Genomic DNA, 115,343 nt, shown 5'->3' with positions numbered 1-115,343 from the left:
CCCGCGAGGCGCTGGAACAGAAAGACATGCCGGAAGAGCTGCCGCTGGACGCCACCTGGGATGAGATCTACACCGCCGGCACACCGTCCGGCACCGGCACCGACTACAGCGACGACGAGCTGCCGGTCTATCAGGGCGAAACCACCCAAACGCTGCAGGATTATCTGATGTGGCAGGTGGATCTGACGCCGTTTTCCGATACCGATGCCGCCATCGCCACTTCCATCGTCGACGCGGTGGATGACACCGGCTATCTCACCGTCCCGCTGGAAGACATCCTGGAAAGCCTGGGCGACGAGAACGTGACCCTCGAGGAAGTCGAGGCGGTGCTGAAGCGCGTGCAGCGTTTTGATCCGATCGGCGTCGCCGCGCGCGATCTGCGCGATTGCCTGCTGGTGCAGCTCTCCCAATACGCCAAAGATACGCCTTATCTGGCCGAAGCGCGGCTGATCATCAGCGAGCATCTGGATCTGTTGGCCAACCATGACTTTCGCAGCCTGATGCGATCAACCCGGCTAAAAGAAGATACACTGAAAGAAGCGATGCTGCTGATTCAGTCGCTCGATCCGCGCCCGGGGCAGTCGATCAATACCGGCGAATCGGAATATGTGATTCCGGACGTGCTGGTACGCAAGACGCAGAACAAATGGACGGTCGAGCTCAACGGCGACAGCGTGCCGCGTTTGAAGATCAATCAGCAGTACGCCGCGCTGGGCAACAGCGCCCGCAGCGAAGCCGACGGCCAGTTTATCCGCAGCAACCTGCAGGAAGCCAAGTGGTTGATTAAAAGCCTGGAGAGCCGCAACGAAACGCTGCTGAAGGTCACCCGCTGCATCGTCAGCCAGCAGCAGGCGTTCTTCGAGCAAGGCGAAGAGTTTATGAAACCCATGGTGCTGGCGGATATCGCCCAGGCTGTGGAGATGCATGAATCGACGATCTCGCGCGTTACCACGCAGAAGTTTCTGCACAGCCCGCGCGGCATTTTCGAATTGAAATATTTCTTCTCCAGCCACGTGAATACCGACAGCGGCGGCGAAGCCTCCTCGACGGCGATCCGCGCGTTGGTGAAGAAATTGATTGCGGCGGAAAACCCCGCCAAACCACTCAGCGACAGCAAGCTGGCCACCCTGCTCGCCGATCAGGGGATCATCGTGGCCCGGCGCACCGTCGCCAAGTACCGAGAGTCTTTGTCCATCCCGCCGTCGAACCAGCGTAAACAGTTGGTTTGACCTCTATTGAGAAGGAAGACACTATGCAGCTCAACATTACCGGACACCACATCGAAATCACCGATCCGTTGCGCGAGTTCGTGAACAACAAGTTCGCCAAACTCGAACAGTATTTTGATCGCATCAATCAGGTGTATGTTGTATTAAGTGTGGAAAAAGTGCAGCAAATTGCGGAAGCAACGGTGCACGTGAATGGAGGCGAGTTGCACGCCACCTCGGAAGACGAGAATATGTATGCCGCAATTGATACGCTGATCGACAAATTGGCACGTCAATTGAACAAACATAAAGACAAATTGAAGCAACACTGACACCCTAACCCATTCCGTGAGGTTGCCTCCGTCGCCGCCTCGCCCTTCGGCGCGTGACCCGCATGGGTGACGCGCCGAACGGTAATCAGGGTTAAAACCGACGAAAAACCGCCTTGCCGGGCGCGCCCGGCGGCGCGGTTTTAAGTGAAGATGAGATGAACAACGAATATATGCAATTAAGCTCGGTGTTAAACATCGAGTGCACCAAAAGCTCGGTACACTGCACCAGCAAGAAACGGGCTTTGGAAATTATCAGCGAACTGGCCGCCAAACAGCTCAATCTGCCTTCGCAGGTGGTGTTTGACGCGGTTCTCACCCGGGAACGCATGGGCAGCACCGGTATCGGCAACGGTATCGCCATTCCCCACGGCAAACTGGAAGAGGACACACTGCGGGCCGTTGGCGTGTTTATCCGTCTCGACCAACCCATCGCTTTCGACGCTATCGACAACCAGCCGGTCGACCTGCTGTTCGCGCTGCTGGTGCCTGCCGATCAGTGCAAAACCCATTTGCATACCCTGTCGCTGGTCGCCAAACGCCTGGCCGACAAAACCGTATGCCGCCGCCTGCGCGCCGCGCAAAGCGACGAAGAACTTTACCAAATCATCACCGAGTGATACCCGGTCGGCGTGACTTCCAGCCCGGATAACGTTACTGTTTCACGATGATGGATCCGGCCTCGGCCGGAATAACAAAGTTTACACCGGTGGCGATGAACGCCACCGCGATGCCAGGGGAGTTGCCACATGGTGCTGATGATTGTCAGCGGCCGTTCCGGTTCCGGAAAATCCGTCGCCTTGCGGGCGCTGGAAGACATGGGTTTTTACTGCGTTGACAACCTGCCGGTAGTTCTGCTGCCGCAGCTCGCCAATACGCTGGCGGAACGCAATATCTCCGCGGCGGTCAGCATCGACGTGCGCAACATGCCGGAATCGCCGGAAGTGTTCGAATACGCGATGACTCAGCTGCCGGACAGCTTCTCGCCGCAGCTGCTGTTCCTCGACGCCGATCGCAACACGCTGATCCGCCGTTACAGCGACACCCGCCGCCTGCACCCGCTCTCCAGCAAAAACCTGTCGCTGGAAAGCGCGATCGACGAAGAGAGCGATCTGCTCGAACCGCTGCGCTCCCGGGCCGACCTGATTATCGACACCTCGGAAATGTCGGTGCACGAACTGGCCGAAATGCTGCGCACCCGCCTGCTCGGCAAGCGCGAGCGCGAACTGACGATGGTGTTCGAATCCTTCGGCTTCAAGCACGGCATTCCGATCGACGCCGACTACGTGTTCGACGTGCGCTTCCTGCCTAACCCGCACTGGGATCCGAAGCTGCGGCCGATGACCGGTCTGGACAAGCCGGTAGCGTCGTTCCTCGATCGCCATACCGAAGTGCATAACTTCATCTACCAGACCCGCAGCTATCTGGAACAGTGGCTGCCGATGCTGGAAACCAACAACCGCAGCTACCTGACGGTCGCCATCGGCTGTACCGGCGGCAAACACCGTTCGGTGTACGTGGCGGAACAGCTGGCCGATTACTTCCGCTCGCGCGGCAAGAACGTGCAATCGCGCCACCGCACGCTGGAAAAGCGCAAGCAATGACGGTCAAACAGACGGTTGAAATCAAAAACAAGCTGGGCATGCACGCGCGCCCGGCGATGAAACTGTTCGAACTGGTGCAAAGCTTCGACGCCGAAGTGATGCTGCGCAACGAAAGCGGCACCGAAGCCGAAGCCAGCAGCGTCATCGCGCTGCTGATGCTGGACTCCGCCCAAGGTCGGCACATCGAAGTCGAAGCGACCGGCCCCGATGAAGTCAACGCGCTGGCGGCGGTGGTCGAGCTGTTCAACTCCGGGTTTGATGAAGATTAGTCGCTGAGGGCACTTCTGCGCCCAATCACTCACATGCCCCTCAACTCCGGCTCAGGCAGTCCAGCGCCACCGCTTTGAAGCTGTCGAAGCTGTCGCTGCCCAGCAGGCGGCTCATTGAGCGTTCACGCACGAAGGTGACGAACAGCTCGTAGATCGCCATCGCCTCTTCATAGTCGCTCTTGCTGATCGCCAGCAGGAAAATCACGTGCGCGATCTCACCTTCCCCCCAGGCGACCCCCTGCGGCGCTAGCAGCGTCACTACCACGGTCTTTTTCGCCAGCAGCCCCAGCGAGTGCGGCAGCGCGATGCCTTCACCCAGCAGCGTGGAGACGATCGCCTCACGTTCGACCAGCGACGGATAAAAGTCCGCGCCGACGTACCCTTCCTGCTCCAGCTGGCCGCACACCCGGCTGAACAGCTCCGCCTGCGTCAGCGGCTCGTTGAGCACCATGAAATGCTCGGCGTCGAAAAACTTCTCCAGCATGTACGGTTTGGTGCGATCCACCAGCACCAGCTTGCCCAGTTGCTCCAGCTGATAATCGGTCGGGAACGGCGACATTACCACCACCGGCTTGTTCTTTTCGCCGATGCGGGCGTTGGAAATCACGAAGTCTTCGTCGATGTGCGCAAGCATCTCGTAATCGCGCAGCGAGACGATGCGCGTCATCACCAGCTGCGGGTACTTGCGCGCAATCTGCGCCTGGATCATCCGCACCGTTGAGTTGCCGGTATCGCACACCAGCATCACCTGCGGGTGGCGTTCATAACCGATGTTGTAATGCCGCTCCAGCCCCACGCCAATATGTAACACCAGATAGCCTATCTCGTTCTCGCTCAGGGTATAGGGGGTGTATTTGCCCCAGCTGGAGACCGCCGCCAGCGTCACGTCGTAAGCCATCGGATAGTGCTGCTTGATATTGGCCAACAGCGGATTGGGGATGTTGATCTGGTATTTCACCCGCGTAATCATGGTTTTGATATGGGTAAGCAGATCGGCCCGCAGCTGCTCGTCGCCCTGCAGGTTGTAGTTATAGTGTGCGTTGATGTAGGACAGGATGTAGTCCACCAACGCTTCTTCATCGTCGGCATTGATCTCGGTCGGTTGCACGTCCTGCACGCGGCGCGCGGCGATGTTGACCCGCAGATAGGCCTCTTCGGCCATCGAGATCTCTTTGCCGGAGGCCGCACGCAGCTCCGCCGCCAGGCGGGTCGACACCTGGCGCACCGCGTCGTCGCCGTCTTCCACCTCGAAGTCCGGCAGCGGATAGCCGTCGTTGATGCGCCGCAGCGCCACCGCGCAGTAGAAAATCAGGTACTGTTCGCCCTCATCGGTCAGGCGAATGGCATATTGCGACAACAGCGGATGCAGCAATCCGGCGAACGCCGCTACCTGCGGCTGCAGCAGGATCTCGTTGTTGAGCAGCGGGTTCTCGGCATCGGCCAGCTGCAGCTGGAACAGCAGATCGGTGAGGCAGGCGCGGATCGCCATCTCGGCGCCGAACAGCTTCATGCCGTAGCGCGGTTTGGTTTCGATCGTCAATTGATAGTGCGCCAGACGTTCCCTCACCTCAGCCATGTCGTTTTGCAACGTGCCGCGGCTGACGAACCACTCGTCGGCCAGATCTTCCAGTTTAAGGGAGAAGGCTGAGGTCAAAAAACGCACCAGCAGATAATGCACCCGCTCTTGCGCGCTGCGCGGGGTAGCATGCTTGCGGCGCTCCTGATGCTGCAGGGCGCTGAACAGCGCGGCGTTATCGACCTGCAGGCGATAGCCGGCCCCACGGCTATGCACGAAACGCGCGCCGTACTTGTCCAGGATCTCGTTCAGCGCGGTGATATCCGCCCGCACCGTGCGGGTTGACACGGCGAAACGCTTCGCCAGCTCATCCTGCGGCAAAGTCTCGGTTTGCAAAGCATCGAACAAGTAAGCCAAACGCGGGTAAGGAAATCGCACCATTCTGTATCCGTCAATCAGGCGGCCCACCCGGCGAACCGGGCGGGCCACGGGTTACTTCGCCGGCGGCAGAAACGCCATTTGCGAGGGGCTGCCGATCGGCAGATAGCCGCCCACAAAGCTGAGCTTGCCGTCCGTCGGGTTGACGCTGAAGCGAGTGACGTTATCGCTGCGCTGGTTCAACGCATACAGATAGCGGCCATCCAAGCTCAGCGCCAGCGAACGCGGGTAATCGCCGCGGGTCCAGGTTTCCGCCACCGGTTTCAACTCGCCGCCGGCGCCCACGCTGAACTGGGCAATGCTGTTATGCAGCCGGTTGGCGACGTACAACGTGTCGCCGTTCTTGCTGAGCGCCAGCCCCGAAGCGAAGCTGGTGCCCTGATAGTCGGCGGGCAGCGCGGAAACTGCATGCAGTTGTTTCAGAGTACCTTTTTGGCGATCAAAACGGTAGCTGGTCAACGTCGAAGCCTCTTCGTTCACCAGCAGCACGGTGTCGCCATCCGGATGAAACACAAAGTGACGCGGGCCGGCGCCGGCGGACGAGGCAGCGATCCACGGTGGATCGTTCGGCGTCAGCCGGCCGCTCGAGGCGTCAAAGCGCCATTGGTAGATGCGATCCAATCCCAGATCGGTAGAGAACACAAACTTGCCGCTGGGATCGCTGGCGATCATATGGGCATGCGGGCCGTTGTGATCGCTGATGGCGAAGCTGCCGTTCACCGCCGCCGCCGGTTTGGCCGCGCCCGCCGGCCCCTGCTGTTGCTGCACCGAGCTGGCGGCGCCCAGGCTGCCGTCCGCTTCAATCGGGAAAGCCGCCACGCTGCCGCTGACGTAGTTCGCCACCAGCAGATGGCGGCCGTCCGGCGTCGAGGAGAGATACACCGGCCCTGCCCCCTGCGAATCCACCTGGTTGAGCTGCGTCAGTGCGCCATCGGCCGGATTGACCCGGTAGGCGGTGATGCCGCCGTGCTTACCGCCGTTGAAATCGGCCACTTCGCTGGCGACATACAGCGTTTTGCCGCCGACGCCCAGCGTCAGCTGCGCCGGATTCGGCACGTTGCTGACCAGCGTGGCGTGGCTCAGCGCGCCGCTGGCCGGATCGACCTGCACCCGGTAAACGCCTTCGCCGTTGGGATTGTAGGTGCCGATATAGGCAAAATGAGATGACGTGGAGTTCATTGCATCCTCAGCATGCAGCGCCGGGCCGGTCACGGCCAGCAGCGCCAGGAACAACGCGGTGCGTCGGGTTGGAACCTGCCAGTGTCGCATAGTAATCCTCAGTATATATCCGTCATCTTTCAAGCCGCAGCGTTGTTGGCTGCCCGCACTCACCCCAGTCACTTACTTAAGTAAGCTCCTGGGGTGAGTGCGCTTGCCGCCTAGCTGCAACTTGAAAGCTATAGGCTATAGGTAACGGCGGCGCGGCATGCCGCGCCACGGGAAAACCTTCGCCTCCCAGCGTTTACCTCATCCCATTGTGCGTTCAGCCCACCAGCGTTTTGGTCATCGCCAGTAGGGTTTTCACGTCCTGCGGGCGCGTGTCGCCGCTGGCGGCGTCGATGATCGAACTGTAGATATGCGGGATCACGCGTTTCACGCCGGCCGCCAGCGCGATCTCGACGATCGGCTCAAAGTTCTCCAGATCGATGCCGCCGGTCGGCTCCAGCATGAAGTCATGCTCGGCGCAGGCCTTGGCTACGTACTGGTATTCGTCCTTGCACTTCAGGCCGCCCATCGGGAAATACTTGATGGAGCTGCCGCCCATGTCTTTCAGCAGGGCGATGGCGGTTTCCACCGGCACGATGCCGTCCGGCGCCGCGGCGCTCAAGGGGCCGGTAGAGATCTTCACCCAACCGACGCGGCCGGTCGGCGACACCAGGCCGTTGACCACGCTGTCGTTCTGGCCCAGCAGCGCGCGGCTGGCGCCGACGCCGGTAAACACCTGGTTAACGTGCTGCGGCTGCACCTGCTGAGCGATCAGGCTAACCATCGCCGACTGCTTCGGATCGCCGGCGCCCAGGCCGACCGAGAGCGCGTTTTCAATCAGGCGCGCATAGCGCAGCATGTCGGTCACCGCGCTGTCGACGTCCGGGTAGTTCTTGGAGAGCACGCCCACCAGCACATGGCCTTCCGCCGCGGCGTAGATGTCCTGCGCGTTGGCTTTGGAGCCGGCCAGCACGTTCAGGCAGACGCGGTCGCGATAGTAGTTAGGCTGCAGCTTCATGCTTGTTTCTCCGTAAACAGGTTTTTGATACAGCGAAAGACGGTCATCAGCTGTTGCTCGTCGACGCTGCGCACGTCGACCTCAATCTTACCCTCGTTGGCCTTATAGCCGCGGAAGTAGATGGCGATGTCGCCGGTTTTCAGCGCCTGGACGATGTCATAGGTCGACCGTCCCAGCACCGCCTCATCAAAGGTGATCTCGGCGCGGGCGATATCGCGGCCGGCGCTGTCCCAGACGGTCTTGGCGCTGACGCCGGTCAGGGTGTTGAGGCTGTTGAGGAATGGCGTCATCCGCTCCACCATCTGTTGCCCGGTGGTTTTCTCAAGCGTCAGATAGCTTTCAATCGCCTGCGTCAGGCCGAGGATGCCCTCTTTACCGACCTTCATCGCCCGGCCTATGCCGCCGGATTGCAACTTCACCCACTCGACGTACTGTTTCTTGCCGACAACCAGACCGCTGGTCGGCCCCTCGATGGCTTTGGCGCCGCTGTAGATCACCAGATCGGCCCCCATCTGGTAGTAACACATCAGATCTTCTTCCGCCGCGGCGTCGACGATCAGCGGCAGGTTATGCTTGCGCGCCACCACCGCCGCCTGTTCGACGGACAAAATGCTTTTCTGCACGCAGTGGTGCGATTTGACGTACAGGATCGCCGCAGTCTGCGGCGTGATGCAGGCTTCAATCTGCTCCGGCGAACATTCGTTGGCGTACCCCGCCTCCACCACCTTGCCGCCGCCCAGCGCCACCATGGTGTCCACCGGCGCGCCGAAGTTGACGTTGTGGCCGCGCGGCAGCACGATCTCGCGCGGCACGGTCACCGGCATCGAGTGCAGGTTCACCAGCAGATTGGCGTTATCTTTGACGATCACGGCAGCCACCGACTGGGCGATGCCCGCCGAGGCGCAGGAAACGATCACCGCGTCCTCCACATTGAGCAGATCGGCGATGTAGGCGCCGGTCTTATTGACCAGATCCTTGATTTCGAAATAGTGGTTCAGACCGTAATCAACGGCGTCGATCACGTCCTGGCGCGGCGTAGAAACGCCGAGAATGGTCATGCGGCCGGAGGTGTTGATCACCTGCTTCAAACCGTATTTTTCATAAATCGAAGACATGGCTTGCCTCCCCTTGTTCGGTTAATAGGATTTCCCCGGCCACCACGGCGGCCAGCGGCACCAACAGCTGTTCGCCCTCGGCGGTTTGCCCTTCGGCGTCGGCGAACACCTGCGGTTCCCGGCGCAGTTCAAACAGCGTGAAGTCGGCGTCATAGCCCGGCTCCAGCCGCCCTTTGCCGCTCAGCTGCAGCGCCGACGCAGCGTTCTCCGTCACGCAGGCGATCACCTGCGGCAGCGTCAGGCCGACGCTGAAGAATTTGGACATCACCGTCGCCAGGCTATGCACCGGTCCGTTCATGCGGTTGCGGCAGTAAATATCGGAGCTGATGGTGTGCGGCAAAATACCCAGCGTGATCGCCTGGCGCGCCACCTCGAAGCTGAAGCTGGCGGTGCCGTGCCCCACGTCGAGCAATACGCCGCGCCGCAGCGCGCGCTGGATAGACTCGCGCAGCGTGCCCGCCGGCGTCAGAATGCGGTTCGGTTTGCCGTTGTAGCAGTGGGTGATGATGTCGCCGCGGGTCAGCAGATCGGCGATCTCGTCCAGATCCGGCGGGTTATTGCCGATATGCACCATCAGCGGCAACTGGCGGTTTTCCTGCTGGATCTCTTTGGCCAACACCAGCGGGCGAGTGCCGTTCTTGCCCACCACGCTGCTGCTCATGCGCGCCTTGATGCCGATGACAAAGCCGGGGTGGTTGGCGATGGCCTGGCCGGCCTCGTGCTTGTCGATGTCCGTCATCTCCGCCAGCTCGTTCTGCCGCAGCAGGCCGATGCGCGAGATATTGAGGAAGGCGAAAACGTTGGTTTTAGCGCTGCGCGTCAGCTGATAAAAAGCGTCGATATCGTCGGCGCCGGTGCTGCCGGCATCGACCACGCTGGTGACGCCGCTGGCGACGCCGACCCGATCCGGCTCGTCATGATAAATCGGCGATTCGGGATAGCAGTGCACGTGCGCATCGATCCAACCGGCGCTCAGGCGGCAGTTGCCCGCCAGATCCAGCTGGCGAACGGCGCGGACATCCGCCGCCAGCCGCCCCACCGAGGCTATTTTGCCGTCTTTCACCGCCAGATCGATCAGCGTATCGTCCGCCAGTCTGGCGCCTCTGATTACTAAGTCATACATACCGCATTGCTCCTGTTAGCCCGGGCGCCGCCGCAGCATCGGGCGGCGCCTGGCGCAGGCCTCTTAAGAAATGGCTACCGGGAAGATCGCCCCCAGGATCATCGCGCCGAGGATCGCTCCGCCGGTGATCGGTTTACCCCAGATATAGAACAGCAGCGCGCCGAGCAGCGAACCGATGCCGATCGGGATCGAGGCGGTCATCGCCGACAGGATGATCAACGGCCCGAGGAAGCGGCCCGAGGAGTTGCCCGCCCCCATCATCACGTCCGCCCCGTAGGTGGAGTTGCTCTGATTGATGGTGAATTTACGCGCCAGAATGATCACGTAACCGATCGCCAGGCCGATGATCAGGCCGGTGGCCAGCGAAGCGGCGAAGTTGGCGACCGGGAACACGATGCCGGCCCCCAAAAGCAGCGCCGGTACGCCCAGCCCGACGCCGGTCTGGATCGCGCCGCCGATGTCCAGGATGCCCACCAGCGAGCCTTCGATGATGCGCGCGAACAGGAAGCTGGCGCCGAACGCCGCCACCGCGCCATACACGCCGGTATCCATCCCCGCCCGCAGCATGGAGACGAAGGCCACTTCGTTAAAGGCGCCGATGCCGTACAGGTAGTACATGTGCGTCCCGGCGAACACGCCGGAGGACAGCAGGCCAACAAAAATCGGGAATGACCAGTCGGCGTACCAGAAGCCTTTTTGGGTTTGTTCTTCCATCATCCCGCTCCTTATTTACCGCTCAGGGTATTGTGAATGGCGTCCAGCCAGCCCGGCACGCCGAGGCTGAAGGACTCGAGAACTTTCATGTCGAAGCCGCGGAAGAAGCCGCTCAGCACGAACAGCAGCACGATCACCGCCATCATGATCTTGGTGATCTTGTTCCAGCCGCTCTCTTCCACGCCTTTGCCGATCAGAATGCCCAGCACCAGGCCCGGTACGGCGTTGCCCATGATCAGCTGCGCCAGGCCGCCGAAGATGGTGCCCCAGAAGCCGGAACGGCGCCCGGCGTCGATCGCCGCCAGCCAGAAGATCACCGGCATCACGGTATTCACCAGCAGGTTGGCCGCCGGCACCAGCACCTTGATCGCGGTGACCTGCAGCGCGGCAGGCACGGCGGAAGCGGTGGTATTGAGGAAGGCCACCACCAGCATGCCGATGATGCCGCAGGCGATGGCCATTTTTTTCGGATCGTGCAGCGTTTGCGCCAGATTGCGGTTCTTGACCATCAGGGCCGCCGCGCCCCAGTGCGGGATGATGCGGTGATCGACGTCCTGCGTGAAGGAACCCGCCGCTACGGAAGACGCCCAGGCGTTGAAGAAGAAGCCCAGACCGAATGAGAAGTGGGAAGCCGGATCGCCCTCGCAGGAGTTCAGCTCGCCCAGGGTGCGAAACGCCCCCATGCCCTGTGTTGTCGGTGCGTGGAACATGCGTGCGGCGCCGGCCCCTACGCCGACTCCCACCAGCCCACCGATAATTATCGATTTAAATAAGATGATTAAAAACATCAGTATACCCTTTCATTTATGCTAACGTTTTTATTTCGTGACGAAGACAACCTTCTCGGTATTGATAATGGTTACGTTCACGGTTATTTCCAGAGAAACGGCATAGCTCTTTCTTTCACGCGGCAAAAAGAAGAAAAGAAATTTCTCTTTAGTTATTTTCTCTTCCGCTTTCACTACGCTGACGTCCTGCGGCTCGATGCGCAGCAGAATATTGTTGGTGGACTTTAATACCGCGCCCTGCACATTAGCCAAGGCGGAAGCAAAAGCTTTCGCTTTGCTGTCGCCTTTACCCTCCACCTTTACCGATGTGGTATATTGCTCTTTCATTATGGGTTGCCATGTTTTTTGACGTAGGCTTCCACCAGTTTCTGGCCCAGCTCTTCTTTATCCATAAAGCCGAAACCCAGCACGTTGCAGCCTTCATTAATTGCCGTCACGCCCTCTTCCACCGAACGCATGCCGTATTTGGCTTTGTAGCCGTATTTGGTTTGCGCGGTAATCGCGCCGGCGCCACCGCTACCGCAAAAAGAGATGCCCAGCTGCGCGTTTTCCGCTTTCATGACGTCGCCCAGCTTCATGTCCGCCGCCACGCCGGGGATAACCACCGCTTTTCCGCCTGCGTTTTCAACACCCTGGCCGACTTTTTGCCCTTTGCCCAAACGATCGCCGATCACTACGGTAATTTGACCCATGTTATATTCTCCTGATTTAAATCGATGCATTAACCGCTATGCGTTATTATCTTTCGCCACTTCGAAGTGCACTGACAATAAATAGGCTTCTTCGATAGGCAATGTGTCAAACTGATCCACCACGCGCTCCGCCATTTGCATGGATTCGGCGGAGATTTCGTCGAACAATGATTTATCTACCTCCGGCAACGGCTCGCCGGTTATTGAACGCAGCACCATGGCAAGAATATGCGATTCCAGCATCTGTTGCTGCACCGCATTGGTATAAATATTTTCAGCATTCAGCATCGCGGTAATATCCGCCAACACCCGAGCGGTGATCGCCCCGGCCTCGCTGACATCGGATTGTTCAATTTCTTTTATCGAAGCAGATCCATCATTCACTTTTCAGTACCCCTAGATCCCACATTAATCAGTAAGCCGTAAAGCGCATCACCTGAATAACCCGCTTTCTGTGATGTCTTTACCCTACTCCCGGTAGGATTTTCTGTGTAGACCGGTTTTTTCCAGTTCGAAGTGGAAATCGAATGACGCGTGGAGATCCATTTCGCAAAACGGCGCTGCGGCGAAAAAGTGAATGAGATAACAATTACATAACCCGGCTAACGGTTTTTTTTGCCTCGATTGACGATAAAAGCCTTCGTGATCGGGATCTCTTTCTTTTCTTGCCCCAACCGCCTACTATCACTAGGACAAATCGACATTACCCACACCCCCGCTCCTCTGGCGCGGGGGTGTTGCTTTGTGTTGTTTTTCCGAATTTATGGGCGCACAGACTGACGCCCTTTGATTTGACTGGAGAGTGGAATGACCAAACCCATCATTACTATTAATGAGCTGGATGCGGAACGCCTGGATGCGCTATTGGAACAACCGGCCTTTGCCAATACCGACGTCGCCGCCGCGCTGAACGACGAATTGGATCGCGCGGAAATCCTGCCGCCGGAGAAAATGCCGGCCAACGTGGTGACCATGAACAGCCGCGTTCGTTTTCGCGATCTGCACACCGATGAAGAGCACGTGCGCACGCTGGTTTACCCGGCATCGCTGAAAGACAGCCACGATCAGCTGTCGGTGATGGCGCCGCTGGGCGCAGCGCTGCTTGGCATGCACGTCGGCAAGCAGATCTCCTGGCAATTGCCGAACGGTGAAGAAGCGCGGATTGAAGTGCTGGAGTTGTTGTACCAGCCGGAAGCGGCGGGCGAATACCACCGTTAAGCGGTTTTCAGGGCGGCATCCGGCCGCCCTTTCTGTCTCAGACGCAGATAGCGATCAGCACGGCGATCAGCAGCAGCACGTAGATTTTGGCATGCAGCGCATCGCTCACCTTCGGCAAACAGCGCCTGGCAAACACGATCCCCGCAATCCCCGCCACCACCAACAGCCCCAGAATGTTCAGATTGACGTAGCCCAGATACTGCGGCCCGCTCATCTCGCGCCACCCCAACACGATATACATCAGCGCCCCGATCACCGCCACCGGGATCGACAATGGATTGGCGGCGCTGACGCAATATTTCATGTCGTAGCCGTGGCGGCGCAGCAGCGGCACCGTCATGACGCTACCGCCCACCCCCAGCAGCGTGGCGATGCCGCCTATCAGCGGCCCGCCGCCCCACAGCGTGACGGGGGACAGGTCGGCGCGCGCCGGTTTGACCAGAAAACCCCGGCGGAACAGACAGTCGGCGATGGTCACCGCCATATAGACCACAAACAGCCCGCGGATCACGCCGTCCGCCAGCAGTGAGGAGGCGAACGCGCCCAGCGCAGCGCCGATGCCGATGAAAAAGATCAGCGGCACGATGGTTTCGCGCAGCAGGTTGCCGCTGCGCCAGTTGGTCAGCGTCGCGTAACTCGCGTTGAGGATCATCACCGCCGTCGAGGTTGCCACCGCGATATGCATCGCCTGGCCGGGCTGCTCGCCCGACACAGAGATCAAGTGATAGACGAAAGGCACCACTACAAAGCCGCCGCCGAAGCCGAACAAAATGGTGGTTATGCCGGTCAGAAAACCGGCCCCCAGTACAATCAACGTTTCAATCATGGCCGTGCGCCCGCACGAAGTCGTCGAACCCGGCGCAGAACTGCCCCGCCAGCGGGTGGAAGCGATCGCCGACGAACAGCCCCAGATACTGCTCACGCACGGCGTCATGGTCCACCAGCTCAATGCCCGCCTGTTCCGCCTGCGCCAGCGTCTGCGCATCCGGGAAACCCCAGTAGCGCGAATCGCCCTGCTTTTCCGCCGTTATCGCTTCGCTGTGCTCCGCCCGCATCAGCTGGCGCGCCAAAAAGGTGCCGCTTTGTACGCCCAGCAACATCATGTTTTCCAGGAACGACAGATCGTGGCGCAGCTCGGCGGGCAGACGGGCGATCACCGGGCCGGCGTCCCAGTGCTCATCCATTTCATGCAGCGTTACCGCACAGTCCCTGTCACCGTTCATCATCGCGCGGAACAGCGTCATCACCCCGCGATAGCGTGGCAAATCTCCCGGATGCAGGTTCCACAGCAGCTTGCCGTGTCGGCTGAAGGCGCGCACATAGTCGGCGGAAAATTTCTGATAACAGCGTAAAGAGATCACCCCGTCCATATGGCCCAGGCTGCTGATAAACGCGGCGTCATTGATGTCGAGAACGCGATGCGCTTTGACCCCGGCGGCGGCCAGGAACAGAGCCGGCGGCTGATAGGCGCCCTCACAGGCGGCGGCGTTGCGGCCAACGAACGGGAACACGAAATCATTCAGCACCTCGCGCTCATACAGCCCCAGGCGGCGAACCGCTGGCTCCTGCGTGCGCCCGGCGCTTTTCGCCAGGGGAAAATACACCGTAAAAGTACACTCGTCCCTCAGGGCGGCGATCAGATCCTGACACACCAGCCAGGAGAAAATGTCGTTGCCGACAAAGAGCGCTACGTTTTTCATACTTCAGCCTTCTTTGCATTGAAAATAGGGTTGTTGAACACGATCTTGCTGATATCCCGCGTGATGGATTCCATCGCCGAGGTGTAAAACAGATCGCCCTTGGCGGGCGCGCCGAGCGAGTAGAGATGCTGCTCACGGCCGCGTCGGTCGGCGATTTTCAGCGTGTGCGGGTTGCACTTCACGCCGCCGAACAGGTTCTCTTGCACCAGCCCGTCTTGCAGCAGCTGATGGCTCAGGCGGTTGGGCGGCAGTTGATAAGAAGGCGTGGTGCAGTTGAACAGATACTGCGCATGCACTCGCGTCTCATGGCAACGAAGGATAAACCCGTCCGCCCCCTTACTGATATCCACCAGGCCGCCGCAGGCACGCAGGCGTTGGCTCTCCAGCGCCGCCACGATCTTGCTGGCGTTCTTTAGCGGCATGGCATGTCGATTGCGCATCCAGGAGGAGTTGTAAAAGCGCATGAAGACCTGCCGGTTGTTGGCATCCATCTTGACCCAGGCGGCGCACACCGCCGGGTGGATCGCCGCCAGATAGCTGCAGATATGCTCCCGGGCAAAACGCGCGCGATCGAGACTGTCTGCCAGATCGCGATAGCAATCGCGCCTTTCCCCCAGCGCCGAGAGCACCGTCAGCCGCTCCGGCCCCGGATAGTGGCGCGCCAGCGCGGCATTGATCGCATGTACCAGCTGATGCGCGTCAATAAAATCGCGGCCGGCGACAAAGCGCCGCAGCGCCTCAACAAACGCTTCCGGCGGCGGACGCATCAGCGCCGGCTGCACGCTGGGGAACAGGCCCGAACGCGACAGGGCACAGATGTCGGTCGCCCCCAGGCGCTCCATCAGCTCAACGATGGCGTCAATCGCCGTCAGGCTGCAGCCGATCACGCCGATGCTCGAATAAGGGTTGATCGGCGGCAGATCCTGGTGGGCCTGATAAGCGATCACGCCATCCACCGGATAGAGACATTCCGGCGGGTTGTGCCCCGAACACAGCACCAGCGCATTCATCTGTTCGGCGCTGCCACAGGTGGTGGTCAGCCGGTAGCCGGCTTCGAGCGGCGCGATGGCATTTACTTCGGCGGTCACGAAATTCAGCGCGACGTTACTGTCCGCCGCCATATAAATCGTCATGTCGCGAATAAAATCGAGATATTCCCGATACAGCCAGCGCGGCGGATAACGATCCTGGCAAAACTGCGGGAAATGCATGGCGATCCAATCAACGAAGTGCGTGTCGTCGAAAATATCCGCCGACATATTTTCCGGCGTCATATTTAATATATGGCTGTCAAAATCGCTGCTGTATGCCATTCCGCCCTTGAAGCCCTGCTTGTCGAACACCGTCAGGGAAAGCGGCCTTTTGCAATGATTAACCGACTTATTTTTTATAAAGTTATACGCAAAAGCGATCCCAGCGGCTCCGCCGCCAACCACACCGAACTTATACATGAAATATCACCTTATAGTCATTGAACTGCGCTAAGAACTATTGCTTCAGGTGTTGGAATAAAATGACGTTTTATTCCTTATTAACTTCTTGTATTGCGAGAACGAAAACCTTCGTCCCACCCCGGTGTGAAAACTTGCACGGGCTTTATGGCCGATAAAATAACGGCACCGCGAACAAGCATTATTTTTCTGCCCCGATAGTAGGGCGGCGGCCGCTGGCTTGCTTTATATGAAAGGCCAACTATCATTGCGTTTCGGCCAATCTGCCCGCCAAAGGAAACACATGCGCAACGTCCGCATTGATGACATCGACCACGTAACGCGCGCGGTGATCGCCATCGGCACCGATTATCCGCCGGGACACCTGCTGCCGATGCACAGCCACCGGCGCGCGCAGTTGCTGTACGGCGCCACCGGCGTCATGCACGTTTTCACGCAGCAAGGCAATTGGGTCGTCCCGCCGCAGCACGCGGTATGGCTGCCGCCGCAGATGCCGCACGCGGTGAGGATGGTCGGCGTCACCACCCGCAGCCTGTACCTCGAACCCGGCGCGTTGCCCGCCGAACGGCCGCAGGTATGCCAGGTGGTCAGCGTCACTCCGCTGATGCGCCAGCTGTTGATGGCGGCGGTGGATATGCCGCTGGAGTATGAACAAGAGGGGCGCGACGGAGCGCTGGCAACACTGCTGCTGCATGAGCTGGCCAGGCTGCAGCCCTTGCCGTTGCACATCCCGCTACCCGCCGATCCTCGGTTAGGCGAGCTGTGCCGCGCCTTTTTGCAGCACCCCGACGCCCACGACTCCGCGCAGCGGTGGGCGCCTCGTCTGTACATGAGCATTCGCACCTTCAGCCGCTTCTTTCGCGCGCAGACCGGCCTGCCGTTTTCGCAATGGCGCCAGCGCGCCTGCGTGGTACTGGCGTTGGCGCTGCTGGCCGAAGGGCGCAGCGTAACGCAGGTGGCGATGGAAATGGGATATGACAGCAGCGCGGCGTTTTCAACCATGTTTCGCCGCGTGCTCGGGCAGGCGCCCTCCTCCTATTTGACGGAAGACGGGCGCGACGGTTGACGGATTAGCGGAATTTCTTGTGGTTGGCGTCGCGGGTTTGCTTGAAGCCCTGCGCCAGCTGCTTCGCTTCGGCGACTTTGCCCTGATTGGCCAGGGCCAGCGCCTGATCGATCTGGCCGATCAGGGTATCCAACCCGCTGCGGAAATCTTTCATCTCCGGGCTGTCGGCGGCTTTGTCTTCCAGCTTCGGCGGAGTGCCCTGTTTGGCATCCTGCGCGGCGGCGCGCATGTTTTGCAGGCTCTGTGTGAGGGTAGCGGCGGAATCGGTATTCAGCACCGTTTTATAGTTTTCCGCCAGGGTGTCCATATCGTCGCCCAGATCGGCAGCGACCGCCAGCGAACTGGCTGCCAGCAGCGTCAACGCCGCCAGCGCTTTCAGGGTATTCTGCATGTTTGCTCACCTTCCAGTTATTGTTTTAATTAACCCACCGTTACCATAGGCAAGGCCGGGCAAAACCGAAACCGGAGATTTGTAAGCAAGGTTGAGACGGGATAACGCGCGACCGGCGGGCGCCGGCCGCGCAGAGGATCACTGACCGGCGATCTTCATTTCCGGCAGTAGCACCGAACCGCACTGGATATTGCTGCGGGTTTCAATATCGCTGCCAACGCTGACGATGTTGCGCAGCATGTCTTTCAGGTTGCCGGCAATGGTGATCTCGCTGACCGGGTACTGGATCTCGCCATTTTCCACCCAGAAACCGGCGGCGCCGCGCGAGTAATCGCCGGTGACGCCGCTGACGCCCTGGCCCATCAACTCGGTGACCACCAGGCCGGTGCCAAGCTGTTTCAACATGCCGGCGAAGTCAGCGCCCTGCCCCGCAATGCGCCAGTTATGGATGCCGCCGGCATGGCCGGTGCTGTGCAGGCCCAGCTTGCGCGCCGAGTAGCTGGTCATCAGCCAGGTCTGCAGCACGCCGTCCTTGATGATATCGCGTCGCTGGGTGCGCACGCCCTCACTGTCGAACGGCGTCGACGCCAGCCCTTTCAGCAGGTGCGGATGCTCCTCGACGGTCAACCATTCCGGCAGGATCTGTTTGCCGAGCGAGTCCAGCAGGAAAGTGGATTTACGGTAGACGCTGCTGCCGCTGATGGCGCCCACCAGATGGCCGAACAGCCCGGTGGCCACTTCGGAGGCAAACAGCACCGGTGCCTTCATGGTCGACAGTTTGCGCGGCGCGAGGCGCGCCAACGTGCGGCGGGCGCACTCCTGCCCCACCCACTCGGGGCTGTGCAGATCGCCCATCGCACGGCCGATGGTGTAAGCGTAATCCCGCTCCATATCGCCGTCCTGCTCAGCAATGACACAGCTGGACAGCGAGTGGCGGCTGGAACAGTAGCTTTGCAGCATGCCGTGGCTGTTGCCGAACACCTTGATGCCGTAGTGGCTGTTGAAGCTGCCGCCTTCGGTATTGGTAATGCGTTTGTCCGCCGCCAGCGAAGCCTGCTCGGCGCGCGCCGCCAGCTCGATGCCGCGCTCGGCGTCCAGCTCGGTCGGGTGGAACAGATCGAGATCCGGCGCCTCGAACGCCAGCAGATCTTTCTCCGCCGGGCCGGCGCAGGGATCTTCAGAGGTGTAGCGCGCGATGTCCAGCGCAGCCTGTACGGTGCGGGCGATGGCATCCGGGCTGAGATCGGTGGAAGAGGCGCTGCCTTTGCGCTGGCGGTGATACACGGTGATGCCCAGCGCGCCATCGCTGTTGAACTCGACGTTTTCCACTTCGCCGAAGCGGGTGCTGACGCTGATGCCGGTCGATTTGGTGACCGCCACTTCCGCCGCGTCGGAACCGGCGCGGGCCAGCTCCAGCGCCTGAGAAACGGCCTGTTCCAGCGCCTTGCGCTGTTCTGCAACTTGAGTGACTACTTTCATCAATCTGCCATAATTAATCAGAAAATCGTTGAGAAAAGTGCCGGAGCGGCGTAGTTGTGCACGCGGAGCGGCGCGCAAAAATCCTGAGATCTCTGCCGTTGAGTCTAACAGGAACCGCGTTGAATTTCGCATAAAGCCGGCAACCTGTTAGGATTAGCCTCTTTTTAACGGAGCCTACCATGAACAAACAGCCTGAAGACTGGCTCGACGATGTCCCGGAGAATGAAAACGAGGACGATGACGAGATTATCTGGGTCAGTAAAAGTGAAATTAAACGTGATGCCGAAGCGCTGAAAGACCTGGGGGCCGAAATGGTCGATCTGGGCAAAAACGCGCTGGATCGCATTCCGTTGGATGAAGATTTGCGCGCCGCCATCGAGCTGGCGCAGAAGATCAAGAAAGAAGGCCGTCGCCGTCAGCTGCAGCTGATCGGCAAGATGCTGCGCGCCCGCGATATCGAGCCGATTCAGACCGCGCTCGACAAGCTGAAAAACCGCCACAACCAGCAGGTTTCGCTGTTCCATAAGCTGGAAGCGCTGCGCGACCGCCTGGTGGAAGAAGGCGATGACGTCATTCCGTCGATCCTGGATCTGTATCCAGCAGCCGATCGTCAACAGCTGCGTTCACTGGTGCGCAACGCGCAGAAAGAGAAGGCCGCCAACAAGCCGCCTAAGGCTTACCGCCAGATCTTCCAATACCTGCGCGAGCTGGCCGAAGCGGCTGACTAAGCGCCGCCGCCGTCCCGGGATGAACCCGTTTCATCCCCGGTGATGCGCCGGTTCGCCGCTGCTTTCGCGGATATTGAAGCGCAGGCTGCCTTCCAGCTCTTCTTCCGCTTCTTCAAACAGCAGAATGATTGCGCCGAAACGACGCTTGCTGCGGGCATTGAGGTGGGTGAACTCGATTTCCACCGGCAGACCGATATCGCCGGTCACCACGTCCCACAGCGCGTCGAGGTTGGCGCCAAACCCCTCGTCCAGCGCAAACTTGTGCGCGAAATCGCGGTAGAAGGTTGGCACGTCCTGGATCTGCTCAAAATCAAACTCTACTTTTGCCATCAAACTCACTCCACACGAATGAAGTTTTTGTAATGGTCGCGCGTGACGAAGATCAGACCGTCGCTCGAATACAGCAGGCGATCGGCGCCGCGCCGGCCACACTGATAATTGATGTCCGCTTCGCGCCAGACCCGGCCGCCGGCACTCGGCAGTTGCCCTTCACGGTTAGAGAATCGATCGCCGCCAATCGCCTTGCCCGGCATTACCGCACAGAGGTTGCCTGAACGCGGGTCCCAGCCCTGCTCGCGCGCCTGCTTCTTGGTGACGTAATAGCCCGGCAGCCGCTGATGCTGCTGCAGGTAGCTCACCACCGTTTGCTGCTGCGTGAGCCGATCGATGCTCTGCTGTTGCCCCGCCGGCGCTTGCACCACCGTCGCATTGCCGCCGATCGCACGGTGCTCGTTGCCGCGCAGCGCGCTGAAGACGGCGATGACCACGGCGATGACAATCGCCAACAGAATCCGCTTGTTCATGACATTCCCTGAAATTATGCCGCCGAAGGCGCCGCAGCTCCCCCAGGCTAGTTAGGTATATAGTCGACCTGGATGAAACTAAGATGACCGGCACGTCACGTTTTCGCGGCGGTGAGCGTTTCATCCATTCATGACAATGATGCCACTTTCCAGTCGTTCTGGCACTCGGAGTCTCTCTGAAAACAGGCCGCCTCTTATGAGACGGCCCGCCATGTCAGGCACTGCTTTCAGTATAGTCAGGGAAGGCGCCGCACAACGCGGCGCAACAGGAGGGAACGCATCAATCGATCAAGGCGTGACGATAGCGATGCAGCATGTCGGCCAGGCGTTTCACCGGCCCGGTGACGCTGAGCGGTGCCTGATTGTCCACCAGCTTCTGCTGGTACTCGTTCATTTCACCCAGCAAGCGATCGTAGTAATAGGCGCGCTTGACGTCGTTCTTGGCGGAGACCACCCGATCGGCGGTGCTGCGGATCTGGCGGTGGAAGGCCGACAGCTCTTCGCTGACCGGAATCTCCGCCCGCTGCATGCGCTGGTGGGCAATGATCAGGTTCAACGCCAGACGATACTTGGCGATGTCGTTCGGGAACATCATCAGCAGCTGGTTAAGCTGCTGATACAGCGCAGGCAGATGGTTTTGCCGACGACGCGCCGCCTTGGTGGTCAGCGCCGACACCGCGCTGCTGACGAACTGGTTGAGCAACGTGCGCCCGGTGCGTTCACGCGAATTGTCGCGGATCAGCAGCAGCACCATCAGCCCAACGCAGCTGCCGAGGAACTGGCCCAGCGCCCCGTCGAGAAACTGGGTGACGTTGAACTCCATTGGGTTGCTCAGCACCAGAATGTTGATGGTCCCGGCCAGCAGCCCCAGCGAACCGAGCCGCCGCTTCTGCACCTCGATGCCGATGAAAAACGCCAGCAGGCCGAGGCTGAGACACAGCAGCAAAATGCTCTGCTGCGTCGCCGGCAGGATCACCATGAAGAACAGGGAACCGACCGGGATCGCCGCCAGCATGCCCAGCACGAAATCCATCGCCACCATGCGCGGCGCCGGGGTGCGCATCGCCAGCGAGGTGATCACCGCGATGATCACCATAAAACCGCTGCCGGACGTCCAGCCGGTCCACAGCCACAGCAGGCTGCCGAAGGCCGTCGCCACAAAGGTGCGCAGGCCGTTGATCATCGCGTGATGCCCTTCCGCCGAAGTCGGCTTGACCACGGTTTCGTTGCTCAACACCCCCTCTTCCACCGCGCTGATGCTGCAGTTAGCGTGCACGCCTTTCGACAGCAGCAGGTAGCGGGTCGCCGCGCCGACCCAACCGGTGATGGTCGGCAGCGTTTCCTCGGAACGATGCGTGGTCAGCACCTGGCGCAACAGCTTCATGCGCTTGTGGATCTCCTGCGGGGTTTCCGCCGGGGCCATCAGCTGCTCCCGCAGGCTGTCTTTCAGTGCCTCCGGGTGATTCACCAAGATCAGATAGGTTTCGCAGGCCTGGGTGATCAGAGTCAGCGACAGCGTATGCAGCGCTTTTACCCGGCGGTTGACCTTCTGCCAGCGCGAGGACTCCATCATCAGGTTGTTGCGCATGCCGTCCAGGGCCGTGGTGCTCTTGACCAGATTGCTCCAGGCGCGATCGATGTCTTCTTTGTCGGCGTTGCTGATGCACATCTGCATCAGGCGGTATTGAGCCACCAGCAGCTGATCCACCGCCCGATCGATGTCCTGTTTGATCGAACGCGGCGAGAACAGCAGATCCGCCAACACGGCGCTGACGATCCCCAGCACGATCTCGCTGCAACGCTCGATGGCGAACTGCGGCGCTTCCAGCAGATGAGACTCGCTGGTAGCGACCGTCACGATGATGATCAGCGCGGTATATCCGGCCAGCCCCCAGGCATAGGAGTTCTCCACCTTGATGAGTGAAGAAAGCCAGGTGCAGAAACCGGCCCAGATGCAGCACAGCAGCAGCATCACCACCGGCGCGCGGGCGGTGGTGATGATAATGATCAGGCCGACGAAGCAGCCGATAAAGGTGCCGATGATACGCAGCCAGCCGCGGTGGCGGATGGCGCCGGAGAAGGGTTCACCGCCGGCGGCAAAGGCCGGGCCGGCGGCGACGATGGCGGCGGTCATCGCCGACCAGCGCGGGGTTTCCAGATTGAGATGGAAGCCGACGAACAGCGCAAACACAATCGCGAAGCTGAGTTTGAAGGCGAATCTCAGCCGGATAAAGGTTGGGCTGCTCATTAGCCGAACTCACGCAGCCGGTGCATCAGGCGCACAAAAGGTGAGCCGCTGTCGGCATTGCGATCGTTTTTGCCAACGATCACCACGGTGGCAGTGGTGCCGGCCGGGTACGGATGCTGTTGATCCTTGGCGTCCAGCAGGATTTTCACCGGCACTCGCTGCGCCAGGCGTACCCACTCCAGGTTGCTGTCGATCGAGGCCAACCCTTTGTTGTTCACCGTGCTGCTGCTGTTGTTCACCGCCGCCGCCACGCTGTCGACGGTGCCGTGCATGATGCGGTTACTGCCGAGCGGAGTGATCTCCGCGCGATCGCCCTTATTCAGGCCGTTCAGCTTGGTCTCTTCCAGGTACGCCAGGATGTAGAAGGAATCTTTCTTCACCAGCGCCACCGCCACCGACCCACGGGTGATGTATTCACCGGCGTGTACGTTGAGGTTGGTGATCCAGCCATCGGCCGGGGCGCGCACCGTGGTGCGCTCCAGATCCAGCTGCGCCAGCTCGCGCGCCGCAATGGCCTTCGCCAGCTGGTGCTGCACGGTCTGCAGCGAGTTGTTCGACTGGTCAATCTCTTCCTGCGACATCGCCTGCACGCCCAACTTCACGCGGCGGCCGGCCTCACGCCGTTTCTCCGCCGCCAACGTCTGATAGTAGGCGACGTCGGCGCCGGCTTCCGCCAAGGCCTGCTCATAACGCGGCCGATCGACCACGAACAGCACCTGACCTTTCTTCACCAGCTGGTTGTCCACCACCGGCACGTCGGTCAGCAGGCCGCTGACGTCCGGCGCGATCGCCACCACGTCGGCGGTGAACTTGGCATCACGCGTCCACGGCGACTCGGTGTAGAACACCCAGGCCTTGAATACCGCGGCAATGCCCAGCAGCACAAGAATCAAAGTGATCGCGATTCGGGTTATTTTTATCGAAAAATTTTTCACAGCGACCTCAAACAAAAAGACACGAAATCAGATAAAACAAGCAGCAATACAGCGCGGTATTAAACAGCGCCGGATGCCAGACAAAATCGTAAATCCCCGTCGGCTGCAGCAGGCGGCGCAAGAGAAAAAACAGCGCCAGCGACACCAACAGCTCGAAAAACACCGGCGGAAACGACAGTCCGAAGATGACCATAACCGGAAGCAAACTCATCAATTTTTCCTTATTGTTCACTGCGCCGGAGGAGGACAGGCCTTGCCATTCACATTCTCTTTACATTTTAGCGTGCGCGCGCCACAAATCTTGACCAGACAGCTTGTCCAGGTCACGAACCCGAAAAAAGGTTAAACTTTGGGGCAGACATCCACGACAGGGATTGCGAGGGTGCCGGAGGAGCGGCAGGATTACGTCGCCGATCGCTCTCGCACGTTGGTAAGGTCTATTCACCCGACCACGTTATATTAGCCTGCTTACTATCAAGGCATCAACAATCTGTGATCTAAATCACTTTTAAGCCAGAGTGAATAATGGAAAGATTAAAACGGATGTCGGTATTCGCCAAAGTGGTTGAGTTCGGGTCGTTTACCGCGGCCGCGCGCCAACTCGACATGAGCGTTTCATCGATCAGCCAAACCGTCTCGAAACTGGAAAATGAGCTGCAGGTCAAGCTGTTGAACCGCAGCACGCGCAGCATCGGCCTGACCGAGGCCGGCAAAATCTACTATCAGGGCTGCCGACGCATGCTGCAGGAAGTCAGCGAAGTGCATGAGCAGCTGTATGCGTTTAACAATACGCCTGCCGGCACGCTGCGCATCGGCAGCTCATCCACCATGGCGCAAAACGTGCTGGCGAACATGACCGCCGAGATGATGAAAGAGTACCCGGGTCTGACGGTCAACCTGGTGACCGGCATTCCTGCGCCGGACCTGATCACCGACGGATTGGATCTGGTGATCCGCACCGGCGCGCTGCAGGACTCCAGTCTGTTCTCCCGCCGCCTGGGGCAGATGCCGATGGTGGTGTGCGCCGCCAAAAGCTACCTCAGCCAGCACGGCACGCCGCAGAAGCCGAGCGACATGGTCAACTTTTCCTGGCTGGAGTACAGCGTGCGGCCCGACAGCGAATTTGAACTGATGTCGCCGGAGGGCATCACCACGCGCATTTCCCCGCAGGGGCGCTTCGTCACCAACGATTCCTCCACCATGATCCGTTGGCTGAAAAACGGCGCCGGCATCGCCTACGCCCCGCTGATGTGGGTGATCGAAGAGATCAAACGCGGCGAGATCGAGATCCTGTTCAAAAGCTACCATTCGGATCCGCGGCCGATCTACGCGCTCTATACCGAGAAGGACAAACTGCCGCTGAAGGTGCAGGTGTGTATCAACTACCTAACCGACTATTTCGAACGCGTGGCGGCGGTCTATCAGGGCTATCGCTGAGCGCCGCTCAAATAACGGTGCGCCAGCGCGCCCAGCAGCACCAGCGCCAGCATGCCGAGGCCCCATAGCAGCCAGACGGCGTAGCCCGCCCAGGTCAGCAGCAGAGGAAAATAGCTCGCCAGTCCGCTGCCCAGCTGTTTCAGCCACGGCAGCCAGACGTCCAACACCGCCTGCGGCACCAGGTTCAGCGCACCGTTCACCGGCAACGATGCGTTCCCGGCCGCCTCCGCCAACGCCGGGAGCCAGGCCAGCACCCCGGCTACGCCCCAGGCCAACACGGTCCACAGCGCCATGGCGCCCAGCAGCAGCGCGAGCGTCCAACCGCCCCGGTTCACGGCACACCGCCGCCGCACTGCGGGCAAAAGCGGCTGCCCGACGGCAGCGGTGCGGCGCACTGGCCGCAGGTGGCGCTCGCCGCGGCAAACGGCTGACCGCAGCGGTGGCAATAACGGGCGCCCGATTTATTCACGGCCCGGCATTCCGGACACTGCGGCCCCGGCTCGCCATGCTGGTTATAGCGGTTGCCATGATGCCCACCGCCGTGGCTCGCACGCAGATGACCGCCGTTAATACCGCCTTGCCCCAACAACCGTTTCAGTAAGCTCATCCCGCCTCTCCTCTGTGCATTGACGCTGAACCTCACTGTAAACCCTGGAGTAAACTCCAGGGTAAAGCCCGACGAGAAGGATTTACGTTTCATTACATCGTAAAAGTGGCAAGGCTTTGATGCCGTTAACAAAAGCACCATCGGCATTATCCCACGCCACCGCGCTGCGTTATGCTGCGGAAACCTCTCCCTGCATCAGGAATAACCATGAAAAAAATCATACTGGACTGTGACCCGGGGCATGACGACGCCATCGCCCTGTTGCTGGCCTGGGGCAATCCGCAGATCGACCTGCTGGCGGTCACCACCGTGGTGGGTAACCAGACGCTGGACAAAGTGACGCGCAACGCGCTGGCGGTGGCGCGCATCGCCAATATCACCGGCGTGCCCTTCGCCGCCGGCTGCCCGCGCCCGCTGGTGCGCAATATCGAAGTGGCGCCCGACATTCACGGCGATTCCGGCCTCGATGGCCCGGTGCTGCCGGAACCCCATCTGCAGCTGGACTCGCGCCACGCGGTGGACCTGATCATCGAGACCGTGATGGCTCACCCGCCCGGCAGCGTAACGCTGGTGCCGACCGGCGGCCTGACCAATATCGCCATGGCGGTGCGTAAAGAGCCGCGCATTGCCGAGCGGGTCAAGGAAGTGGTGCTGATGGGCGGCGGCTACCATGTGGGCAACTGGAGCGCGGTGGCGGAGTTCAATATCAAAATCGATCCCGAAGCGGCGCACATTGTATTTAACGAAAAATGGCCGCTGACCATGGTCGGGCTGGATCTCACTCACCAGGCTTTGGCCACGCCGGCAGTCTGCGAACGCATCGCCGCCCTCGGCACCCGGCCGGCCGCCTTCGTCGGCGAACTGCTGGCATTCTTTGGCCGTATGTACCGGCAGGCGCAGGGCTTCAGTGCCCCGCCGGTGCACGATCCTTGCGCGGTGGCCTATGTGATCGATCCGAGCGTCATGTCGGTGCGCAAAGCGCCGGTGGATATCGAGTTGACCGGCACCCTGACGTTGGGCATGACGGTCGCGGACTTCCGCGCGCCGCCGCCGCCGGACTGCCACACCCAGGTCGCGGTCAAACTGGATCAGGATAAATTCTGGGATCTGGTGGTGGATGCGCTGGAACGGATCGGCGACGTGGAGTAAGCGCACAAGAGACGAGACTAACGCGCTTGGGCAGGCGCGTTAGTCTGTATTCTGCCGCGGCAACGGGGAGGCTCAAGTCATAACCGCTTTTATTTCCAATGCAGCAGAACAATCCTAATAATAAATCATTTCATGAAAATTTAAAAAAACAGATAAAGACAAGAAGAATCCTAATAAAAATAATAAAATGAAAATCACATTGAATTTAAAAATCAGCAATGAGAAACGATGAGGTAAATTTCCGCCGTCGCGCCGACACTGACGACATCAATTAAAAAAGCAGATACCTCTTTTATTCTTCACAGGGCCTGCCAATATAGGCCATTGCCGGGATACTCCACGATATTCACGCACGCAGGAATCACAATCAACCATTTGATTTCAATTGATAAAAACAAGAATTAGATTATGAATTGACTGAATCACAATAGATTTGAGAAAATGACGCGTCTGTTTTGCAAACAACAAACATACCTTTTGCGGGTGAAAAATACGGCTTAACCTTTCTTTGGGTACACAGCCTCGCGCATTCTCAGGGCAAACATTATTTATCGCTTCACCATAAAGACGGTTTAAATTTTCCGTGAAACATTTGCGAATTGAACATTACACGCATTTCAATATCAGGACAAAGGAAAGGGAATAATAAAAACATGCATTCAATAAACGCTATCAGGCCATGGCAGGTTAACCATGGCCGATAAATCTTCCGCTAACGCAGCGACCATCGCCGTGCTGCCCCTGCTGCTGATCTGGATGACGGTGATCCTGCCGATTTATTACCCCAATATGGGCGGCGACGGTCTGGCGCTGCCGCAAAACATTCTGGCCTGGGCCGTCATGGCGCTCACCACGCTGATAGTGACGTTCACCGTTTGCCTTGGCCGTACCCGTCTTTCGCTGACCCCCACCGCACGCCTGTTGCTGCTCGGCATCGCCGTGCTGGCGCTGCCGCTGCTGTATACTCGCTCCGAGTGGCGCGAAGACGCCCTGTGGCGCTGCGCCGGTCTGCTCGGTGGTTGGCTTTTCTATGTCGCCTGCCTGCAGCTGCGCCTAACCCCCAGGCAGCGCAACCTGTTGCTGTACGGTCTGCTGTTCGCCGTCGGCGTTCAGGCACTGCTGGCGGCTCTGCAACTGTTCGCCCCCGCGCTGGCTTGGGTATCCCCTAACGGCAGCCGGGTCTACGGCGTCTTTCAGCAACCGAACGTGCTGGGCAGCTTTATCGCCACCGGGTTGGCTTTGGCGCTCTGGCAGCTGCTGGCTCCCCTCTCTGCGCCAACGCGGCGGCGGCAAATCCCGCTGCTCGCGCTGCTGGCCGCTTTCTCAGCCCTGCTGGTGCTGATCCAGTCGCGCGCCGCCTGGTTGGGGGCCGCATTGGCGGCGCTGCTACTGCTGTGGCGCTTTGCCCGCCACCGCACGCTCGAAAGCCGCTGGGCGGGTGGCGCGCTGCTGCTGGGCGCCGCGATCGGTCTGACGGTGCTGTTCACCGGCTTTGGCCTGGATGGCCGCGCAGGTCTCATCGCACGCGAAGGTTCTAATTATTCACGTCTGACCATGCTGCAAGACACCGTCGCCATGATTTTCGCCAAACCGCTGCTGGGCTGGGGCTATGGCGGCTTTGAATACAGCTTCGCGCACTTCCGCCTGCAGACAATGCCCTGGCGAGAAGTGCTGGAAGTCGCCGGGCATCCGCACAATGAAATCCTGCTGTGGTGGGTTGAGGGCGGCCTGCCGGCGCTGGCAGGTATCGCTATCGTCATCGTCGCCGGCGCGCTGCTGCTGAAACGCGCCTGGCAACGGGATCGCGAAGCGCCGGCCGGTGCGCGCGTCGGGCTGTTTCTGGTGCTGCTGCCAATGTTGATACACACCCAACTGGAATACCCTTTCTATCTGTCTGCGCCGCATTGGCTGGCGTTTCTGCTGCTGCTGGCACTGTTGGACGGCCAAACCGGCGCCCCACGCCCGCTGCCGTTAGCCAAAGCCCTGAGTCTGCCTGTAGCAATGGCGGCGCTCGGCGTGTTAGTGATGGCGGTCTTCGCCTGGCAAGGGCGCATGGCGCTCACCCAATCGGAGCGCACGATGCTGGCCACCATCGACAGCATCGAGCAGATGCCGCCGCCGGCCGCCTGGATCTATCGGGAGCGCAAAACGTTCGACGAGCAATCTCACGCGCTGCTGGTCTATAACCAAACGCGCGATGATGCCCTGTTGACCGGCTATCGGCAGTGGGCCAATGCCTATCTGCAGCGCCGTATCGACGCCAACGTCTACGCCACGCTGATCATGATCTTGCGCTATCAGGGGGATCAGGCACAAGCCGAGGCTCGCCTGCGGGAAGCCGCTTTTCTGTTTTCTCGGGATGCGCGGTTTAGGTAAACCCTATAGAGGTTGGAATGGCGGAAATCAATTTTATTGCTCCCGCCGTTTCAACTTAAACCCAACGTTTAATGATGATGGAGGTATTGATGCCGCCAAACGCGAAATTATTGCTCTGTAAGTATTCACAATCGATGCGCCGGCTTTCCCCCATAATATAATCCAGCTCACCACACTGCTCATCCGGCTGATGAAGGTTAAGCGTTGGCGCAAACCAGCCTTCTCGCATCATTTGCAAACTCATCCAGGCCTCCAGCGCGCCGCAGGCTCCCAGCGTATGGCCAAAATAGCTTTTCAGCGATGAAATCGGCGTTTGGCCGCCAAAAATAGCTGCCGTAGCCTGGCTTTCAGCGATATCCCCTCGATCGGTGGCAGTGCCATGAGCGGAAATATAGCCGATGTCCCGCACATTCAAGCCAGCTATCTTCAACGCCTGCTCCATGCATATTTGCATCGTTTCACGCTGCGGTTGAGTGATATGCGCCGCATCGCAATTGGTGGCAAAACCGACAATTTCACCGTAGATAACGGCGCCGCGCGCTTTCGCATGTTCCAACTCTTCCAGGACCAACGTCCCGGCGCCTTCGCCAATCACCAGGCCATCACGCTGCCGATCGAAAGGGGACGGTGTGCTTTTAGGGCTATCGTTACGCTGGCTCGTTGCGAATAGCGTATCGAACACCGCGGCCTCCGAGGGGCAAAGCTCTTCTGCGCCACCAGCAACCATAACCTTCTGATAACCGTGACGAATAGCCTCCCAGGCATAGCCAATCGCCTGGCTCCCTGAGGTGCATGCGCTGGAGGTCGGGATCACTCGGCCGCGCAGGCCGAAAAACAGACCGGTGTTAACCGCTGTGGTATGTGGCATCATCTGCACATAAGTGGTGCCAGTGATGTTGTTGGTATGTTTTTCAGTAAGCATAGTGGCAAATTCGCTCACGGGGCCGGTACTTCCCGTCGAAGAACCGTAGGCGATGCCGGTTTGGCCGTTAGTCAGTACCGGATCGTCAATCAGCCCCGCTTGTTCCAATGCCAGTTCAGTAGCGCGAGTGGAAAGGAGTGAGACTCGCCCCATTGCGCGAATGCGCTTTCGGGTGTAATGCTCAGGCAGGACGAAATCATCGATTGGTGCGCCCAGTAAGGTATGCAATCCATCATAAATCTGCCACTCGGGCATTGTCCGCACCGCATTTTCATATGCCAACAGACGCCGGGAAACATCCTGCCACCGTTCCCCAAAGGCGGTTACGCCGCCCATGCCGGTGATGACAACACGACAAGTCATAACATTCCTCCGTTGATGGAAATGACCTGGCGGGTGATGTAGCCCGCAATATCGGACATTAAATAGCTCGCCAGGCCGGCAACTTCATCCGTCTGGCCCATGCGCTTCATTGGAATGATCGCCATCGCTTCTTTCAATGCGGCCTCTTCCATTTCGATCATCCCCGTGTCGATCAGGCCTGGAGCAATGCAGTTAACGGTGATTTTGCGCTTCGCAAGCTCAATGGCCAATGCTTTGGTGGCGCCGATGATCCCCGCTTTAGCGGCGCTATAATTGACCTGACCGCGATTGCCCATCATTCCCGATACCGACGACAACGTAATGATTCGACCACCTCTACGTGCGCCGATCATCGGCATGATGCAAGGATGAATGACGTTATAAAAACCGTCGAGATTGGTGTGGATCACGCTGTCCCAATCGTTCTCGCTAAGCGCAGGGAACGCCCCATCCCGGGCGATGCCTGCATTGCAGACCACACCGTACCAGGCGCCGTGGGCAGCCATATCCTTTTCCAGCACTTCACGGCACTGATCACGTTCACTTACGTCAAAGTTCAGCAGGCGACCTTGCCCCCCAGACTGTTCAATGGCTGCGAGGGTTTCCTGGGCGCCGGCCTGATCTCGGTGATAATGGACGCCGACGATAAAACCATCAGCGGCAAGCTGACGAGCAATCGCGCCCCCAATTCCCTTACTAGCCCCGGTGACCAGAACTGAACGACTCATGCGGTCTCTCCCTGATTAAAAAGCGATGTCAATTCTTCTGACGTTGGCTGGAAAGTATTCACACGGCCAGATGCCAGGCACTCTTCCCCTACGGTAATGGTGCAGTCAAAGCTGCCGAAACGTTCGTCTTGCATCAGCAACCTAGCTTGAACATTCAACGTCGCATTGCCTGGTAGATGCCCGGCCGCACAGGTTAACTCGCGGGCGCCAAGCACCATGCCCAATGAAATTTCATGCAACCCCGCTTGGCGGCGATGCCAGCCGGACCAAACCCCCACCGTTTGCGCCATCAACTCCAGCGCAAACCATCCCGGCAGATTGCCCTGAGCATCGAGAAAGGGTCCCAACACTCCGCCAAGATGCACGCTAACCTGACAGTGAACATCGTTTTCAGTCACGTTGACGACCTCATCCAGTAGCATCATCGGCTCAGCATGAGGCAAGTACTCGGACGGCGGCAAATATTCGTTCATACATCTTTCCCTAATAGAATACTGGCGTTATTTCCGCCAAAGGCGAAAGAGTTAGAGAGGATTATCGGTCGAGCCAACGGTTGGCTGGTATGCATGACACCGCAAGCGGGGAGCGCGGGGTCTGCTGGCGAAGCGCTGAAATCTTGGGCGGGTAAAGGTAAATTGCGCAGTAAAATCAGCGCGCTGATAGCCGCCTCCGTGATCCCCGCAGCCCCCAGAGTATGGCCGGTTAAATGCTTGGTCGAACTGCATGGTACCTGTTCACCAAACAGCGAATGCACTACGCGGGACTCGATTTGGTCGTTAAGCAGTGTCGCGGTGCCGTGCAGATTAATGTAACCAACCTGTTTCGCCTCGATATCCGCTTCGGCCAAGGCTTGTTCAATGGCACGAATGGCACCCTCTCCCTGAGGATGCGGTGCTGATATATGCCAAGCATCGCTGGATTCCCCCACCCCTAATAGAACAAGAGGCTGAGGCTCGCGGGTCAGCACCATGAGTGCAGCGCCTTCACCGATAGTGATGCCGCAACGGTTTTGGGCGAACGGCTGGCAAAGCTCAGACGATAGCGACTCAAGGCTGTGAAAACCGTTGATCGGCATTCTGCTCAACGTATCGGCGCCGCCAACAATGGCGACATCGGCAAGCCCCGCTTCGATCAGCCGCCGCCCGCTGATAATGGCTCGGGCGCTGGAAGAGCAAGCTGTCGAAAGCGTAAATGCTGGCCCATCGACCTGTAGCCAGCGGCTGAGAAATCGCGACGGATCGCCGAGCTCCTGCTGAGGATACCGCCAACGCGGGCTAACTTCGCCGTTGAGCGTCAGCTGTACATGCTCATCGCCTTCGTTTAACCCGGAGGTGCTGGTGCCCATCACGACGGCAATCCGATCGCGGCCAAACCTGGCGATGGCTTCATCAACCTGCGGCTGGATCTGCTCCAGCGCGGCCAGCAACAGTTGATTATTACGGGAACGATGAGCGGAAAACGACGCAGGGATAACGGGTAACTCTCCCTCAACGCCGCCCAGCACGGCTTCCGGGTTCCCCTGTAGCCACCCCGCTCTCGGACGCATACCCGGCGCAGAGCCGCGAGCGAGGTTTGCGGCTATCTCATCCAGAGAATTCCCAAGCGCATTAATCATACCGACGGCAGAGATGTAAATCATGTTATTCACCCAGGTATTGAATGGTGATTTGGTATTTAAAAGCATGTTGTTGAATGCTAATCGGCTCTCGCAGGCCATTACGCTGAAGATAGGCGATCTCGGTCACCAGCTTGCCGCTGGCGTTGCGCAGCTCGCGCTGATTACCCTTATCGACGATCGTCCAGCCATTCGGCAACCGCGCCCGCCAAGTTTCAAGCGGCCAAAGGCTAAGCATGACATCGGCCAACACCTGGCTTGCCGGTGGTAATTGAGGAACGATGATAGATTGCTCGGCGTGTAACCCATTCTCATCATAGGTAAGCTTAAACAGCCGAATTCCCACGGAGGAAAGCCCGGCGAGGGTGATTTTCTGCTCATCAGCATGCAACATGACCAACAGCGACTGGCTTTTGCCGTTGAAAGTACCGGTCAGCAGTTGCTGCTTATCGATCGCAGGTGACAAACCAGGCGCAGGCAACACCACGCGGGTGCCCGGTTCTAGCCAGGCCTGTGGGAACGTGTCATTCCCCGGAGCAATCGAATGGCTGCAGCCGGCTATCCCCATCACAACGAGCAGCGCAGCGAATCGCCAGCAATTACGTACCATCATCTTTTTTCTCTTTTTTTATTTGGCATCGCCAGTGGTGAAAGTAGCCAGGCGACGAAAATTCCGCTGACCAAAACAATTCCGAAACAGCTGATTGCCTGCGTGTCACTGAACAACAACATGCCAAGCGTTAGCAAAGTCGTCATCATCGCCAACGTAATGGCTAGCAGCGAAGTCAGCGGCGTCCCCTGCGGGTTACTGAAAAACAGTGTGTAATTGATGCCAATGCCCAATACCAGCACTAATGCCAACAGCGAGAATAGGTTTACGCTATACCCGCAAAACGAGAGCACAGCCAACCCACATCCCAGCGACAACAGGGACGGTATCAGGCTGACAAGCCCTTTACGCCACCCTTGGCGAACCATCGCGCCACAGGCGATCACAACCAACGCGATACCCAACAACCCCGTCAATACGGAACGGTAGAGCGCGAAGAGCGAATCAAAAGACTGTTTGCGGTCCACCCATGCCACACCGGCCTGCTTGTCCGCCAGCTCTCCCAATTGATTGCCTGACGTTACACCATCGACGGGAACCAGCGCCCCACTCTGGCCGTTGGGCAGAGTCAGCCACAACAAACGCCAACCTTCGCTGATGCTGCTTTCCAGCCATGTGGGTACGGAAACCGGCATTGCGTTCAGATCGGGGTTAGCCATATCAAGCCCCGCATTTTTTAGCGCAAGAAGCACGGTTGGTGCCGCGTCACGCAGCAGACGTAAATCCTGCTCTTGGCGCGCCAGCGAATTAAGGGGGATCGCGCGGAAATGGCTAATCATTCCCTCATGTTGCGCTCGCTCCAGGTGCGGCAGGAAAGTTTCCAACCGCCGCAGCGTCTGTTCTGGAGTAGCGCCATAGACCACGAACCATTTTTGATCGACGTTTTGCCCGATCAATCGGCTAATCTTGTTCTCCTGCGCCAGCAGTGAAGACGGCAACGCCTGCAGTTGGGAAATATCATCATTCACACGCAACGTGGCAATCCCAGCCATTGACAGCAGAGCCAAGGCCGTCGGCACCCCTACGCGCACTGCTTTATTGCGCCGCCAGGCCGCCAACCAACGCAGCATCACCCCCATCGCCGGAACCGGCCGCACCGGTAAGCCGCGGCACAACCAGGGATGCCAAAAAAATACGGTCAGGCACGATGCGCTAAGTCCGATGGCGGCAAACACGGCCATCTGGCGAATGCCGGGGAAAGGAGCCAACATCATGATTAGATAGGCCGCCACCGTCGTCAACAATGCCAACAAAAGCGCTTTGCCAACCTTCGTCAGGCTTTGCCAGGGCGACATGACCGCGCCATGCACCATGCGTTCGGTCAGATAGTAGAGCGTATAATCGGCAGAAATCCCGATGATGCTCATGCTCATCACCAACGTCATCAGGTGCAGTTCGCCATACAGCACCAACGTGGCCACCGTCCCCGCCAATGCTCCGACGCTGAGAGAAAGTAGACACAACAGCAACGGTCGCAATGAACGAAAGACCACGATAATTAACAGAACCACGCCCAGGATCGTGGCAGCGCCGAGGGTGGCGATATCCCGCTTCGCTTGCTGGCTGGCGTAGTCGCTGTAGAACACCGTCCCCCGAGAAAGCAGCTGCGCCTGCGGATAGAGCGCCTTCAGTGACGCTTCCTGTACCGCGAGCTCCGCCACCAAGCGATGGGTTTGTTGCATATCGAAGGAGTCACCCACCAGCTCCCCGTGTAACAAATACCAGTAGTTTTGCTGCTCGTCCTGAGTGACAAGCCAGCCATCCATCAGCCGCAGTCGCTGACCGTTTTGCGCAAGCGCCAACTGGGAGCCACGCATCAGCATCAATGGATCGTTCCGCAACTCTTTGCCACTAACGCCAGAAAAAGCGGAATAGAGCTGTGACAGAACCCATTGCGCTTGCGCTTCACCGCCATTTTGCAAGCGCATGCGAGTGGCGCTATCGATAAGCCCGTTGCGGTGCTGCCAGAAAAAGGCTCCCCAGGCTTTCTGGCTTTCGGCGTTCATCTTTCCTTTAACTTCAGACAACGCGGGTGACTGTTGAAGTTGCGCCAACCACGTTTCTGCTACTCGCGGATCCGGCTGTTTACCGGGGCTGACCAACCACACTACCTGTTTATCCAGGCGCTGCATAAAGCCGTCACTTATCGCGAGCGGAACCGAACCCAGCGCCTGCTTGGGCAGCATCGCCAACACGCTGCTGTTCAAACGTGCGCCCGGCAGCAACGCCAACAACACGCCGAGCAGCATCAAACATACCAATCCCCATAACAGGGCGAGGCGGCGGGAATTAGTCGGCGGCAAAGCGTTGGCGTTCGTCATCAGTCAGGGTCGCAGGGGTCAGTCGATGTTGAGAAAGTATAATTTCCGTACGATCGCCTTGTTTATCATAGAGCTGAATAGACTCCAGATAAGTTTCACCAGACAAGTCGATTGAGGAGAAAATTTTATCCAATGGCGTGGTCGTCGGCGTCAGGCGAAGTACCCAACGCCCCTCTCCCTTATCCTGAAAACCTACGCGGAAATTCTGTTCCAGCGCCTTGCGATCGGCCTGAAATAGTCCGCGCAACAGATGGTTAAACTGGAACATCTGCGGATTATTTTCGGCGGTAACCGTTTGTTGAGGCTGGCCATTCACCTGTTGAACCATACGAAAATCGTTCAGCATCAGCAGCATGGGGAAAGGACTCTTTTGATCCCACAACAACCCTTGATCGCGGGCAAGCAGCATTTCCCCCTGTGAGCGAAGCGGTTGCGGCATGTCCTTAATCGTACGCGTCTGTGCGAAATGAGCCCGGATCACCGGCTGCCCGGTAAAACGTTGCTGAAGCTCATCCAGCGTGACGGCATGCACCCACGGCGCCAGCAAAAGCAGGCATAAAGGCAAAAGTCTCATGGCGCTACTCCCATTCGTTCAAACAAAATATCTGGACTCACGAAGCACATTTCACGGCTTTTCTCTTCTACCGCAACCTGAATGGTGTAACCCGTTGTGGTCCGTTTCGCAGTCAAGACATCGAATATCTGGTAAGCGATGCGCAAGCGGTTTTCATACTCTTCCAACTGTGCGCGAACGCGGATGCGCTGCTCAAATGTCAGCACGTCGCGGTATTTCACCCGAGTATCGACAACCGGCCAAACATACCCGGACGCCTGCATTTGCCGGTAACCGTAATCAAACTGGTTCAGCAGCGCCTCACGAGCGATCTCAAAATAACGAAAATAGTTGCCGTGCCACACCACTCCCATCATGTCGACATCATGAAACGGGATGGTGAGTTCAACGTCAGCCGTAAAGCGAGGGTCGTTAAGCACCCATTACTCCTTATCGGCGGTGTCAGGCAGCCGCCAAAAATCGAAAAAGTTAAACCAGTCCAACGGGGACATCAGTGCGAAATGTTCAAGACGGGCAGCATAGCGATCGATAGCCAGCTGAAGGGCCTGTTGACGTTCAGCTCGCGGTAATGGCAGCGGATCGGCGAAAGCCTCACAATGTATGTGCAGTTTTCCCTCCCGTTGCAAAGCAAAGATCAACAATACCGGGCAACGCAGCAGTGCGGCTAGAATAAACGGCCCTTGCGGGAAAGGCGCGGGCTGCCCCATAAACGAACTCCAGCTGACGCGCCAATCGCCACCACGCTGCGGATTTACCGCAATGCGATCGCCAACGATAGCCACCCACTCACCGCGATCCAATTTATCCTTCAGCAACATTGCCGTTTCAGGGCCAATGTCATTCACCGGGAGCAGGTTTATTCCCGCCTGCGGCGCCATTTCTTCCATCACCTGTTTAAAGCGTTGGGCGTTTTCGCTGAAGACCAGGGCGTTCACCACTTTCCCACCTTGCCGCTGCGCCAGCGCCCGACACGCTTCCACATCCCCCAGGTGTGAAGCCAATAACAGCTTCCCCTGCGTACTGGCGCTGTTTAGTGCCTCTTCCGCCCCCGGAGCAAAAACGATATCTCGCCCCAATTTCAGCTCACCCCGCCAACCGGCGACCTTATCCAACATGGCGTGCCCAAATCGCAGAAAGTGGCGGTAGCTATTCAGATACGGGGGAATTGCCTGCCGGCGCAAAACAAGCTGTTGACGTACGCGTGCAAGCCACTGCCGGGATGCCCGTCTCGGCGCCGCCGCGCTCAACCAATAGACGCCAACCACCGGCCACAGCAAAAGCGAAAATGCGCGGCGACCGAGCAACCGCCACACCGCTAACATGAAGCGCATGCCCCACATTCCTTTGACTTCCGCTTGTTTCGCCCAATGCGCATTTGTGCTGCGACATAACAGTGAAGGAATGCGCGGCAACATGCCGAAAAATAAGCGGGTGTGCATCATCGAAATACGAACGTTGTCCTTCAATGTATCGAAATGCGATACACCATCCTGGGGATAGGTCACTCGCGTCGGGACGAAATAGCTGGTGTTACCCTGCCAATAAAGGCGCACCATCACCTCCGTATCGAAATCCATCCGCCTCCCCAGTGAAACGCGCCCGGCAAGCCGTAAAGTCGGGGCTAACGGGTAAACGCGAAAGCCGCACATACTATCTTTCAACTGCAGAGAAAGCGTTTCAATCCATACCCAAACATGCGTCACCCAACGTCCGTAGAGGCGCGCTCGCGGCACGGAATCATCGTATATCGGCAACCCGGAAATCAGCGCTTCCGGATACCGTTCGCTGAGCGCTAACAGTGCAGGGATGTCTTCAATCGCATGTTGCCCATCGGCATCGACCTGCACCGCATGGGTAAAACCAGCGCATGCCGCCGCCTCCAAACCGCGAATAACGGCCACGCCTTTACCAGCGTTGACATCCAGACGAACCAGAGTCACTCGTTCATATTGCTCAGCCAGAGCATCAAGCTCCCGCCGCGTGGTGGCATCGCTGCCGTCATCGACGATGATGCAAGGCAAGGCCAACGGCTCAAGACGTGACAGTACGCGCGCCATCATCGCGCCGTGGTTGTAGCAGGGGATCACGACACAGGGAAAATAACTCAACGACATAACCGGATTTTCCCGCTGCTGGCGGTATGAAGGGTTGCGCCATCATGCCGCAAGTAAGCGAAAGTAAGGCTGCCTCGCTCCTCATGCCAATTGAGCCTCAGCGTCACTCGATTTTCCGGCAACAACGGCGCTTGAAATTTGACGTTCTGAATACTGTGGAAGTAAAAACCCGGCGTGAGCAACATCGCGGAAAAATGCATTACCCAGTCGAGTTGCGCTACGCCCGGTAACAGCGGCTGCACGGCGAAATGCCCTTTGAACCAGAACAGTTCCGGCTCAAGAGAAAAGGTGATCTCGGCTTGACCAGGCTGCGGCTGGTGGCATTCGATTTTATGGGGCGTCATTGAAAAACTCCTGTAATTGCGTATCAACGCGCTTATTCATGCTGTTTACCGGGATTTCATTAACCACCCGCCAATAACGAGGAATAGCCATCGGCTCAAGCCACGGGGACAGTGCACGACGCCACGACAACTCCAACGCGTTACCGTGCTTTTCTCGCCAGGCATCCTGCCGTTCACGATCTAACACCAGCAGTGCGCCGATACCTTGGCGTCCTCGACGAACAACCGGCAACGCCGCCGCGTCCTGAATGCCGTCCAGCGCCATCAGCCGGCGTTCAACTTCACTCAGTGAGATGCGTTTTTCTTCTATTTTCACCACTCGTCCACGGCGCCCTTGCAAACGGAAACGGCCATGCCCGATAAACTGCAGCTCATCATCCAATAATTGCCCGTCAGGTTGCGCAATCAACGGTGATACGGCGCGGAAGGCATCGCCCTCCGCCGTGAGCCTCACCCCCGGAAACAGTTGCCACGGAATGTCATCTTGTTCACGGTAGCGCCAAGCAAGAATGCCGGTTTCAGTACAGCCGTAAATTTCATCCGGCCAGACGCCAAGCCATGCCTGCGTCGCCATAACGTCTTTCCATGGCAACATGCCGCCTGCGGAGAAAATCATGCTGACCGATGGCGCAGCCAACCGGGGATCGAGCCGTTTGAGGAAAGCAGGGCTGCTGACGAATAGATAGCGATAAGAACGATCAAAAGCGGCCAGCTGTTCGGCGTAATGAACCATTGCCGCATGCAGAGGTAATCCCTGCGACATAGGCAAGAAAATGCGAAACGTGAGGCCATAGAGATGCAGGGGAGCAACCGATGCCACCACACGACAACCGTCCAACTGCCCAGAAAAGCGGGTTGCCAACAGCCTGGCTTCATAATCCAGAACCGCGACCCGCTTAACGACTCTTTTGGGTTGCCCGGTGGATCCGGAAGTAAACAGTTCGATGCTGGCGTCATCGGCGATCGCCGGTAGACATATCTTCGTCGGCGCCGACTTTTGGGCTGACGCCACAACGAGCAGCCCCTCGCTCCAGCACAGTTCGGCATCACTTAACATGCCGCTGAACAGCGACCGTTGCTCCTCAAGCAGTGAGAGCCGGCGATGGCCTGGGATCACCGGTGTTTTGCCGGCGTACAAGACAGCCAACAACGCCACAATGAACAAATAGCTGTTTTCAAAGCACAGCGCCCAGCGATCGGCTTCTTGCTGACGCAAACGATCGAGCAATATCGATACGTCATAGCGCAATTGGCCGAGTGTCCAGGTCTGTTCGCCAAGCCAAGCAATGGGCGTTTCATCGGAGCGCGATGCACTTAACCATTGCGACAGTGAAAGAGGGGGAGTCATCGCACATCTCGCTGCATTACTCGACGACGCACCAACCATTCGCCGGCCATCAGCGCGCCTATCAGCAGATAAGCAATCATGCCGTTCCACATTGTCCAAAGCGCCATATCTCCATGCAAGGCGGTTAAACAGGCCATGGAGCCGTTGAACACGAAAAAGATGCACCAGACCTGGGTAACTCGACGCGTATAACGAACGCCTTCGGGCGGCAGCCGCGGCTCGCGCAGCCGAGCCAAACGCTCAACCAACGGCATATCACTCCACAGCGAACCCCCAAAGCCGCACAGCATCACCAAATTGACAATTACGGGCCACCACAGCAGCAGTTGATGGGCGCGTAACAGCGCGCTGGCAACGCATAACGCAACCCCAGCAAATGCCACGTACTGCATAATGCGATGCATCGGCCCGGCTTTTCGCCGCAGCTGACGTAAGCGTAGAAACAGCATCAGTGCCATCGATGGCAGCAGCCAATGCAGGCCGTCATGCAGCAGGCCAAACCAAACCAAAAACGGCCAAGCTAACAATATTAGCGCCATCATAACCTGTAGCACCGACAACCTTTTCCCCTGCACGATGGATCAGGCTTCCCGCAGCAAACGTTCTACCGCTTCGACGACATCTTGAACGGTTCGCACAGCTTTAAACTCTTCCGGTTTGATCTTCCTGCCGGTTTTCTTTTGCAATTGCACAATCATGTCGACCGCATCGATGCTGTCGAGCTCAAGATCTTCATACAAGCGGGCTTCCGGTGTAATCGACGCGGGATCAATTTCAAAGAGTTTGATCAGAAGCGCGGAGACTTCTTCATAAATAGCGTGTTGTTCTGTCATGGCGGATTCTTTCTCAGGCTCGTTGCGAATGAATAAAAGAAGCCAGCGTTGCTACAGAGTAAAAGTGCTGGCGCATTTCTTCACTTTCGGCGGAAAGCACGATGCCGTACTTATTTTTTACCGCCAGCCCGAGTTCAAGCGCATCGATGGAGTCCAGTCCTAATCCTTCCCCGAACAGAGCCGCCTGCGTTTCAATATCATCCGCCGTCAGCTCCTCCAAATTCAATGTATCAATAATGAGATTTTTAATTTCTAGATAAAGCGCTTGCATCATTAAGTTCCGAAAAAGGTATTTCAACGAATTGTAATTGTTGCGAAAGGTACCGGTTCAGCTGCCTTGCCGCCAATGCCGGCTCTGGTGTTTTGCCATCATAAAAATGCTCGATCGGCACTCGACCGCGTACTTTGATCTCAAAGAGCGGCTTTGTAAGGGGGACATCGTACCATTTGCTCTGTTTATCCAATAAATGTTCACTGCAGCAAATCGCCACAATACGCAGATCGCGGCGGCAACGGACGGCAATATTGGCCGCCCCGCGCTGCAGAGACATCTTTTTCCCCGGTTCGGTACGCGTGCCCTCAGGAAAAATTAAAAGGGTGTCACCACGCCCCAATCTTTCCTGACACTGTGGCAACAAAGTCTCAGCCTGGCTGTTAACCAGATAATCCGCTGCACGAATCACCCCGCTGACAAACGGATTTTTCAGTAATGCACTTTTCACCAGGCAATCCGTTTCCGGCATCACGGAAGCCAGCAGCACATAATCAATCAACGTAGGATGGTTCGCCACTACCAGACAGCCGCGTTCATTACGCAGGCAATCGGCGCCATGGATACGGTAATCTAATACGCCAATGCTCCTCGCCACCGTCAAGAACAATCGAAAACTGGCTGAAATACTGCGCCGCGCTATGCGGCAGCGCTTATTGTCATCACGTACAACAAGCAACAGCAAATTAAACCAGGTCAGGGAAAGCAGCAGCCCGCCGAGCCCGAATAACGCGAAGCAAAACCCGGTCATTACCAGGCGCCAGATGCGATTTAATCCGGTTACAGCATTCATTTCATGAGACTCCAACGCCACTGCACTCGTTCTCCGTCAATCGTAAAGTGGGGCGTCTGCGCGAGATAGTGCCTTAAAAACCGCAAGCTTTGCGGCAAAGACATTTCATTGCCTGCATAATCACTCTCCGTGGAGCATTGCAACGTATCCCCCGCCTCAAACAGCAGCGCCACGGCATACGCCCAGGTGGGCATTTGCGCAGGCAGCCCCGGATGGTAAAACGCTGGGATCACACCATCAAAATCCACCATCAATACACGCTGATGGCCGGCCTCCAGCAAGCAAACCACTTCACAAAGCCCTTGCTGAAACGTATCCATGCCAGCAGAAAGCGAAGAAGATACTATCGGTTGCCTGGCAACGATCGTCAGATTTCCAACCGCGGAATTATGAACCGACATGGTAAAATCCGTCGGTGAAACAGACTGGCCGGTCGCCAATGCATGGAGGATTCGGTAGTTGCGCTCCAGCTCCCCGTGACGGCTGGTATAGAGCACTGCATCAACGGCATGACGACGCAGCAAAGAAAGCCCGCAATCAACCGCCAGCTTACTGCCGGAGCTCAAGCGACGCGCGGCCATCATCGGCAATTCATCAGGCAACGCCTGAGGCGCGCTCGGATCAATGGCATCAGGCTGGTGCGCCCATGCAAGCCACTGGGACGCGGCGCTCAGGCCGGGTGCTCGTGCCTGCCAGTCGACAATGTTCAAGGCAAATTTCATTAATGCAAATCCGTGGTGTATCCGTTATCCCTGGCACAACGCGCCAAACTGACGCCTCTTTTCAAGTCAAATTTTCTTGCATATGAGTAAGGTATGACCAACACCGAGATGATCGACGCGTTGTTCCACCTCAAATCCTGCCGCTTCCAGGTAGCGATAAAATTTCTCTACGCTGTAAAAACGGCTATTACCGTTAGCCATGCACGTGAAATAAAGCGACGTGGCGTTCAGGCTGAATGACGCCGCCTCAAATTTTTGCGCATCCCAGAACAGCTCCATAACGCACAACCGAGCGCCGGGTTTCATCACCTTAGCGATACGCTCCAACATGCCAATTATCTGCTGCGGAGCGAAACAGTCGAGGAACTGGCTCATCCACCAGATATCCGCTTCGCCAGGCAAGGTGGCCTCTTCGAGCATATCAACCGCATGAAAGCCAATGCGGTGAGAAAAACCGGCATTTTCGACATTTTGGCGGGCAAGTGCAATTTGTTGCGGCAAATCCAGTATCGTAATCGTGACGTCGTCATCGTATTGGCAGCAACGCAGCGCCCATTTTCCCGTATTTCCCCCAACATCGTACAGGCTTAAGGGTTTGCCGGCGAAAATATGCGGCAATGCCGCACTAAAGGCCGCATCAGAGTAGTAATGATCGAATGCAAACCAACTTTCGCGAGCTGGGGATGGTAACTGGGACAGCACAGGATAGATAGTTTCCGTGTCACTGAACACCTGTAGCCCCGCAGGCTTGGACTCCTTCAGCGCTTGCGCCAGAAAGAACAACCCCTGGTAACAGACATCCTGTGTGAAATCCATATTCACACGGGTCATCGCGTCATGCAGCAGGAAGTGCCCCACTTTGGACAGGCGGTAGCGCTCGTCGCGACAGATAATGATGCGGCCACTCAATCCCATATCCAACAGCACGCTGGTGGCATAATCATTCAGACTGCTATTAGCAACGATTTCATCCAGAAACGCGCCTTGTTCACCTTGCTTATCCAGATAGGCCAACACCCCCCCATTGCGCAAACAAAGCGCCGTTTGAAACAGCATGGGAGCGAAAGCTATGCGTTGCGCTTCGGTTATGGCATCAAGCGCATTAAAGGTGTCTTGTTCGTACATAACGATGATAAGCGTCCTGTGCTAAAAATATTTATCGGGCCATACTTGGCCCGACTAAAAAGATATTACTGCAGTGCATTCGTGGCGAGACTGACCTGAATATCTTTATCCAGATTGCGTACCCAACGATTATAATTCTTATGAATCTTACCTTGAGAAGCGAGCAGATTCTGGCTGCTGTCATAATCGATAGAATAAGCTGTTGCCGAGTAGGTAATACGCACCTCCGCACTGTGATTGCGGTTTTGCTGACGCGCCTTGATGACACCTGGCCCCACATCATTCATGATCCATTGGCGTTGGGCGCCAGCCTTAAGGATTGCGTTTCTGACTTGAGCCTCACTATGCCCGGCACTAACCGTCGAATGAACATTATCAACGGGTGCTGTACGCGCGCATCCCACTAAGGCCACCGCCACGGAAAATGCGATTAACAACTTGGAAACCCTTTTCATACAACCTCCATATTAAAGTAATTCTGATAACTTTCATCAATGGATAAATGAATACCGGCACACTCACCGCCAGATGAAACCGCGATTTATTTATTAACCGGAAACCTTACTGTATTTCAAAATAAATTCATCAGCCATCGGCAGGCTGAAAAATCAATATAAAAAACTGAAAGATTCGCAATTCAATGAACTATTGGACAGGTTTAACTTGTAACCATTAAATATTCATTTAAGCTATCGGTGATTACATCGATTAAATTAACATCATCAAAGCGCTTATTCATGTCCATCAGCTCCGGCCATTAAAGTACTCCAATCAATACCCTTACTCAAGAAAAAATGTAACCAAATTATACCATCCCTCTGGCTCTCAAAGCCAAGTATGGCTGGCTAAATGGGAACTGCAGGGATAATGGCTGATACACCTGCACAGGCCGGTTAATCAGCATCGTGTAGCGAGACATTCTTGAGCTCAACGCGGCAATATCGCGCACTCTTTATCCAGCAGCGACTCTACCGACGCGCGGTTGCCAACGTCCCAGCCGCGCTTCGAGGCCAGCAAGATAAAACCCCGTTGGCCGGCAAACGTGGTGGGCACTAACGCCACGCCATATTCCGCCAGCTGCTGCGGCGACAGATGGAAATAATCCGCCAGATCCTTAATCGGGTAAATGCCCATCGCGGTTGGCTGCATCACGCGTCGGGCATAGTAAGTGTGGCGCAACAGCTTATCCGGCAAAGGCCGCCATTGTTCCTGTATGTAGGGGCGTTCCGCCTGCAATTGACGCCGAACATCTTCGCGCAGACAGGTCAGGTGAATATGCAATTGGTTCTGGCTACGGCCGTAAGCGGAGTTGATCGCCATGCCCAACATATCATCCGGCACCGGCCCGCCATACTCGGCGGCCAACCGGTAACGCATCAGCCATGCATAGCCAAAATAGTCCGTCCGTTCCCCGGCCAGCAGCTGCGGGCTTTCAATGCCGGAGAGCGGCGCCGTCGGCACCAGGATGAAGTGATAGGGATAACGCGGGTTTTGCAGCACGCTGAAGCCTTGCGCTTTCCCCTGCGGCATATAAATCTGCTCACACGGGGCCGGATCGCGCTTTTGCTGATAGTTGGCCATGCAGAGCTTATCGACCACGCCCCACAGCGCATCGGAACGGGCGCACCCCGTCAAGGAGAGAACCCCCAGCACCAGCAGCCAACGCCGGGTAGACACACCAAAGCACGCCATCGTCATCTTTCTCGGCATCATCGCCGCACAGCACTCTTTGCGCGGGCGAGAGAAAACTCAAAATGGGGAATGAACAAGGGGCCAATGCGGCCCCTTGAGGAAAAATTACGCCGTGCCGCCGACGGTCAGCGTGTCCAGTTTCAGCGTCGGTTGGCCGACGCCCACCGGCACACTCTGGCCTTCCTTGCCGCACACGCCCACGCCTTTATCAAGCGCCAGATCGTTGCCGACCATCGAAATCTGCTGCATCGCCTCGATGCCGGAGCCGATCAGCGTCGCCCCCTTCACCGGCTTGGTGATACGCCCTTTCTCGATCAGATAGGCTTCGGTGGTGGAGAACACGAACTTGCCGGAGGTGATGTCCACCTGGCCGCCGCCAAAGTTCGGCGCGTACAGACCGTACTCGACGCTGGCGATGATCTCTTCCGGCGTCGATTTACCCGCCAGCATGTAGGTGTTGGTCATGCGCGGCATCGGCAGATGCGCATAGGACTCGCGGCGGCCGTTGCCGGTCGGCGCAACGCCCATCAGCCGCGCGTTGAGCTTGTCCTGCATGTAGCCTTTCAGCACGCCGTTTTCGATCAGTACGTTGTACTGGCCCGGCACGCCTTCGTCGTCGATCGCCAGCGAGCCGCGGCGCCCTTGCAGGGTGCCGTCATCCACCACGGTGCACAGCTCGGACGCCACCAGCTCGCCCATATGGCCGCTGAACACCGAGGTGCCGCGCCGGTTGAAGTCGCCTTCCAGGCCGTGGCCCACCGCCTCGTGCAGCAGCACGCCTGGCCAGCCGGCCCCCAGCACCACCGGCATATTGCCGGCCGGCGCCGCCACTGCGCCAAGATTGACCAGCGCCATGCGCACCGCCTCTTGGGCATAGATATCGGCGCGCACCTCGCCGTCGACGGCTTCCAGGAAGTAGTCATAGCCGAAACGGCCGCCGCCGCCGCTGGAGCCGCGCTCACGCTTGCCGTCCTGCTCCACCAGCACGCTGACGGAAAGGCGCACCAGCGGGCGAACGTCCGCTGCCAGCGTGCCGTCGGTGGCGGCTACCAGCACCTGCTCGTAAACGCCGGTGATGCTGGCGTTCACTTCCTGCACCCGCGCATCGGCGGCGCGCGCCACCTTGTCGACGCGGTGCAGCAGGGCGATTTTCTCTTCGCGCGGCAGGCTTTGCAGCGGATCGAGCAGCGGGTACAGCGCCTGATAACCGATTTCGCCCAGAGTATGCGCCCGCCCGTCGCCCTGCTCGCGCACGATGCTGCGCGCCGCCTGGGCGCTTTGCTGCAGCGCATTCAGGGTGATCTGATCGGCATAGGCGAAGCCGGTCTTCTCGCCGCTGACGGCGCGCACGCCGACGCCCTGGTCGATATTGTAAGAGCCATCCTTGATGATGCCGTCCTCGATCACCCAGGCTTCGTGATAGCTGGACTGGAAATAGAGATCGGCGTAGTCGATACGGCGTTCTGCCAGTTGACCCAGTACCCTGTACAGGTCTTGATGACTCAGCTTGTTGGTAGCGAGTAACTGCTCACTGACAAACGTCAGGCTCATAATGGTTTCACTCTTGATTGGAGGATTACTTGTCAGACGGCGCCGTCAGCGACGTCTGGAATCGGTTGTGCTGCAGCACCGGCATCTGCGCACGAATATTTTTCAGGCTTGCGGCGTCCACACGCACCTTCAGTGCCGCCACGGCGTCCGCGTTCTCGGCCAACACCTTGCCCCAGCCGTCGACAGCCATCGAGTGGCCCCAGGTGCGGCGGGTCGGCCCGTGGCGCCCCACCTGCGCCGGCGCCAGGATCATGCACTGGTTCTCGATCGCTCGGGCGCGCAGCAGGATTTCCCAATGCGCCTCGCCGGTTACCCGCGTAAAGGCCGCCGGCACCGAAATCAGTTCGGCGCCCTGCGCCCGCAGCGCCTGGAACAGCGCAGGGAAGCGCAGATCGTAACATATGGTCATGCCCAAACGCCCGACCGGCGTATCCACCACCGTCAGGTGCTGCCCGTGCTGGTAGGTATCCGACTCGCGGTAATGGCCGTGCGCGTCGTTGATGTCCACATCGAACATGTGCAGCTTGTCGTAGCGGGCGCGGATCTCGCCCTGCTCGTCGAACAACAGGCTGCTGGTGGTGATAAGCTCCGGGTTCTCACGGCTGACGAGCGGCATCGAGCCCACCAGCAACCACACGCCATAACGGCGCGCCAGTTCGCGCACCGCGTTCTGCAGCGGACCATCGCCCTGTTTTTCCGCCTGTTGGCGATAGGCCGCGGAGTTGGCGAACAACAACGCGTTCTCCGGCGTCATGACCAGTTTTACCCCGGCATTGAGCTGCTTGATCTGCTGTTCAATCTGGGCCAGGTTATCGCGCACCTGATCGCCACTGCACAACTGCAACAACGCAACGTTAGCATTCCTCATGACGCCTTATCCTCCTTTGCCTTACGAAGTACCTCATTGATCTTCGGCTGGTCGAGATCGCCGCCGATATGGTAGCGAATCAGCGAAATCTTGCTCCACAGCGGCCCCAGCACCTGCGAGGCGGCAAATACCGCCGCGCCGACGATCGGGTTGACGACAAACGCCGTGGCCACGCCGACCGTCGCCGAAATCGCCGGCGCCACCACCGCCTCCATATCGATGCGGCGGCGCGCCAGATCGATCTGGCCGTTCATAGCGATATCCGCCGCCAGGCCGTCGATCAATAGATTATCAGTATGCATTATGCCATCTTTCAGCCAGGCGGTACTGCGGATGGAATCAAAGTAGAAGCCTTTGCCAAAGGTATCGCTGAAATCGAACTGCAGCTTGCGCAGCAGGGCGTCGAAGCTGACCAGCCGCAGCAGCTGACCGGCACGGCCACCGCCCATACTGTCGATTTCACCCTTGCCCATCTTGACCTGCAGCGCACCGCTCAGCGTATCGACCCGTGGCTGCCACGGCGTGCCATGCCAGTACAGATCGAAATCCACGTCATAAGGCGCGCCCTTAAGCGGAATGGTGATGCCGAAGAAGGCGGCGGTTTCATCGAGCTTGCCGCCAAGCAGCTTGCCTTTCAGCGAGCTGCGCTCTTCCTGCGCATTTTGTTTCCACAGGCCGGTGGCGGTCATGCGCCCTTGGCCGGTATCGACCAGGCCGTGATCCAGCGTCAGGGTATCGCCCCGATTGGTCAGATCCGCCTCGACCCTGCCGAGGTTCTGCCCCAGCACCCAGCACGATTTGCAGCGCAGCATCAACGAAGGCCAGTCGCGGAAGGAAACGTTCTCGGTCGACGGCGGCGGCGTGCCCGCCGCGTTTTTCGTCTCTGCGAACTGCGGGTTGTAATACAGGTAGTTGATATCGGCGCGCCACGGCCCGCGATCGGCCACCCGCAGGCTACCATCCACTTCGTCGCTCTTGGCGCTCACCAGGGTAGCGCCAAGCTGTTTCTCGGCCGACAGCGTCAGCTTATGCCAGGCCTGGCCGCCCAACAGCAGCTGCGGCGTGGTCAGCGCCACGGTGGTGGGGAAGCTGAAACCGCCCACCTGACCGCTGCCGCCGCCCTGTTTCAGCGCCGGTGCCAGCAGCGCCAGCCACTGCTCGCCGTCCAGCGCCGGCAGGTTCAACGTCATCGACTTGCCGGCCGGCAGAGGCGGGGTGCCGCCCCCGTTGGTTTGCCAGGCGGCGCGCGCCAGGTTCACCTGTTTTTTATCGAAGTTCCATTCGCTGTTGAAGCGGTTCTGTTTGCCCGCGCTGCCGGTCAACATAAAGCCGTTCAAACCGCCTTTGACCTTGACGTTCACCGGCAGCGCCTCTCCCGACGCCTTGTCCAGTGGCGAAGGTAAGTGACTGCTCACTTTCTTCAGGTCTGCGTCAAGGCCGATATCGTAGCTGGCCGAGCCCTGATGCGGCAGCGTGATGGCCACCTGGCTCTGCCAGGGCGCACTGCCGCTGAGCGCATCGGCGGCCTCTTTTGGCAGGCCGGGGAACTTGCCCGGCTGCCAGTCTCCTTTCAGACCGACGTTGACCTTGTAGTCACGCTCGCCTTCCTGCGTAGTGAAGTTGACCGCCACCGGTTGCCCGAACCAGTTGGCCGACAGGGTGTCGCTCTCCAGATTGCCATTGTCGAAGCGGAACTTGCCGCTGAGCTTCTGCAGCTCGCTTTCCAGCGGTTTTATCAGCAACGAATTGTTGTTCAGCGCCACTTCACCGGTGGCTCTGACCTGCTCGCCGTCCAGGGGGATATCGAGATGTAAGCGCCCACTGACATCACCGCCAATCTGCAGCTGATCCAGCGCCGCCCCCAGCGAATCGTGCAACGGTGTCTGCATGAAGTAGTCATGTACGTCGCTGCCCGCACCCGCGACTTCGGCGTCGATCAGCAACCGCTCTTTCAGGTAATCCGGGATCACCGCGCTGATATTTTTGCCCGCCACCTTGCCCAAGCGGGTTTGCGGCGCATGCATCCACAGCCCCTCGTTGGCGAAATCGAGATCGATCGCCAAATCGGTCAGCGCCGGCCAGCCCGGTTGGAACTGGAAGGTGGCGTGACGCAGCGGTACGAAGACTTCGAACTGCCCTTCGTTTTTGCGGTACGGGAAATGCTGCGGATCGCCGGAATAAATCAGCGTGGCGTTATCCACCTGGCCGCCCTGAATGGCGCCGCCCAGGTAGTCCACCAGATGCTTGCCCATCAGCGGTTCCGGGAAATAGCGCCAGGCGTCGGCGCCGTCATACAGGCGGATGCCCGCCAGGATATTCAGCCACGGATCGCCCTTGGCCGGCTGCTGATAACGGAAATCGCCGTTGACCCACAGCGACTTCGCCTTGACGTCCAGCCCCTGACTCGCCAGCTCCCAGCCTTGATCGTTGTAACGCCAGGTCAGCGCGCCACGCGCGCTGCTGATTTCAAGCGGGGCGCGGAACATGTCGCCGTAAGGCAGGGTGCTGTCGGTGAGCCCCAGCGTCAGGCGGCCGTTCTCCACCCCGCCACTCAACGCGCCGGAGAAGTGGTTGACGCCCGGCAGCAGTTCCCAACGCTGCCAGCTGACATCGCGCCACAGCGCCTGAAAACGGCTCTTTTCCGGCTGCTTGAGCGGGATGTCCAGCGCCAGCGCTTCCATCTTCCCCTGCGGCTGCAGATCGTTCCAGCGATCGAGCACGTCCGGGCTGAGGAACGAGAAGGTCGGCAGCAACGCCGATAGACGCTCCAACTGAAGATGGGTCGCGCGCACCCGCAGCTCTTCATTCTGCGCCGGCCCCATAAATTCGGTGTTTTCCGGCAGCCACAGCGCAGAAAGCGCGCCCTGCGGCCAGGCCTGGCCGTCGGTGCTCAACCGCAGCTGCGGCACGTCGAGCTGCCAACCGGTGCCCTGGCGGCGCAGCGACAGCGCCAGATTGTCTACGTCCAGCCGGTGCTGCGCGGCGCCGGTATTCCAGTTGGCCGCCCCCTGCTTGAGCAACGCATGGCCGCCGGCGATCTCGCCGTTTTGCACCTGCAGCCAGGCTGCCAGGCTGAAGTCTGCGCTTTCCAGCCCGGTGTTGGCGCGCAGCCAGCGGGTAAACCAGGGTTTCATGTCGATGTTATCGGCCTGCAGATAGACCGTGCCGGTGTCCAGCAGGCCCTGATTATCGCGCAGGTCCATGCGCAGCTGCACCACACCGTGCTGGCCGTTCAGCGTCGACAGGCTGATCTGCCCCTCGGCGCGGTGGCGATCGCGGCCGTTGAGCCAGGTCAGTTGGGGAATGTCGAATTCGGCGCGCGCGCCGGCGGGCGTCAGGAACGAGATACGGCTGTCGCGCAGATCGAAGTGGTCGAGCTGGCGCAGCATCAGATCGCTGATTTTACCGGGCTCAAGGCCGTCGCCCTCACGATCGCCGCCCAGCGTGGCGTTCAGATCGAGGCGGAATTGATAGAAGGTCAGATCGCGGAACTGCCAGCGCCAGTGCAGCAGCGATTGCCACACGTCCAGCGCCAGCGTCACGCGTTCGATATGCACATCGCTTTTGGGCAGCGTAACGCTCAGGTTGCGCACTTCAAGCTGTGGGCCGAACGTTTCCCAACTGCCCTGCAGGAAATCCATCTGCACAGGCACACCGGATAGCTTCTCCACCTGCGCCAGCAGTTGGGGACGATAGTCGTTCAGCTTCGGCAGCATCAGGCGCAGCCCGCTGATCAGCAGCGCCACAATCACGATTAGGGTGGCGCCTGTTGCTAACAGAATCCCAGGCAGTCGCCTCACGCAGTTCTCCTTGCTCCGCTGCCTGGCAACGGGAATATCTATGCACTGACGGGCCCGGCGTGCCGGGCCCCTACCGATGTCGGGCGGGCTACATCATGACGACGTCGAACTGCTCCTGGCTGTACAACGGTTCGATCTGCACCTTCACCTGTTTGCCGACGAAGATCTCCACTTCGGCCAGCGCATGCGACTCTTCGCTCTTCAGCGCTTCGCCAACCGCCGCGGAGGCGTACACCAGGAAGCGATCGGAATCGTAAGCATGGTGCACGCGTACAATCTCGCGCAGGATCTCGTAGCACACGGTTTCCACCGTTTTCACGGTGCCGCGCCCATTGCAAGTAGGACAATCGTGACAGAGCACATGTTCAATGCTTTCACGCGTGCGTTTACGCGTCATTTCAACTAAGCCTAGCTGAGAGAAGCCGTTGATCGTGGTTTTTACCCGATCTTTACTCAATGCCTGCTCCAGCGAGTGCAGCACCCGGCGGCGATGCTCTTCGTTGTTCATATCGATAAAGTCGATGATGATAATGCCGCCCAGGTTGCGCAGCCGCAGCTGGCGCGCGATGGCCTGCGTCGCCTCGATGTTGGTATTGAAGATGGTTTCGTCGAGGTTGCGGTGGCCGACGAAGGCACCGGTGTTGATGTCAACGGTGGTCATCGCCTCGGTCTGATCGATGATCAGATAGCCGCCGGACTTCAGCTCCACCTTGCGCTCCAGCGCGCGCTGGATTTCGTTTTCCACGTCGTACAGATCGAAAATTGGCTGGCTGCCGGTGTAGAGTTCGAGCTTGTTGGTAATGTCCGGGATGTACTCGCCGGTAAACTCCACCAACAGATCGTGCGTCAGCCGCGAATCGACGCGAATGCGATCCAGCGCCGCGCCGGCGAAATCGCGCAAGATGCGCTGCGCCAGCGCCAGCTCGCCGTACAGCTTGTATTTGGTCTGGTTGCGCTTCTTGCGCTCCATCACCTTGGTCCACAGGCGTTTGAGGAACGCGGCATCCTGCGCCAGCTCTTCCTCGCCGATGCCTTCCGCCGCGGTGCGGATAATAAAGCCGCCCAGCTCGTCGCAGTGCGGCGCAACGATGGACTTCAGGCGCTCGCGCTCGGCTTCGCTGTCGATGCGCTGCGAAACGCCGACGTGCGCCGCGCCCGGCATGAAGACCAGATAGCGCGAAGGCAGCGTAATGTCGGTAGTCAGACGCGCGCCCTTGGTCCCGAGCGGATCTTTCACCACCTGCACCATCAGGTCTTGCCCCTGGCGCACCAGCTCGGCGATGTCGCGCACATGAAAGTTTTTCCGCTCGTCGCCGGCGACGCATTCGGTATGCGGCATGATGTCGGAGGCGTGCAGGAAGGCGGCCTTGTCCAGGCCGATGTCGACGAACGCCGCCTGCATCCCCGGCAGGACGCGGCTGACGCGCCCTTTATAGATATTGCCGACGATGCCGCGTTTGGATTCGCGTTCGATATGAATCTCTTGCAGAATGCCGCCATCGATATAGGCGACCCGCGTTTCAGACGGTGTGATATTAACCAGTAGCTCAGCTGTCATGCCTTCTCCTCAGAGCCGGTCGATAATGGCAGCGCCCATCAACCGGTTCTTACATCACGTAATGCGACAAAATTACTGAGCAGCTCATGTGTTTCGACCAGCGGCAGACCGACCACCGCGTGATAACTCCCGGTTATCGTTCTGACGAAACAACCACCCTTTCCTTGAATTCCATAGGCGCCCGCTTTATCCATCGGTTCGCCCGTAGCAATATAGTCGCGGATATCCTGTTGTGACAGGCTGCGGAACGTCACGTCGGTCACCACCAGCTGGCAGCGCACGTCGTGGCGATCGGCGATCGCCACCGCCGTCATCACCTGATGCTGTTTGCCCGACAGAGCCGCCAGCATGTCCGCCGCATGGGCTTCGTCGCGCGGCTTCTCCAGCACCCGGCCGTTGAGCACCACGATGGTGTCTGCGCCCAGCACCGGCCGATCTTCCTGCGCCAGCGCCACGCCCGCCTTGGCCTTGTCCTGCGCCAGACGGCGCACATAGGCCTCTGCGGCTTCGCCTTCCCGGCGCTGCTCTTCGGTATGCGTCAGCAGAATGTCAAACGACACGCCCAACAGGGTCAACAGTTCACGTCGACGTGGGGAGCCGGAGGCCAGATAAAGCGAAGTCATTGATATACCCTTACTGTACGGCGAACTGACGGCGGATTTTGCGCATCAACAGGAATAACCACGGCCACAAAATGCCGTTTACCACACTACTCCAGAATACCTCTGGGCGGAAAGAGACGTTGATCACTAAAAACTCAGCCCAGAACACCACCACATCCATCGACAGCGACAGCAGCACGACGATCAGCGCCTGTTGCCACAGCGCCATATTGCGGAACAGTTGGAATTTGAACGCCACCAGATAGGCGATGATGCCCAGCGCCAGCGCGCGTACGCCCAGCGTAGAGCCGAGGATCAGATCCATAATCAACCCCAGCACGAAGCCGGTACCGACGTTGACACGATGCGGCAAGGCCATTACCCAGTAGATCAGGATCAGCACCAGCCAGGAAGGCCGGAACATGTAGATCTGCTCCGGCCACGGCATGATTTGCAGCACCAACGCCACCAGGAACGACAGCCAGATGATCCAGCGCCCGTGGCTGCGGTAACTGTTCATTGCACCACTCCCGCCGCGGCAGGCTGAGCCGATGGCGTAGCGCCGGCGGGTTGCGGCGCCACGCCGGTGGCCGGTGCGGGCAGCTGCGGCCCAACGGAACCGGCAGGCGGCAACACCTGCGGCATCATCTGCATCAGGCGCTCATTGGCGACGCGGTGCACTTCGTCCGGCGGCAGCGGCATGTCGCCGTTGCGATCGGCGCCCCACAGCAGCAGCAGGTAGCGCAAGCGCTGCAGACCGGCGGTCGGCCGCGCCTGAATCACGGTGTAAGCGCGCTGATTGTCGACCTTGACCGAGGAAACGACCGCCACCGGATAGCCTTCCGGGAAGCGGCCGCCGAGGCCGGAGGTCACCAGCACGTCGCCAACGCGGATATCGGTGTTGTTCGGCAGATGCTCCAGTTGCAGATCGTCGGCGCAGCCGCTGCCCGCGGCGATCACTCGAATATCGTTACGCAGCACCTGAATCGGCAGCGCGTGCGAGGCATCGCAGATCAGCAGCACGCGGCTGGTCACCTTCGCCACCGCCACCACCTGGCCAACCACGCCCTTGTCGCTGATCACCGGCTGGCCTTCATAGACGCCGTTGTCCGACCCTTTGTCGATAACGACCTGGTCGCTATACGGATCGGAACCGGTGGAGATCACCTGGGTGACCATCTTGTGTTCGTCCTGGCGCAGCGGAGAACCCAGCAGCTCGCGCAAGCGGGCGTTTTCCTGCTTGAATTGGCCAAGAAGAAGAATATCGCTGTTTTTCAGCAGCAGTTCCTGCCGCAGAGCGCGGTTTTCCAGCTCCAGCTGTTGGCGGGTGGCCAGCGTCTCTGACACGCTGTCCAAAACTTTACGTGGCCCGTTGGCCAGAAAATAGAAAGGGCTGACTGCGGTGTCCATGTAGTTGCGTATCTTCACGAACGTGCCGAGCCGGCTGTCGGCAACGATCAGGCCAATGGCCGCAATCACCGCCAAAAAAAGTCGCAGTTGCAGGGAAGGCCCCCTGCTAAAAATCGGCTTCATAAATTATGCGAGTTCCTCGACAACAGAAAGAGGAACCGTACCCGATTTTCGCTGTGCGCATTCATCCGATACGATTCCTCCTTCCTGGGGCTGACTATTCTTCGCTGAACAAATCGCCGCCGTGCATGTCGATCATTTCCAACGCCTTGCCGCCACCGCGCGCCACGCAGGTCAGCGGATCTTCCGCCACCACGACCGGAATGCCGGTTTCTTCCATCAGCAGGCGATCGAGGTTGCGCAGCAGCGCGCCGCCGCCGGTCAATACCATGCCGCGTTCGGAAATGTCGGAGGCCAATTCTGGCGGGCACTGCTCCAGCGCAACCATCACCGCGCTGACGATACCGGTCAGCGGCTCTTGCAGGGCTTCGAGGATTTCATTGGAGTTCAGGGTAAAGCCGCGCGGTACGCCTTCAGCCAGGTTACGGCCGCGCACTTCGATTTCGCGCACTTCGTCGCCCGGATAGGCAGAACCGATTTCGTGCTTGATGCGCTCTGCGGTGGCTTCGCCGATCAGCGAGCCGTAGTTGCGGCGCACATAATTGATGATGGCTTCATCGAAACGGTCGCCGCCGATGCGCACGGAAGAAGAGTACACCACGCCGTTCAGCGAGATCACCGCCACTTCAGTGGTACCGCCACCGATATCCACCACCATGGAGCCGGTCGCTTCGGAGACCGGCAGACCTGCGCCGATCGCCGCCGCCATCGGCTCTTCAATCAGGAACACTTCACGCGCGCCGGCCCCTTGGGCGGACTCGCGGATAGCGCGGCGTTCAACCTGGGTCGCGCCGACCGGCACACAGACCAGCACGCGCGGGCTTGGGCGCATAAAGCTGTTGCTGTGAACCTGTTTGATAAAGTGCTGCAGCATTTTTTCAGTCACGAAGAAATCGGCGATCACGCCGTCTTTCATCGGGCGAATAGCCGCGATGTTGCCGGGGGTGCGGCCCAGCATCTGTTTGGCGTCATGACCGACGGCCGCGACGCTCTTTGGGGAGCCGGCACGATCCTGACGAATGGCAACCACCGAAGGTTCATTCAGTACGATGCCTTGCCCTTTAACATAAATCAGGGTATTGGCGGTACCCAAGTCGATGGACAAGTCGTTGGAAAACATGCCACGAAATTTCTTAAACATAACGAAAGGATAATCCTGCAAGCTGGGGGCGGAAAATAAAATCCGCCTACTTTACCAACCACACGAAGCAGCGACAAGGCGCAAAAACGTTCTACTTCGGTGAAAAATAGTCTGTATTGTTTCTGCTCGAATGCACGGAAATTGGATGAGGCCTGAATTCCCTGAACAAAGGCTCAGTTTACCACCCTGTCAACGCACGAAACGGCGTAACACAGCTCATAAAATCTAACATATTCCCTGATTGCCGCCGATGGTAAGCACCTACCAACGCCAACCAGATAAAAGCTGACAAGAGCCTATCTCAAATAGGCGTCGTTGTCGCAGGCAGATTGGAGAAAACTCCAAAATGACGGGTGACATGGCCCAGATGGATCCGGCGCTCATTCTACGTCAATTTTTGTCCGGCAATCAGCTTAAACACGATAACGACGTGAATATTTTTTACGCCCCGCGTCGATAGGTTCCGGCGATGCGAAAAAGTCGCCCTGCCCGCCGTGGATCCCCCGCTCTTTCAGCGTCTGCCATTCGTTGCGCGTACGTACGCTGGCCGCGAACACCTGAGCACGCGTGCCCGCGCAGGCGCCGGTCAGGCTCTGCACGAACAGCTGGTTTTCGTCCCGCTTATCGATGCTCCGCACCAGCCCCGGGTGGAGCTTGACGATCTCCACCTGCAGCGACTTGATATAGGACGTACTGACCACGGTTAAACCCGCTTTGGACACCGCGAGACGGCAGCCCAGCCCTGACAACAGCCTCAGCACCGGACGCAAACGGTCGATATGTTGACACACATCTGCCTCCGCAAGTTCAATCAGAATTCGCCGACGTTGGCTTTTTTCGCATTGCAACAGCGTATCGCGCAGCCAGCGCTGGAAAGAGCGCTGCAAAATCGAGTCCACGCACAGCGGAAACGCCAGCGTTTCCTCGGGCCACTGCGCCAACAAGGGAATGATGCGGCTCACCTGTTGGCGATCGTAACTCTCCGCCAACCCCAACTGCTGCACCAGCGGCATATATTCCGCCGGCAGCAATTCCTGGGTGCCGTCATAGATCCGGCTCATGATCTCACGATGGTGCACCTCGCCTTCCACGGTCACCGCCGGTTTCTGATACAGCCGCGGGCCGCCGCGCGCCAGCACCTGTTCCAGCAGCGTGCGCCACTTGACGCTGCCGCGCCCCTTTTCCGGCACCTGGCTGTCGTACACATACCACCCGTTTTCGCCCTGCAGCGTAGCGTGGCGCGTCGCCTGCTCCGCATAGTCGATTACCTGCTCGGTGGTTTGACCGCTGCGGTACGCCACGATGCCGATGTGCAGGAAGGCCTCGCGATCGATCAGCGCCGTGGAAGGCAAGGCATCGATGGCGTTGACCAGCTGTGAAGCGATGCCGTCGGCTTCCTTCAGGGTTCGATGCGGCAACAGTACGGTAAAATCGCTGTGGAAGTAGCGCGCCAGCAGCGCCGACGGGTAGCGCATCACGAAGGTAGACAGCAGGTTGACCAGCGAATACATCAGCTCTTGCACCGCCATGCTGCCGTGCGTCTCGCGCAGGGTCTCGAAGTCGGGCAGCCGCACCATCATCACGATGCCGTGCGAGCCTTCATCTTCCAACTGAGTGGTCAATTGATTATCGAAAAACAGGCGATTATTCAGCCCGGTTTTGGCATCCTGCGCGGCGAAGGCGCGGATCAGCGTATCGACCCGGCTGCGCTCTTCCCGCGCTTCCGCCAGATCGGCCAGCAGGCGGTCGAGCGCGCCGCTGACGTTGGCTGGCCACTCACGCACGTCGCCCTGCATGACGTTTTCACGCTCGCCGTTCAGAATGCGCCGCGCACGGCGTTCCAGACGATCTTCGCCGTCGGCCTGCTCACGCAGCCAGCGCAGGCTGAACAGCAAAACCACCACCATGACGACGATCGACAGCGTGACGGCGGCGGTGGATTGCAGCGTGCGCACGTCGCTGGCGAAGGGATCGAGGTAGGTGATGTGCAGCGTACTGCCCGGGTGCTGCAACAGAGTTCGCGAGACCTGACGATAGCCGTTCAGCGCATCCCAGGGCTCTTTTTTCAGCGTCGGCAATTTATAGTCGAGGAGCTTGCTGGTACCGGCCTCTACGCGGATCGACACAATGCCGAGCGGACGCATGACAATCGGCAACCATTTCTCCTGATCGCGCGGCGATTCCTGCAACATGGCTTGATCGAGAGAGGTGACCAGCGAATCAAAGCGGCGCTCCTGGCGATCCTGGGTAACGTAAAAGAAGCTGTATGAGCATCCCATCAGCATCAAAAACATCGCCAGCGCGACCAACAGAGTGATCAATGCAGAGAGTTTGGTGGTAAATCGCATCCCTGTGCCTTGTCCGCTATGGTTAAGTGAGTGTTCACCCTTTAGCTAAAAGGGGCCGTCCAACCCTAACAAGCCTTGCCGAGGAATTAAACCTGCAAGCGCCGTTTTTGTCCTTTATCAGGACTTGGGCCGCTTATTATGCATATAGTCAAATAAATGTGATTCAGCCATTGATAGAAAAGTGTAAACGAGAGGAAGAGTGACATGCGTGCACTGTTATTGGAACAACAAGACGACCAAACTCTGGCTCATATCAAAGATATCGGCAGCGATCGGTTGCCGGAAGGCGATGTCACCGTCGACATCAACTGGTCAAGCCTGAACTATAAAGATGCGCTGGCGATCACCGGCAAAGGCAAGATCGTGCGCAACTTCCCGATGGTGCCGGGCATCGACTTCGCCGGCACCGTGCGCCACAGCCGCGACGATCGCTTCAAAGAGGGGCAAAGCGTGGTGCTCACCGGTTGGGGCGTGGGCGAACACCATTGGGGCGGCCTGGCCGAGCAGGCGCGCGTCTCCGGTGAGTGGCTGGTGCCGCTGCCGAACGGCCTGGATGAGCGCAAGGCGATGATCATCGGCACCGCCGGCTTTACCGCCATGCTGTGCGTGATGGCGCTGGAAGAAGGCGGCGTGCACCCGGACGACGGCGATATCCTGGTCACCGGCGCCAGCGGCGGCGTGGGCAGCACCGCCATCGCCCTGCTGGCGGCGCTGGGGTACCGGGTGACCGCCATCAGCGGCCGCGACAGCAATACCGAGTACCTGAAAGCGCTCGGCGCCAAAGAGGTCATGTCGCGCGATGGCTATATCGACACGCCGCGTCCGCTGGAGAAACAGCTGTGGGCCGGCGCGGTGGACACCGTCGGCGACAAACTGCTGGCGCGGGTGCTGGCGCAGATGAACTATAACGGCACCGTCGCCGCCTGCGGCCTGGCGGGCGGTTATCAACTGCCGACCACCGTGATGCCGTTCATTCTGCGCAACGTGCGCCTGCAGGGCGTGGATTCGGTGCATACGCCGCTGCACCGCCGCCAAACCGCCTGGGAACGGCTGGCCGGCATTCTGCCGGACAGCTTCTATCAGCAGGCCACACATGAAATCGCCCTCGAGCAGGCGCCGGCCACCGCCGCCGCACTGCTGAACAACCAAATCACCGGCCGCACCCTGGTGAAAATCCGCTGACCTTCTCCCCCCGGCAACGGGGGGTTCGCCCGCATCTGCGAAATTTCATATTTTCCCGCTCCCGCTCGCTTCCGGCCGGCTTTAGCGCCATGCTTATTTCATGAAGACCCGTCAGTCGCTCGCGGACGGCGGGAATCCGTCGCGGAGAGCATAAGCATGAACAAACACCCGAAATTAACCGAGGCCGACGTCACGCCGGAGAGCGTGTTCCACCAGCGGCGCAAGGTGCTGCAGGCGCTCGGCATCACCGCCGCCACGCTGGCGCTGCCTACCGGCGCGCAGGCGGACCTGCTGTCGTGGTTCAAGGGCAACGATCGCCCCAAGGCGCCGCCGGGCAAAGCGCTGGAATTCAGCAAACCGGCCGCCTGGCAGGCGCAGCTGGCGATGACGCCGGAAGACAAGGTCACCGGCTACAACAACTTCTATGAGTTCGGCCTCGACAAAGCCGATCCGGCCGCCAACGCCGGCGGGCTCAAGACCGAAGGTTGGAAAGTGCGCATCGACGGCGAGGTGGCGAAGCCGATCACGCTGGACATCGACGATCTGATGAAGCGTTTCCCGCTGGAACAGCGCATTTACCGCATGCGCTGCGTCGAGGCCTGGTCGATGGTGGTGCCGTGGATCGGTTTCGAACTGGGCAAGCTGATCAAGCTGGCCGAACCGAACAGCAACGCGCGCTACGTGGCCTTCCAGACGCTGTACGATCCGGAGCAGATGCCCGGCCAGAAAGATCGCTTTATCGGCGGCGGCCTGAAATATCCCTACGTCGAAGGGCTGCGGCTGGACGAGGCGATGCATCCGCTGGCGCTGCTGACCGTCGGCGTATACGGCAAAACCCTGCCGCCGCAAAACGGCGCGCCGCTGCGGCTGATCACGCCGTGGAAATACGGCTTCAAAGGCATCAAATCGATCGTGCATATCCGTTTGGTGCGCGATCAGCCGCCGACTACCTGGAACCAATCCGCGCCGAACGAGTACGGTTTTTACGCCAACGTGAATCCGCACGTCGATCATCCGCGCTGGTCGCAGGCCACCGAGCGCTTTATCGGCTCCGGCGGCATTCTCGACGTCAAACGGCAGCCGACGTTGCTGTTCAACGGCTATGCCGATCAGGTAGCGTCGCTGTATCGCGGCATGGATCTGCGGGAGAATTTCTAAGTGCGCCTGACGCCTGTTCATATCAAATGGCTGAAAGCCGCCCTGCATCTGGCGGCGTTTTTGCCCTTTTTGTGGTTGGTGCTGGCAGTGGATCAAGGCTGGTTCAGCGCCGATCCGTCCAAGGACATCCAGCATTTCACCGGCAGGATGACGCTGAAACTGCTGCTGGCCACGCTGATGATAGCCCCGCTGGCGCGCTACGCCCGGCAGCCGCTGCTGATCCGCTGTCGCCGTCTGGTGGGGCTGTGGTGCTTTGCCTGGGGCACGCTGCACCTGATAAGCTACTCCACGCTGGAGCTGGGGCTGAGCAATCTCGGCCTGCTGGGCAGCGAGCTGGTGAACCGCCCTTATCTGACGCTCGGCATCCTCACCTGGCTGATCCTGCTGGCGCTGGCGGCCACGTCGACGCTGTGGGCGATGCGCAAGCTGGGGGCCAAATGGCAAACGTTGCACAACTTCGTCTATCTGGCGGCGATCCTCGCCCCCATCCACTACCTGTGGTCGGTCAAAACGTTCTCCCCCCAGCCGTTCATTTACGCGCTGTTGGCGGTGGCGCTGTTGGGCCTGCGTTACAAGAAATTCCGCGCCTGGTGGCGCTGAATCGCGCGGCGGTGCGCGTTATTGGCGCGGAAAAACGCGCGCCGCCGGCGGGAACTTTTTCTGTGTTCCAGCGCTCATATTCCTGTCACGGATCCCCCAGTTCCTCGATTTGGGGTTGAATATCTTCGCTGATAAGACCAGTATTTAGCTGCGAATTGCTACGATATCGTTATAATGCCCGACCTTGTTTCTGTTCTCAGGGTGAATTTGCCCCTTAACAGGTGACAAATCGGTAACATCGGGTTATTTTCTACGATGATGGTTTTATTGCCGGAGATACCAGCACAATGGCGGATAAGTTTCACATTTTGCTTCTGAACGGCCCCAATCTCAATCTGCTGGGGACGCGTGAGCCGGAGAAGTACGGCAGCACGACGCTGACAGAGATTGTTAACGGATTGGAAAACCAGGCATCCGCATTGGATATTACCCTGAGCCATCTGCAATCCAACGCCGAGCATCAGCTGATCGATCGCATTCATCAGGCGCGCGGCAACACCGATTTCATTCTGATAAACCCGGCGGCGTTCACGCATACCAGCGTGGCGCTGCGCGATGCGTTGCTGGCGGTGCAGATCCCGTTCATCGAGATCCACCTGTCCAACGTGCACGCCCGCGAACCTTTCCGCCATCACTCTTATCTCTCAGACGTAGCGGTAGGCGTGATTTGCGGCCTCGGCGCGGATGGCTACGCTTTCGCTTTACAGGCAGCGGTTAACCGTCTGTCGAAAACCCACTAATTGCTCCACAAAAAGAGTACGGAATCACACTCATGGATATTCGTAAAATCAAGAAACTGATCGAACTGGTTGAAGAATCAGGTATTTCTGAACTGGAAATCTCTGAAGGCGAAGAATCGGTTCGCATCAGCCGTGCCGCACCGGCGCAGGCTTATCCCGTCATGCAGCAGGCTTACGCGATGCCGGCACAGCAGCAGCCAGCCCTGGCTACCGCCGTTGCCACCGCGCCTGCGGCAGAAACCCCTGCAGCACCGGCGGCCGTGAGTGGCCATGTCGTTCGTTCCCCAATGGTAGGCACCTTCTACCGCACCCCAAGCCCGGACGCGAAAGCCTTCGTGGAAGTGGGCCAGAAAGTGAACGCCGGCGATACCCTGTGCATCGTTGAAGCCATGAAAATGATGAACCAGATCGAAGCGGACAAGTCCGGCGTCGTGAAAGCCATCCTGGTGGAAAACGGCCAGCCGGTCGAATATGACGAGCCGCTGGTCGTCATCGAATAACGAGGCGCCCCCATGCTTGATAAAATTGTTATCGCCAACCGCGGCGAGATCGCGCTTCGCATCCTGCGTGCCTGTAAAGAATTGGGCATCAAGACCGTTGCGGTTCACTCCGCGGCCGACCGCGATCTGAAACACGTTCTGCTGGCCGACGAGACCGTCTGCATCGGTCCTGCGCCATCGGTAAAAAGCTACCTGAACATCCCGGCCATCATCTCGGCGGCGGAAATCACCGGCGCCGTGGCGATCCACCCGGGCTACGGCTTCCTGTCGGAGAACGCCGACTTCGCCGAGCAGGTTGAACGCTCCGGCTTCATCTTCATCGGCCCGAGAGCCGAAACCATCCGCCTGATGGGCGACAAGGTTTCCGCGATCAACGCCATGAAAAAAGCCGGCGTGCCCTGCGTACCGGGCTCCGACGGCCCGCTGACCGACGACATGGATAAAAACCGTGCCTTCGCCAAGCGCATCGGTTATCCGGTGATCATCAAGGCCTCCGGCGGCGGCGGCGGTCGCGGCATGCGCGTCGTGCGCAGCGACAAAGACCTTGAGCAGTCCATCAACATGACGAAAGCGGAAGCCAAAGCGGCTTTCAACAACGACATGGTGTACATGGAAAAATACCTGGAGAATCCGCGCCACATCGAGATTCAGGTATTGGCCGACGGCCAGGGCAACGCCATCTATCTGGCCGAGCGCGACTGCTCCATGCAGCGCCGCCACCAGAAAGTGGTCGAAGAGGCGCCGGCGCCGGGCATCACCAGCGAAATGCGCCGCTACATCGGCGAGCGCTGCTCGAAAGCCTGTGTGGAAATCGGCTACCGCGGTGCGGGCACCTTCGAGTTCCTGTATGAAAACGGCGAGTTCTATTTCATCGAAATGAACACCCGTATTCAGGTAGAACACCCGGTTACCGAAATGATCACCGGCGTGGATCTGATCAAAGAGCAGCTGCGCATCGCTGCCGGTCAGCCGCTGTCGATCAAACAGGAAGAAGTGAAGATCCACGGCCACGCGGTAGAATGCCGCATCAACGCCGAAGATCCGAACACCTTCCTGCCGAGCCCGGGCAAGATCACACGCTTCCACGCGCCAGGCGGTTTCGGCGTGCGTTGGGAATCTCATATCTACGCCGGTTATACCGTACCGCCGTACTATGACTCCATGATCGGCAAACTGATCACCTTCGGCGAAAACCGTGACGTGGCGATAGCCCGCATGAAAAACGCCTTGGCTGAACTGATCATCGACGGCATCAAAACCAACGTTGAGCTGCAGCAGAAGATCATGAACGACGAAAACTTCCAGCACGGTGGCACCAACATCCACTATCTGGAGAAGAAGCTGGGTCTGCAGGAAACCTAAGGCAGCCACGCAGCATCGTCTGACGAAAGGCCGGTTAATCACCGGCCTTTTTCTTTGGCGCTGCCGCCAGTAACGGCTTGGCAAAACGCCGTCATGCCGTAAAATTCCCTACCTTTGATGAATCCATCACCGTAAACCTATGGGAGACACGGATGGACAAACGCTTTATTCAGGCGCACCGCGAAGCGCGCTGGGCGCTGGGGCTGACGCTGCTCTACCTGCTGGCCTGGGGGCTGGCAGCCTACCTGCCGGACAGCGCCATCGGCGTCACCGGCCTGCCGCACTGGTTCGAAATGGCCTGCCTGCTGGTCCCGCTGCTGTTCACCGGCCTGTGCTGGCTGATGGTGCGCACGGTGTTCCGCGACATTTCGCTGGAGGACAGCGATGCAAACTGAAGTGATCCTGCCGCTGGTCGCCTACCTGTTGCTGGTATTCGGCCTGTCGGTGTATGCCTACAGCCGCCGCCAGAGCGGGAATTTCCTCAGCGAATACTTTCTCGGCAACCGCTCGATGGGCGGCTTTGTGCTGGCGATGACCTTGACCGCCACCTACATCAGCGCCAGTTCGTTTATCGGCGGCCCCGGCGCCGCCTATAAATACGGCCTGGGCTGGGTGCTGCTGGCGATGATCCAGCTACCGGCGGTGTGGCTGTCGCTCGGCGTGCTGGGCAAGAAATTCGCCATCCTGGCGCGGCGCTACAACGCCATCACCCTCAATGACATGCTGTATGGCCGCTACCAGAGCCGCCTGCTGGTGTGGCTGGCCAGCCTCAGTCTGCTGGTGGCGTTCCTCGGCGCCATGACGGTGCAGTTTATCGGTGGCGCCCGCCTGCTGGAGACCGCCGCCGGCATTCCCTACGACACCGGCCTGCTGATCTTCGGCATCAGCATCGCGCTGTACACCGCCTTCGGCGGCTTCCGCGCCAGCGTGCTGAACGACGCCATGCAGGGGCTGGTGATGCTGCTCGGCACCGTACTGCTGCTGGTGGCAGTGATCCACGCCGCCGGTGGGTTGCACAGCGCGGTGGACAAGCTGCAGCAGATCGATCCGGCGCTAGTGTCGCCGCAGGGCGGCGATCAAATCCTCAGCCTGCCGTTTATGGCGTCGTTCTGGATCCTGGTGTGCTTCGGGGTGATCGGCCTGCCGCACACCGCCGTGCGCTGCATCTCTTACAAAGACAGCAAGGCGGTGCATCGCGGCATTCTGCTCGGCACCGTGGTGGTGGCGGTGCTGATGTTCGGCATGCACCTGGCCGGCGCGCTCGGCCGCGCGGTCTTGCCGGACCTCAAGATCCCCGATCAGGTGATCCCGACGCTGATGATCACCGTGCTGCCGCCGTACGCCGCCGGGATCTTTTTGGCGGCGCCGATGGCGGCGATCATGTCGACCATCAACGCCCAGCTGCTGCAATCCTCCGCCACCATCATCAAGGATCTCTATCTGGGCGTACGCCCACAGCAGATCCACAACGAGCGGTTGATCAAGCGCTTCTCCAGCCTGACCACGCTGATCCTCGGTCTGCTGGTGCTGCTGGCGGCCTGGCGGCCGCCAGAGATGATCATCTGGCTCAACCTGCTGGCTTTCGGCGGGTTGGAGGCGGTCTTCCTGTGGCCGCTGGTGCTGGGCCTGTATTGGGAACGCGCCAATGCTCAGGGAGCGCTTAGCTCAATGGTGTCGGGTGCGGTATGCTATACGCTATTGGCCAGCTTCAACCTGCAACCGGCGGGGCTGCATCCTATCGTGCCTTCGCTGTTGCTCAGCCTGTTGGCGTTTTATCTCGGTAACGTCGTCGGCGAAAAGCGCCGGGCGGCGTCATCATTACCCTCTTAAAGAGAATTGCTATGCCTTGGATCCAACTCAAACTGAACACCACCGGCAGCCAGGCGGAAGACCTGAGCGACGCGCTGGTGGAAAGCGGCGCCGTGTCGGTGACCTTCCAGGACACCCACGACAACCCGGTGTTCGAACCGCTGCCGGGTGAAACCCTGCTGTGGGGCGATACCGACGTGATCGGCCTGTACGACGCCGAAACCGATATGGCCGAGGTGGTGGCGATGCTGGAACAGCACCCGCTGCTGGGCGCCGGTTTCCGCCACAAGATAGAACAGCTGGAAGACAAGGACTGGGAGCGCGAGTGGATGGACAACTTCCACCCGATGCGCTTCGGTGAGCGCTTGTGGATCTGCCCGAGCTGGCGCGACGTTCCCGATCCCGACGCGGTTAACGTGATGCTCGATCCGGGCCTGGCGTTCGGCACCGGCACCCACCCGACCACCGCGCTGTGTCTGCAGTGGCTGGACGGCCTCGATTTGGCGGGCAAAACCGTCATCGACTTCGGCTGCGGTTCCGGCATCCTGGCAATCGCCGCGCTGAAGCTGGGTGCGGCGCGCGCTATCGGCATCGACATCGATCCCCAGGCCATTCAGGCCAGCCGCGACAACGCACAGCGTAACGGCGTTTCAGAGCGTCTGGAGCTGTATCTGCCGAAAGACCAGCCGGCGGACCTGCTGGCGGACGTGGTGGTCGCCAACATCCTCGCCGGCCCGCTGCGCGAGCTGGCGCCGCTGATTGGTTGCCTGCCGAAGGCCGGCGGTCATCTGGGGCTGTCCGGCGTGCTGGCCAGCCAGGCGAGCAGCGTAGCGGAAGCCTACGAAGAGAAGTTCACGCTCGATCCGGTCGCCGAGCGCGAAGAGTGGTGCCGTATCACCGGCCGCCGCAAGTAAGCGTCACGGTCTATTGCCCCCTCATCCACCGGCCCTGCGCCGGTGGATTTTTTTTGTCCGGCGATCGCCAGACGGACGAGACAAAATTTTATGCAATTTTTTGCCGTTCAACGACGGATCGCCCTGACAATGCGCCTTCCAGGCAGGCTATACCAGCAAAAATAGCGGGCGAATGCAGATAATATTCTGCACAAAGGCGAATATTTTGCCGCACACAAAATAAGCACTTTTCGTCAACTTATTGTAAAATATATATAATATTTTTATGAATCGCCGCGTAGCGCATTTTTCGCCCTAATACAGGGCCAATTGGTTAAAGTTTGGCCTTTCATCTCGACGCAAAAATGCGTAATATACGCGCCCTTGCGGACACAGTATGGTCACTCTTTGTCTATGCGCATTGGACACCACCAGCTTACTAATTGCCTGATTGCGGCCCCGATGGCCGGTATTACAGATCGCCCGTTCAGAACCCTCTGTCATGCAATGGGTGCTGGGATGGCTGTATCCGAAATGCTCTCCTCCAACCCGGAGGTGTGGCGGACGGATAAGTCGCGTCTGCGTATGGTGCATAGCGATGAACCAGGGATCCGCTCCGTGCAGATTGCCGGATGCGATCCTGATGATATGGCCGCCGCCGCGCGTATCAACGTGGCCAGCGGCGCGCAGATCATCGACATCAATATGGGATGCCCGGCCAAAAAAGTGAACCGGAAGCTTGCCGGGTCCGCTTTGTTGCAGTACCCGGATCTGGTTAAACGGATCCTCCACGCGGTGGTCGACGCGGTGGATGTGCCGGTAACGCTGAAGATTCGCACCGGCTGGGCGCCAGAGCACCGTAACTGTGTAGAGATTGCCCAACTGGCCGAAGACTGTGGTATTCAGGCCCTGACGATTCACGGCCGAACCCGCGCCTGTCTGTTTAACGGCAACGCGGAATACGACAGCATTCGGGCAGTTAAGCAGAGTGTTTCCATTCCGATTATCGCGAATGGGGATATTACTGACCCGCATAAAGCCAGAGCAGTGCTCGACTACACCGGGGCCGATGCCCTGATGATAGGCCGCGCTGCTCAGGGGAGACCCTGGATCTTCCGGGAAATCCAGCATTATCTGGACACTGGGGAGTTGCTGCCGCCGCTGCCGCTTGGCGAGGTGAAGCGCTTGTTGATTGGGCACATTCGGGAATTGCACGGCTTCTATGGCCAAGGCAAGGGATTCCGGATTGCTCGTAAGCACGTGTCCTGGTATCTCCAGGAACACGCTCCGAATGACCAGTTTCGGCGCACATTCAACGCCATAGAGGATGCCAGCGAACAGCTGGAGGCGTTGGAGGCATATTTCGAAAATCTTAGCGTAAAAAAAGAGCTGACAGAACTATGTTCGAACAACGCGTAAATTCTGACGTACTGACCGTTTCTACCGTTAACTCACAAGATCAGGTGACTCAAAAGCCTCTGCGTGACTCGGTTAAACAAGCACTGAAGAACTATTTTGCTCAACTGAACGGTCAAGACGTAAATGACCTGTATGAGCTGGTACTGGCTGAAGTTGAACAGCCACTGTTGGACATGGTGATGCAATACACCCGTGGCAACCAAACCCGCGCAGCCCTGATGATGGGCATCAACCGCGGCACGCTGCGCAAGAAGCTGAAAAAATACGGCATGAACTGATACTAGTCAGTTAACGTGTTGAAAAGGCGCTTTATCTCATTTGATAAGCGCCTTTTTCTTTGTCTGATTTATGCCTACATTGGCGGGGCTTTGCGCGGAATGCGCTTATCAATATATCCGGCAATGAAATAGCAAATACCCGCCACGGCCGCGACCATCACGGAGCGCTTCCACCCGTCCAACTCCACACCCAGGCTATCCAGCCCGCTCAACACCCCAAACACCAGCAGACCCAAGATAACCGATGCTCTGCCTGTCCAGGTTGGTGAGGGTGTAAATAAACGCCTTACCCAGTGGGATCTCATAGAGCTTCCTCCTTGCTTACGATTGAGTCGCCAATCGATGAAGAATACTCTCACGTTTTACTCGGGGCGACAAAGCGGGAGCATAGGTTCTGGTTTGCGGGCAATAAAAAAGGCCGCAACGCGGCCCTTGGGGTAAAGCGGAGACCTTATTCGGTCGCTTTGTTCTTGAGGCTTTCCGCCCCTTGCTTGGTCTTGTCCCAAGCCTTCTCCGTACCCTGTTTGGTGGAGTGCCAGGCCTTTTGCGAGCCTTCGCTCACTTTGCTGCCGACGCTGTCGCTCTTGCCTTCGGCGGCGTGCTTGGCTTTCAGCTTCAGCTCTTCACCCTTGTCCTGAGACTGGTGCAGCTTTTCTTTGGCGGTATCCGCCCCTTTATGCGCCTCAGCGACGACCTCGTTGCTGGCGTGAGCGGCGGTGTCGGTCGCGGTTTCAGCAGCGAACACCGGGGAAGCGAGCAGCAGTGCAGACAAGGCAATGATTGATTTCTTCATAAGTCCCTCTTTTCTCAGATACGTGCCATTCGTCATGAAACAAGATGGCATGAAATGCCCCTTGAACGATTTAAGAATAGGACTAAAACCAAAAAAATCGATACAAAATTTTATTACCAACGGTTTTATTGATTTTTTATGCCACCAAGCAGTATGAGCGGGGAAAGCGCACGAAAAAGTTAAATTTTTCCTGTCACAAAACTATAATTTGTACGAATTTTTAACAAGCACCAACAGGGATGGATTCTATGGTTGCCGCGATCATTATCGGCATTTTTATCATCAGCTTCCTCTACGCACACTCCCGCGGCAAAGAGAAACAAAAGCTTACCCGCCAACTGTTCGATCACTCCACCTTTATGGGGCCGATCAACATGTTTATGACCGGCTTCTCCCGTTTGCCCGCCAAACAGCCCTATTTCGACGAAAAAGGCTTCCCGGAGCTGCAGACGCTGACCGACAACTGGCAAGTGATCCGCGAGGAAGCGGTGCGCTTGCAGGATCACATCAAAAAGGCGCAGTCGCACAACGACGCCGGATTCAACACCTTCTTCAAGCGCGGCTGGAAACGTTTTTATCTGAAGTGGTACAGCGACAGCCACCCTTCGGCGCAAACGCTGTGCCCGAAAACCGTCGAGCTGCTCAACCGCATCCCGTCGGTCAAGGCCGCGATGTTCGCCGAGCTGCCGCCCGGCAGCCATTTAGGTAAACACCGCGATCCTTACGCCGGCTCGGTGCGCTACCATCTGGGGCTGATGACGCCCAACGACGATCGCTGCTTCATCGAGGTCGATGGCGAGCAGCACAGTTGGCGTGACGGCGAGGCGGTGATCTTTGATGAAACCTACGTGCACTGGGCGCAGAACGCCACCGATCAGACGCGCATCATTCTGTTTTGCGACGTCGAACGGCCGATGAAATGGCGCTGGGCGCAGGCGGTCAACCACTGGGTCGGCGCCACGCTGATGTCGGCAGCCAGCTCGCCGAACGACGATCAGGACCGCACCGGCGGCATCAACCGCATCTTCAAGTACGTCAACGCAGTGCGCGATGCCGGCCAACGCCTGAAAGCGCGCAACCGCCGTGGTTACTACCTGCTGAAGTGGCTGGTGATCGTCGCTATTTTCGCCGCCATCATCCTCCCCAGCCTGTAAACCGTCGCCAATCGTCAACACAGGGGCAACGCGAATGAGAATATTCGCATGCCCCTCTTCCGCCACACCCCGTACCCTGTGTTAACATACACGTTCCTAGAGCCGCCTCCGCTGGCCAACAGCTATCCCTCCGAAGCCTGATAGCAGCGCAAACCGCCCTTCGAATGTAAATGTTTAGTCAATTATGGAATTCCGACTAAACCCTGGCCGTACCTGGGTGTCTGAGTAGTCGTATCGCTATCGAGTGGAACCTTTATATGCGTTACAGCTTGCTGCCCCTTTTAACGTATAAAAAGAGTTTCTATGAAATCAGCCAAAGCATTTCAACTGGCCTTGCTGCACCCGCGCTACTGGTTAACCTGGTTCGGCCTCGCCCTGCTGTTCCTGCTGGTCCAGCTCCCCTACCCGTTGCTCAATCGGCTGGGAGTGTGGATGGGGCGTACCTCGATGCGATTTCTCAAACGCCGCGTCACCATCACTCGTCGCAACCTCGAGCTGTGTTTCCCCGAGATGGACGAAGCGCAGCGCGAGCGCAAGGTGGTGGGCAACTTCGAATCGCTCGGCATGGGCCTGTTGGAAACCGGCATGGCCTGGTTCTGGTCGGATAAACGCGTCAAACGCTGGTTCAACGTCTCCGGCATCAACCACCTCAAAATGGCGCAGCGCGACGATCGCGGCGTGCTGGTGATCGGCGTGCACTTCATGTCGCTGGAGCTGGGCGGCCGGGCAATGGGCCTGTGCCAGCCGATGATGGCGATGTACCGTCCGCACAACAATAAAGCGATGGAGTGGGCGCAGACCAAAGGCCGCATGCGTTCCAACAAGGCGATGATCGACCGCAAAGATCTGCGTGGCATGGTGCACGCGCTCAAGCGCGGCGAGGCGGTATGGTTCGCGCCGGATCAGGACTACGGCCCGCGCGGCAGCGTATTCGCCCCGCTGTTCGCCGTCGATCAGGCCGCTACCACCAGCGGCACCTTTATGCTGGCGCGCATGGCCAACCCGGCGCTGGTGCCGGTGGTGCTGATCCGCCGCGAAGGCGGCCGCGGCTACGACCTGCTGATCCAGCCGGCCCTGGAAGACTATCCACTCAGCGACGAACAGGCGGCGGCGGCTTACATGAACAAAGTGATCGAGAAAGAGATCATGCGAGCGCCGGAGCAATACATGTGGCTGCACCGCCGTTTCAAAACCCGACCGGCTGGTGCGCCCTCGCTGTACTGACCTTTTTTTTCAGCCCGGCCAATGCCGGGCTTTTTTGTGCGCCACCTTTAAAAAACGGCGGCTCGACACTCTACTTTCCTGTAATCTCCTTCTTTACCCGCACAGGAACGGAAATGATGAAAGCTCAAGTTCGCATTGCTCTGGTCGGTGATTACAACCCGCAAGCCGTGGCCCATCAGGCCATCCCCGTGGCGCTCCAGCTCACCGCCGCCCATCTCGATATTGACGTGCAGCCCCAGTGGCTACCGACCGAAACCTTGATCTCCCCCGAAACGCTGCAAAATTTCGACGCCATCTGGGTGGTGCCAGGCAGCCCGTATCGTTACGACGACGGCGCCTTTATGGCGATCCGTCATGCGCGGGAAAACGACGTGCCGTTCCTCGGCTCCTGCGGTGGTTTTCAATACGCCATCGTCGAATACGCCCGCAACGTGATGGGCTGGCACGACGCCGGCCATGCGGAAACCGACAGCGGTGGCCGGCTGGTGATCGCCCCGCTGAGTTGCTCGCTGGTGGAAAAAACCGGCGACATCGTTTTTCAGCCCGACACCCGCGTCGCACAGGCCTACGGCAGCCTGAACACCCATGAAGGCTACCACTGCAATTTTGGCGTGAATCCGGAATTCGTCGCCGATCTTGAGCGCTTCCCGCTGATCATCAGCGGCCACGACAGCGAAGGCGACGTGCGCGCCATCGAACTGCCGGGCCGGCGTTTTTACGTCGCCACGCTGTTCCAGTCGGAACGCGCCGCGCTGCGCGGCGAGCTTTCACCGCTGGTGGTGGAACTCGTCAAAACAGCCGCCAACGGGTAAAAAAAAGCCCTCCTGCGAGGGCTTCATTGACAAGCAACGCGGTCAGCGTCGGACGAGCGAATTCAGCACGGCGCTGATGCGCTCCCCTAAGCCGCGCCGGTTCACGGCTTCCGACATCATGGTGACATGATCGCCATCAACCAGGTTGACCGTCACCGCCGACGCCGGCAAATGCCCCTCCCAGCCGAGTGCCGAGCCGTCGCGGCGGTTGTAACCCGCCGGCTTGATGCGCTGCCAGTAGGCTTCCAGATCGTCGTTCAGCAAGCCGGGCATCTCCTCCACCGCTTTAAACAGGTGCAGATTAAGGCCGAGCGGCCGGATGACGCTGGCGCCGACCAGGGTCGCATAGTGATAACGCTTGCGCCATAACGCGGCTTCCTTCAGCGGATCGTCGAGGAAAGTGCTGATGCCCTGGCCGTGCAGCACCGCCAACGCCTCCTCCACCGACAGCGGCTGCAGGCGGGAGAACAGCGGCGCCTCCAGCGTCGGATGTTCCACCTCCAGCCAACTGAGGAATAGCTGTGTCGCATCGCGCATCGCCTGCTGCGGCCGCATGGTGTCGAGCAGGCCCACCAGCGCCACCTCTTCCCCCTCCGCCTGCAGCCGTTCCGCCACCATGTAGGTCAAGATCCCGCCCGAAGAGTAACCGAACAGGTGATACGGCCCGCTGGCTTGCACCTGCCGGATGACGCCGGCAACGATCTCCGCCATCGCCTCCATCGTTGCCGGCGGCGTGTCGGTCATCTCTGGCCACGGCACGGCATAAATCGGGAAGTCCGCATCGATCTCTTTGGCTATCTCATAAACATAGGAGTGATCGCCATAACCGGTCGGCATGAAGAAGACCGGCGGGCGCTGGCCGCTGCGGCGCGCCGGCAATGCCCTGAGCGGCTGTCCGCCCGTGCGCTGCTCGACATGCGCCGCCAGATCCGCCAGCACCGGGTGGTCAAAGATCGCCTGTACCTGCAGTGCGATCCCCCACTGCTGCGCCAGGCTGGCCTGACGGACCGCCAGCAGCGAATGGCCGCCCAGTTCGAAGAAGTTGTCGTGTCTGCCGATCTGCGGCAGCCCCAGCAACTCCGCCCACGCCTGCGCCAACAGCGTCTCGGTATCGCCGCGCGGCGCTTCGTAGGCTTCGCCTGCGGCGGCGGCCATCTCCGGCGCCGGCAGAGCCCGCCGATCAATCTTGCCGTTTGGCGTCAGCGGCATCGCCGCCAGCCAGACAAAGGCCGCAGGCAGCATATAGTCCGGCAGCTGCGCCGCCAGGTGCTGACGCAGCTCACCGGCCAACCCGTCGCTCGCCACGTTCTCACGCACGCTGATCCAGGCGATCAACCGCGTATCCGCACCGACGCAGCAGGCATCGACCACCGCTTCGTTCACCGCCGGGTGCGCCGCCAGGTGCGCCTCTATCTCTCCCATCTCGATGCGGAAGCCGCGAATTTTCACCTGACGATCGTTGCGTCGCTGATACTCGAGGTTGCCGTCCGCCCGGTAACGCACCAGATCGCCGGTACGATACATGCGCCCGCCCGGGTTAAACGGATCGTTCAGGAAACGTTCCGCGGTCAGTTCCGGCCGGTTGAGGTACCCCAGCGCCACGCCGACGCCGCCGATATACAGCTCGCCAATCACGCCCAGCGGCGCCGGTCGGCCGCGCGCATCCAGCACATAGGCGCGGGTGTTGCCGATCGGTTTACCGATCGGCAAACGCATGGCGCCTTGCACCTCGGCAATCGCCGCCGTCGTGGCGAAGGTCGTCGCTTCCGTCGGCCCATAGGCATGGATCAGCTGTACCGGTCCCGCTTCCTGCAGCAGGCGTTCGAAGGCGCTCGGCTCCTCCTTTTCCCCACCGCAGATCAGATAGCGCAGCTGGGCGAGCGTCGCGCCCATGCTGTACACATACTGATTGAACAACGCGGTCGTCAGGAACAGCGTCGTCACGCGATGCTGCGTCAATGCGGCGCTCAAGCGCGCCGCATCCATCACGGTTTCCGCCGGGATCACCACCAGTTCGCCGCCGTTCAACAGCGCCGCCCACACCTCCATCGTCGCGGCGTCGAAGGCCGGGTTAGCGGCATAAGCCACCCGTTCGGTCGCATCGAACGCCGCATAACGGTTGTTGATCACCAACCGAGTGATGCCCTGGTGCGGCGTCATCACGCCTTTAGGCAGCCCTGTGGAGCCGGACGTGTACATGATGTATGCCACCTCAGCGCTCGACAGCGACAGCGCCGGGTCGTTCTCGTCACCGCCGGAGATTGCCGGCCGCAGCAGCGGCAAGGTATCCCCGTCCGTCGCTTCACCGACGATAAGGCGCGCGCCGCTGTCCTCCAGGATCCACTGCTGACGCGCCGCCGGCAGCTGCGGGTCGATAGGTACATACACCGCGCCGGCCTTGAAGATCGCCAGCTGCGTCGCCACCAGATCGATGCTGCGCGTCAGACGCGTCGCCACGCGCTCGCCCGGTTGAATGCCGTGGGCGATCAGAGCATGCGCCAGCCGGTTAGCCTGGGCATTCAACGCCGCATAGCCGATCCGACGGTCGCCTTGCACGATCGCGACAGCCTGCGGCGCACGCTGCGCCTGGCGTTCAAACAGCTGATGCACGCAAAGCTCTGCCGGATAAGGCGCCGTCGTCTGATTCCATTCCTCCAGCAGCAGCCGGCGCTCAGACGGCGGCAGGATCTCCAGCTCGCTCGCCGGCAGGGTCGGCTGGCTTTCCAACGCCTGCGCCAATGAGGCCAGCGCCTGTTGCATATAGCCGCAGATCCTCGCCGCCGGCACCGGTTCGCTGACCTGCGCCGTCAGCCCCAGAGAGTCGCCGCCGTCTTCCACCGACAGGACGAACGGATAGTTGGTGCGCTCCTGCGCGCTCAACAGCGTCATGCCTTCCGGCAACACCAGCTCGCTGCCGTTGTTGTGGCGATAGTTGAGCAACGCGCTGAACAGCGGCATCCCCGCCGCCACGCCGCTGCAGCGCTGCGCCAGCGCCAGCGGCGCGTGCTCATGCTGCAGCAACCCGCTCAGCCGCGCGTGGGCCTGGCGCGCCGCCGTCGCCACATCGTCATCGCCGATGTCGAGGCGCAGCGGCAAGGTATTGATAAACAGCCCCATCGCTCGCTCGGCGCCTTCCCCCGCCTGCATGCGTCCCAGCAGCACGGTACCGAACACCACGCGGTCGTGGCCGCTGGTGCGGGCCAAGACCTGCGCCCAGGCCAAATGGCACAGGCTGGCCAGGCTCACGCCCAACCGTTTGGCCTGATGCCGCAGACGTTCGTTCAGCGCCTTGTCGATAGGCTGGTGCGCCGTGGTGACGCCCTTGCCATCGCCGCGCACGTTGCCGAGCCCGAACGGCAGCACCGGCTCTTCGATGTCCGCCAGCATGGCGCGGAAGAAGGTTTCATGTTCTTGCGCGCTGACGCTCAAACGCGCCTGCGCCACCGCATTGCGGAACGGCGGCGCGGCGCCCAGCTCGGCGCCTTTGCCGGCGAGGATCGCGGCGATCTCTTCTTCGATCAATGCCGCCGTGGAATGGTCCCCCACCAAATGATGCCATTGCTGCAGCATCCACCAACTGCCATCGCTATCTTGCGCCACCACGACGTTCAGCAGCGGCGCACGGCTGAGATCCAGACGCGCATGCTGCGGATCGAAGCGCGCCAGCAGTTGATCGCCAATCGCCTCCTGCGCCGGATCGAGCGTCAGCTCAGTCCACGGCAGCGCGGCGGCGCGCCAAACGACCTGTACCGGCTCGCGGATCGCCTCACTGATGAACGCCGTGCGCAGAATATCGTGGCGATCGATCACCTGTTGCATCGCGGCCCGCCAACGATCCAGACGCTCGCGGTTCTCAAAGCGCAACAGCGTAGACAGCAGGTACGGATCGCCCCGTTCCGCCAACAGGTGGTGGAACAGAATCCCCTCCTGCAACGGCGACAACGCATAGATATCCTGCACGTTGGCCACCCCGCCCGGCACGCGCGCCACGATGCTGTCGATCTCAACCTGGTTCAGCGAGGCCAGCGGCAGCAACTCAGGCGTGATGCGCGCGCTATCCGGCCGCAGCAGGTTCTCGGGGATCTCGATTTCGCAGCGCGCCTCCAGCGCCTCCGCCAGCGAGGCCAGCGTCGGGGCGGTAAACAGCGTTTGCACGTTCGCCGTCAGGCCGCAGCGACGCAGCTCCGCGATCAGTTTCACCGCCAGCAGCGAATGCCCGCCCAACTCGAAGAAATTGTCATGTCGGGCGACATTCGGCAGACCGAGCAATTCGCCCCAGATCGCCGCCAACAGGGTTTCCGTGTCGCCCTGAGGCGCTTCATGGCCCACGCGCGCAAAATCGCCGGCCTGTGGCGTCGGCAACGCGCGGCGATCCACTTTACCATTCGGGGTCAACGGCAAGTCGGCAAGCATCAGACAGGCCGCCGGCACCATGTAGTCCGGCAGCTGCGCCGCCAAATGCCGCCGCAGCTCGTCGGTCAGATCGCGGCCCTCGGCCTCGGCTTGCGGCACGATCCAGGCGATCAACGCAGGATGCGCACCGCGCACGTCAACCACCGCTTCGCGCACCGCCGGGTGCATTTCCAGCAGGACTTCAATCTCGCTGCACTCGATGCGGAAGCCGCGGATCTTCACCTGCTGATCGTTGCGTCCGCAGTAATCGAGGTTGCCGTCCGGCAGATAGCGCGCTAAATCGCCGGTGCGATACATGCGGCCTCCCTCGTTAAACGGATCCGCCAGGAAACGCTCGGCCGTGAGGTCTTCGCGATTCAGGTAACCCAGCGCCACGCCCACGCCGCCGATATACAGCTCGCCGATCGCGCCCAGCGGCACCGGCTGGCGATGTTCGTCCAGCAGATACACCCGCGTATTACCGATCGGCCGGCCAATCGGCAAACGGTGCCGCCCCGCCGCCACGGTGATGTGCGCCGAGGTAGCGGCAGTGGTGGCTTCCGTCGGGCCGTATCCGTTGATCAGCTGCACCCGGCCCCCCTCCTTCAGCACCCGGGTATAGGCATGAGGATCCGCCGCTTCGCCGCCGCTGATCAGGTATTTCAGCCCCGCTAACGTCGCGGGAATGCTGTGCGCATGCTGATTGAACAGCGAGGTTGGCAGCACCAGCACCGTAATCGCCTGGCGCGTCAGCAAATCGGCGAACGCCGAGGCGTCCAGCAAGACCGCCGGCGGCACTACCACCAGCGCGGCGCCGTTCAGCAAGGCTCCCCAAACTTCCAGCGTCGCCGGATCGAACGCCGGGTTGATGGCGAAAGCGATACGATCCGAGTCGCTGAACTCCGCATAACCGTTATTGATCACCAGTCGGTTGATCCCCTGATGCGGCACCATCACGCCTTTCGGCTTACCGGTTGAGCCGGAGGTGTACATGATGTAGGCCAGATCCAGACTGTTGCTCGCCAATATCGGCGCATCGGACGGCAGGTCCGCGTCATCGCTTTGAGGCAGACGAGCGACGCCGACGCCGATCTGCGCGTCGTCCTCGCCGCCATTCAGCAACAGTACTGCACCGCTGTCGGCGATGATCCAGTTCTGGCGGCCGGCCGGCAGCTGCGGATCAACCGGCACATAGGCAGCACCGGCCTTAAGGATCGCCAATTGGGCGATCACCAGGGCAGCGCTGCGCTCAAACCGGACCGCCACGCGCTGGCCGGGCTCCACGCCCGCCTTAATCAGGCGCCAGGCCAGCCGATTGGCGTGCTCCGCCAACTGTGCGTAGCAGATAAGCTGCTCGCCATCGACCAACGCCGTCGCCTGCGGCGTGCGCCGCGCCTGCTCGTCGAACAGTTGATGCACGCACGCCTGCGCCGGATACGCCCGCTCGGTGCGGTTCCACTCGTGCAGCAGCAGCTGACGTTCGGCCGCAGGCAGCAGATCGACGCGCGCCGCCGGCTGGTCAAGATCCGCCGCCATCGCTCGCAGCGCCTGCTGCAGATACGCGCCGTAGCGCACCGCCGTGTCGCGATCGAACAAGGCGCTGGCGTAGTTCAACGAGCCGACAATGCCGCTGCCGCTTTCCGCCAACTCGAGCGTCATGTCGAATTTCGCGACGTCATAGCTCAGCCCGGCATCCGTCGTTTGCAGGCCCGGCAATGCGATATCGCGCACCGAGCCGTCCTGCCAGGCCAGCATCACCTGGAACAGCGGCGTCGCGTCCAGCTGGCGCGGCGGATTGACCACCTCCACCACCTGTTCAAACGGCAGATCGCCGTTTTCCCGCGCCGCCAATACCGTCTCGCGCACGCGTTCGAGCAAGATTTTCAGCGTCGGCTCACCGCGCAGATCGACATGCATCGCCAGCGTGCTAACGAAGAAGCCGGCCAGCGGTTCGATTTCCAGCCTGCTGCGGTTGGCCTCCGGGGTGCCAATCACCACCTGCGGTTGGCCGGCCATGCGGGACAACACCAAACTCCAGGCGGCCAGCACCGTCATGAACAGCGTGCCGCCGTATTGGCGGCTCAACCGCCGCAGCGCGTCGGTGAGCGCCGCGTCGATAACCAGAGGCACCTCGCCGCCGGCGAACGACTGCATCGCCGGACGCGGCCGATCGGTCGGCAGCGTCAGCAGCGCCGGCGCATCGCCCAGCGTCTGGCGCCAGAACGCCGCCTGCTCGGCCAACCGTTCCTGCGTCAGCCACTGGCGCTGCCAAACGGCATAATCGACATAGTGCACCGCCAGCGGCGGCAGCGGAGACGGTTCACCGCGTTGGAAGGCGCCATACAATGCGCTCAACTCCCGCATCAGGATCCCGGTAGACCAGCCGTCGGAAACGATATGGTGGCAGGTCAGCAGGAACAGATGCCGCCGCTCGCTCACTTGCAGCAAGCAAGCCCGCACCAGCGGCCCCCTTTCCAGATCGAACGGCGCTTTCATCACCGTTTCGGCTAGCGCGTGCAAACGTTGCTCCGCATGACGCTCGCCGCGCAAGTCGTGATGCGCCAGCGGCATGGCCGCCTCCGGCAAGATCCGCACCTGAGGTTGCCCATCCTGGCAAACAAACACGCTGCGCAAGGCTTCGTGGCGGGCATACAGCGCGTCGAGGCTGCGTTGGAACGCCGGCGCATCCAGGTCGCCGTCAAGGCGCAACGCCAGAGGGATATGGTAAGTCTCGCCGATCCCGCCCATTTGGCTCAGGAACCACAGCCGCTGCTGGGCAAACGACAACGGCAATGCGTCGTGACGTGGGGTCGGCACGATGGCCGTCGGCGGCGCCGCCCCCTCCCGTTCCAGCCACTGCGCCAGCGCCTGCAACACCGGCGCAGCGAACAGCGCCGACAGCGGCAGCCGCCAGCCGGCCTGCTGTACCCGATTGGCCAACTGTACCGCCAGCAGCGAATGTCCACCCAGAGCGAAGAAATCATCATGACGACCGACGCGTTCAACATTCAGCAACTGACGCCAAATGGACGCCAGCAGGCGTTCTCGTTCATTGGCCGGCGCTTCATAAACGGCGCGCGCGGCGGCCCCCAGCTCAGGCGCCGGCAGCGCGCGTTTGTCCAGTTTGCCGTTGGTGGTCAGCGGCAACGCGTCCAGCCACACAAAGGCCGTCGGCACCATATAGTCCGGCAGACGGCCGGCCAGATGCTGGCGCAGCCGCAGCGCCAGCGTTTCCCGATCTCCCCCTTCGCCCGGCACCGCCCAGGCCACCAAACGTTTGTCGCCGCCGTTGTCCTGCCAGGCGTCAACCGCCACGCTGCGGACCTCAGGATGGTCCAGCAGCGCCGCCTCCACCTCACCGCACTCAATGCGGAAACCGCGAATTTTCACCTGCTGGTCGTTGCGCCCCAGGTACTCCAGCTCACCGTTCGGCAGATAGCGCGCCAGATCGCCGGCACGATACATCCGTTCTCCCGCCACGAAAGGATCGTCGAGGAAACGTTGCGCATTCAGCTCCGGCCGATTCAGGTAGCCGCGCGCCACGCCCAGCCCGCCGACATACAGCTCACCCACTGCGCCCTGCGCCACCGGCTGACCGTGTTCGTCAAGCAGATACAGGCGCAGATCCGGGATGCGGCGGCCGATCGGGCTGCCGCTGCCGGTGATGTCCGCAGGAGACATTTCCCGGTAGGTGACGTGCACCGTCGTTTCCGTTATGCCGTACATATTGATTAACCGCGGCGCGTCCGGCCGATTACGGGCATACCACGGCGCCAAATCGGCCGGATTCAGCATTTCGCCGCCGAAGACGATGTAGCGCAGCCGATGCGGCGTGTCGTCCTGAGCTTGAATGAACGCTTTAAAGGCGCTTGGCGTCTGATTCAACACCGTCACGCCCTGGTGACAAACCAACTGATAGAACGCGGGGGCAGAGCGCGCCGTTTCCTGCGGCACGATCACCAACCGGCCGCCGTGGCGCCACGCGCCCCAGATTTCCCATACCGAGAAATCGAAGGCGAACGAGTGGAACAGACACCAGACATCCCCGGCGTCAAAGCCGAAACCGGCGTCGGTCGCGGTAAACAGGCGCTCAACCTGACGGTGTTCCACCATCACGCCTTTCGGCTTACCGGTCGATCCGGAGGTATAGATCACATAGGCCAGATTGGCCGCCGTCAGCCCCGCAACCTGCGGATTGGCGGCCTCGGTGCCCCAGTCTTCCTCCAGCGCCATCGTCGGCACATCAGCCCCGCTCAGCGCCGAACGCCCTGCGGCGTCGGCCAGCAGCAACACCGGCCGGGCATCGTGTAAAATGTACTCCAGACGTTCGCCGGTATAAGCCGGATCGAGCGGCACATAGGCGCCGCCCGCTTTCAGGATCGCCAGCAACCCGACCAGCATCGGCGTGCTGCGCTCCGCACACAGCGCCACCAGACGATCGGGCCCGACGCCGCGCGCGATCAACACCTGCGCCAACGCGTTGGCTCGTTCATTGAGCGCCCGATAGCTGAGGCGTTCTTCTCCGCACACCACGGCGATCGCCTCTGGCGTGCGCAGCGCCAGCCGCTCCAGGTGATGGTGCGGGCAGAGATCCGCCCGCGGTTCGTCCGGCGTCCGGTTCCAGCCATGCAACAACCGCTGCCGTTCGTTCTGCGGCAACAGCGCAAGCTGCGAAACCGGCTGCGGCGCCGCCAACGCGATGCTCTGCAACACCTGGCGCAGATAGATCCCGTAGCGCTCGGCGGTTTCACGATCGAACAGCGCGGTGGCGTAATACAGCGAACCGGCGATCTCTTCGCCGATCTCGGTCAGATCCAGCGTCATGTCATATTTCGCCGCGGCATAGCCGGCATCGATCGCTTCCGCCTGCAGCCCCGGCAGGCCGATGTCGTGCACCGAACCGTCCTGCCAGCTCAGCATCACCTGGAACAACGGAGTATGGCCACGATGACGCGGCGGGTTCACCTGTTCAACCACCTGCTCGAAAGGCAGATCGCCATGATCGCGCGCCGCCAGCAGCGTATCGCGCACGCGCAGCGCCAACGTCGACAAATCCGGATCGTCGGACAGATCGATGCGCAGCGCCAAGGTGCTGACGAAGAAGCCGATCATCGGCTCCGTTTCCAGCCGGCGACGGTTGGCCTCCGGCGTGCCGATCACCAGATCGCGCTGCCCCGACAAACGGGACAGCACGACGCTCCACGCCGTCAACAGCGTGATGAACAGCGTGCATCCCTGACGCAGGCTGAATTGCCTCAGCGCTGCAGTCAGTTCGGCATCGAGCGAGACGGCCACCCGATCCCCGGCGAATGACTGCACCGCCGGGCGCGGACGGTCGGTCGGCAGCGTCAACAGCGCTGGCGCATCGCCCAACGTCTGGCGCCAATAATCGGCCTGCTTCGACAACCGCGCCGGCTGCAACCATTGCCGCTGCCAGTGGGCGTAATCCGCGTATTGCAACGCCAGCGGCGGCAGCGGCGATGGTTCGCCGCGACACAACGCGCCATACAACGCACCCAGCTCCCGCAGCAATATGCCGTTCGACCAACCATCGGAAATGATGTGGTGGCAGGTCAACGCGAACAGCTGTTCCTCGTCGCTCAGCCGGATAAGGCTGGCGCGCAACAGCGGGCCCCCGGCCAGAGCAAAGGGCGCCGCAGCCTCTTCCCGTATCAGCATGGCGGCGCGCGCCTGCGCATCCGCGACGCCGCGCAGATCGTGGATTGTCAGCGGCAAACCGGCGATCGGCAAAATGAGCGCCTGCGGCTGGCCGTCGCGGCTGATAAAGACGGTGCGCAACGCGTCGTGGCGCGCATAAAGCGCGTCGAGGCTGCTCTGCCAGGCGGCCAGATTCAGCGGCCCACGCAACCGCAGCGCCAGCGGCATGTGGTAAATTTCGCTCATGCCGTCCAGTTGGGTCAGGAACCATAGGCGCTGCTGAGCGAACGACAGCGGTAAGGCCGCATCGCGCGGCGCAGGCAGAATCGGCGGCAGGCTTTCCGCCTGCGTGATCTGGCGCGCCAGCGCCTGCAGGACCGGGTTGGCGAACAGCGCCTGCAGCGACAGCGGCAACCCGCTTTGCTGCAGGCGGTTGGCCAAACGCACCGCCAACAACGAATGGCCGCCCAGGGCGAAGAAGCTGTCGTTGCGGCCAACCTGATCCACGCCCAGCAGTTCTTCCCACAGCGCAGCCAGACGCTGCTCGACGTCCCCCAGCGGCGCCTCGTAGGCTTCACGACGATAGGCCTCGCCCGACGGGTCGGGCAATGCGCGGCGATCGAGCTTGCCGTTTGGTGACAGCGGCAGCGCCTCCAGCAGCACGCAAGCGGCCGGCACCATGTAATCCGGCAGTTTGTCGGCCAAATGCCGGCGCAGCACCTCCGCCAGCGACGCCTCATCGGCACCTGGCTGCGGCACCACCCAGGCGATCAGGCGTTTCTCACCGCCGTCGCCGCCGCGCGCATCCACCACGGCTTCGCGCACCTGCGGATGCGCGGCCAGCACCGCCTCTATCTCGCCGCATTCGATACGGAAACCGCGGATCTTCACCTGCTGATCGTTGCGGCCCAGATACTCGATATTGCCGTCCGGCAGGTAGCGAGCCACGTCGCCGGTGCGGTACATGCGGCCGCCGTGGCCGGCATCGAACGGATCGGCCAGGAAGCGCTCCGCCGTCAGTTCAGGCCGGTTGAAATAGCCGCGCGCTACCTGGATGCCGCCGATATACAGCTCGCCAACCGCCCCCAGCGGCACCGGCTGCCCTTGTTCATCAAGCAGATAGATCCGCGTATTGGCCACCGGCCGCCCAATGGGCACCGACACCAGCCCGGGTTGGCGGGTGCAGTGCCAAGCGGTCACGTCCACCGCCGCTTCGGTCGGACCATAGAGGTTATGCAACTCGACATGCGGCATCTGGCGGTAGAACTCCGCCACCAGCGAGGCGGGCAGCGCCTCGCCGCTGCACATGACGCGCACCACCTGCCCACAGCGGCGGCTCGCGCCTTCATACAGCAGGAAGCTTTGCAGCATCGACGGCACAAAGTGCAGCGTTGTCACGCCATACTGTTCAATGGCACGGCTCAGGTACTCCGGATCCTTGTGGCCTTCCGGGCGCGCCATCACCAGGCGCGCGCCATACATCAACGGCCAGAAGAATTCCCACACCGAGACGTCGAAGCCGAACGGCGTTTTCTGCAGCACCGTATCCGCCGGCGTCAACCCATAAGCCTGCTGCATCCAGATCAGGCGGTTAACGATGCCGCGATGCTCATTCATCGCGCCTTTCGGTTTTCCGGTCGAGCCGGAGGTATAAATCACGTAGGCCAAATGATTGGGCTGCGCGCGCGGCGCCGGGTTATCGGCGTTCAGATCGTCCGGCAACGGTTCATCCAGCGCCAGCAGCGGCACCGCGTGTTCGCCCAGCGCCGCGCGGCCGGCGGCGTCTGCCAGCAGCAGCACCGGATCGGCGTCCTGCAGGATATATTGCAGACGTTCGCCCGGATAAGCCGGATCCAGAGGCACATAGGCGCCGCCGGCCTTGAGGATGCCGAACAATGCCGTCACCATCGCCAGGCTGCGCTCGGCGCACACCGCCACCCGGCAATCCGGCCCGACGCCGCACTGCATCAGCGCGTGCGCCAGGCGATTGGCCTGCGCGTTCAGTTGGGCGTAGCTCAGTTCGGCGTCGCCGCAAACCAGCGCCACGGCGTCCGGCGTGCGGCGCACCTGCGCTTCAAATAGCCCATGCAGGCAAACGTCCTGCGGATAAGGCTGTGCCGTTGCGTTCCAACCATTGATCAGCAAGGCGTACTCGTCGTCCGGCAGAATCGACAGTTCACGTACCGGCATTTCCGGTGTGTGTTCCAGCGCATTCACCAGAGCGGTCAACGCCTGTTGCATATAGCGGCACACCCGCGAGGCTTCGATGGGGTCGATGACCTGCGCCGTCAACGCCAGCGAATCCATGCCGTCGTCCACCGACAGCACGAACGGGTAGTTGGTGCGTTCGTCCGCGCCGATCAGGCTGACCCCTTCCGGCAGCGCCAAGGCTTCCCCGTCGTTGTGGCGGTAGTTCAGCAGCGCACTGAACAGCGGCGCACCGCTTTTCACGCCGCTGCAGCGCTGCGCCAACGCCAGCGAGGCGTGCTCATGCGCCAGCAAGCCGCTCAGGCGCGCATGCGCCTGCCGCACCGACGCCTCAACGCTGCGCCCGTCCATATCCAGCCGCAGCGGCAGCGTATTGATGAATAGCCCCAGCGCCCGGTCGGCGCCTTCGCCCGATTCCATGCGGCCCAGCAGCACCGTGCCGAACACCACGGCATCACGCCCGCTGGTGCGCGCCAGCACCTGCGCCCAGGCCAGATGACACAGGCTGGCCAGGCTGACGCCCAGCCGCTTCGCCTGTCGACGCAGGCCGGCATTCAGCGCAGGCGCCAGCGCCAGACGGCCGGTATTGGCGCACTGTCCGTCGCCGTGTACGTTGCCGAGCCCGAACGGCAGCACCGGTTCGTCGATATCCGCCAGCATGCCGCGGAAGAAACGCTCATGTTCCTGTTCGCTGAGCCCCAAACGCGCTTGCGCCACCGCATTGCGGAACGGCTGCGCGCAGCCCAGCGTATCGCCGCGCCCGGCCAGAATGGCGTTGACTTCTTCTCCCATCATCGCCAGCGTCGAGTGGTCGCCAATCAGGTGGTGCCACTGCTGCAAGACGTACCAGCTGCCGTCGCTCTCTTCGGCGATAACGTAATACAGCAGCGGTGCCCGCGTCAGATCCTGCCGGATCCGTCGGGGGTCGAAGCGCGCTTCCAGCTGACGGCCGACCGGCCCCTCGGCCGGATCCAGCGCCAGCTCGATCACCGCTAAACGCGCCCGACGCCAGACGACCTGTACCGGTTCGGACAGCCCCGCACCGACAAAGGCCGTGCGCAAAATGTCATGACGCTCCACCACCTGCTGCATCGCCGCCAGCCAGCGATCGAAACGCGCCCGGCTGTCGAAACGCAGCAGTGCCGACAGCAGGTAGGGGTCGCCCTCTTCCGCCAGCATGTGGTGGAACAAGATCCCTTCCTGCAACGGGGAAAGGGCGTAGATATCCTGTACGTTGTCGATGCCCCCCTCCACACCGTCGACGATCTGATCGATCTCCGCCTGAGTCAGATCGGCCAGCGGCAGCATCTGCGGCGTGATTGCACGGCAGCCCGGCGCAATCACGTTTTCCGGCACCTGAATCCGCTGCTGCGACACCAGCGTTTGCGCCAGAGCCGACAGCGTTGGCGTGGAGAACAGCGCCTGAACGCTCGCCGACAGCCCGGCCTGGCGCAGCTGCGCCATCAGCTTCACCGCCAGCAGCGAATGGCCGCCCAACTCGAAGAAGTTGTCGTGACGCCCCACGCGTTCAACGCTCAGCAACCCCTGCCAAATCTGAGCCAGCAGCGTTTCGGTTTCCCCCTGTGGCTCGACATAGGCTTCGCGCATGGCGGCGTCCGGCGCCGGTACCGGCAACGCGCGCCGATCCAGTTTGCCGTTCGGCGACAGCGGCAGCGCCTCCAGCCACACAAAGGCCGTCGGCACCATATAATCCGGCAACGTTGTAGCGAGTGCCCGGCGCAACGTCTGCGCCAGCGCCTCACGCTCCGCCTCCGGCTGCGGCACGATCCAGGCCACCAGACGTTTGTCGCCTTCGCCATCCGTGAGCGCATCCACCACCGCGTCGCGCACGGCGGCATGCATAGCCAGCTGCGACTCGATTTCACCGCATTCAATGCGGAAGCCGCGAATTTTTACCTGCAGATCGTTGCGGCCCAGATACTCCAGGCTGCCATCCGGCATATAGCGCGCCAGATCGCCGGTGCGGTACATGCGGTCGCCCGGCGCGAAAGGATCGGCCAGGAAACGCTCCGCCGTCAGCGCCGGCTGGTTCAGGTAACCGCGCGCCACCTGCGCGCCGCCGATATACAGTTCACCCACGGCGCCCAGCGGTACCGGCTGGCCATCGTCATCCAGCAAGTACGCCCGGCCGTTGGCGATAGGCCGGCCGATAGACGGCATCGCCGTACCGACCGCCGGCTCGCCCGAAGTCGCTACCACGGTCGTCTCCGTCGGCCCATAGTTATTCACAATGGTTACACCAGGCGGCGCCGGCAGCGGCCAGCGGCGAATGCTGTCGCCGCCGATCAGCAGCATCCGCAGATCGGCAGGCATCTCGCCCATCAGTGCGATCTCAGCCAGCGGCGTCACCATAAACCCGACCTGCACACCGCTGCCACGCCACCATTGCAGCAGCGCTTCGCCATTGCCCGCCGCCTCTGCCGGTGGCAGCAGCAGCGTCGCCCCCTGCGTCAACGTCGGCCAGATTTCCCAAACGCTGGCGTCAAAACCCAACCCCGCCATGCTGGTCGTTCGCTCACCAGCCTGCAAACCGGTCGCTTCGCAGTGCCACATGATCAGGTTGATCAGGTGCGCCTGCTCCACCATTACCCCTTTCGGTTTGCCGGTCGAGCCCGAGGTGTAAACCACATACGCCAGGCTGCCTGGCTGCGCGCGCGGCGGCAGGTCGTGATCCTGCTCTGGCAGCGCGTCTTCCAGCGCCAACAACGGCGCTGCTACCGCCCCCAGCGCGGCGCGGCCGGTACTATCCGCCAACAGCAGCGCCGGCGCGCAGTCCTGCACGATATAGTGCAGACGCTCAGCGGGATAAGCCGGATCCAGCGGCACATAGGCGCCGCCGGCTTTCAGGATCGCCAGCAGTGCGACGATCATCTCCGGGCTGCGCGCGGCGCAGACCGCTACGCGGCTTTCCGGCCCTACGCCGCGTGCCGTCAGGTAATGCGCCAGCCGGTTGGCGCGCGCGTTCAATTCCGCATAGCTCAGCGACATCGCCCCCTGAGACAGCGCCGGCACCGTCGGCGTACGCCGCGCCTGCGCTTCAAACAGGGCCGACACGCTCGACGCCTGCGGGAAAGCCCGGTGCGTGCGGTTGCGCACGTTGAGCAATAGCTCTCGTTCCGCCTGGCTCAGTAAACGATCGCCTCGCACCGGCGCATTCGGCGCCGCAGCGGCCTGCCGGAGCAGCAATAGCAGATGCTGCGCGGCACGCAGCATCTGCTCGTCCCCCACCGCGGCGCTGTCGTACACCCAACGGAAAGCGGCGTTGCTTTCACAGATTTGCAGCACTGCCCGAGCGCCGGAGCGTTTCACCGCCGCTGCGCCCTCCTGACTGTCGTCGAATCCCGGCGAGGTGTCGCGGCGCAATAGCGTCACGACGGTTGACCAGGCGCGCGAACGCGTGTCCAGGCCGAGCAATGCCGGATGGTAGGCGCGACGCGCGCGCGCCTGCTGCCATTCGCGTCGCATCTGCACCTGCGCCTCGGCGAAACCCAGCGTCGGATTCAGCGAGATCTGCAGCGGCAGTGTCCAAACCTGGCCCGGTTCGCCGATGACGTCGTCCGTCGCGTTCAGCCAGCCAAGTTGGAAATCACTTTCGCCGCCCATCAATCCCAGATACAGCGCCAGCCCGGTCAACACCGCTTCAACCTCGATCTTGCCCGCGTGTTGCCAGGCCGTAGCCTGCCATGCCGGCCGGGCTTCGCGCTGCCAGGCCACCGGGAACGCCGCCGGGGCAAACTGCGCCAATCGCGGTTGCCAGAAGGCCGCATGATGCCCACCGGCCGCCTGTCGCTCCTCCAATCGTTTCGCCTGCGAAGGATCAAGCAACGGTAACGGCTCGCCCACCGTCAAACCATGCAGCTGCGCCAGCGCTTCCCCCGCCGTCAGCTCGCCTTCGGCGGTGAACCAACCCCCGATCCGCACCGCCCCTTCCGCCGTGGCGATATTCCAACCCGCATCGTCGACGCAGAGCAGCGTACCGGGTGGCGCATTGTCGGCGTCAGGCAGCATTTCCAGGCGCCCAACGCCCAGCGCCCGGTCGGCCAACAGGATTTTCAGCGGGCAATTCCCCGCAGGATGGCCGAGTGACGTCGCGAGGCGCACCAGCTCAGCAGCAGGGCGATCCCAGCGGATGAAGCCGGCGGCCGGCGGCAGTCGACGGAGATCATAGAAACTGCCGCTGACGTCCGCTTCAGGCTGCGCAGAGATCTGTTGCATCACCTGGGCAATGCTGCCTTCAGGTTGTTCAGAGAGGAGCCGCAGAATAAATTGGAAACGCCGTTGTAAACTCTCAAGCTGGCTTAATGAATGGGCATGCGGCGCATCGGCAAACATGACGTCCAACTCTTGCGCCTGCTGATCTTCGTAAAATAGAATTTGCATATCGCTGACGGCGATGTTGCCACCGTAGTACCAACGTGTCTTACATCCCCAAAACGGATCGCCATGATCGAAGGAAACGATATTGATGGCGGGACCAAACCAGGATGAACTCATGGTGCTGCGATCGCGACGAATATCCTCACCGCGATATAATTGCCGACGAACCACTTTGGCTATTTCCGCAGCGACCTGTTGTGCAAAATCAGCCAGACGACTTTCAGGGTTAATAGCTAAAATCAGTGGCACCACATTCGCAGTCATACCAATACTGTTTCGCTCTCGCGTACCGGTCACCGGCAGGCTGAAATTCAATAAGGTCTGACCAGTAATACTATGGAAACATAATGCGACGGCCGCCGCCAATATATGAGCGCGATGTACGCCGGCTTTTTCCGCCCCCCGATCAATCGCCGCTATCTCATTTATTTTTAATGTGTGATTGCTGATTTGCATGGACGAATAAGGGACGAGTTTCTCCTGACGCGTCAGGCTATGAGGCGCGGCGAGCGTATAGCCTTGCCAGAACTGTTTATCGGTGGCGAAGCGGGAAGAATCGCGGTACTGCAGGTCGTGTTCATAGAGCCGGGTAAAACTGCAATTGCTGAATTCAGGAATGTTTTTTTTCTCAGCCAATGCGTTGTAATACAGCGCGATACGACGCATAAACTCTTCGGCGCTGCGGCCATCTACCAGCATGTGGTGAAAACGTCGGTAGAGGATATAGTTGCCCGGCGCCAACGTCAGTAAGGCAAAACCGAACAGGTCCTGATCCAGCGCGGAGATCACGCGATCGGCATCTTGCCGCATCCAGCGCTGCGCCGCCAGCTCAGGGTATTCCTGGCTGCTGAAGTCATGCACGGAAAGCGGGTCATGACTGCGTGCCGCACGGTATTGATAAAGCTCGCCGTCTTGTTCGGTGAAATGGGCCTGCATCGCCGGCGTTTCTTCAATGATCGCGTCTATCGCCTGGCGCAGCAGGGCTATCTGCAACGGCCCTTGTATCGTGCCGTATCCCCACATATTGAATGGCAAGCCTTCAGACATGCTGGCGCTCAGCCAAAGCTCGCGCTGAGCGGTGGTAATTTCATGCAGTTCGACTTTTTCCAACGAAATATGAGCACCCGTACGGAATTCCCCACTCTTCACATCAGTTTGTTTGTTCATAATATTCTCTAGCACGTTTTCATTACGTTAATGAAAGGGTCCGTCCGGATTTAGGCAAAGCCTGGCCGTCCGACAGTTCAAGTCAGAATAAAAAACCGTAGAAAAGCTGGGTCTCCCCCAACTAAGAAAGAATGAAATGGTTAATCCAGAGGTTCCCCCTGTGCCTCAATTTGCTGAGGTGTGAAGTATAGGAGAGGATATTTTTTTTGGCGAAATGTGCGAAAGGGGATAAATGATCATTTTATTTCCCCGATATTACTCAGGGATGACGAGCGTATTCCGCTTTTATTAACTCGATATAATTATGGAGAGATTAATATTATTTTGTATTATTCACAACAGTTAATGTGCAACAATACTTACGGTAAGAGCCCCTCCATATCAATAAGTTATACTTTATTGTTTTAATGATAATAATTTATTTTTTAATTAATTTACTTCCAATTAAAATGGACGGCGATTTTGCCTGCGGCGCATCTATCGTTTTTTGTTATAACGATGAGAAAAATTATGCTGAAAAATTTCTTCGTTTTTTCTGGCATCCACCAACGGCACCGTTCCCAACGACAGATAACGTAAAAGGGGCGGCAGAGCCCGCCCCGAGAGGTCTTACCACATCAGCCGGCCGATCAATGGCGCGGCCACGACCGTAATGATGCCGGCCAGCATCATCACCAAACTCGACACTACGCCCTCCTGCGGCCCCAGCTCATAAGCGCGAGCGGTGCCGGCACCGTGCGACGAGGCGCCAAATCCGGCGCCCTTCGCCAGACGGCTGCGCACCGCCAGCCGCAAAAACAAAATATCCCCCACCGCCATGCCGAACACCCCGGTGATCACCACGAACAGCGCCACCAGATCCGGCTGCCCGCCCATCTGTTTGGCGGCCTCCAGCGCGAACGGCGTGGTGATCGACCGCACCGCCAAGCTGCGCTGCACCTCTTCCGGCAACGTCAGCAGGCGCGCCAGCCACACCGAGCTGTACACCGCCACCAGCACCGCCGTCGTTACGCCGGCGGTCAGCGACAGCCAGTGGCGGCGGATGATATGCAGGTTCTCATACACCGGCACCGCGAAAGCGATGGTTGCCGGCCCCAGTAGCCACAGCAGCCAGTGAGTTTCACCAATATAGTCCTGATAGGAGATGTGGGTGACCACCAGCAGCAGCACCAGGATCATTGGCGTCAGCACCAGCGGCATCAGCAACAGCGTGCGCCGGCGGCGATACAGCTTCTTGTTGGCGAAGTACAGCGCCAGCGTCGCCAGAAAACAGGCCAGGCTAAGGATAAAATCATTCATGGCGCTGCTTCCGGCGCTGCAGCCAAATCTCCAGCCGATACACCCTGTCCACCACCAGCCCGGTGGCGCCCAACGTCAGCATGGTGCTGACCGCGATCACCAAAAAGATCTTCCAGCCCTCGACCATCAACAGCTGGGCATAGTTGACCACCGCCACCACCGCCGGCACGAAAAACAGCAGCATTTCCGCCAGCAGCCAGCGGGAGCCGGCCTTAACCCAGCTCAGCGGCAGAATGCGCAGCAGGATTAGCGCCAGCAGCATCAACATGCCGACGATATTGGCGGGGAGCGGCAGGTGGAATTGTTGCACCAGACGATCGGCGATCAGGAACAGCGCCGCATACAACGCCACCTGAATCGGCACCTGCAAGCGGGTCAGCAGGGAGGGGGCAACGCGGCGTAACGCCAGAGACATGAAAGATGACCTCAAACAATAAATTAACGGCCTACAGTATACGCAGCCGGGAAACCACGCCTGAAATGAATTAAAATTATCGACATCATGCCGTCCGGGAATAGTTTCCCGCCGGTAGCGTCCCCAAGGAGAACCCTAACGTGGATGTCCGCACCCTGCGCTACTTCGTTGAAGTGGTGCGCCAGCAAAGCTTCACCCGCGCCGCGGAAAAACTGTTCGTCACCCAGCCCACCATCAGCAAGATGCTGCGGCATCTGGAGGAGGAGCTGGAGTGCACGCTGCTGATCCGCGAAGGCCGCAAGCTGCGCCTGACCGACAGCGGCCAGGCGGTGTATCAGCGCGGCCTGACGATCCTCGACGAATTCCGGCAACTGGAGGCGGAGCTGGAAGACATCAGCTCGGTGAAAAAGGGCGTGCTGCGGCTGGGCATTCCGCCAATGGTGGGCAGGCAGATCGCCGATCTGATCCGCCGCTTTCGCCAAACCTACCCCGGTATCGAATTGAAGATTTCCGAGCTGGGCGGGCTGTCGGTCGAACAAGCGGTGATGTCCGGCGAACTGGATCTGGCGATGACGGTGTTACCCTTCGATTCGGAACAGCCGCTGACCTTTCTGCCGCTGCTGGGCCATCCGATGTGCGTAGTGGCGCCGCGCACGCCGCAGTGGCTCAACCGCACCCGCATCAATATCGCCGAATTGGCCGACAGCCCGATCCTGATTTATAACGAAGACTTTGCGCTTTACAAGATGCTGATGAAGGCGTTTCGCCAGGCCGGTTTTGAACCGCAAATCGCGGTGCGCAGCGGCCAATGGGACTTCCTCGCCTCGATGGTGCAGGCCGGCGTGGGCATCGCCATGCTGCCGGAGCCGGTTTGCCGCTGGCTGGACAAGGAAAACCTGGTCTGGCTGCCGCTGGAGCCGCGCATGGAGTGGAAAATCGGCCTGATCTGGCGCCAGGGCAGCTACCTGTCGCACAGCGCGCAGGCTTGGATCGCCTGCTGCCGCGACTATTGGCCGCCGCTCAAGTAGCCAAAAAACAAGGGCCGCACAGGCGGCCCTTCAGAACAGAAATAAAGAGGAAAAACGTTAATTCCTCCTCTGAGGTTTAGCCTTCGCGCTCGATCAGCAGCGCTTCGAGCAGGTCGAGATCGTGCAGCAGTTTTTGCAGCGTCTCGTTGCTGATTTTCTGCGTGGCGCGCAGATGGTACAGCTCGCCGCGCTCGGCGCGCAGCGCCGTCAGGCGGAAACGCCGCTCGAGGTTTTCCATCGCCAACGCATTCTCGATATCGTCTTTCGACGCGATGCGCCGCCGCAGCATGCCCGTCACCCGCGAGCTGACCTCTTTCAACACCTGCGGGTCGAGGTTTTCTTCGGTATCGGCAACCAGGCGCTCTTCCATTTTATTCACGCTTTCGATCGCCACCTCGGCCGCCATGGCGATCGCCATGCGCTCTTCGTGCTTGCTGGCGCTCTTGTCGGCCACCTGCACGCCGCGCAGCAGCAGCGGCAACGCCAGCACGCCGACAATCAGCGACAGCAGGATCACCCCGGCGGCGATAAACACCAGCTGATAGCGCGCCGGGAAGGCGGTGCCGTCACTCAGCAACAGCGGTATCGACAGCACGCCGGCCAGGGTAATCGCCCCGCGCACCCCGGCGAACGACGCCACCCACAGCTCACGCGTGCTGTAATCGCCGAACTGCAGCGGACGCTTTTTCATAAAGCGGTTACTGGCCTTCTTCATCACCCACAGCCAGGTGAAACGCAGCACCAGCAGTGCGGCGTAGATGGTAGCCACGTCGGCGAACAGATACCAGGTCTGGATGGTCGGATCCAGCTCCGCCTGCAGGATGGAGGTTTCAAGAATGCCCGGCAGCTGCAGGCCCAGCATGATGAACACCATGCCGTTGAACACGAACTCCAGCATCGCCCATACGCTGTTGGCGCGCAGACGCATCGCCAGCGGCGCGTTGCGGATCACGCCGGATTGGCTGATGGTCATCCCCGCCGCCACCGCCGCCAGGATGCCGGAGACGCCGATGTGTTCGGCAATCAGGTAAGAAGCGAACGGCAGCAGCAGCAGGAACACGATCTGGGTCGCCGGATCGTCGCCGCTCCAGCGGCTCATCACCCGCAGCGATTTACTGTAGGTCCAGGTGACCGCCACGCCGGCCAACAGGCCGCCGATCGCCACTTTGAGGAACTCGAGGGTCGCGCCGCCCACGGTGAACACCATGGTGCCCATCGCCACCGCGATGGCGAACTTGAGCGATACCAGGCCGGACGCGTCGTTCATCAGCGCCTCGCCCTCGAGCACGCCCATGATCGGCTTGGGAATCCGCCCTTTGCCGACGATGCCGGACAGCGCCACGGCATCGGTCGGCGACAGCACCGCCGCCAGCGCGAAGGCCGCCACCAGCGGAATGCCCGGCACCATGGCGTAGATCAGATAACCGACGCCGACCACGGTGATCAGCACCAGCACCAGCGCCAGGCCGAGAATTTCACGCCCGTGATGCAAGAACTCGCGCGTCGGCGTTTTCCAGCCGTCGGCGAACAGCAGCGGCGGGATGAACAGCACCAGGAACAGTTCGGGATCAAAGTCGACGTGCAGCCCGAAATGCGGCCAGGCCAACAGGGCCCCGATGGCGATTTGCATCAGCGGCAGCGGCACCTGGAACGGCAACATGCGCGTCACCACCCCGGACAAGGAGACCACCAGGATCAAAATGAGGATTGTAAAAAAGATTTCCATGCTTTCCTTAGACTCTACGATTCAGACGACATCGGCTCAGGGCCTGCGTTGGTCCCGATAGTAGATCACTTTTTTTACAGCCGTTAAAGCTTGTTGTGCCTTTCAAAACGCGGTGCAGAGCAGAAGAAGACTTATCTTAAGAAGGGAATTGCCGTCACAGGCTCCCCCGCCCGATGGGCGAGGGAAACCCAAGAGGCTTAAATCGCCCAGCCGCCGGCGTAGAACGCCACCAGCGCCACGGCGATCAGCACGGTGCCGATGTTCAACTTGCGCCATTCGCCGGAGAAGATGCGGCCGATGACCAGCGAGCTGAAGCCCAGCATGATGCCGGTCACGATGTTGCAGGTCAGCACGATGAACACCGCGCACAGCAGGCCGGCCATTGCGTCGACGAAGTCGTTGAAGTCCAGCTTGGTGACGTTGCTCAGCATCAGCAGGCCGACGTACATCAGCGCCGGCGCGGTGGCGTAGACCGGCACCAGATAGGCCAGCGGCGACAGGAACAGGATCAGCAGGAACAGGATGCCGACCACGGTGGCGGTCAGGCCGGTTTTGCCGCCCGCGGCGGTGCCGGCAGCGGACTCGATGTAGACCGCGGCGGGCGCGGCGCCCACCAGGCCGGAGAAGATGCTGCTCAGGGAATCCGAGGTCAGCGCCTTGCCGCCGTTGATGATCTGCCCGTCTTTATCCAGCAGGTTGGCCTGCCCGGCCACCGCGCGGATGGTGCCGGTGGCGTCGAACACCGCAGTCATCACCAGCGCCAGCACGCTCGGCAACACCACCGGCTGCAACGCGCCCATGATATCCAGGCTGAAGATCAACGATTTGCCGTCAGCGTCCGCCAGGCTCGGCATGGCGAACAGCCCCTGGTATTTCACCGCCGGATCGACGATCAGGCCGATGATGGAAATGGCGATGATCACCAGCAGAATGCCGCCGGGCACGCGCAGCTTCTCCAGGCCGAAGATCACCGCCAGGCCGACCAGCGTCATCACCACCGGGAAGGAGGTGAAGGCGCCGAGCGCCACCGGCAGGCCATCCAGCGGGTTCTTCACCACCAGACCGACGCCGTTGGCGGCGATCAGCAGCAGGAACAGACCGATGCCGATGCCGGTGCCGTGCGCCACGCCCATCGGCAGGTTACGCAGGATCCAGGCGCGGATGCCGGTGACCGAGATGACGGTAAACAGCACGCCCATCACGAACACCGCGCCCAGCGCCACCGGAATGCTGATGTGCTGACCCAGCACCAGGCTGAAGGCGGTGAAAGCGGTCAATGAGATCGCACAGCCGATGGCCATCGGCAGGTTAGCCCACAGCCCCATCAGCAGCGAGCCCAGCCCGGCCACCAGGCAGGTAGAGACAAACACCGCCGCCGGCGGGAAGCCCGCTTTGCCCAGCATGCTCGGCACCACGATCACCGAGTACACCATCGCCAGGAAGGTGGTCAGCCCCGCCACCACTTCCTGTCGCACGCTGCTGCCGCGCGCGGAAATTTTAAAATAGCCATCAAGCCCGCCGGTTGGTTTTGCGGCGTGGTTCGCTTGAGAGTTCGACATAGGTTACTTCCCCTGTGTTTCATTAATCGGCCCGTCACAGCAGGCCTGTCATCTCGCCCGCGCCCGATCGCCACGTAATCGTTTACGTCACGTTCCGCTTCCTTGCCCTTCCGTCGCATCGCCAACGGCAATGCGCACCAAGGCAAACGTTTAACTCGCAGCGCGCGGTACGGGTAATTTATGGTGGTTTATTCAAGGCAAACGATTATCCTGCCTTCCATGGCGTCTAATCAACTAAAGATCGCGGCAATTTATGCAGAAAGTGGCGGGAATGGCGTCTGCACGATAAAACCGGGGCGACGGACGCCCCGGCGAGATTATTGCGCCTGTACCGCAGCGGGATCCATATACATCAATTCCCAGATATGGCCGTCCAGGTCCTGAAAGCCATGGCCGTACATCATGCCGTAGTCGCGTGGCTGATGATAAGTGTTGCCGCCGCCGGCGATCGCCTTGCGCACCAGTTCGTCCACCGCCGCCCGGCTGGGTTGCGACAGGCACACCAGCACCTCGGTGGCTTGTTTGGCGTCGCCGATCGGGTTCGGGGTAAACATCCTGAATTTGTCATGGGTCAGCAGCATCACGTAAATCGTGTCGCTGACCACCATGCACGCGGCGGTATCGTCGGTAAATTGCGGGTTGAAAGCGAACCCCAGGTGGGTGAAAAACGCCATCGAGGCGGGCAGATCGCGTACGGGTAGGTTAACGAAGATTTGCGTAGCCATGGGCTACCTCCGATGAAGAATGACCCCATCGAGTATAGCCCATCCGCTTAACTCAGCAGGTCGTAAGGGCCGCCCTGCTCCAATGCCCGCTGGTAGGCGGGCCGGGCATGAATGCGCTGCAGGAAGCCGCGCAGTTTCGGGCAATTGTCCAACGCGCCGCGCGCCGCCATCGCCTCCAGCGGAAAGCTCATCTGAATATCCGCCGCGCTGAAATCGTTGCCGACAAACCAGCTGCCCTTGTTCAGGTGCTGTTCGAGGTATTCGCAGTGCGGCGCGATCTGTTTGTCGAGGTATTCGCGCTGCACGCCCTTGCCGATCGCGCCGGCCACCGGCCGCAGCAGCCAGGGGATCGGCGGCTGGCCAAGGCGGCTGAACACCAGCTTCATCACCAACAGCGGCATCAGCGATCCTTCGGCGTAGTGCAGCCAATAGCGATACTGCTGGCGCGCGTGGAAGTCGGTCGGCATGAACATGCCCTGCGCGTCATAGGCTTCCTGCAAGTATTCGATGATGGCGCCGGATTCCGCCAGCGTCAGATCGCCGTCGACGATCACCGGCGATTTGCCCAGCGGATGGATCTTTTTCAGCGCCGCCGGCGCCAGCAGGGTCTGCGGATCGCGCTCGTAGCGTTGCACCTGATAGGGCACGCCCAGCTCTTCCAAAAACCACAGAATGCGCTGCGATCGCGAGTGGTTGAGATGATGAACAATGATCATGACGAAGCCCCTGTCCGCTGCCACACCAGTTCGCCAACCTGCACGCCGTTGCCGAGCTGCAAGGGCACCGTGCGCAACGTCAGCCGATCGCCGCTGAAAGCGTAAAAACGCACCTGACGGCTGCCTACCCAATTGGGGAACGAACAGCCTTCGACCTGATGCACCACCCGCTGTTCGCTTTCCTCCACCTGATAGTGGCCGAAGTAGCAAATCATATTGATGAAGGCGGCGCGGATCTCCCGCTCAGACCCCTGCGTCAAATCGTCGGCGGCGAAACGCGGCCGCACGGCGCTATACAGCTGCGCCGCCATCGTGCCGTTGGCCTCATAGTGGATGCGCCCCAACACCTGCTCGCCCAGCGGGTAATTCAGCTCGCCGTTCTGGTTTTTGAACACCGACGACACCAGCGCCCAGCTGCCGATAAACGCGTTTACCGTCATTACGCTTCTCCGGTTAAAGATCCTCTGTAAAGGGTAGTGGCGATTTTTACCGCGCGCCAGCGGGTGAAAAACAATCAGTTTATTTGACAGAGATACTCAAAACTCTCCGATTTTTTATTCACACCCGGTGCACTACTATTTAACACATCGAGAGGCAACGGGCTCTCACCTAACAAATACTCTGAGGAACACATCATGAAAAACGTCAAAATTTTTGCTACCGCTGCGCTGCTGGCTACCGCTTCTTTCGCTACCTTCGCCGCTGACCTGCCTTCCAGCCAACCCGCTGCAGACGCCCAAAAAATCGGCGTAGTCTCCGTTAGCGGCGCCACCAACCTGAGCGCGCTGGAAAGCGAACTGGCCAGCAAAGCCGCCGCGTCGGGCGCCAGTTCCTACCGCATCGTCGCCGCCGGCGGCCAGAACAAACTGTACGGCACCGCAGAAATCTTCAACTGATCGTCGAACAGCCAACCGACGGAAGAAAGAAGCCCCGCAAGGGGCTTTTCTCGTTGTGGGCAGGCAAAGCTCTTTGTGAACAGTGGCCGCCGGACATTTCACCGATACTGAGAATAACGCCTTACCCTCACCCACTTTGGAGAAATAACATGACCACAGCACATCCTCTGCAAGGCAAAGTCGCATTCGTCCAGGGCGGCTCACGCGGCATCGGCGCCGCCATCGTGAAACGGTTGGCGAGTGAAGGGGCCGTGGTCGCCTTTACCTACGCCGCCTCGGCCGATCGCGCCGAAGCGGTGGCAAGCGCCGTTACCGCCGCCGGCGGCAAAGCCCTCGCCATCAGGGCCGACAGCGCCGATGCGGCGGCGCTGCAGCAGGCGGTGCGTCAGGCCGTCAGCCACTTCGGCAACCTGGATATTCTGGTGAACAACGCCGGGGTGTTTACACTGGGCGGCACCGAAGCGCTGGCGCTGGACGATCTGGATCGCATGCTAGCGGTCAACGTGCGCAGCGTGTTCGTCGCCAGCCAGGAAGCGGCGCGCCACATGAATGAGGGCGGGCGCATCATCCACATCGGCAGCACCAACGCCGAGCGCGTGCCGTTCGGCGGCGCGGCGGTGTATGCGATGAGCAAATCGGCACTGATCGGCCTGACCAAAGGCATGGCGCGCGATCTCGGCCCGCGCGGCATCACCGTCAATAACGTGCAGCCCGGCCCGGTAGACACCGAGATGAACCCGGACGCCGGCGAATTCGCCGATCAACTCAAGCAGCTGATGGCGATCGGCCGCTACGGCAAAGATGAAGAGATCGCCAGCTTCGTCGCCTACCTCGCCGGCCCGCAGGCGGGTTACATCACCGGCGCCAGCCTGAGCATAGACGGCGGCTTCTCGGCGTAACCATTCTTCGATGCAAAAAGCCCCGCAAGGGGCTTTTTTAATGGCGAATTACGCTTCGGTACCGTCGCCGTCAATGCAGACCACCGCGCTTTCGTTCGTCCCCACAGGGAAATGGCGGTCAAAGCGATCCTTCAGATCCTCCAGGGTGATTTCGGCAAAGCGCGCCAGCAGCGCCTGCTCGGCCTCATCCAGCACGTTGCCCAGCGCCTGATTTACCGCCGCCTCCACCGCACATTCCGGATGCTGTTCCCCACCGCCGATGGCGAACAACTGCTTAACGCCCACCGCCCGGTAGATATCGAGCAGGCTGATGTTCCGCAGATCGTCGGCGATACGCCACCCTCCGTGATGGCCCTTTTCCGACGCAACGAAACCGGCATCACGCAGGCCGGCCAAGGTGCGTCTGACGACGGCGCTGTTGGTGCCCAGCATCGCGGCGATCTGTTCCGAGGTGTAAACCCCCTTGTGGCGCGCCATATGCAGTAACACGTGCAGCATGCGCGAAAGCTTGTTGTCCTGACGCATTCCCATCTTCCTTTCAGCTCAGCATATTCTCGTATCTTACAATGATACGAAAGATTGACAACGGCGAATATCACGTGCTTTTATAGGTTACATGAAATAACCGGCGTTCTCTTGGGCGCTGAAAACCCATTGCACCATGACCTCGTAAGGAATAATGATGACTCCCGTATCGGCTTCAGATCTCTCGGTATGCCTGATGATCGCGCTGGCGTCGGCCAGTATTTCCATGACCCTGACACAAACCGAACTCTTCACGGCGCTGCGGGCCTGGGCGGCGCGCAAAAATGCCCTGCTGGGCCATTTGTTCCAATGCTTTTACTGCATGAGCCACTGGGTGGTGATTGCAGGAATGCTGGTTTACCGCCCGGCGCTGTTGCACAGCGGCATCGGCCCGATCGATTGGGTGATGACCGCCTTCATCGTGCTCACCGTCACCACCTTTATCAACGGCCTGCTGTTTAAAGTATTTCAGGCGGCTGTGCGCACTCATGTGATGAAACACGAGGCGCAGCACATGTTGAATTCGCATGAGCAGTGATGAGGCCGCGCATGAACCAGAACACCAATGACATTTTCAACGGCGAATTCTCCCGCCGGTATGACGCCGGCAACGCGCGCTTCAATACGATTAGTGACAATCTTCACTTTTTGATTGTGCTGCTATTGAAGGATTTGCCCGTCAATGCTCACATCCTGTGTGTTGGCGTAGGAACCGGTACCGAGATGATCCATTTGGCCCGCCAGAACCCGAGCTGGCGTTTCACCGGCGTGGATCCTTCCGCCGACATGCTGGCGGTGTGCGCTGCCAAGCTACGGCAGGCGGAGATTGGCGAACGCTGCACGTTGGTGGAGGGCTATCTGCAGGATCTGCCGAGCGTGCCAGATTACGACGCCGTACTGTGTCTGCTAGTGACCCATTTTATTCTCGATGACGCGCGTGGCGACCTCTATCGCCATATGGCGTCACGGTTAAATACCGCAGGCCGGGTGGTGATTGCGGAAATTTCCGGTGATACGACGGCGGCGGATTTTGACCAGCACCTGGCCAGCTGGGCCGCCATGCAGTCTCTTGACGGTCAAACTCCGCGCACGCCGGTTGAGCTCCGAGCCCAGTTGCAGCAACGGCTGTTGCTGCTGCCGCCGGAACGCACCGAACGGTTGATCGCCGAAGCCGGATTTTCTCCGCCGCAGCGTTTCTTCCAGTCGTTGCTGATCCACGCTTGGACGGCCCGTAAATCGGCATAAAAAAACCCCGCCTAAGCGGGGTTTTTCGCGATCTTTTCCAGGCGAACCTTAGAACGGAATATCGTCGTCGAAATCCATTGGCGGTTCGTTGCTGGTCGCCGGAGCGCTGTTCTGCGCCGGGCGAGACTGCTGCTGGCCGCCGCTGAACTGGTTGCCGCCCTGTGGCTGCTGAGGCTGGCCCCAACCGCCCTGGCCGCCGGCAGATTGACCGGCCGGTGCGCCGCCGCCCTGACGGCCGCCCAGCATCTGCATGGTACCGCCAACGTTAACCACGATCTCGGTGGTGTAGCGATCCTGGCCGCTCTGATCCTGCCATTTACGCGTCTGCAGGGAGCCTTCGATGTAGACCTGAGAGCCTTTACGCAGGTATTCGCCCGCCACTTCGGCCAGTTTGCCGAACAGCACGACGCGGTGCCACTCGGTCTTTTCTTTCTGTTCGCCGGTCGCCTTGTCACGCCAGCTTTCGGAGGTCGCCAGGGTAATGTTGGCCACTGCGCCGCCGTTCGGCATGTAACGGACTTCTGGATCCTGACCCAGATTCCCGACCAGAATTACTTTGTTTACGCCTCTGCTGGCCATGAGCACTTCTCCCGATGATTGATTTCTACACAGTATAAACGCGTCAGTTTACCACGCTGAGTACGAAACCACACCCGTGTTGATAAGTGCGAATTGCATTCCAGAATTGTCTTTTCGATCGACCTTGTTGCATTCTCATACTGGATATTCATTCAGGTTTTTTTGTGTCATAATTATGCGTTTCGACCTGGCTGTGCCGGTTTTTTGCGAGATTCATCACAAAATCCCCCGCAAAAATCGCGACAGGCGCGGTGTATCATCAAGACGGGAAGTGTAAATGGACAATATCGAAGTTCGTGGTGCTCGAACCCATAATCTGAAAAACATCAACCTGATCATCCCGCGTGACAAACTGATCGTCGTCACCGGCCTGTCCGGTTCCGGCAAGTCTTCGCTGGCTTTCGATACGCTGTACGCCGAAGGGCAGCGGCGCTATGTCGAATCACTCTCCGCCTATGCGCGCCAGTTCCTGTCGCTGATGGAAAAACCGGACGTCGACCATATTGAAGGCCTGTCGCCGGCGATCTCCATCGAGCAGAAATCCACCTCGCACAACCCGCGGTCCACGGTCGGCACCATCACCGAGATCCACGACTACCTGCGCCTGCTGTTCGCCCGCGTCGGCGAGCCACGCTGCCCGGATCACCATGTGCCGCTGGCGGCGCAAACCGTCAGCCAAATGGTCGATAACGTGCTGAGCCAGCCGGAAGGCAAGCGCCTGATGCTGCTGGCGCCGGTAGTGAAAGATCGCAAGGGCGAGCACACCAAAACGCTGGAAAACCTGGCCGCCCAAGGCTATATCCGCGCGCGCATCGACGGTGAAGTGTGCGATCTGTCCGATCCGCCGAAGCTGGAGCTGCAGAAAAAACACACCATCGAAGTGGTGGTCGATCGCTTCAAGGTGCGCGACGACATGGCGCAACGCCTGGCCGAATCGTTCGAAACTGCGCTGGAGCTGTCCGGCGGCACCGCGGTGGTGGCGGACATGGACGACGAAAAAGCGGACGAGTTGCTGTTCTCCGCCAACTTCGCCTGCCCGATCTGCGGCTACAGCATGCGCGAGCTGGAACCGCGCCTGTTTTCCTTCAACAACCCGGCCGGTGCCTGCCCGACCTGCGATGGCCTGGGCGTGCAGCAGTTCTTCGATCCGGAGCGCGTGGTGCAAAACCCCGAGCTGTCGCTGGCCGGCGGCGCGATCCGCGGCTGGGATCGCCGCAACTTCTACTATTTCCAGATGCTGCGTTCACTGGCGGAGCACTATGAGTTCGACGTCGAAGCGCCGTTCAACACCCTGAGCGCCGACGTACAGAAGGCGGTGCTGAGCGGCTCTGGCAAAGAGTCGATCGAATTCAAATACATCAACGATCGCGGTGACACCACCGTGCGCCGCCATCCGTTCGAAGGCGTGCTGCACAACATGGAGCGCCGCTATAAAGAGACCGAATCCAGCGCGGTGCGCGAAGAGCTGGCGAAGTTCATCAGCAACCGCCCTTGCGCCTCGTGTCACGGCACCCGTCTGCGTGAAGAAGCGCGCAACGTGTTCGTCGAAGACACCACGCTGCCGGAAATCTCCGATCTGAGCATCGGCCATGCGATGACCTTCTTCCAGAACATGAAGCTCAGCGGCCAGCGCGCCAAGATCGCCGAGAAAGTGCTGAAAGAGATCGGCGATCGCCTGAAATTCCTGGTGAACGTCGGCCTGAACTACCTGTCGTTGTCCCGTTCGGCGGAAACGCTCTCCGGCGGTGAAGCGCAGCGTATTCGTTTGGCCAGCCAGATTGGCGCCGGCCTGGTGGGCGTGATGTACGTGCTGGATGAGCCGTCGATCGGCCTGCACCAGCGCGATAACGAGCGCCTGCTGGAAACGCTGATCCACCTGCGTAACCTCGGCAACACGGTGATCGTGGTGGAGCATGACGAAGACGCCATCCGCGCCGCCGACCACGTGATCGACATCGGCCCCGGCGCCGGCGTGCACGGCGGCCAGGTGGTGGCAGAAGGCACCGTCGACGACATCATGGCGCAGCCGGAATCGCTGACCGGCCAGTTCCTCAGCGGCAAACGCGAGATCGCCATTCCCGCGCAGCGTGTGCCGGCCGATCCGACCAAAGTGTTGAAGCTGAGCGGCGCGCGCGGCAACAACCTGAAGGACGTGACGCTGACGCTGCCGGTCGGTCTGTTTACCTGCATCACCGGCGTGTCCGGCTCCGGCAAATCGACGCTGATCAACGATACGCTGTTCCCGATCGCCCAGCGCCAGCTTAACGGCGCCACCATCGCCGAGCCGGCGCCGTTCCGCGAAGTGACCGGTCTGGAACATTTCGACAAGGTGATCGACATCGATCAGAGCCCGATCGGCCGTACGCCACGCTCCAACCCGGCCACCTACACCGGTATCTTCACCCCGGTGCGCGAGCTGTTCGCCGGCGTGCCGGAATCGCGCAGCCGCGGTTATACGCCGGGCCGCTTCAGCTTCAACGTCAAGGGTGGGCGCTGTGAAGCCTGCCAGGGCGACGGGGTGATCAAGGTCGAAATGCACTTCTTGCCGGACATCTACGTGCCGTGCGACCAGTGCAAGGGCAAGCGTTATAACCGCGAAACGCTGGAAGTGAAGTACAAAGGCAAGAGCATCCACGAAGTGCTGGAGATGACCATCGAAGAAGCGCGTGAGTTCTTCGACGCGGTGCCGGCGCTGGCGCGCAAGCTGCAAACCCTGATGGATGTCGGCCTGTCCTACATCCGCCTCGGCCAGTCGGCCACCACGCTCTCCGGCGGGGAGGCGCAGCGCGTCAAGCTGGCGCGCGAGCTGTCGAAACGCGGCACCGGCCAGACCCTGTATATTCTCGACGAACCGACTACCGGCCTGCACTTCGCCGATATCCAACAGCTGTTGGCGGTGCTGCATCAGTTGCGCGATCAGGGCAATACCATCGTGGTCATCGAGCATAACCTGGACGTGATCAAGACCGCCGACTGGATCGTCGATCTGGGGCCGGAAGGCGGCAGCGGCGGCGGCGAGATCCTGGTCGCCGGCACGCCGGAAACCGTGGCCGAGTGTGAAAAATCGCACACCGCGCGCTTCCTGAAACCGCTGTTGAACAAGTAATATCGCCAACGTGCGGGCCGTCGTTCAGGCGACCCGCACGCTGACCCGTTTCATTGCAATCAAACAGAAACGGGCAAGATTTCGACATTTTCAGGCATTTCCCTCCGCACTCACCGCTTTTATCATCAATGTTCCCTCGGCGGCCGCCCTGTCTGATTCAGGCCGCATCTTACCGGCACTCCGCTGCCGGCCAAGCGTTGTCCCCCCTACATTGATAACTGGAGCGACCATGAACATTACCCATGCCTATGCCGCGCATGATGCGAAGTCTGCGCTGGTGCCTTTCGATTACCCACCCCGCGCCCTGCGCGACCACGATGTGCAAATTCAGGTGTTGTTCTGCGGTGTCTGCCATTCGGACCTGCATCAGGCTCGCAACGAATGGAGCAATACGATTTACCCGGTAGTGCCGGGCCATGAAATTGTCGGGCGCGTCAGCGCCGTCGGCGGCCATGTCTCGCGTTACCGGGTCGGCGATCTGGTCGGCGTCGGTTGCATGGTGGATTCCTGCCGCAGCTGTCCGAGCTGCGATGAGGGGTTGGAACAGTATTGCGATAACGGCTTTACCGGCACCTATAACGGCCAGGATCGCCAGACCGGCGCCGTCACCTATGGCGGCTACTCCACCAATCTGGTGGTAGATCAGGACTTCGTGCTGCGCGTGCCGGAAAATCTCGATCCGGCCGGGGTCGCGCCGCTGCTGTGCGCCGGCATCACCACCTATTCGCCGCTGCGCCAGTGGGGCGCGGGGCCAGGCAAAAAGGTCGGCATCGTCGGCCTCGGCGGGCTGGGGCACATGGGCGTCAAACTGGCGCGGGCGATGGGCGCGCACGTGGTGCTGTTCACCACCTCGCCGTCGAAAATCGAAGACGCCAAGCGCCTCGGCGCCCATGAAGTGGTGATTTCGCGCAACCCGGATGAGATGGCACAGCACGTTAATAGCTTCGACTTCATCCTCAACACGGTAGCGGCTCAGCACGATCTGAACCCGTTCCTCAACTTGCTGCGCCGCGACGGCACCCTGACGCTGGTCGGCGCGCCGGAGCACGATCATCCGTCGCCGCAGGTGTTCAACCTGATCATGAAGCGCCGCCGTATCGCCGGTTCGCTGATCGGCGGCATCGCGGAAACGCAAGAGATGCTGGACTTCTGCGGCCAACACGGCATCACGTCCGATATCGAGCTGATCCCGATGCAGCAAATTAATGAGGCCTATGAGCGCATGCTGAAAAGCGACGTGAAGTACCGCTTCGTGGTGGATATCGACTCGCTGCGAGCCTGATGACAGCGGGCGCCCGGCGGCGCCCGTTTTTTTTATAGCTGCTTGATGACCCTGGCCGGGTTGCCGCCCACCACGCAGTTGGCCGGCACGTCTTTGGTCACTACCGCGCCGGAGGCCACGACCGCATTATCGCCGATGGTCACGCCCGGATTGATCACCGCGCGCCCGCCGATCCACACGTTGTTGCCAATCTTGACCGGCTTGCCGAACTCCGCGCCGCCGGCGCGGGTCTCGGCGTCCAGCGGATGGGTGGCGGTGTAGATATGCACGCCCGGCGCCAGCAGGCAGTTGTCGCCGATATGCACCTCGCACACGTCGAGGATCACGCAGTCGAAATTGGCGTAGAAGTTCTTGCCGAGATAGATGTTATAGCCGTAGTCGCAGCGGAACGTCGGCTCAATGGTGCCGCCCTGATAGCCGCCCAGCAGCTCGTCCAGCCATTGTTTGCGCAGCTCGCCCTCTTCCGGCGAGGAGTGGTTATAGCGATGCGTCAACTGGCGCGCGCGCCGACGTTCGCTGCGCAGCAGGTTATCACCGGCGTCGTACAGCTCCCCGGCGATCATCTTGCGCTTTTCTTCGCTGATGGCCATGTCGGCCTCCTTAATCTTATCCGCGTTTCTTGAATGCCCAAGCGTAGCCGTTTTTTCCTGACGACAAAAAGGGAACGTTCCCAATTTAAAGCCGCGATCACGATTTAACACGAAAAAGCAGGAGAAAAACGGGCGGTGCCGCCGCCCGGCAATCAGGCGCGCAGTTCCTGGCGCACGTGTTCGGGCAGGCCTTCCACCACCAGCTGATAGGAGCTGTCGATCAGCGTATAAAACTGCGAGTTCGGCAGGTTGCCGTCGAGAAACACCGTATTCCAGTGCGCCTTGTTCAGGCCGTCGCAGGCGACGATCTCCGGGTGGTGCTCGCGCAGGCTTTCCGCCAGCTCCGGGCTGGACTTGATTGCCAGCGCCGGCCGCCCTTCGACCTCGCACACCATCGCGAACATCACGTCGCCCACCTTGATCTGGCTGGCCTGCCACTGGTTCTGGTCGCTCTGCTCCGCGCCCGGCTTCGCCATGCAGTACTCCAGCAATGCGCTGTTATTCATTGGGTTATTCCCCCTGTAATGTGGCCACAATACGGCGTGCTCCGCCGTGGATGCGGTGCTCCCCCAGCCAGATGCCCTGCCATGTGCCCAACATCAGCCGCCCGTGCCTGACGGGCAGCGTCAAGGAAGCGCCCAGCAGCGAGGATTTGATGTGCGCCGGCATGTCGTCCGGCCCTTCGTAGTCATGCTGATAGGGTGCGTTTTCCGGCACCTGGCGCAGGAAATGCTGCTCCATATCGGCTCGCACCGTGGGATCGCAGTTCTCGTTGAGCGTCAGCGAGGCCGAGGTATGCTGCAGCAACAGATGCAGCAGGCCGGTTTGCAGGCGGTGTAAGTGGGTTAACTGGTTGACGATCTCGTCGGTAACCAGATGAAAGCCACGCGCTTTTGCGCTGAGGATTAGCGTTTGCTGATGCCACATGAGTGAGCGCCCCTCAATCAGTATATTCTCTCTCCGGTTTGCGGCAACTTCGGCGGCGCACCGGCAATAAAAAAGGAGCGATATCGCTATCGCTCCCCGATGAACGTCCGTTCAGACTAACAGGCGTTACTGCACCGCGGCAAACGCCTCGGCCACCTGACGCACATTGTTGTGGTTCAGGCCGGCCACGCACATGCGGCCGCTGTGGATCAGGTAGACGCCAAACTCTTCACGCAGGCGATCGACCTGCGCCGCGCTGAAGCCGGTGTAGCTGAACATGCCGCGCTGAGCCAGCAGGTAATCGAAATTGCGCTGCGGCAGCGCGCTCTTCAGGGTGTCCACCAGCGCGTGACGCATCTCGAGAATGCGGGTGCGCATGCTCTCCACTTCGTCCAGCCACTGGGTTTTCAGCTGGGCGTCGTTCAGCACCTTAGCCACCAGCTGCGCGCCGAAGTTCGGCGGGCTCGAGTAGTTGCGGCGCACGGTGGCCTTCAGCTGGCCCAGCACGCGCCCGGCCGCCTCTTCGCTTTCGCACACCACCGACAGGCCGCCGACGCGCTCGCCGTAAAGCGAGAAGATCTTCGAGAACGAGTTGCTCACCAGGCACGGCAGGCCGGCCGCCGCGATGGCGCGAATGGCGTAGGCGTCTTGCTCCATGCCGCCGCCGAAGCCCTGATAGGCGATATCAAGGAACGGAATGATTTCACGATCGGCGATCACCTTGACCACCTCATCCCACTGGGCGGGGGTCAGGTCGGAACCGGTCGGGTTGTGGCAGCACGGATGCAGCAGCGCGATGCTGTGCTTCGGCAGCTGTTTCAGCGCAGCCAGCATGGCGTCGAACTTCACGCCCAGGCTTTCGCTGTCGAAATACGGATAGGTATTCACTTTGAAACCGGCGCCGCTGAAGATGGCGACGTGGTTTTCCCAGGTCGGATCGCTGACCCACACCTGCGAATCCGGGAAGTAGCTTTTCAGGAAGTCGGCGCCCACTTTCAACGCGCCGGAACCACCAACGGTCTGAATGGTGGCGATGCGCCCCTGCTGCAGCATCGGATGCTGCGCGCCGAACAGCAGCTGCTGGATGGCGGAGCGATAGGGTTGCAGCCCTTCCATCGGCAGGTATACCGAGGCGCCGTGCTCGACGCTGTTCAACTGCGCTTGCGCCGCGGCGACCGCCCGCATCTGGGGGATGATGCCCTGCGCATCGTAGTACAGGCCGATACTCAGGTTCACCTTGTGCGCGCGCGGGTCTTGTTTGAATTTTTCCATCAGCGACAGAATGGGATCGCCGGCATAGGCGTCAACGTTCTGGAACACGGGGTTTTTCTCCTGGTTTATTTATTGTGGTTTAGGCACAGCGTTACGTTCCTAATATAGACGGAAAAGCGCATTCGGTTTCAGCTTTCTCGCGTCACCGGCAACAAACCGTTTTCCTTGATGCGATTGAGCACCACCGCCGTTTTGATATGCGCCACGCTTTTGTGCGGCGACAGTGTCTGGCTGATGAATTCGCTCAGCGCCGGCAGGTCAGCCACCGCCACTTTCAGCAGGTAATCGGCGTCGCCGGTAGTCTTGTAAGCGTCAAGGATCGCGTCCACGTCCTCCAGCATCTGATGAAAGCTGTCGATCTGCTCCTGCGCGTGCGTGATCAGGCTGACTTCAATCAGCCCCACCAGCCCCAGGCCGACCGCCTCCGGCGCCAGCCGCGCGTGGTAGCCGCGGATCAGCTGCGCCTGCTCCAGGCTGATGCGCCGCCGCGAACATTGGGAGGCCGAGAGCCCCACCAGTTCGCTCAGCTCCTGATTGGTCAAACGGCCGTTGGCCTGTAACAGCGTCAGGATTTTCATATCAAAATCGTCAATGTTGTACATAGCCACCTGTAAACTGTGTTAATAAATGTTGACGTTACAGCCTACCAGTTTTTTTACCGTTGCCGACGTCACACCCTGGCGCTTGAATCGCGTACAGCAGCAACGCCCGGCGTTTTCGCCGGTAAGCGGCATAAAAAACGGCTAACTCATGCAGACAAACGACAATTAACGGCGAAGTAACGCATAAAACCACGAATGTATAAAAAGGACGCCAGATGAAAAAGCTACTCCCCCTCGCGCTGCTGCTCGCCGCCGGCAGCGCCAGCGCGCAATCCCACCTGGACAAAGTGCTGCAGCAAAAGACCCTGGAGGTCTGCACCACCGGCGACTACAAGCCCTATACCTTCCTCAAGGAAGACGGCAGCTATGAAGGCATCGACATCGACATGGCGCAATCGCTGGCCAAGAGCCTGGGCGCGAAAGTGAAGTGGGTGAAAACCAGCTGGAAAACCCTGACGCCGGACTTCGCCTCCGGCAAGTGCGACATCGCAATGGGCGGCATCTCCGTCACGCTGGAGCGGCAAAAGCAGGTGTTCTTCGCCGACAAGCTGGATACCGACGGCAAAATCCCGCTGGTGCGCTGCACCGACGTGAAGAAATACCGCACTCTCGAACAGATCAACAAGCCGTCGGTGCGTCTGTTGGAACCGGCGGGCGGCACCAACGAAGCCTTCGTGCACGCCTATCTGCCGAAGGCCAAACTGACGCTGACGCACGACAACATGAGCATTTTCCAGCAGTTGGTGGACCGCAAGGCGGACGTGATGATCACCGACGCTTCCGAGGCGCTGTACCAGCAGAAGCGCTATCCGAAGCTGTGCGCGGTGAATCCGACCAAACCGATGCAGTACGGCGAGAAGGCTTACATGCTGCCGCGCGACGATCTGAGCTGGAAACTGTATGTGGATCAGTGGCTGCACCTGGCCAAGGCGACCGGCGAGTATCAGAAGGTTATCGACAAGTGGTTGGCGGTAAAGAAGTAACCCGCTGAGAAACGGGGCCGACGCGCGTCGGCCCCTGCGGCGCATCAGTCGCCGATGTATTCCATCGCCACACGCTGCGTGAGCTTGGTGATCAGTTCGTAAGCGCTGATGCCGGTGCAGGCGGCGATGCGTTCGACCGGCAGCGCCTGGCCCCACAGCACCGCTTCATCCCCCACCTTATCGGCGGCGTCCGGCCCGAGATCGACCGAAATCATGTCCATCGACACCCGGCCTACAATCGGCACTTCGCGGCCGTTGATCAGGATCGGCGTGCCGGTCGGCGCGCTGCGCGGGTAACCGTCGCCGTATCCCATCGCCACCACGCCCAGCCGGGTATCGCGCGGGCTGACCCAGGTGCCGCCGTAGCCGACCGCTTCGCCGGCCTTGTGCTCGCGCACCGCGATCAGGCTGGATTTCAGGGTCATCGCCGGCTGCAGACCATGCTCGGCGCCGCTGCCGTTATCCAGCGGCGACACGCCGTACAGAATGATGCCGGGGCGCACCCACTCGTTGTGGGCGTCCGGCCACAGCAGCGTGCCGCCGGAGGCGGCGACCGAACGCTGGCCCGGTTTACCGCGCGCGAACTGCTCAAAGCAGGCGATCTGTTTCAACGTGGTGTCGGACTCCGGTTCATCGGCGCGGCTGAAGTGGCTCATGATATTGACCGGCTGCGCCACGTTGCGGCAGGCGCACAGGCGCTGATAAAACGCCTCCGCGTGTTCGGGGCGCACCCCCAGCCGATGCATGCCGGTATCGAGCTTCATCCACACCGGCACCGGGCGCGCCAGCTCGGCCTGCTCCAGCGCTTCGAGCTGTTCGATGCAGTGCACCGCGGTTTCGATGTTGTTCGCCACCAGCACCGGCAGATCTTCGGCACTGAAGAAGCCTTCCAGCAGCAGGATCGGTTTGACGATGCCGCCGGAACGCAGCATCAGCGCCTCGTCGATGCGCGCCACGCCGTAGCAGTCGGCGTCTTGCAGGGTGTGTGCTGTTTCCAGCAGGCCATGTCCATAAGCGTTTGCTTTCACAACGGCAATCAGGCGGCTTTGCGGCGCCTGGCGGCGCACCTGTTGCAGATTATGTCGCAGAGCGCGGCGGTCGATTACAGCGGTTGCCGCTTTCATTTCAGTTCCTTAGCTGATTATTCGTCATCGTATTGTGGCCCCGCGTAGTTGTCGAAACGCGACCACTGGCCGTTAAAGGTAAGGCGCACGGTACCGATCGGGCCGTTACGCTGCTTACCGATAATAATTTCCGCGATCCCTTTCAGATCGCTGTTCTCGTGATACACCTCATCACGATAGATGAACATAATCAGGTCGGCGTCCTGCTCGATAGAGCCCGATTCACGCAGGTCGGAGTTGACCGGGCGTTTGTCGGCGCGCTGCTCCAGGCTACGGTTCAGCTGCGACAGCGCCACCACCGGCACCTGCAACTCTTTCGCCAGCGCCTTCAGCGAGCGCGAAATCTCGGCGATCTCCAGCGTACGGTTGTCGGACAAGGCCGGCACGCGCATCAGCTGCAGGTAGTCGATCATGATCAGGCTAAGCCCGTCGTGCTCGCGGAAAATGCGCCGCGCGCGCGAGCGCACTTCGGTCGGCGTCAGGCCTGAGGAGTCGTCGATGTACATGTTGCGCTTCTCCAGCAGGATACCCATGGTGCTGGAAATGCGCGCCCAGTCCTCGTCGTCGAGCTGGCCGGTACGAATGCGCGTCTGATCCACGCGCGACAGCGACGCCAGCATACGCATCATGATCTGCTCGCCGGGCATCTCCAGGCTGAAGATCAGCACCGGTTTTTCCTGGGTCATCGCGGCGTTTTCGCACAGGTTCATGGCGAAGGTGGTTTTCCCCATCGAAGGACGGGCGGCGACGATGATCAGATCGGACTTTTGCATGCCCGCGGTTTTCTTGTTGAGGTCCTGATAGCCGGTATCGACCCCGGTCACACCGTCGTGCGGCTGTTGATACAGCTGCTCGATGCGCGATACGGTGTCTTCCAGGATGCGCTCGATGCCCTTCGGGCCTTCGTCTTTGCTGGCGCGGTTCTCGGCGATTTGGAATACGCGAGATTCTGCCAGGTCGAGCAGGTCTTCGCTGCTGCGCCCCTGCGGATCGTAGCCGGCGTCGGCGATCTCGTTAGCCACCGAGATCATCTCGCGCACCACCGCGCGCTCGCGCACGATGTCGGCGTAAGCGCCGATGTTGGCGGCGCTCGGGGTGTTTTTCGACAGCTCAGCCAGGTAGGCGAAGCCGCCGACCGAGTCCAGCTCGCCCTTCTGCTCCAGCGATTCGGACAGGGTGATGAGGTCGATAGGCTTGCTCATCTCCAGCAGACGCTGCATCTCGGTAAAGATCAGGCGATGCGGGCGGCTGAAGAAGTCGTTGGCGACCACGCGCTCCGCCACGTTGTCCCAGCGCTCGTTATCCAGCATCAAACCGCCCAACACCGACTGCTCGGCCTCCAGCGAGTGCGGCGGCATCTTCAGCCCTTCCATCTGACGATCTCTGGAACGCTCTCTGGTTTCGTCCGCGTTTGTTTTGTTGGTTGGTTTTTTTCCTGCCATGAAACGTAGTCTTTATCCGGTTGCGAATGAAGGATCTTGACGCGAGAGTATACGTGATTTTTGCGTCATAACCGATGCAAAAAAGGTATTGAATCCCGCACGGGTGAACTGGATCTCCGATACTAAAAAGAATAGGGTGAAATCAGACACCCAAACGAGGTAACGATATGGCCAAGCGCATTCAATTCTCCGCCACCGGCGGGCCGGAAGTCTTGCAATACGTTGATTTTACACCGCTCGATCCCGCCGCCGGCGAAGTGCAGGTCGAGAACAAAGCGATCGGCATCAACTACATCGACACCTATGTGCGCAGCGGGCTGTACGCGCCGGCGAGCCTGCCGAGCGGCCTCGGCACCGAGGCGGCCGGCGTGGTGGTCAAGGTTGGCGCCGGCGTCAGCGCGATCAAACCGGGCGACCGGGTGGTGTATGCGCAGTCGTCGCTCGGCGCCTACAGCGAGATCCACAACGTGCCGGAAGAGAAAGTGGCGCTGCTGCCGCATAACCTCAGCTTTGAGCAGGGTGCCGCCTCTTTCCTCAAAGGGCTGACGGTACACTACCTGCTGCGCCAGACCCACGACGTGCAGCCGGGTGAAGTGTTCCTGTTCCATGCCGCCGCCGGTGGGGTTGGGCTTATCGCCTGCCAATGGGCCAAAGCGCTGGGCGCGCGCCTGATCGGCAGCGTCGGCTCCGACGAGAAGGCGGCGCTGGCGAAACAGGCCGGTGCATGGGCCACCATCAACTACCACAAAGAGGATATCGCCCAGCGGGTGGCAGAACTGACGCACGGCGAGAAGGTCGGCGTGGTGTACGATTCGGTGGGGCAAAGCACCTGGCAGGCCTCGCTCAACAGCCTGAAACGGCGCGGCCTGATGGTCAGCTTCGGCAACGCCTCCGGCCCGGTGACCGGCGTCGATCTGGCGCTGCTGAATCAGAAGGGCTCGCTGTACGTCACCCGCCCTTCCCTCAACGGCTACATCACCAACCGCGCCGAGCTGCAGTACGCCAGCAACGAGCTGTTCTCGCTGATCGGCAGCGGCGCCATTCGGGTGGAGGTGAAAGACGAGCAGAAATTCGCGCTGGCCGACGCCCAGCGGGCACACCAGGTGCTGGAAAGCCGCAGCACCAGTGGCTCCAGCCTGCTGATCCCCTGATAGCGGTGACTAGTCCTGATATAGGTTGACACTTTTCAGCCTGATAGCGCCCGATGAACCTCATCGGGCGTTTTGTATTTCAGCGACAAGTGCGGCCGCCGCGTGTTGTAGAGGTTCACCGACT

102 protein-coding genes (1 of these 102 running past the window's edge) are annotated in these 115,343 nt (G+C 60.1%); 34 read left to right on the top strand and 68 right to left on the bottom strand.

Annotated features, from left to right (window positions below):
- The 5 genes from rpoN to npr all read left to right on the top strand — a co-directional run.
- Positions 1-1,229 carry the 3' portion of an RNA polymerase factor sigma-54 gene (gene rpoN, locus FOT55_RS05085; RefSeq protein WP_043141961.1) on the top strand. The gene continues 205 nt to the left of window position 1, outside the view, so only the last 1,229 of its 1,434 coding nucleotides appear in the window; its start codon lies beyond the left edge, outside the window; its stop codon occupies positions 1,227-1,229.
- Between the two features lie 23 nt (positions 1,230-1,252).
- On the top strand, positions 1,253-1,540 hold the full coding sequence (hpf, locus tag FOT55_RS05080; protein WP_004937038.1) for a ribosome hibernation promoting factor: 288 nt from the start codon (positions 1,253-1,255) through the stop codon (positions 1,538-1,540).
- Between the two features lie 155 nt (positions 1,541-1,695).
- Positions 1,696-2,157 carry a PTS IIA-like nitrogen regulatory protein PtsN gene (ptsN, locus tag FOT55_RS05075; protein ID WP_016930212.1) on the top strand — a complete coding sequence of 154 codons (462 nt, stop codon included), beginning with the start codon at positions 1,696-1,698 and terminating at the stop codon, positions 2,155-2,157.
- Positions 2,158-2,286: 129 nt separating this feature from the next.
- Positions 2,287-3,141, top strand: coding sequence for an RNase adapter RapZ (gene rapZ / locus FOT55_RS05070; protein ID WP_015379177.1), 855 nt, complete (start codon positions 2,287-2,289; stop codon positions 3,139-3,141).
- Complete coding sequence (gene npr, locus FOT55_RS05065) at positions 3,138-3,410, top strand: PTS phosphocarrier protein NPr (RefSeq protein WP_004937034.1); 273 nt, start codon at positions 3,138-3,140, stop codon at positions 3,408-3,410. Before rapZ ends, npr begins: the two co-directional genes overlap by 4 nt.
- Positions 3,411-3,450: 40 nt before the next feature.
- On the opposite strand, the gene FOT55_RS05060 is transcribed toward npr, so the two are convergent.
- From FOT55_RS05060 to FOT55_RS05015, 10 genes are all read right to left on the bottom strand, one after another.
- Positions 3,451-5,367, bottom strand: coding sequence for a BglG family transcription antiterminator (locus tag FOT55_RS05060; RefSeq protein WP_049208316.1), 1,917 nt, complete (start codon positions 5,365-5,367; stop codon positions 3,451-3,453).
- Between the two features lie 51 nt (positions 5,368-5,418).
- A complete protein-coding gene (locus FOT55_RS05055) occupies positions 5,419-6,633 on the bottom strand; it encodes a lactonase family protein (protein WP_147823188.1) in 1,215 nt (404 codons plus the stop codon).
- 214 nt (positions 6,634-6,847) lie between these two features.
- On the bottom strand, positions 6,848-7,588 hold the full coding sequence (dagF, locus tag FOT55_RS05050) for a 2-dehydro-3-deoxy-phosphogluconate aldolase (RefSeq protein ID WP_016930215.1): 741 nt from the start codon (positions 7,586-7,588) through the stop codon (positions 6,848-6,850).
- Positions 7,585-8,703: a DgaE family pyridoxal phosphate-dependent ammonia lyase gene (locus FOT55_RS05045; protein WP_147823187.1), complete on the bottom strand. Its 1,119-nt coding sequence runs from the start codon at positions 8,701-8,703 to the stop codon at positions 7,585-7,587. Before FOT55_RS05045 ends, dagF begins: the two co-directional genes overlap by 4 nt.
- Entirely contained in the window at positions 8,687-9,826 is a 1,140-nt protein-coding gene (locus FOT55_RS05040; protein WP_147823186.1) for an amidohydrolase/deacetylase family metallohydrolase, read from the bottom strand. The genes FOT55_RS05045 and FOT55_RS05040 overlap by 17 nt, the downstream gene beginning before the upstream one ends.
- 63 nt (positions 9,827-9,889) lie before the next feature.
- The gene (locus FOT55_RS05035; RefSeq protein ID WP_004937013.1) at positions 9,890-10,540 is read right to left on the bottom strand and encodes a DUF4310 family protein; all 651 of its coding nucleotides are present in this window, start codon (positions 10,538-10,540) and stop codon (positions 9,890-9,892) included.
- An 11-nt stretch (positions 10,541-10,551) separates the two neighbouring features.
- The gene (locus tag FOT55_RS05030; protein ID WP_004937006.1) at positions 10,552-11,328 is read right to left on the bottom strand and encodes a DUF4311 domain-containing protein; all 777 of its coding nucleotides are present in this window, start codon (positions 11,326-11,328) and stop codon (positions 10,552-10,554) included.
- A 30-nt stretch (positions 11,329-11,358) separates the two neighbouring features.
- Positions 11,359-11,655 (bottom strand): DUF4312 family protein, encoded by a 297-nt coding sequence (locus FOT55_RS05025; RefSeq protein ID WP_004937003.1) that lies wholly within the window; start codon positions 11,653-11,655, stop codon positions 11,359-11,361.
- The gene (locus tag FOT55_RS05020; RefSeq protein WP_004937000.1) at positions 11,655-12,020 is read right to left on the bottom strand and encodes a glycine-rich SFCGS family protein; all 366 of its coding nucleotides are present in this window, start codon (positions 12,018-12,020) and stop codon (positions 11,655-11,657) included. The genes FOT55_RS05025 and FOT55_RS05020 overlap by 1 nt, the downstream gene beginning before the upstream one ends.
- Before the next feature lie 36 nt (positions 12,021-12,056).
- Positions 12,057-12,383 carry a glycine dehydrogenase gene (locus tag FOT55_RS05015; protein WP_147823301.1) on the bottom strand — a complete coding sequence of 109 codons (327 nt, stop codon included), beginning with the start codon at positions 12,381-12,383 and terminating at the stop codon, positions 12,057-12,059.
- A 444-nt stretch (positions 12,384-12,827) separates the two neighbouring features.
- On the opposite strand from FOT55_RS05015, the gene rnk reads away from it, so the two are divergent.
- Positions 12,828-13,238, top strand: coding sequence for a nucleoside diphosphate kinase regulator (gene rnk, locus FOT55_RS05010; protein ID WP_004936993.1), 411 nt, complete (start codon positions 12,828-12,830; stop codon positions 13,236-13,238).
- Between the two features lie 37 nt (positions 13,239-13,275).
- Here the strand turns inward: rnk and FOT55_RS05005 are convergent, their stop codons facing one another.
- The 3 genes from FOT55_RS05005 to FOT55_RS04995 are packed head-to-tail and all read right to left on the bottom strand — an operon-like array spanning position 13,276 to position 16,389.
- Positions 13,276-14,064 carry a sulfite exporter TauE/SafE family protein gene (locus FOT55_RS05005; RefSeq protein ID WP_147823185.1) on the bottom strand — a complete coding sequence of 263 codons (789 nt, stop codon included), beginning with the start codon at positions 14,062-14,064 and terminating at the stop codon, positions 13,276-13,278.
- Positions 14,057-14,938, bottom strand: coding sequence for a formyltransferase family protein (locus FOT55_RS05000; RefSeq protein ID WP_060448025.1), 882 nt, complete (start codon positions 14,936-14,938; stop codon positions 14,057-14,059). The genes FOT55_RS05005 and FOT55_RS05000 overlap by 8 nt, the downstream gene beginning before the upstream one ends.
- Positions 14,935-16,389, bottom strand: coding sequence for an FAD/NAD(P)-binding protein (locus tag FOT55_RS04995; RefSeq protein WP_025304387.1), 1,455 nt, complete (start codon positions 16,387-16,389; stop codon positions 14,935-14,937). The genes FOT55_RS05000 and FOT55_RS04995 overlap by 4 nt, the downstream gene beginning before the upstream one ends.
- 283 nt (positions 16,390-16,672) lie before the next feature.
- Between FOT55_RS04995 and FOT55_RS04990 the strand changes: the two genes are divergently transcribed.
- On the top strand, positions 16,673-17,455 hold the full coding sequence (locus FOT55_RS04990) for an AraC family transcriptional regulator (RefSeq protein WP_025304388.1): 783 nt from the start codon (positions 16,673-16,675) through the stop codon (positions 17,453-17,455).
- Positions 17,456-17,459: 4 nt separating this feature from the next.
- On the opposite strand, the gene cybC is transcribed toward FOT55_RS04990, so the two are convergent.
- On the bottom strand, positions 17,460-17,846 hold the full coding sequence (gene cybC, locus FOT55_RS04985) for a cytochrome b562 (RefSeq protein WP_016930224.1): 387 nt from the start codon (positions 17,844-17,846) through the stop codon (positions 17,460-17,462).
- Positions 17,847-17,984: 138 nt separating this feature from the next.
- The gene (gene pmbA / locus FOT55_RS04980; RefSeq protein ID WP_025304390.1) at positions 17,985-19,325 is read right to left on the bottom strand and encodes a metalloprotease PmbA; all 1,341 of its coding nucleotides are present in this window, start codon (positions 19,323-19,325) and stop codon (positions 17,985-17,987) included.
- 179 nt (positions 19,326-19,504) lie between these two features.
- Here pmbA and yjgA point away from each other — a divergent pair, with 179 nt between their 5' ends.
- Positions 19,505-20,053: a ribosome biogenesis factor YjgA gene (gene yjgA, locus FOT55_RS04975; RefSeq protein WP_004936968.1), complete on the top strand. Its 549-nt coding sequence runs from the start codon at positions 19,505-19,507 to the stop codon at positions 20,051-20,053.
- Positions 20,054-20,083: 30 nt separating this feature from the next.
- Here yjgA and FOT55_RS04970 read toward each other — a convergent pair whose 3' ends face one another.
- From FOT55_RS04970 to aaeX, 5 genes are all read right to left on the bottom strand, one after another.
- On the bottom strand, positions 20,084-20,383 hold the full coding sequence (locus FOT55_RS04970) for a barstar family protein (protein ID WP_004936963.1): 300 nt from the start codon (positions 20,381-20,383) through the stop codon (positions 20,084-20,086).
- A gap of 5 nt (positions 20,384-20,388) precedes the next feature.
- Complete coding sequence (locus tag FOT55_RS04965; RefSeq protein ID WP_147823184.1) at positions 20,389-20,856, bottom strand: ribonuclease; 468 nt, start codon at positions 20,854-20,856, stop codon at positions 20,389-20,391.
- A gap of 280 nt (positions 20,857-21,136) precedes the next feature.
- The gene (aaeB, locus tag FOT55_RS04960; protein ID WP_147823183.1) at positions 21,137-23,104 is read right to left on the bottom strand and encodes a p-hydroxybenzoic acid efflux pump subunit AaeB; all 1,968 of its coding nucleotides are present in this window, start codon (positions 23,102-23,104) and stop codon (positions 21,137-21,139) included.
- Entirely contained in the window at positions 23,104-24,039 is a 936-nt protein-coding gene (gene aaeA, locus FOT55_RS04955) for a p-hydroxybenzoic acid efflux pump subunit AaeA (protein ID WP_033644462.1), read from the bottom strand. Before aaeA ends, aaeB begins: the two co-directional genes overlap by 1 nt.
- A gap of 7 nt (positions 24,040-24,046) precedes the next feature.
- Positions 24,047-24,250, bottom strand: a complete 204-nt coding sequence (gene aaeX / locus FOT55_RS04950; protein WP_004936952.1) for a p-hydroxybenzoic acid efflux pump operon protein AaeX — start codon at positions 24,248-24,250, stop codon at positions 24,047-24,049.
- Positions 24,251-24,564: 314 nt separating this feature from the next.
- Here aaeX and aaeR point away from each other — a divergent pair, with 314 nt between their 5' ends.
- On the top strand, positions 24,565-25,476 hold the full coding sequence (aaeR, locus tag FOT55_RS04945) for an HTH-type transcriptional activator AaeR (RefSeq protein WP_004936950.1): 912 nt from the start codon (positions 24,565-24,567) through the stop codon (positions 25,474-25,476).
- Here the strand turns inward: aaeR and FOT55_RS04940 are convergent.
- The gene (locus tag FOT55_RS04940; RefSeq protein WP_147823182.1) at positions 25,467-25,811 is read right to left on the bottom strand and encodes a hypothetical protein; all 345 of its coding nucleotides are present in this window, start codon (positions 25,809-25,811) and stop codon (positions 25,467-25,469) included. The genes aaeR and FOT55_RS04940 overlap by 10 nt on opposite strands.
- Positions 25,808-26,083, bottom strand: coding sequence for a zinc ribbon domain-containing protein (locus FOT55_RS04935; RefSeq protein WP_147823181.1), 276 nt, complete (start codon positions 26,081-26,083; stop codon positions 25,808-25,810). Before FOT55_RS04935 ends, FOT55_RS04940 begins: the two co-directional genes overlap by 4 nt.
- Before the next feature lie 207 nt (positions 26,084-26,290).
- On the opposite strand from FOT55_RS04935, the gene uriH reads away from it, so the two are divergent.
- Positions 26,291-27,232, top strand: coding sequence for a uridine-preferring nucleoside hydrolase UriH (gene uriH / locus FOT55_RS04930; RefSeq protein WP_025304397.1), 942 nt, complete (start codon positions 26,291-26,293; stop codon positions 27,230-27,232).
- A 693-nt stretch (positions 27,233-27,925) separates the two neighbouring features.
- Positions 27,926-29,608 (top strand): PglL family O-oligosaccharyltransferase, encoded by a 1,683-nt coding sequence (locus tag FOT55_RS04925; RefSeq protein ID WP_060448021.1) that lies wholly within the window; start codon positions 27,926-27,928, stop codon positions 29,606-29,608.
- A gap of 55 nt (positions 29,609-29,663) precedes the next feature.
- Here the strand turns inward: FOT55_RS04925 and FOT55_RS04920 are convergent, their stop codons facing one another.
- The 28 genes from FOT55_RS04920 to csrD all read right to left on the bottom strand — a co-directional run bounded on the left by FOT55_RS04920 (position 29,664) and on the right by csrD (position 59,381).
- Entirely contained in the window at positions 29,664-30,893 is a 1,230-nt protein-coding gene (locus FOT55_RS04920) for a beta-ketoacyl-ACP synthase (RefSeq protein ID WP_025304399.1), read from the bottom strand.
- Positions 30,890-31,621 carry a 3-ketoacyl-ACP reductase FabG2 gene (locus FOT55_RS04915; RefSeq protein WP_004144506.1) on the bottom strand — a complete coding sequence of 244 codons (732 nt, stop codon included), beginning with the start codon at positions 31,619-31,621 and terminating at the stop codon, positions 30,890-30,892. The genes FOT55_RS04920 and FOT55_RS04915 overlap by 4 nt, the downstream gene beginning before the upstream one ends.
- A complete protein-coding gene (locus FOT55_RS04910) occupies positions 31,618-32,094 on the bottom strand; it encodes an ApeP family dehydratase (protein ID WP_004144507.1) in 477 nt (158 codons plus the stop codon). Before FOT55_RS04910 ends, FOT55_RS04915 begins: the two co-directional genes overlap by 4 nt.
- The gene (locus FOT55_RS04905; RefSeq protein ID WP_025304400.1) at positions 32,091-33,260 is read right to left on the bottom strand and encodes a beta-ketoacyl-[acyl-carrier-protein] synthase family protein; all 1,170 of its coding nucleotides are present in this window, start codon (positions 33,258-33,260) and stop codon (positions 32,091-32,093) included. Before FOT55_RS04905 ends, FOT55_RS04910 begins: the two co-directional genes overlap by 4 nt.
- A 1-nt stretch (position 33,261) precedes the next feature.
- The gene (locus tag FOT55_RS04900; RefSeq protein ID WP_004144509.1) at positions 33,262-33,849 is read right to left on the bottom strand and encodes a DUF3261 domain-containing protein; all 588 of its coding nucleotides are present in this window, start codon (positions 33,847-33,849) and stop codon (positions 33,262-33,264) included.
- Positions 33,846-36,167 (bottom strand): MMPL family transporter, encoded by a 2,322-nt coding sequence (locus tag FOT55_RS04895; RefSeq protein WP_049204349.1) that lies wholly within the window; start codon positions 36,165-36,167, stop codon positions 33,846-33,848. The genes FOT55_RS04900 and FOT55_RS04895 overlap by 4 nt, the downstream gene beginning before the upstream one ends.
- Positions 36,136-36,741: an outer membrane lipoprotein carrier protein LolA gene (locus FOT55_RS04890; RefSeq protein WP_025304403.1), complete on the bottom strand. Its 606-nt coding sequence runs from the start codon at positions 36,739-36,741 to the stop codon at positions 36,136-36,138. The genes FOT55_RS04895 and FOT55_RS04890 overlap by 32 nt, the downstream gene beginning before the upstream one ends.
- Positions 36,738-37,160, bottom strand: a complete 423-nt coding sequence (locus FOT55_RS04885) for an acyl-CoA thioesterase (protein WP_025304404.1) — start codon at positions 37,158-37,160, stop codon at positions 36,738-36,740. Before FOT55_RS04885 ends, FOT55_RS04890 begins: the two co-directional genes overlap by 4 nt.
- A gap of 3 nt (positions 37,161-37,163) precedes the next feature.
- Entirely contained in the window at positions 37,164-38,855 is a 1,692-nt protein-coding gene (locus FOT55_RS04880) for a glycosyltransferase family 2 protein (RefSeq protein WP_025304405.1), read from the bottom strand.
- Positions 38,846-39,199 carry an ApeI family dehydratase gene (locus tag FOT55_RS04875; RefSeq protein ID WP_025304406.1) on the bottom strand — a complete coding sequence of 118 codons (354 nt, stop codon included), beginning with the start codon at positions 39,197-39,199 and terminating at the stop codon, positions 38,846-38,848. The genes FOT55_RS04880 and FOT55_RS04875 overlap by 10 nt, the downstream gene beginning before the upstream one ends.
- On the bottom strand, positions 39,186-40,547 hold the full coding sequence (locus FOT55_RS04870; RefSeq protein WP_147823180.1) for an AMP-binding protein: 1,362 nt from the start codon (positions 40,545-40,547) through the stop codon (positions 39,186-39,188). The genes FOT55_RS04875 and FOT55_RS04870 overlap by 14 nt, the downstream gene beginning before the upstream one ends.
- Positions 40,544-41,122 carry a COG4648 family protein gene (locus FOT55_RS04865; protein WP_127146315.1) on the bottom strand — a complete coding sequence of 193 codons (579 nt, stop codon included), beginning with the start codon at positions 41,120-41,122 and terminating at the stop codon, positions 40,544-40,546. The genes FOT55_RS04870 and FOT55_RS04865 overlap by 4 nt, the downstream gene beginning before the upstream one ends.
- A gap of 6 nt (positions 41,123-41,128) precedes the next feature.
- The gene (locus FOT55_RS04860; RefSeq protein WP_025304409.1) at positions 41,129-41,380 is read right to left on the bottom strand and encodes an acyl carrier protein; all 252 of its coding nucleotides are present in this window, start codon (positions 41,378-41,380) and stop codon (positions 41,129-41,131) included.
- Positions 41,381-41,393: 13 nt separating this feature from the next.
- Positions 41,394-41,651 carry a phosphopantetheine-binding protein gene (locus tag FOT55_RS04855; RefSeq protein ID WP_049204340.1) on the bottom strand — a complete coding sequence of 86 codons (258 nt, stop codon included), beginning with the start codon at positions 41,649-41,651 and terminating at the stop codon, positions 41,394-41,396.
- Positions 41,626-42,444 carry a lysophospholipid acyltransferase family protein gene (locus FOT55_RS04850; RefSeq protein ID WP_025304411.1) on the bottom strand — a complete coding sequence of 273 codons (819 nt, stop codon included), beginning with the start codon at positions 42,442-42,444 and terminating at the stop codon, positions 41,626-41,628. Before FOT55_RS04850 ends, FOT55_RS04855 begins: the two co-directional genes overlap by 26 nt.
- Positions 42,441-43,166 (bottom strand): beta-ketoacyl synthase chain length factor, encoded by a 726-nt coding sequence (locus FOT55_RS04845; RefSeq protein WP_025304412.1) that lies wholly within the window; start codon positions 43,164-43,166, stop codon positions 42,441-42,443. The genes FOT55_RS04850 and FOT55_RS04845 overlap by 4 nt, the downstream gene beginning before the upstream one ends.
- 66 nt (positions 43,167-43,232) lie before the next feature.
- Positions 43,233-44,291 carry a methyltransferase gene (locus FOT55_RS04840; RefSeq protein WP_025304413.1) on the bottom strand — a complete coding sequence of 353 codons (1,059 nt, stop codon included), beginning with the start codon at positions 44,289-44,291 and terminating at the stop codon, positions 43,233-43,235.
- A 65-nt stretch (positions 44,292-44,356) separates the two neighbouring features.
- Positions 44,357-44,746: a hypothetical protein gene (locus FOT55_RS04835; RefSeq protein ID WP_025304414.1), complete on the bottom strand. Its 390-nt coding sequence runs from the start codon at positions 44,744-44,746 to the stop codon at positions 44,357-44,359.
- Between the two features lie 472 nt (positions 44,747-45,218).
- Complete coding sequence (locus FOT55_RS04830; RefSeq protein WP_025304415.1) at positions 45,219-45,983, bottom strand: CDP-diacylglycerol diphosphatase; 765 nt, start codon at positions 45,981-45,983, stop codon at positions 45,219-45,221.
- A 105-nt stretch (positions 45,984-46,088) separates the two neighbouring features.
- Positions 46,089-47,534 (bottom strand): metalloprotease TldD, encoded by a 1,446-nt coding sequence (gene tldD, locus FOT55_RS04825; protein ID WP_049208303.1) that lies wholly within the window; start codon positions 47,532-47,534, stop codon positions 46,089-46,091.
- 25 nt (positions 47,535-47,559) lie between these two features.
- A complete protein-coding gene (gene nit1 / locus FOT55_RS04820) occupies positions 47,560-48,402 on the bottom strand; it encodes a deaminated glutathione amidase (protein WP_038629939.1) in 843 nt (280 codons plus the stop codon).
- Positions 48,399-52,202, bottom strand: coding sequence for an AsmA2 domain-containing protein YhdP (gene yhdP, locus FOT55_RS04815; RefSeq protein ID WP_147823179.1), 3,804 nt, complete (start codon positions 52,200-52,202; stop codon positions 48,399-48,401). Before yhdP ends, nit1 begins: the two co-directional genes overlap by 4 nt.
- 88 nt (positions 52,203-52,290) lie before the next feature.
- Entirely contained in the window at positions 52,291-53,760 is a 1,470-nt protein-coding gene (rng, locus tag FOT55_RS04810; protein ID WP_025304418.1) for a ribonuclease G, read from the bottom strand.
- 38 nt (positions 53,761-53,798) lie between these two features.
- Positions 53,799-54,383, bottom strand: coding sequence for a Maf family protein (locus tag FOT55_RS04805; protein WP_004936921.1), 585 nt, complete (start codon positions 54,381-54,383; stop codon positions 53,799-53,801).
- Between the two features lie 10 nt (positions 54,384-54,393).
- Positions 54,394-54,882 carry a rod shape-determining protein MreD gene (mreD, locus tag FOT55_RS04800; protein ID WP_004936918.1) on the bottom strand — a complete coding sequence of 163 codons (489 nt, stop codon included), beginning with the start codon at positions 54,880-54,882 and terminating at the stop codon, positions 54,394-54,396.
- Positions 54,879-55,895, bottom strand: a complete 1,017-nt coding sequence (mreC, locus tag FOT55_RS04795) for a rod shape-determining protein MreC (protein ID WP_025304420.1) — start codon at positions 55,893-55,895, stop codon at positions 54,879-54,881. The genes mreD and mreC overlap by 4 nt, the downstream gene beginning before the upstream one ends.
- A 94-nt stretch (positions 55,896-55,989) precedes the next feature.
- Positions 55,990-57,033, bottom strand: coding sequence for a rod shape-determining protein MreB (gene mreB, locus FOT55_RS04790; protein ID WP_003855260.1), 1,044 nt, complete (start codon positions 57,031-57,033; stop codon positions 55,990-55,992).
- Between the two features lie 413 nt (positions 57,034-57,446).
- Entirely contained in the window at positions 57,447-59,381 is a 1,935-nt protein-coding gene (csrD, locus tag FOT55_RS04785) for an RNase E specificity factor CsrD (RefSeq protein WP_025304421.1), read from the bottom strand.
- A 204-nt stretch (positions 59,382-59,585) separates the two neighbouring features.
- Between csrD and acuI the strand changes: the two genes are divergently transcribed.
- From acuI to fis, 11 genes are all read left to right on the top strand, one after another.
- On the top strand, positions 59,586-60,563 hold the full coding sequence (gene acuI, locus FOT55_RS04780) for an acrylyl-CoA reductase (NADPH) (RefSeq protein WP_004936902.1): 978 nt from the start codon (positions 59,586-59,588) through the stop codon (positions 60,561-60,563).
- A 156-nt stretch (positions 60,564-60,719) separates the two neighbouring features.
- Positions 60,720-61,721, top strand: a complete 1,002-nt coding sequence (msrP, locus tag FOT55_RS04775) for a protein-methionine-sulfoxide reductase catalytic subunit MsrP (RefSeq protein ID WP_147823178.1) — start codon at positions 60,720-60,722, stop codon at positions 61,719-61,721.
- A complete protein-coding gene (gene msrQ / locus FOT55_RS04770) occupies positions 61,722-62,321 on the top strand; it encodes a protein-methionine-sulfoxide reductase heme-binding subunit MsrQ (protein WP_004936895.1) in 600 nt (199 codons plus the stop codon).
- A 287-nt stretch (positions 62,322-62,608) separates the two neighbouring features.
- Positions 62,609-63,061: a type II 3-dehydroquinate dehydratase gene (aroQ, locus tag FOT55_RS04765; RefSeq protein WP_004936891.1), complete on the top strand. Its 453-nt coding sequence runs from the start codon at positions 62,609-62,611 to the stop codon at positions 63,059-63,061.
- 32 nt (positions 63,062-63,093) lie between these two features.
- On the top strand, positions 63,094-63,561 hold the full coding sequence (gene accB, locus FOT55_RS04760) for an acetyl-CoA carboxylase biotin carboxyl carrier protein (protein WP_004936889.1): 468 nt from the start codon (positions 63,094-63,096) through the stop codon (positions 63,559-63,561).
- A 12-nt stretch (positions 63,562-63,573) separates the two neighbouring features.
- On the top strand, positions 63,574-64,923 hold the full coding sequence (gene accC / locus FOT55_RS04755) for an acetyl-CoA carboxylase biotin carboxylase subunit (RefSeq protein ID WP_019453177.1): 1,350 nt from the start codon (positions 63,574-63,576) through the stop codon (positions 64,921-64,923).
- A 152-nt stretch (positions 64,924-65,075) separates the two neighbouring features.
- Positions 65,076-65,318, top strand: coding sequence for a YhdT family protein (locus tag FOT55_RS04750; protein WP_025304424.1), 243 nt, complete (start codon positions 65,076-65,078; stop codon positions 65,316-65,318).
- On the top strand, positions 65,308-66,753 hold the full coding sequence (gene panF, locus FOT55_RS04745; protein ID WP_049208301.1) for a sodium/pantothenate symporter: 1,446 nt from the start codon (positions 65,308-65,310) through the stop codon (positions 66,751-66,753). The genes FOT55_RS04750 and panF overlap by 11 nt, the downstream gene beginning before the upstream one ends.
- A gap of 11 nt (positions 66,754-66,764) precedes the next feature.
- Complete coding sequence (prmA, locus tag FOT55_RS04740; RefSeq protein WP_016930246.1) at positions 66,765-67,646, top strand: 50S ribosomal protein L11 methyltransferase; 882 nt, start codon at positions 66,765-66,767, stop codon at positions 67,644-67,646.
- A gap of 393 nt (positions 67,647-68,039) precedes the next feature.
- The gene (dusB, locus tag FOT55_RS04735) at positions 68,040-69,044 is read left to right on the top strand and encodes a tRNA dihydrouridine synthase DusB (protein WP_025304426.1); all 1,005 of its coding nucleotides are present in this window, start codon (positions 68,040-68,042) and stop codon (positions 69,042-69,044) included.
- On the top strand, positions 69,026-69,322 hold the full coding sequence (gene fis, locus FOT55_RS04730) for a DNA-binding transcriptional regulator Fis (protein WP_000462905.1): 297 nt from the start codon (positions 69,026-69,028) through the stop codon (positions 69,320-69,322). The genes dusB and fis overlap by 19 nt, the downstream gene beginning before the upstream one ends.
- Before the next feature lie 451 nt (positions 69,323-69,773).
- Here the strand turns inward: fis and FOT55_RS04725 are convergent, their stop codons facing one another.
- On the bottom strand, positions 69,774-70,115 hold the full coding sequence (locus tag FOT55_RS04725; RefSeq protein ID WP_016930249.1) for a hypothetical protein: 342 nt from the start codon (positions 70,113-70,115) through the stop codon (positions 69,774-69,776).
- A 248-nt stretch (positions 70,116-70,363) separates the two neighbouring features.
- On the opposite strand from FOT55_RS04725, the gene lpxO reads away from it, so the two are divergent.
- The 3 genes from lpxO to FOT55_RS04710 all read left to right on the top strand — a co-directional run bounded on the left by lpxO (position 70,364) and on the right by FOT55_RS04710 (position 73,305).
- On the top strand, positions 70,364-71,269 hold the full coding sequence (gene lpxO / locus FOT55_RS04720) for a lipid A hydroxylase LpxO (RefSeq protein ID WP_025304427.1): 906 nt from the start codon (positions 70,364-70,366) through the stop codon (positions 71,267-71,269).
- Between the two features lie 303 nt (positions 71,270-71,572).
- Entirely contained in the window at positions 71,573-72,493 is a 921-nt protein-coding gene (gene lpxP, locus FOT55_RS04715) for a kdo(2)-lipid IV(A) palmitoleoyltransferase (protein ID WP_016930250.1), read from the top strand.
- Positions 72,494-72,606: 113 nt separating this feature from the next.
- Positions 72,607-73,305, top strand: coding sequence for a CTP synthase C-terminal region-related (seleno)protein (locus FOT55_RS04710; protein WP_169540440.1), 699 nt, complete (start codon positions 72,607-72,609; stop codon positions 73,303-73,305).
- Between the two features lie 42 nt (positions 73,306-73,347).
- On the opposite strand, the gene FOT55_RS04705 is transcribed toward FOT55_RS04710, so the two are convergent.
- The 3 genes from FOT55_RS04705 to FOT55_RS04695 form a co-directional block, all read right to left on the bottom strand.
- Positions 73,348-91,128: a non-ribosomal peptide synthetase gene (locus tag FOT55_RS04705; protein WP_147823177.1), complete on the bottom strand. Its 17,781-nt coding sequence runs from the start codon at positions 91,126-91,128 to the stop codon at positions 73,348-73,350.
- Between the two features lie 609 nt (positions 91,129-91,737).
- Positions 91,738-92,427: an LrgB family protein gene (locus tag FOT55_RS04700; protein ID WP_004936833.1), complete on the bottom strand. Its 690-nt coding sequence runs from the start codon at positions 92,425-92,427 to the stop codon at positions 91,738-91,740.
- Entirely contained in the window at positions 92,420-92,842 is a 423-nt protein-coding gene (locus FOT55_RS04695; RefSeq protein ID WP_004936830.1) for a CidA/LrgA family protein, read from the bottom strand. Before FOT55_RS04695 ends, FOT55_RS04700 begins: the two co-directional genes overlap by 8 nt.
- 140 nt (positions 92,843-92,982) lie before the next feature.
- On the opposite strand from FOT55_RS04695, the gene FOT55_RS04690 reads away from it, so the two are divergent.
- Positions 92,983-93,870 (top strand): LysR family transcriptional regulator, encoded by an 888-nt coding sequence (locus FOT55_RS04690; RefSeq protein ID WP_025304429.1) that lies wholly within the window; start codon positions 92,983-92,985, stop codon positions 93,868-93,870.
- A 76-nt stretch (positions 93,871-93,946) separates the two neighbouring features.
- Here the strand turns inward: FOT55_RS04690 and FOT55_RS04685 are convergent, their stop codons facing one another.
- From FOT55_RS04685 to FOT55_RS04665, 5 genes are all read right to left on the bottom strand, one after another.
- Positions 93,947-95,596, bottom strand: coding sequence for a Na+/H+ antiporter (locus FOT55_RS04685; RefSeq protein ID WP_025304430.1), 1,650 nt, complete (start codon positions 95,594-95,596; stop codon positions 93,947-93,949).
- A gap of 197 nt (positions 95,597-95,793) precedes the next feature.
- Positions 95,794-97,155 carry an NCS2 family permease gene (locus tag FOT55_RS04680; protein WP_025304431.1) on the bottom strand — a complete coding sequence of 454 codons (1,362 nt, stop codon included), beginning with the start codon at positions 97,153-97,155 and terminating at the stop codon, positions 95,794-95,796.
- Between the two features lie 317 nt (positions 97,156-97,472).
- Complete coding sequence (locus FOT55_RS04675) at positions 97,473-97,880, bottom strand: VOC family protein (protein ID WP_025304432.1); 408 nt, start codon at positions 97,878-97,880, stop codon at positions 97,473-97,475.
- 47 nt (positions 97,881-97,927) lie between these two features.
- Positions 97,928-98,596: a glutathione S-transferase family protein gene (locus FOT55_RS04670; RefSeq protein WP_025304433.1), complete on the bottom strand. Its 669-nt coding sequence runs from the start codon at positions 98,594-98,596 to the stop codon at positions 97,928-97,930.
- Positions 98,593-99,036 carry a lipocalin-like domain-containing protein gene (locus tag FOT55_RS04665; protein ID WP_142591228.1) on the bottom strand — a complete coding sequence of 148 codons (444 nt, stop codon included), beginning with the start codon at positions 99,034-99,036 and terminating at the stop codon, positions 98,593-98,595. Before FOT55_RS04665 ends, FOT55_RS04670 begins: the two co-directional genes overlap by 4 nt.
- 195 nt (positions 99,037-99,231) lie before the next feature.
- Between FOT55_RS04665 and bhsA the strand changes: the two genes are divergently transcribed.
- A complete protein-coding gene (gene bhsA, locus FOT55_RS04660) occupies positions 99,232-99,492 on the top strand; it encodes a multiple stress resistance protein BhsA (protein ID WP_025304435.1) in 261 nt (86 codons plus the stop codon).
- 149 nt (positions 99,493-99,641) lie between these two features.
- A complete protein-coding gene (locus FOT55_RS04655) occupies positions 99,642-100,391 on the top strand; it encodes a 3-oxoacyl-ACP reductase family protein (RefSeq protein ID WP_147823176.1) in 750 nt (249 codons plus the stop codon).
- A 48-nt stretch (positions 100,392-100,439) separates the two neighbouring features.
- Here the strand turns inward: FOT55_RS04655 and FOT55_RS04650 are convergent, their stop codons facing one another.
- Positions 100,440-100,916 carry an Rrf2 family transcriptional regulator gene (locus FOT55_RS04650; protein ID WP_060434693.1) on the bottom strand — a complete coding sequence of 159 codons (477 nt, stop codon included), beginning with the start codon at positions 100,914-100,916 and terminating at the stop codon, positions 100,440-100,442.
- Between the two features lie 157 nt (positions 100,917-101,073).
- On the opposite strand from FOT55_RS04650, the gene FOT55_RS04645 reads away from it, so the two are divergent.
- Both FOT55_RS04645 and FOT55_RS04640 read left to right on the top strand, forming a co-directional pair.
- Positions 101,074-101,454, top strand: coding sequence for a hypothetical protein (locus FOT55_RS04645; RefSeq protein WP_060434695.1), 381 nt, complete (start codon positions 101,074-101,076; stop codon positions 101,452-101,454).
- An 11-nt stretch (positions 101,455-101,465) separates the two neighbouring features.
- A complete protein-coding gene (locus tag FOT55_RS04640) occupies positions 101,466-102,161 on the top strand; it encodes a class I SAM-dependent methyltransferase (RefSeq protein ID WP_060434750.1) in 696 nt (231 codons plus the stop codon).
- A gap of 48 nt (positions 102,162-102,209) precedes the next feature.
- Here the strand turns inward: FOT55_RS04640 and ssb1 are convergent, their stop codons facing one another.
- Positions 102,210-102,740 (bottom strand): single-stranded DNA-binding protein SSB1, encoded by a 531-nt coding sequence (gene ssb1 / locus FOT55_RS04635; protein WP_004936793.1) that lies wholly within the window; start codon positions 102,738-102,740, stop codon positions 102,210-102,212.
- Positions 102,741-103,017: 277 nt separating this feature from the next.
- Here ssb1 and uvrA point away from each other — a divergent pair, with 277 nt between their 5' ends.
- Positions 103,018-105,846, top strand: coding sequence for an excinuclease ABC subunit UvrA (gene uvrA, locus FOT55_RS04625; protein ID WP_147823175.1), 2,829 nt, complete (start codon positions 103,018-103,020; stop codon positions 105,844-105,846).
- Positions 105,847-106,075: 229 nt separating this feature from the next.
- On the top strand, positions 106,076-107,128 hold the full coding sequence (locus tag FOT55_RS04620; RefSeq protein WP_147823174.1) for an NAD(P)-dependent alcohol dehydrogenase: 1,053 nt from the start codon (positions 106,076-106,078) through the stop codon (positions 107,126-107,128).
- A gap of 32 nt (positions 107,129-107,160) precedes the next feature.
- On the opposite strand, the gene maa is transcribed toward FOT55_RS04620, so the two are convergent.
- The 5 genes from maa to FOT55_RS04595 form a co-directional block, all read right to left on the bottom strand.
- Entirely contained in the window at positions 107,161-107,718 is a 558-nt protein-coding gene (gene maa, locus FOT55_RS04615) for a maltose O-acetyltransferase (protein ID WP_147823173.1), read from the bottom strand.
- 152 nt (positions 107,719-107,870) lie between these two features.
- Positions 107,871-108,224: an MmcQ/YjbR family DNA-binding protein gene (locus FOT55_RS04610; RefSeq protein WP_025304442.1), complete on the bottom strand. Its 354-nt coding sequence runs from the start codon at positions 108,222-108,224 to the stop codon at positions 107,871-107,873.
- 4 nt (positions 108,225-108,228) lie between these two features.
- The gene (locus FOT55_RS04605) at positions 108,229-108,645 is read right to left on the bottom strand and encodes a secondary thiamine-phosphate synthase enzyme YjbQ (RefSeq protein ID WP_004936779.1); all 417 of its coding nucleotides are present in this window, start codon (positions 108,643-108,645) and stop codon (positions 108,229-108,231) included.
- 126 nt (positions 108,646-108,771) lie between these two features.
- On the bottom strand, positions 108,772-109,965 hold the full coding sequence (locus tag FOT55_RS04600; RefSeq protein WP_043139687.1) for an amino acid aminotransferase: 1,194 nt from the start codon (positions 109,963-109,965) through the stop codon (positions 108,772-108,774).
- Positions 109,966-110,045: 80 nt separating this feature from the next.
- Complete coding sequence (locus FOT55_RS04595; protein ID WP_025304444.1) at positions 110,046-110,519, bottom strand: Lrp/AsnC family transcriptional regulator; 474 nt, start codon at positions 110,517-110,519, stop codon at positions 110,046-110,048.
- Positions 110,520-110,734: 215 nt separating this feature from the next.
- On the opposite strand from FOT55_RS04595, the gene FOT55_RS04590 reads away from it, so the two are divergent.
- Positions 110,735-111,502, top strand: a complete 768-nt coding sequence (locus tag FOT55_RS04590; protein ID WP_147823172.1) for a transporter substrate-binding domain-containing protein — start codon at positions 110,735-110,737, stop codon at positions 111,500-111,502.
- A gap of 44 nt (positions 111,503-111,546) precedes the next feature.
- Here the strand turns inward: FOT55_RS04590 and alr are convergent, their stop codons facing one another.
- Both alr and dnaB read right to left on the bottom strand, forming a co-directional pair.
- Entirely contained in the window at positions 111,547-112,626 is a 1,080-nt protein-coding gene (alr, locus tag FOT55_RS04585) for an alanine racemase (protein WP_049204323.1), read from the bottom strand.
- A gap of 17 nt (positions 112,627-112,643) precedes the next feature.
- A complete protein-coding gene (dnaB, locus tag FOT55_RS04580; RefSeq protein WP_025160134.1) occupies positions 112,644-114,068 on the bottom strand; it encodes a replicative DNA helicase in 1,425 nt (474 codons plus the stop codon).
- A gap of 167 nt (positions 114,069-114,235) precedes the next feature.
- On the opposite strand from dnaB, the gene FOT55_RS04575 reads away from it, so the two are divergent.
- Positions 114,236-115,219: a quinone oxidoreductase gene (locus FOT55_RS04575; protein ID WP_147823171.1), complete on the top strand. Its 984-nt coding sequence runs from the start codon at positions 114,236-114,238 to the stop codon at positions 115,217-115,219.
- The last annotated feature ends 124 nt before the right edge of the window (positions 115,220-115,343 follow it).

The organism is Serratia bockelmannii (assembly GCF_008011855.1).
GTDB lineage: Bacteria > Pseudomonadota > Gammaproteobacteria > Enterobacterales > Enterobacteriaceae > Serratia > Serratia bockelmannii.
The sequence above is the reverse complement of the archived record's forward strand: the minus strand, read 5'-3'. Positions and strand labels throughout refer to the sequence as shown.

What these genes read in the sequence shown, in the direction of transcription:
- hpf (WP_004937038.1), top strand. Translation starts at nt 1,253, where the DNA reads ATGCAGCTCAACATTACCGGACACCACATCGAAATCACCGATCCGTTG.
- ptsN (WP_016930212.1), top strand. Translation starts at nt 1,696, where the DNA reads ATGAACAACGAATATATGCAATTAAGCTCGGTGTTAAACATCGAGTGC.
- rapZ (WP_015379177.1), top strand. Translation starts at nt 2,287, where the DNA reads ATGGTGCTGATGATTGTCAGCGGCCGTTCCGGTTCCGGAAAATCCGTC.
- npr (WP_004937034.1), top strand. Translation starts at nt 3,138, where the DNA reads ATGACGGTCAAACAGACGGTTGAAATCAAAAACAAGCTGGGCATGCAC.
- FOT55_RS05060 (WP_049208316.1), bottom strand. Translation starts at nt 5,367, where the DNA reads ATGGTGCGATTTCCTTACCCGCGTTTGGCTTACTTGTTCGATGCTTTG.
- FOT55_RS05055 (WP_147823188.1), bottom strand. Translation starts at nt 6,633, where the DNA reads ATGCGACACTGGCAGGTTCCAACCCGACGCACCGCGTTGTTCCTGGCG.
- dagF (WP_016930215.1), bottom strand. Translation starts at nt 7,588, where the DNA reads ATGAAGCTGCAGCCTAACTACTATCGCGACCGCGTCTGCCTGAACGTG.
- FOT55_RS05045 (WP_147823187.1), bottom strand. Translation starts at nt 8,703, where the DNA reads ATGTCTTCGATTTATGAAAAATACGGTTTGAAGCAGGTGATCAACACC.
- FOT55_RS05040 (WP_147823186.1), bottom strand. Translation starts at nt 9,826, where the DNA reads ATGTATGACTTAGTAATCAGAGGCGCCAGACTGGCGGACGATACGCTG.
- FOT55_RS05035 (WP_004937013.1), bottom strand. Translation starts at nt 10,540, where the DNA reads ATGGAAGAACAAACCCAAAAAGGCTTCTGGTACGCCGACTGGTCATTC.
- FOT55_RS05030 (WP_004937006.1), bottom strand. Translation starts at nt 11,328, where the DNA reads ATGTTTTTAATCATCTTATTTAAATCGATAATTATCGGTGGGCTGGTG.
- FOT55_RS05025 (WP_004937003.1), bottom strand. Translation starts at nt 11,655, where the DNA reads ATGAAAGAGCAATATACCACATCGGTAAAGGTGGAGGGTAAAGGCGAC.
- FOT55_RS05020 (WP_004937000.1), bottom strand. Translation starts at nt 12,020, where the DNA reads ATGGGTCAAATTACCGTAGTGATCGGCGATCGTTTGGGCAAAGGGCAA.
- rnk (WP_004936993.1), top strand. Translation starts at nt 12,828, where the DNA reads ATGACCAAACCCATCATTACTATTAATGAGCTGGATGCGGAACGCCTG.
- FOT55_RS05005 (WP_147823185.1), bottom strand. Translation starts at nt 14,064, where the DNA reads ATGATTGAAACGTTGATTGTACTGGGGGCCGGTTTTCTGACCGGCATA.
- FOT55_RS05000 (WP_060448025.1), bottom strand. Translation starts at nt 14,938, where the DNA reads ATGAAAAACGTAGCGCTCTTTGTCGGCAACGACATTTTCTCCTGGCTG.
- FOT55_RS04995 (WP_025304387.1), bottom strand. Translation starts at nt 16,389, where the DNA reads ATGTATAAGTTCGGTGTGGTTGGCGGCGGAGCCGCTGGGATCGCTTTT.
- FOT55_RS04990 (WP_025304388.1), top strand. Translation starts at nt 16,673, where the DNA reads ATGCGCAACGTCCGCATTGATGACATCGACCACGTAACGCGCGCGGTG.
- cybC (WP_016930224.1), bottom strand. Translation starts at nt 17,846, where the DNA reads ATGCAGAATACCCTGAAAGCGCTGGCGGCGTTGACGCTGCTGGCAGCC.
- pmbA (WP_025304390.1), bottom strand. Translation starts at nt 19,325, where the DNA reads ATGAAAGTAGTCACTCAAGTTGCAGAACAGCGCAAGGCGCTGGAACAG.
- yjgA (WP_004936968.1), top strand. Translation starts at nt 19,505, where the DNA reads ATGAACAAACAGCCTGAAGACTGGCTCGACGATGTCCCGGAGAATGAA.
- FOT55_RS04970 (WP_004936963.1), bottom strand. Translation starts at nt 20,383, where the DNA reads ATGGCAAAAGTAGAGTTTGATTTTGAGCAGATCCAGGACGTGCCAACC.
- FOT55_RS04965 (WP_147823184.1), bottom strand. Translation starts at nt 20,856, where the DNA reads ATGAACAAGCGGATTCTGTTGGCGATTGTCATCGCCGTGGTCATCGCC.
- aaeB (WP_147823183.1), bottom strand. Translation starts at nt 23,104, where the DNA reads ATGAGCAGCCCAACCTTTATCCGGCTGAGATTCGCCTTCAAACTCAGC.
- aaeX (WP_004936952.1), bottom strand. Translation starts at nt 24,250, where the DNA reads ATGAGTTTGCTTCCGGTTATGGTCATCTTCGGACTGTCGTTTCCGCCG.
- aaeR (WP_004936950.1), top strand. Translation starts at nt 24,565, where the DNA reads ATGGAAAGATTAAAACGGATGTCGGTATTCGCCAAAGTGGTTGAGTTC.
- FOT55_RS04935 (WP_147823181.1), bottom strand. Translation starts at nt 26,083, where the DNA reads ATGAGCTTACTGAAACGGTTGTTGGGGCAAGGCGGTATTAACGGCGGT.
- uriH (WP_025304397.1), top strand. Translation starts at nt 26,291, where the DNA reads ATGAAAAAAATCATACTGGACTGTGACCCGGGGCATGACGACGCCATC.
- FOT55_RS04925 (WP_060448021.1), top strand. Translation starts at nt 27,926, where the DNA reads ATGGCCGATAAATCTTCCGCTAACGCAGCGACCATCGCCGTGCTGCCC.
- FOT55_RS04920 (WP_025304399.1), bottom strand. Translation starts at nt 30,893, where the DNA reads ATGACTTGTCGTGTTGTCATCACCGGCATGGGCGGCGTAACCGCCTTT.
- FOT55_RS04915 (WP_004144506.1), bottom strand. Translation starts at nt 31,621, where the DNA reads ATGAGTCGTTCAGTTCTGGTCACCGGGGCTAGTAAGGGAATTGGGGGC.
- FOT55_RS04910 (WP_004144507.1), bottom strand. Translation starts at nt 32,094, where the DNA reads ATGAACGAATATTTGCCGCCGTCCGAGTACTTGCCTCATGCTGAGCCG.
- FOT55_RS04905 (WP_025304400.1), bottom strand. Translation starts at nt 33,260, where the DNA reads ATGATTTACATCTCTGCCGTCGGTATGATTAATGCGCTTGGGAATTCT.
- FOT55_RS04900 (WP_004144509.1), bottom strand. Translation starts at nt 33,849, where the DNA reads ATGATGGTACGTAATTGCTGGCGATTCGCTGCGCTGCTCGTTGTGATG.
- FOT55_RS04895 (WP_049204349.1), bottom strand. Translation starts at nt 36,167, where the DNA reads ATGACGAACGCCAACGCTTTGCCGCCGACTAATTCCCGCCGCCTCGCC.
- FOT55_RS04890 (WP_025304403.1), bottom strand. Translation starts at nt 36,741, where the DNA reads ATGAGACTTTTGCCTTTATGCCTGCTTTTGCTGGCGCCGTGGGTGCAT.
- FOT55_RS04880 (WP_025304405.1), bottom strand. Translation starts at nt 38,855, where the DNA reads ATGTCGTTGAGTTATTTTCCCTGTGTCGTGATCCCCTGCTACAACCAC.
- FOT55_RS04875 (WP_025304406.1), bottom strand. Translation starts at nt 39,199, where the DNA reads ATGACGCCCCATAAAATCGAATGCCACCAGCCGCAGCCTGGTCAAGCC.
- FOT55_RS04870 (WP_147823180.1), bottom strand. Translation starts at nt 40,547, where the DNA reads ATGACTCCCCCTCTTTCACTGTCGCAATGGTTAAGTGCATCGCGCTCC.
- FOT55_RS04860 (WP_025304409.1), bottom strand. Translation starts at nt 41,380, where the DNA reads ATGACAGAACAACACGCTATTTATGAAGAAGTCTCCGCGCTTCTGATC.
- FOT55_RS04855 (WP_049204340.1), bottom strand. Translation starts at nt 41,651, where the DNA reads ATGCAAGCGCTTTATCTAGAAATTAAAAATCTCATTATTGATACATTG.
- FOT55_RS04850 (WP_025304411.1), bottom strand. Translation starts at nt 42,444, where the DNA reads ATGAATGCTGTAACCGGATTAAATCGCATCTGGCGCCTGGTAATGACC.
- FOT55_RS04845 (WP_025304412.1), bottom strand. Translation starts at nt 43,166, where the DNA reads ATGAAATTTGCCTTGAACATTGTCGACTGGCAGGCACGAGCACCCGGC.
- FOT55_RS04840 (WP_025304413.1), bottom strand. Translation starts at nt 44,291, where the DNA reads ATGTACGAACAAGACACCTTTAATGCGCTTGATGCCATAACCGAAGCG.
- FOT55_RS04835 (WP_025304414.1), bottom strand. Translation starts at nt 44,746, where the DNA reads ATGAAAAGGGTTTCCAAGTTGTTAATCGCATTTTCCGTGGCGGTGGCC.
- FOT55_RS04830 (WP_025304415.1), bottom strand. Translation starts at nt 45,983, where the DNA reads ATGGCGTGCTTTGGTGTGTCTACCCGGCGTTGGCTGCTGGTGCTGGGG.
- tldD (WP_049208303.1), bottom strand. Translation starts at nt 47,534, where the DNA reads ATGAGCCTGACGTTTGTCAGTGAGCAGTTACTCGCTACCAACAAGCTG.
- nit1 (WP_038629939.1), bottom strand. Translation starts at nt 48,402, where the DNA reads ATGAGGAATGCTAACGTTGCGTTGTTGCAGTTGTGCAGTGGCGATCAG.
- rng (WP_025304418.1), bottom strand. Translation starts at nt 53,760, where the DNA reads ATGACAGCTGAGCTACTGGTTAATATCACACCGTCTGAAACGCGGGTC.
- FOT55_RS04805 (WP_004936921.1), bottom strand. Translation starts at nt 54,383, where the DNA reads ATGACTTCGCTTTATCTGGCCTCCGGCTCCCCACGTCGACGTGAACTG.
- mreD (WP_004936918.1), bottom strand. Translation starts at nt 54,882, where the DNA reads ATGAACAGTTACCGCAGCCACGGGCGCTGGATCATCTGGCTGTCGTTC.
- mreC (WP_025304420.1), bottom strand. Translation starts at nt 55,895, where the DNA reads ATGAAGCCGATTTTTAGCAGGGGGCCTTCCCTGCAACTGCGACTTTTT.
- mreB (WP_003855260.1), bottom strand. Translation starts at nt 57,033, where the DNA reads ATGTTTAAGAAATTTCGTGGCATGTTTTCCAACGACTTGTCCATCGAC.
- csrD (WP_025304421.1), bottom strand. Translation starts at nt 59,381, where the DNA reads ATGCGATTTACCACCAAACTCTCTGCATTGATCACTCTGTTGGTCGCG.
- acuI (WP_004936902.1), top strand. Translation starts at nt 59,586, where the DNA reads ATGCGTGCACTGTTATTGGAACAACAAGACGACCAAACTCTGGCTCAT.
- msrP (WP_147823178.1), top strand. Translation starts at nt 60,720, where the DNA reads ATGAACAAACACCCGAAATTAACCGAGGCCGACGTCACGCCGGAGAGC.
- aroQ (WP_004936891.1), top strand. Translation starts at nt 62,609, where the DNA reads ATGGCGGATAAGTTTCACATTTTGCTTCTGAACGGCCCCAATCTCAAT.
- accB (WP_004936889.1), top strand. Translation starts at nt 63,094, where the DNA reads ATGGATATTCGTAAAATCAAGAAACTGATCGAACTGGTTGAAGAATCA.
- accC (WP_019453177.1), top strand. Translation starts at nt 63,574, where the DNA reads ATGCTTGATAAAATTGTTATCGCCAACCGCGGCGAGATCGCGCTTCGC.
- FOT55_RS04750 (WP_025304424.1), top strand. Translation starts at nt 65,076, where the DNA reads ATGGACAAACGCTTTATTCAGGCGCACCGCGAAGCGCGCTGGGCGCTG.
- panF (WP_049208301.1), top strand. Translation starts at nt 65,308, where the DNA reads ATGCAAACTGAAGTGATCCTGCCGCTGGTCGCCTACCTGTTGCTGGTA.
- prmA (WP_016930246.1), top strand. Translation starts at nt 66,765, where the DNA reads ATGCCTTGGATCCAACTCAAACTGAACACCACCGGCAGCCAGGCGGAA.
- dusB (WP_025304426.1), top strand. Translation starts at nt 68,040, where the DNA reads ATGCGCATTGGACACCACCAGCTTACTAATTGCCTGATTGCGGCCCCG.
- fis (WP_000462905.1), top strand. Translation starts at nt 69,026, where the DNA reads ATGTTCGAACAACGCGTAAATTCTGACGTACTGACCGTTTCTACCGTT.
- FOT55_RS04725 (WP_016930249.1), bottom strand. Translation starts at nt 70,115, where the DNA reads ATGAAGAAATCAATCATTGCCTTGTCTGCACTGCTGCTCGCTTCCCCG.
- lpxO (WP_025304427.1), top strand. Translation starts at nt 70,364, where the DNA reads ATGGTTGCCGCGATCATTATCGGCATTTTTATCATCAGCTTCCTCTAC.
- lpxP (WP_016930250.1), top strand. Translation starts at nt 71,573, where the DNA reads ATGAAATCAGCCAAAGCATTTCAACTGGCCTTGCTGCACCCGCGCTAC.
- FOT55_RS04710 (WP_169540440.1), top strand. Translation starts at nt 72,607, where the DNA reads ATGATGAAAGCTCAAGTTCGCATTGCTCTGGTCGGTGATTACAACCCG.
- FOT55_RS04705 (WP_147823177.1), bottom strand. Translation starts at nt 91,128, where the DNA reads ATGAACAAACAAACTGATGTGAAGAGTGGGGAATTCCGTACGGGTGCT.
- FOT55_RS04700 (WP_004936833.1), bottom strand. Translation starts at nt 92,427, where the DNA reads ATGAATGATTTTATCCTTAGCCTGGCCTGTTTTCTGGCGACGCTGGCG.
- FOT55_RS04695 (WP_004936830.1), bottom strand. Translation starts at nt 92,842, where the DNA reads ATGTCTCTGGCGTTACGCCGCGTTGCCCCCTCCCTGCTGACCCGCTTG.
- FOT55_RS04685 (WP_025304430.1), bottom strand. Translation starts at nt 95,596, where the DNA reads ATGGAAATCTTTTTTACAATCCTCATTTTGATCCTGGTGGTCTCCTTG.
- FOT55_RS04680 (WP_025304431.1), bottom strand. Translation starts at nt 97,155, where the DNA reads ATGTCGAACTCTCAAGCGAACCACGCCGCAAAACCAACCGGCGGGCTT.
- FOT55_RS04675 (WP_025304432.1), bottom strand. Translation starts at nt 97,880, where the DNA reads ATGGCTACGCAAATCTTCGTTAACCTACCCGTACGCGATCTGCCCGCC.
- FOT55_RS04670 (WP_025304433.1), bottom strand. Translation starts at nt 98,596, where the DNA reads ATGATCATTGTTCATCATCTCAACCACTCGCGATCGCAGCGCATTCTG.
- FOT55_RS04665 (WP_142591228.1), bottom strand. Translation starts at nt 99,036, where the DNA reads ATGACGGTAAACGCGTTTATCGGCAGCTGGGCGCTGGTGTCGTCGGTG.
- bhsA (WP_025304435.1), top strand. Translation starts at nt 99,232, where the DNA reads ATGAAAAACGTCAAAATTTTTGCTACCGCTGCGCTGCTGGCTACCGCT.
- FOT55_RS04655 (WP_147823176.1), top strand. Translation starts at nt 99,642, where the DNA reads ATGACCACAGCACATCCTCTGCAAGGCAAAGTCGCATTCGTCCAGGGC.
- FOT55_RS04650 (WP_060434693.1), bottom strand. Translation starts at nt 100,916, where the DNA reads ATGCGTCAGGACAACAAGCTTTCGCGCATGCTGCACGTGTTACTGCAT.
- FOT55_RS04645 (WP_060434695.1), top strand. Translation starts at nt 101,074, where the DNA reads ATGACTCCCGTATCGGCTTCAGATCTCTCGGTATGCCTGATGATCGCG.
- FOT55_RS04640 (WP_060434750.1), top strand. Translation starts at nt 101,466, where the DNA reads ATGAACCAGAACACCAATGACATTTTCAACGGCGAATTCTCCCGCCGG.
- ssb1 (WP_004936793.1), bottom strand. Translation starts at nt 102,740, where the DNA reads ATGGCCAGCAGAGGCGTAAACAAAGTAATTCTGGTCGGGAATCTGGGT.
- uvrA (WP_147823175.1), top strand. Translation starts at nt 103,018, where the DNA reads ATGGACAATATCGAAGTTCGTGGTGCTCGAACCCATAATCTGAAAAAC.
- FOT55_RS04620 (WP_147823174.1), top strand. Translation starts at nt 106,076, where the DNA reads ATGAACATTACCCATGCCTATGCCGCGCATGATGCGAAGTCTGCGCTG.
- maa (WP_147823173.1), bottom strand. Translation starts at nt 107,718, where the DNA reads ATGGCCATCAGCGAAGAAAAGCGCAAGATGATCGCCGGGGAGCTGTAC.
- FOT55_RS04610 (WP_025304442.1), bottom strand. Translation starts at nt 108,224, where the DNA reads ATGAATAACAGCGCATTGCTGGAGTACTGCATGGCGAAGCCGGGCGCG.
- FOT55_RS04605 (WP_004936779.1), bottom strand. Translation starts at nt 108,645, where the DNA reads ATGTGGCATCAGCAAACGCTAATCCTCAGCGCAAAAGCGCGTGGCTTT.
- FOT55_RS04595 (WP_025304444.1), bottom strand. Translation starts at nt 110,519, where the DNA reads ATGTACAACATTGACGATTTTGATATGAAAATCCTGACGCTGTTACAG.
- FOT55_RS04590 (WP_147823172.1), top strand. Translation starts at nt 110,735, where the DNA reads ATGAAAAAGCTACTCCCCCTCGCGCTGCTGCTCGCCGCCGGCAGCGCC.
- alr (WP_049204323.1), bottom strand. Translation starts at nt 112,626, where the DNA reads ATGAAAGCGGCAACCGCTGTAATCGACCGCCGCGCTCTGCGACATAAT.
- dnaB (WP_025160134.1), bottom strand. Translation starts at nt 114,068, where the DNA reads ATGGCAGGAAAAAAACCAACCAACAAAACAAACGCGGACGAAACCAGA.
- FOT55_RS04575 (WP_147823171.1), top strand. Translation starts at nt 114,236, where the DNA reads ATGGCCAAGCGCATTCAATTCTCCGCCACCGGCGGGCCGGAAGTCTTG.